The following is a 115,343-nucleotide window of genomic DNA, read 5'->3' as shown; positions in this document are numbered from 1 at the left end:
GCTTCTTGAAGTATTCGAGAAGCACGGGCATGGCGAAGAGGTGGTCGACAGGGCCATCGAAAAAGCCCTGAATCTGCGCGGCGTGCAGATCGACGGACATGATGCGGTCGGCACCGGCGGTCTTGAACAGGTCGGCGATGAGACGAGCTGAGATCGGCTCGCGCCCGCGCCCCTTCTTATCTTGACGTGCATACGGGTAGAAGGGAGCAACGACGGTGATGCGCTTGGCTGATGCCCGCTTCAGCGCATCGACCATAATGAGCTGCTCCATGAGCCACTCATTGATGGGCGTCGAGTGCGACTGGATGACGAAGGCGTCGCAGCCGCGCACGCTCTCGTCGAAGCGCGCATAGATCTCGCCGTTCGCGAACGTGCGGGCGTCTGTCGGAACCAGCTCGGATCCGAGTTCTGAGGCAATGCTTGCTGCGAGTTCCGGATGCGCTCGCCCGGAGACGAGTACGAGCCTTTTCTGCCCCGAAGCTTTGATTCCTGACACAACCCCTGCTTTCTGTCGCTTGTCGACGTGCGGATTACTCTTCGGGTTCCGCGGCGGCCGCAGCATCTGCGGCTGCCGTCCCGGGGCGGTTGGCCGTTGTCCAGCCGTCCATATTCCGCTGGGGCGCCACGTTGATGGCGAGGGCCCCGGCAGGAACGCTCTTGCGCACAACAGTTCCGGCGCCTGTGTAGGCACCGTCACCAATGGTAATCGGCGCGACGAAGACATTGTGCGATCCGGTGCGAACGTGCGATCCGATCACGGAGGAGTGCTTGTTTACCCCGTCGTAGTTGGCGAAGATCGTGCCCGCGCCGATATTTGCACCTTCGCCCACCGTTGCATCGCCGACATACGAGAGATGCGGCACTTTGCTTCCAACGCCGATGTTCGCGTTCTTCGTCTCAACGAAGGCGCCGATTTTGCCATTCTCACCGAGGATGGTTCCCGCGCGAAGGTACGAGAACGGTCCGACGACCGCGCCCGCACCGATCACGGCGAGGGTCGCATCTGTGCGCTTCACGACAGCATCCTCGCCGATTTCGCAATCGACAAGTGTGGTGTCAGGGCCAATCTCTGCGCCCGCGGCGACGATGGTGGCTCCGAGCACCTGTGTTCCTGGCTTGATCGTCACGTCGGGCGCAAATGATGCCTTGATATCGATCCACGTTGATGCTGGATCGTGCACGGTGACGCCTTCGCGCTGCCACCCGCGAACGATCAAGGAGTTCAGACGTGCGGCGGCGGCGCTCAGTTGGACGCGGTCGTTCACACCCTCGATCACCCACGGCTCCGACACAGGCACTGCAGAAACAGCTTCACCGGTCGCGCGCAGGTGCTCGACGACATCGGTGATGTACTTCTCTGCCTGCGCGTTGTCTGTCGTGAGCTTCATGAGCTCGCGACGCAGCGCCGGCGCGGCGAAAACGTAGACGCCCGCGTTGATCTCGGTGACCGCAAGCTCTGCAGCAGAGGCATCCTTCTGCTCGACGATGCGGTCGAGAGAGCCGTCCTTCTCGCGAATGATGCGCCCGTACCCTGTGGCGTCCTCGAGCACAGCCGAGAGCAGAGTCGCCGAGGCGACGGCCGTTCGATGCTTCTGGATCAGCTGCGTCAGCGTTGTGGAATCCAGCAGCGGAACGTCGCCGTTGATGACGAGAACATCACCGTCGAAGTCACTCGGAAGCGCCTCAACCGCCTGCTCAACGGCGCGACCGGTTCCCGGAGTCTCGTCTTGATCGACGACGAGACTCGTGGGCAACTCGCTCACCACAACCTCGGCGACGCGATCGCGCTCGTGTCTCACGACAGTGACGATGTGCTCGGCATCCAGCGCACGCGCTGTTGCAAGCACGTGGCTGAGCATCGGAGCTCCGGCGAGAGGGTGCAGCAACTTGGGCAACCGCGATTTCATTCGCGTCCCCTGACCAGCGGCGAGAATGACGACGGCCAGTTTTTTATCGCTCATGCTCCGCCTCCAGGACTCGAACCTAGACTTCACAGCTCCAAAGGCTGTCGTGCTGCCATTACACCAAGGCGGACCGCGCACCCGAAAGTGCACAGGTTCCAGTTTGCCAGATGTCGCGGGGTGGTCGTGTCAGAGCGGCACACAGGATAATAGGAAAATGGCAGATTCACACGACGAGGTCGACCGCATTGTGACGGCGTGGGAACGCGAGCGCCCCGACCTCACGTTCTCGCCCCTGCAGGTTCTCTCGCGTGTCGGGCGGCTCTCACGCCACCTCGAGCGTGCGCGTCGCGATGCGTTCACGCGATCGAAGCTGGAGTCCTGGGAATTCGATGTGCTTTCTGCATTGAGGCGCGCGGGCGATCCCTTCACGCTGAGTCCGAAGCAGCTTCTGACGCAGACGCTCGTGTCGAGCGGCACAATGACAAACCGCATCGACCGTCTGGTCACCCGCGGCCTCGTCGAACGCAGAACCGACCCCAACGACGGGCGCGGAATTCTCGTCGTCATGTCGCCGACGGGGCTTGCTCAGGTGGATGCCGCGATCACGAGGCTCGTCGATGCGGAATCTGAGCTTCTCAGCACTCTCGACGCCGACGATCAGCAAACCCTGGCGATGCTGCTTCGAAGGCTTCTGCTCGGCTTCGACGACGTGTGATCAGCGGCGCAGCACTTTGCGCGCCAGCGTGTTGCCAAGGTATTGAACGACCTGCACGATAATCACGATCACAATCACTGCCGACCACGTCACGACGGGTTCGAACTGCCTGAAGCCCCATTGGATGGCGAAGGATCCCAGGCCTCCCCCGCCCAGGTAGCCTGCGAGCGCCGACATCTCGACGATCGCGACGAAGATGAATGTGTACCCGAGAATCAGCGGACCCAGCGCCTCGGGCAGCACGACAGACCAGATGGTGCGCAGGCGGCTCGCCCCCGATGCCCGGGATGCCTCGAGCACGCCATGAGGCACCGTCACGAGGTTCTGCTCGACAATGCGGCTGATGCCGAAGATCGCCGCGAGCGAGATCGCCATGATCATCGCATTGTTGCCGATCCCGGTTCCGATCACTGGACGAATCAGTGGCTGCATCGCGGGAATGAAGATGATGAACGGAATCGGTCTGAAGAAGTTCACGATGACGTTCAGCACAGTGAAGACGCCCCGATTCGCGTAGATGCCGCCGCGCCGGGTGACATAGAGGGCGAGCCCGAGAACCAGTCCCCCAATGCCTCCGAAGATCAAGCTGATCGAGACAAGGTAGAGCGTCTCTCCCGTTGCCTCGAGAAGCGTGGGCAGAAGGTCGATGATCTGATCCATCAGGCGGCCTCCACCACGTCGATCGTCGCTCCGATGGTGCGCAGGGCACCGTCGATAGCTGAATCGTCGCCGTGAAGCGCAAGAGTGAGGTGCCCGAATGCCCTCCCTCGAATGTCGTTGATTCCGCCATACACGAGTTCGAATCCGACATTCGAGCGGGAGAGCTCGACGAACACCTCGGACTGCGAACGATCACCATCGCGAAAAGAGAACGTCACAATGCGGCCGCCGTGGCGTGAGCGAAGCGCCGTCACCTCGGTCGGCTCGGGGATGCCCTTGACCACCGTTGAGACAAATCGGCGCGAGGCTGGATGCTGTGGATTGCTGAACACATCGAACACCTCGCCCTTCTCGATGATGCGTCCCTGCTCCATGACGGCGACGCGGCTCGCAATCGATCTGATGACGTCCATCTCGTGGGTGATGACGACAATTGTGATGCCGAGTTCGCGGTTGACGCGGTCGAGAAGTCCCAGCACCTCGTGCGTCGTCTCGGGGTCGAGCGCGCTTGTCGCCTCGTCTGCGAGCAGAATGCGCGGGTTCGTTGCGAGCGCGCGTGCGATGCCGACGCGCTGCTTCTGTCCCCCCGAGAGCTGATCAGGGTAGCTGCGCCCTTTGTCTGAGAGGCCGACGAAGTCGAGAAGCTCAGCGACGCGACGTCGGCGCTCGGCGCGCGGCATCCCGGCGATCACAAGTGGATACGCGATGTTCTTCGCAACGGTCTTGGAGGTGAACAGATTGAACTGCTGAAAGATCATGCCGATCTCGAGCCGCATGGTGCGCAGATCGCGTTCCCCGAGCCCGGTGATGTCGGTGCCGTCCACCTCAACGGTGCCGCTCGTCACCGGCTCGAGCGCATTGATCAGGCGCACGAGCGTCGACTTGCCTGCACCCGAGTAGCCGATGATTCCGAAGACCTCGCCCCGCTCGATATCGAGACTGACGTTGTCGATGGCGTTGACGAACTCACCCTTCGTTGTGGGTGAGGGGTACGATTTCGTCACATCTCTGAGGCTGACGATCGGCACGATGGCGTCCTTACGATTTCACAGCGATCCGGCGGGAGCCGCTGGCGCCCGCCGGATCGCTCTGCTGCTGGGGGTGGGGCTCAGCCCTGGGCCTTGATGTCGGCAACGACCTCGTCGAGGGAGGTCTGCAGATCCTTGGCCGGCGTGTCGACGAACTGGGCGGTTCCACCGGCGGTCTTCTGAACACCGTCGAGAACATCCTGGCTGTTGTGGTAGATCTCGACCAGCTTGTTGTACACCGAGTTGTCGGCGTCTTCAGCCTTCGTCACGAAGATGTTGATGTAGGGAACCGCGTTGGGATCGGCCGGGTCATCTTGAGCGATGGCGTCCGAAGCCTTGAGCCCCGAGTCTTCGATGAAGTCGTTGTTGATGATCGCCGCCGCCACGTCAGGAAGCGACGTCGGGGTGAGGCTCGCTTCAAGCGCCGTCACTGTCACACGGGATGCCGACTCGTCGACGTCGGCGACTGTAGAGAAGACGCTTCCGCCGTCCTTGAGCTCGATGAGGCCGGCCGACTGCAGCACGAGGAGGCCGCGCGCCTGGTTCGACTCGTCGTTCGGCACAGCGACGTCAGAGCCGTCCGGAATGTCTTCGACCGAGTCGTACTGTGTCGAGTACAGCCCAAGCGGGTAGATCGCCGTTGCGCCGATCGGCGTCAGGTCATCACCGGATGCTTCGTTGTACTGCGCGAGATAGATGACGTGCTGAAACTGGTTGATGTCGATGTCGCCCTCGGCCAGCGCAGGGTTCGGCTGCGTGTACTCACCGAAATCGACGATCTCGACGGTGATTCCTTCATCGGCCGCCGCTTGGGTGTAGGTCTCCCAGTACGGGTCGCTCGCCCCGACGACGCCGATCTTCACGGGGTTCTCCGCTGTGCCTTTCTCTGCCGATGCCTCAGCGCTCGCGCCTGAGCACGCGGCAAGAGTTGCAATCAAGGGCAGCGCGGCGAGCGCTGCGAAAATCTTCTTCTTCGACACAAGGGGTCCTTTGCTTGACGGGAATGCATTTACCGTAAGCAAGCTTCGGTATCCCCGGCGAATCACCGCGTAACAGTGTGAAATGAACGGTCCAGAAGCCGAAAAGCAGAGAATCTCATGTCGGTTTGGTCACAGACCTCGTTTTACCAGCTTCTCTGCACTAGGTTGAGAGTCGCAGTAGTTGTGTACGCAGTGATTTTTTGCGCACGTGCCGTCGAAGGGTGACGGTCAGTGCACTTGAGGGAGCGGACAGAAACACGGCAATGGCGCACCCCGACAGTCGGGGTCCGCAAACTCAAGGAGTAACACCAATGGCAACCGGCACCGTCAAGTGGTTCAACGCCGAAAAGGGCTTTGGATTCATCACACCCGCCGACGGCTCGTCTGACGTCTTCGCGCACTACTCGGCAATCGCAACGAGCGGCTACCGTACGCTCAACGAGAACCAGCAGGTCGAGTACGACGTGGCTCAGGGCCCCAAGGGTCTGCAGGCAGAGAACATTCGCCCGCTCGACTGAGCACTGAACACCGCGAAAGCCTCATGGTCATCACGACCATGAGGCTTTCGCCGTTCTCGGCATGCAATTGTCGCCCACAGGTGAGTATTGTCGACGTGTTCTCCACATTGCACTGCCGATGCACTCCTCCCACCGTCAGTTGCTGGCATTCTGGTCGAACGTGACGGACAATTGGAGGTGTGATCGAGATGACCGAACCTCAGGTGTGGACGCTGATTGGCGTCTTCGCAGTTGCGCTGTTCGGCATGCTCACGCTCATGTCGACAATGTTCATCCGTATTCTGCGCGCAGAGATCTCCGGGCTGCGCCGCGAAATGCTCGGCGAGATCTCCGGGCTGCGCTACGAAATGCTGGGAGAGATCTCCGGGCTGCGCGGCGAGATGACCGGGCTGCGCGGCGAGATGGAAACCGGCTTCGCGGCTGTGCGCGCCGATATTCGGCGACTCGATGCCCGCGTCGACTCCCTTGACAGCGACGTTCAAGCGCTGACCAAGCGCAGCTACGGAATCGAGTAGTTTTCAGTTCAACAGCGCGCGGTCATCGAACGTGGCGCCCTTGATCTTCGAGAACTCGTCAAGCAGCAGCGGCACCGTCAGCTTCTTCTTCTCCTCGGCGGATGCTTCGAAGACGATGCGCCCCTCGTGCATCATGACGAGTCGGGTTCCGAGCGAGAGCGCCTGCTCCATGTTGTGCGTCACCATGAGCGTCGTCAGCTTTCCCTGGGCGACGATGCGCTCGGTGAGGCCTGCGACGAGCGCGGCGCGCTGCGGGTCAAGGGCTGCCGTGTGCTCATCGAGCAGCAGGATGCGCGGATTCGTAAACCCGGCCATCAGCAGCGACAGGGCCTGGCGCTGACCGCCTGAAAGCAGGCCCACCTTCGCAGAGAGCCGATCCTCGAGGCCGAGTTCAAGCGTGCGCAATTCTGTGCGAAAGTGTTCCCGCTGCTTCGTGCCGAGAGCAAAACCCAGACCGCGGCTCTTGCCTCGTCGAACGGCGAGTGCAAGGTTCTGTTCAATCGTGAGGTTTGGCGCCGTTCCCGCCATCGGGTCCTGAAAGACCCGGCCGATGTAGCGCGCTCGCTGATGCTCCTTGAGTCGATTCACCTTCTTCTCGTCGATCGCGATCGACCCCCCGTCGACCGTGTAGCGACCAGATACGGCATTCAGAAGCGTTGACTTTCCCGCGCCGTTCGACCCGATCACTGTCACGAAATCACCCTCTTCGAGACGAAGGCTCACATCGGCGAGTGCACGGCGTTCATTGACGCTTCCAGGAAAGAAGGTCTTGGTCAGTGAATCGATGACAAGCATGGCGCCTACTTTCCGTCGCTCTGCGCAGGTGCAGTTTGGGCGGTGGCGGGTTCGCCCTGGTTGTCAATGGAGGGGGCCGGACCATCGGCGGGAGCCGCATCGCGCGGCGGCACTCGGCCGCCTCTGCCGCGCAACGACGGGATGCGTTTGAGGAAACCCCACCGCGGAAGAAGCAGAGCGAGCACAACGAGAGCCGCGGTCACGAGCTTCATGTCGTTCGGGTCGAGCCCCACTCTCATCGCATAGAAGATGATGAGGCGGTACAGCACTGCGCCGAAGACAACGGCGAACGTCGAGATCCAGATGAATCGCTGCCCGAGCACCGCCTGCCCGAGAATGACCGAGGCGAGTCCGACGAGAATCAGTCCGATGCCCATGCTGATGTCGGCAAAGCCCTGATACTGGGCGACGAGGGCACCGCACATGGCCACGAGAGCGTTCGACAGCGCGAGAGTGAGAATCGTCGTGCCATCCGTCGACACGCCGAAGCTGCGGATCATGGGACCGTTGTCGCCCGTTGCCTGAATCGCCAGACCGAGGTTCGTCGAGAGGAACCAGTCGACGATGAGCTTCAGCAGCATGACAGCGACGAAGAGAATGCCGACGCCCACCCAAGTGCGCAGAACCTCGGCATCCTTCAGCGGCGTGAACACCGTCTCGGCGCGGAGAAGAGGCAGGTTTGCTGCGACCGTCGATCCCTCTTTCGCCGTTCCCATGATGCGCAGATTGACAGACCAGAGCGCAATCATGGTGAGGATCCCGGCGAGCAGGCCGTCTATGCGCCCTTTCGTATGCAGCACACCGGTGATAGCACCGGCCACGAGCCCTGCCGCGCCACCCGCGAGGGTGGCGACGACAGGGTTCTGACCGTTGGTGATCATCGCGGCGGCAACCGCGGCTCCGGTCGTGAAACTTCCGTCAACCGTCAGGTCGGGAAAGTTGAGCACACGGAAGGTGAGATACACCCCCAGCGCCATAACGCCGTAGATGATCCCGATCTCGAGAGCGCCGATCATGCTGAGAACCTCTTCTGAAAGCGGGTGCTACTCGACAGTCTCTGCCTTGACAAGAATGTCCTGCGGAATTGTGACGCCCATGCGCTCGGCGGCACCCGGGTTCACGACATAGGTGAAGTCCTTTGACACCTCAACGGGCATCGTCGCCGGGTCGGCATCCTCCGTGAGGATCTTGAGGGCCATCTCCCCCGTCTGCTGCCCGAGCTTCGTGTAGTCGATTCCGAGCGTCGCAATCGCTCCGCCTTCGACGGTTCCAGACTCGGCACCGATCACGGGAATCTGCTTCTTCTCTGCCACCTGAATCAGCGAGGCGATTCCCGACACGACTGTGTTGTCTGTCGGAACATAGATGGCGTCGACATCGCCGAGCGCCTCAACGGCCTGCGCAATGTCGTTTGCCGTCGTCACGGTCTTCGTCGAAATCGTCAGGTCGCGCTCGCCCGCGGCTTCTTCAGCCGCTTTGACCTGCACCTCCGAGTTGACCTCGCCCGAGCTGTAGACGATGCCGACGTCTTTCGCATCGGGAACGATCTGCTTCAGAAGATCGAGCTGGTCGCCGATCGGCGCTGCATCGCTCGTTCCCGTGATGTTGCCGCCCGGCTCCTCGTTCGAATCGACGAGTTCGGCGGACTCGGCATCGGTGACGGCGGTGAACAGCACGGGGATGTCAGCGATCGCCTGCGCGGCAGCCTGCGCGGCTGGCGTTGCCACGGCGAGCACCATGTCGAGATCCTGCGTTGCGAAGTTCTGGGCGATCGTGACGGCCGTTGACTGCTCGCCATTGGCGTTCTGCACGTCGAACTCGATTGTCTCGCCCTCGACGTAGCCGGCGTCGATGAATGCCTGTTTGAAGCCGTCCGTCGCCGCATCGAGAGCGGGATGCTGCACGAGCTGGCTGATGCCGATCGTCAGCTTCTCTGTGCCTCCGTCGCCCTCTCCTCCGCCCGACTGCTCACCGCTGCATCCGGTGAGCGCGAGTGCGCCGACCGCGGCAATAGCCAGGCCCATCATCGCCCTGGTCTTCTTCATTGAGGTTCTCCTTTGATGCCCGAGTGGGAAGCTGTGTCTCTCGAGGGTACCGGGAGAATGGCTATACACAGCATGAGTCTCGAGTCACGCGGCGATTTTCACAATTGTCGTTGCGAATCTGTGATCTGGGTCGAACGATCGTGCAAGCACTCTCGACCGCTCCGGCAGCGTGTCGGAGCCTCAGCTCTGTAGACAGTGAGAAGGCGTCACGCCTTCTCACTCGGTGGTCCCCGATGACTCACCAGCGCGAACGAGATTGGCGCGATAGGCAATGATGACCGCCTGTACACGGTCACGGGCGTTAATCTTCGTGAATATTCTTCCCACGTAGCTTTTCACTGTCGATTCAGCGAGAAAAAGCTGCTCGGCGATCTCAGAATTCGTCAGGCCGTGTCCGATCGCAATGAGAATCTCACGCTCACGGGCAGAGAGGCGACGCACAGACGGAACCTGGTCCGTCTCCCGCAGCGGCTGCGTGCTGTGCGCCGCAAGCCGGTCGATCAGTCGCCGAGTGGCAGAGGGAGCGATCACGGCGTCTCCGACCGCCACCGCGCGGATCGCAGAGAGCAGGTCGGAGGGATCGGCGTCTTTCGTCAAAAACCCGCTCGCTCCCGCTTCGAGTCCAGCAAGCACATATTCATCAAGGTCGAAGGTTGTGAGAAGCAGTACCCAGGGGCTGGCCGTTGCTGCCTTCGCGCCCACGATCTTTCGCGTTGCGGCGATTCCATCCATGCCGGGCATTCGGATATCCATGAGGACGACATCAGGCTGCGATTCTTCGGCGAGGCGAATGGCGTCTTCGCCGTTTGCGGCTTCGCCGACGACGTCGATGCCCGTCTGCCCGTCAAGGAACATCTTCATGCCCATTCGCTGCAGCGGCTGGTCGTCTGTAATCAAGATCCTGATGGCCAATGTCGGAGTCTCCATTTCTGCCTTCACCGATTACCTGCTCGGTCGTCGGGAATCCGAGCCGTCACGCGCCATCCGACCCGAGTGGCATGCGCGTCGACACTGCCACCATAGGCCTCGGCTCGTTCCCTCATACCCAGAATTCCGTGGCCCGGCTCGGCTGCTCTGTCCCTCGGAGCGGACGGTGAACTCGCGCCCGTGTTGTCGACCAGCACCGTGAGCTCTGCGTTGTCGCGGGCGATCGTTATACCAACGCGTGCCTGCGTGCCGGCGTGGCGCAGAACGTTCGTGAGGGACTCTTGGACGATGCGGTAGGCGACGAGCTGACGCCCGGCCGGAACCGTCTCCAGAACACCGGACCGGTCAAGCGCAACACTGACCCCCGCAGCTCTGACCGTATCGACGAGCGCAGCAATATCCCCGAGTCCGGGCTGGGGCGTCAACGGTGCGCCCTCAGGGCTTTGGTCGTACCGAAGCACCGCGAGGATGCGCCGAACCTCCCGGACGGACGATCGGCTGATCTCCCCGATGGCGTCGAACGCATGCTCGGCATCTGGCGGTGAGTTCCTCACGGCGACGGACCCTCCTGTGGCGAGCGAAGTGATCACCGAAAGATTGTGCCCGATGATGTCATGCATCTCGTGTGCAATCCGCGACCGTTCAGCGATCACGGCTTCCCGTGCTGCTTCCTTCCGATGAGTGATGAGCGCCTGCCTGCGACTGTCGATCTGCACTCCGCCGAGGTACGACGCGGCTGCCATCGCCGCAACGCCCAATGACGAGCGAACCCGTTCGAGCAGCTCGGCGGAAAAGCCATTCACCGGGTCGACGTACGCCGCGACGCTGACGAGCAGGATGACGCCGCCAAACGCCCAGATGCGGCGGGTGCCCAGCCTGAGACCGACATTGAACAGCATCACCCACACCGTCAGGTAGAGCCAGGCGCCGCCGAATCCCGTCAGGCCGGCGACGATGACGGCGAGAACCACGGTCGACACCACGGTGATCAGTGCAGGAACGGGCTTCCGGCGTCGCAGCATGACTCCAACGGCGACCACTGCCACGAGGCTGGCTCCAACCAGGTCCCTGGGTGAGTTGGCGATGACGGCGATGACCGTGACGGCGACAGCAACTGTCAGATCCCACCACAGCGGGTGGTGCCCGTCGAAGGCACGCACCCGCTGCAGGAATCTCTTCATGGTCATCATTCTCTCGCGGGGCTGCGCCCGCGTCAGACGTCCCGCTTCTTCAGTAGCCACCAGCTGGATCCGCCGAGTACAACCAACCATGCCAGCAAGACGACAATGGCGACACCGACACCGTAGGGTTCGGTGCTCAGACCGCCAGACCTCATGACGTCGAGCGCCGCCAGAGGCATGTAGTCCACCACGTGAGCCAGCCCCTCGGGCAGGAAGACGGGGAAGAGCTGCGGGCCCAATTGGAAGACGCCGAAATACAGAGCGATGGCAGCAGCCGCGTTGCGAAGGAGCCCGCCGAGAGCGAGACCGAGCAGAACACCGTATGGCAGGATCATCGTGCCGCCGAGAACGCCCCAGAGCATCTGAGGGTCGAACAGCGACATCCCTTGCGCCAACGGAACTGTGCCGGCACTCTGCAGAACCGCGTAGAGCAGCACCGACATGAGGGCACCGAGAGTCGTTGTCACGGCGGTCAGGACTGCCGCTTTGCTCAGCAGCAGCCCTGTGCGCCGGGGAGCGGCAACGAGCGATGAGCGGATCGAACCCGTGCTGTACTCGCTCGTGATCGTCAGCACACCGAGGATCACGAGGATGAGCATTCCAATCGGGTAGACGGCAGTCCAGCCGAAAGGAATATCGCCGGCACCCTCGTCGTCACCGAGGATCTGACCGTTGAAGATCAGGTAAGAGCACAGCGCGGTTGTCAGAGCGAAGGCTACGGTCAGGGTGATCCACAACGAGCGAACGGACCACAGCTTCGTCCACTCGGATTTCACCAGACCAATCGCGCTGATTCGAGCGTTTCCGAGTTCAACGCGCGCCGGTGCGGACACGAGTGTTGCCTGGGATGTCATGCTGCAACCTCCTGCTGATGGATGCCGTAATCGACGGCGTCTCGGGTGATCTGCATAAACGCCTCTTCCAACGAGAGTCGCTCGGTGGCAAGCTCGTACAGGGTGATCCGTTCTGCCGCCGCAATCGCACCGATCTCCCGGGCGCTCCGACCCTGCACAAGGAGGGTCTCGCCGTCGATGGAGGTCACGCTGACGTTGGTGCCCTGAAGCACGACTGCGAGCGCTTCTGCGCCATCGGACACCACACGCGTGGTGTCCGGCGCCACCGAACTGACGATCTCGTCTACCGAACCGGCGGCGAGCAGCCTGCCCTGGCCGATAACGATCAGGTCTTCGGCGATGAGCGAGAGTTCGCTCATCAGGTGCGAGGAGAGGAAGACCGTCCGGCCCTCCCGCGCGAGTGCAGAGAGCGTCTCGCGCAGCCAGAGAACTCCGTCCGGGTCCAGGCCGTTTACCGGTTCGTCAAGAACGAGAACGTCGGGGTCTCCGAGAAGGGCTGTCGCGATTCCGAGGCGCTGGCTCATTCCGAGCGAGTAGCCTCCGGTTCGTTTCCGCGCCACGGAGGCCAGGCCGACCATCTCCAGGACGTCGTTGACCCGCTGCTTCGGGAATCCCTGTGTCTGAGCGATCGAGAGCAGATGGTGAGAGGCGCTGCGCCCCGGATGCACTGCCCGAGCGTCGAGCATGACACCCACATGTCGCATTGGATCGGGAAGTGCGCTGTAGACCTTCCCCCCGAGAGTGATGGTCCCGCTTGTGGGGCGGTCGAGCCCCACAAGCATGCGCATGGTTGTGGACTTCCCGGAACCGTTCGGCCCGAGGAATCCGGTGACGGCTCCGGGACGAACGGTGAACGAGAGATCTTTGACGGCAGTCTTGTCGCCGTACCGTTTGGTGAGGTGTTCTGAGACGATCATGTCCAGAAGCTATCCAGCAGAGAGCCCCCAGCGAATCACGCTGTGGTAGCGACCTGATGACTCGCTCGGCACCGGGGAATGCGTACCGGGGTACTGCGTCGCGCCCGCTCAGCTCGACAGCATCCGCCCGGTTACTCCAATTGCTCCGAGAGCTCGAGCCAGCGGGTCTCCAGATCGCTCACCTCGGCTTCAATGCCCTGCAACGTCGCAGTGAGCGAGCCGAGGCCTTCGTAGTCGGCTTGATCGTGGTCGGCAAGCTCCTGGTGCACGCGCGCGATCTGCTTCTGCAGCTTCGCGATCTTGCGATCGACGGCCGACAGCTCCTTCTGCGCGGCTCTGCGCTCGGCGCCGCCCAGGTCGCCGCCCGACGTCGCAGACGAGGGAGCGGATGCCGCGAGCGGCGCAACCGTCGTGTCAGCGGCATCCGCCCTCTGCGTTTTTCGAAGGCGCAGAAACTCTTCGACGCCACCGGGCAAGTGCCGCAGATGACCGTTCATGACGGCGTACTGCTGGTCGGTGACGCGCTCGACGAGGTAGCGGTCGTGCGACACGACGATGAGCGTTCCCGGCCAGGAGTCGAGAAGATCTTCAATCGCGGTGAGCATGTCGGTGTCGAGGTCGTTCGTCGGCTCATCGAGAATGAGCACGTTTGGCTCGTCGAGCAGAATGAGCAGCAGCTGCAGCCGCCGCTTCTGGCCGCCCGAGAGGTCCTTGATGGGTGTCGACAGCTGCGCGCTCGAGAACCCAAGCCGCTCGAGAAGCTGCCCCGGGGTGAGCTCTTTGCCGCCGGTGACATAGCCCGACTTGAGACGGCCGATCACCGTGCGCACTCGTTCGTGCGCCACATCGTCAAGCTCATCGAGCTGCTGGGTGAGGCTCGCGATGCGCACGGTCTGTCCGCGCTTCACACGCCCGCTTGTCGGCTGCACCTCGCCGGTCACCAGTCCGAGCAGCGTCGACTTGCCTGCACCGTTGATGCCGAGGATGCCGGTGCGCTCCCCCGGTGCAATGCGCCATTCCACCTGCTTCAGCACCGTGCGGTCGCCGTACGAGACGCCGACGTCGATGAGATCGACGACGTCTTTGCCGAGCCGCGACGTTGCCAGCTGCGTCAGCGCCACGGTGTTGCGCGGCGGCGGTTCGTTCGCGATCAGCTCGTTCGCCGCGTCAATGCGGAACTTCGGCTTCGACGTGCGCGCGGGCGGGCCGCGGCGCAGCCAGGCAAGCTCTTTGCGCATGAGGTTCTGCCGCTTCTCTTCCACGACGGAAGCCATGCGATCGCGTTCGACGCGCTGCAGAATGTACGCTGCGTAGCCACCCTCGAACGGCTCGACAATGCGATCGTGCACCTCCCACGTCGCCGTGCACACCTCGTCGAGAAACCAGCGATCGTGCGTCACGACGATGAGTCCGCCGCTCGACGCACCCCAGCGTCGCTTCAGGTGGTCGGCGAGCCACGCGATGCCCTCGACGTCGAGGTGGTTTGTCGGCTCATCGAGAAACAGCACGTCCCAGTCCCCGGCAAGCAGCGCGGCGAGTGCCACACGGCGACGCTGACCACCCGAAAGCGAGCCGATCGATGCCTGCCAGGGAATGTCGCGAGCGAGCCCCGTGATGATGTCGCGAATGCGCGCATCGCCTGCCCACTCGTGCTCGTCCATCGTGCCGACGATGATCTCGGCGACGGTGGCATTGTCGTCAATCACATCGCGCTGGTCGAGCACGCCGATCGTCGTGCCGCGGCGCATTGTCACTCGGCCATCGTCGGGCTCGAGACGCCCGGCCAGCAGCGCGAGAAGCGTCGACTTGCCGTCGCCATTGCGCCCGACGATTCCGACGCGATCTCCCTCGTTGAGCCCCACCGTCACCGCATCGAACACGACGCGGGTTGGAAACTCGAGGTGCAGATTCTCGCCTCCGAGCAGGTGCGCCATCAGGCCTCCATCACTCGAGCGCCCGAAACGGGGCCCGTCACATGCTTTGCGATAATTCCGGATGCTGACAGGCTCACTTGCACGTCGATCGCGGCCTCTGCACTCGCGGCGAGAAGCGCGATTGTCGGCCCTGAGCCCGAGACGATGCCCGCGAGCGCACCACTGGAGTCGCCCACCTCGAGGGTGCGCGTGAGCTCAGGCCGAATGTGCAGCGCCGCCACCTGAAGATCGTTGTGCAGAACATCGGCGAGAAGATGCGCGTCGCCCGCTCGAATTGCCTGCAGCACGCCCGTGTCCACGGCCGGCCTCTCATCGATCGGGGCGATGTCGGCTGCGTGTTTCGTGCGGTGGCTGTCGAGTTCGCCGTACACCTCAGGGGTCGACATGCCCCACTCTGAGATGGCGAGCACCCAGTGAAACGTGCCCTTGGCAAGCGCGGGGCTCAGGCGGTCACCTCTGCCCGTGCCGATAGCCGTGCCCCCGACAAGTGAGAACGGAACGTCAGCGCCGAGCTTCGCTGCGAGTTTCAGCAGTTCGTCGCGGCCGACGTCGGTCTTCCAGAGCGAGTCGCACGCGACCAGTGCGGCTGCGGCATCCGCCGATCCGCCTCCCATGCCCCCGGCGATGGGCACGTGCTTCTCGATCTGCAAGTGCACGCCGCTGTCGTAGCCGGTTTTCTTCGCCAGCATCCGGGCCGCCTTGATCGCCAGATTTGTGCGATCGACGGGCAGTTCACGCGTGTCGATGGGGCCGTTGAAGGCAACGGAGAAGCTGTCGGAGGGGAAGGCGCGAACGTCTTCGAAGAGCGAGACAGCCTGGTAGGCCGTCGCGACGTCGTGATAGCCGTCGTCCGTGCGCCGACCGACGTTCATGTACACGTTGATCTTGCCGGGGGCGCGCACGTGAACGTGGGGGACGTCGTGCAGATCGCTCATGCTTCCAACCTAGTGGAGGCAACGTGACGCGCATATTTCAGACGGCGCGCGTGACGCTCCGGTCAGGCGATGTCACTGGCGCTCGGCAGCCAGCTCGTCAGCAGAGTCTTCGCCTCAGAAAGCTCTTCAGCAGAGCCCAGCTTCGGCATCGTCAGCGCTACTCGAGTCTTCTCCCCCGTCGGGTAAACGCCGGCGACGACCGTGCGGCCATCGTCGAGCTTCCAGCGTGCGCTCGCATTCTTCGCAGACGAGTTGACGGATGCCGGATCGCAGCCTGCCGCAGCGGTCACCGCGCCGACGATCGCGGCCAAAGCGGCGTCACGCGGCGCCGCGAGTGTGCGGCTGACGCTCGCCTCGAAGCTGCCGTCAGCGCGCTGCCCTGGCTGGCGGCGGCCGATGTGCTGTTCGAATCCCACGGTGATGCCCTGTGCCCACCAGCCATCGACACCGTGCTCGTCCACAAGCCACGCGGCCGTCGTCGGGTGATCCCACTTCTGGGCGCCCGCCTCGGCGAGCAGGGCGTTCCACGCGTCGCGCGACCGCCCTGTCGCGCGTTCGAGCGCCTCGGTTCCAACGGAGTCGCTGTGCGTTGCGGTGGGCTTCGACATGCATCCAGTGTGCCCGGAGGCGGCTCGGTCGTCCAGCATCGGTGCGACGTCTGTCTGCTCAGCATCGGTATGGCCCGTGGTCCCCGACCCAGCACCCATGTGCCAGCATCCGTCTCTGTGGGGGTTCCGTTAGCGAATGAACGTGCACGTATTCGGAGATCCGCGTGCGAAGCCGGCGTGTCAGGCTGGACACGCCGGTTTCGGGCCGTGATCTCCGAATGGATGGACCAGACTCACGTGCTACACCACGCGAGCGACGCGCAGAAAGTCGTGCACGGTGAGCGTCTCGCCGCGACTCGTCGGGTCGACTCCCGCACGTTCGAGAACAGCGGATGCTGTCGCCGAATCGCCGAGAACGGAGCCCAGCGACTGCCGCAGCATCTTGCGACGCTGCATGAAAGCAGCATCCACAAGCCTGAATGTCTTCTCGCGTTCCGCCTCTGTTCCGAAGGGCTCCTCGTGCCGCGCGAACGCCACGAGCACGCTGTCGACATTTGGAACGGGCCAGAACACCTGCCTGCTCACGGTTCCTGCTGTGCGCCACGTGCCGTACCACGTTGCCTTGACGCTCGGGCTGCCGTACACCTTCGACCCGGGGTCGGCGGCAAGGCGATAGCCGACTTCGGCTTGCACCATCACCACGCCGGCGGCGAGGCTCGGCACCGTCTGCATGAGGTGCAGAAGAACGGGAACCGAGATGTTGTACGGCAGGTTCGCAACGAGTCGCGACGGCTCGCCCGGAAGATCGGTGACGCGCATGGCGTCTTCGGCGAGCACCGTGAGCTCGGTTCCGGGCGCCATCTGGTCGATCGTGTGGGGCAGCTGCTCGGCAAGGCGCTTATCGATCTCGATTGCCAGAACACGAGCTCCCGCCTCCAGCAAGCCCAGTGTGAGCGAGCCGAGCCCAGGCCCCACCTCGATGACGTGGTCTCCCGACTGCACGCGGGCCGTCGCCACGATCTTGCGCACCGTGTTTGCATCGACGACGAAGTTCTGGCCCAGCTTCTTCGTCGGCTGCACGCCGAGAAGCTGCGCGAGGTCGCGAATCTCGGCCGGGCCGAGCAGCGTCACGCCGGTCATTGCGGACCCGCCGCGAACGGGTCGCCTGGCGCCACAACCGGCTCGCTGTCCCAGCGCCCGTAAACGTACTCGGTGTTCGAGAGAATCTGTGCGGCAAGCATCGTCACGTCGGTGTCGAGATGGTCGGCGATGAACCGAACCGTGTGCGGCAGCAGGTAGGAGGCATTCGGGCGGCCGCGGTACGGCATGGGGGTGAGGAACGGCGCATCCGTCTCGACGAGCACCAGCGCGCGCGGCGCGACATCGAGAGCGCGGCGCAGGTTGCCGGCGTTCTTGAACGTTGCCGTTCCGGCGAACGACATGTACCAGCCGTTCTCCGTGCAGATCTCGGCAAGCGCGGTGTCTCCGGAGAAGCAGTGGAACACCGTGCGCTCCGGGGCGCCGACCCGCTTCAACGTCGCCACGACGTCGTCGTGCGCGTCGCGATCGTGAATCTGCAGAGCCAGGTCGTTCTGCTTGGCGATCTCAATGTGCGCCTCGAATGAGCGCAGCTGCGCGTCGCGCCCGTCTTCTTCTGTGCGGTAGTAGTCGAGCCCCGTCTCGCCGACGCAGCGCACCCGCGGTCGCGTCGCCAGCTCCGCGATCGCGGCGAGACCGTCGTCGAGCGTGCCTGCGGCATCGAGCGCCGGAGCGACGTTCGGGTGAATCGCGACGGCCGCCAGCATCCGGGGTTCGGTGAATGCCGCATCAACGGACCACCGCGACGAAGCGACGTCGACGCCCACCTGAACGATGCCGCGCACTCCCGCAGCCGACGCGCGGTCGAGCTGCTCGGCGGGGCTCAGCGTGTCGCCGTCAACCGGATAGTCGTCGACGATCGATGGATCGAGGTGCGTGTGATTGTCGTAGACGGGAACAATGAGCTCTTCGGGCACGGGCGGATAGCTCCGGTCGCGACGTTTCTTCGCCGAGCGGCCACTCATTCTTGCTCCGTTCGTCTCGTCCTCAGTCCGTTGCGGTCTCGATGCGCGGGAAGAGCGCTTCGAGGGGGCGCACGACGGTGTCGGCAGGCAATTGCCCCCAGCGACCCGCGTCGCGGATCGGCTGGTTCTCGAGCGCACCGAGCGTGTCGTCTGCGCCAAGCGCTGTCCACAGCTTATCCGTCGCCACCGGCGTCACCGGAGCGAGCAGCACGGCCAGCGCACGCAGGCCCTCTGTCACCGTGTAGAGCACCGTCGACAGGCGGCCGCGCTGAGCATCGTCTTTCGCGAGAACCCAGGGCTGCTGCTCCGTGATGTACCCGTTGAGCTCATCGACGATCGTCCAGATGTGCGCGAGGGCGTCGTGGATCGCGAGGGTTTCGATGGCGGCATCGGCTGCGCTTGCAGCATCCGCCACAACCTTCTGCACGTGAAGATCAGACTCCAGGTACTCGGATGCCGCGGGGACGGCGCCGTCGAAATACCGCGTCACCATGGCGAGAACCCGCGAGGCGAGGTTGCCGAAGCCGTTGGCGAGCTCTGCCTGGTACCGAGCCGACAGGTCTTCCCAGCTGAACGAACCGTCTTGCCCGAACGAGATGGCGCTCATGAAGTAGTAGCGGAACGCGTCGGAGCCGAAGGTGTCGGTGATCTCGGTCGGCGCGATTCCGGTGAGCTTCGACTTCGACATCTTCTCGCCACCGACGAGCAGCCACCCGTGCCCGTACACCCGCTGCGGAACCTCGAGCCCCGCTGCCATGAGCATCGCCGGCCAGATAACCGCGTGGAATCGCAGAATGTCTTTGCCCACAATGTGCACGCCGGGCCACAGCTTCTCGAGCTGGTCTGAGGCATCGTCGCCGTAGCCGATGGCGGTGATGTAGTTGAGCAGGGCATCGAACCACACGTAGACGACGTGAGTGTCATCCCACGGCACCTTCACGCCCCAGTCGAAGCTCGAGCGCGAGATCGACAGGTCGGACAGGCCCTGCTTGACGAACTGCGTCACCTCGTTGCGTGCCGACTCCGGCTGCACGAAGGTGGGCCGTTCGCTGTAGAGCGCGAGCAGGCGATCGGCAAACTCGCTCATGCGAAAGAAGTAGTTGCGTTCCTGAAGCAGCTCGACCGGCTTTGAATGGATGGCGCAGACGCGTTGCCCCTCGTATTGCCCTGCGCCGTCGACGAGGTCGGACTCCTGCTTGTACTCCTCGCAGCCAACGCAGTAGTAGCCCTCATATTCGCCCGCGTAGATATAGCCGTCGTCGTAGAGCTTCTGCAGAAACTTCTGCACGGCCTCTTCGTGGCGGGGCTCGGTCGTGCGAATGAAGTCGTCGTTCGCGACGTTGATGGTCTCGAGCAGCGGGCGCCAGCTCTTCTCGACGAGCCTGTCTGCCCATTCCTTCGGACTCACGCCGTTGGCTGTGGCCGTGCGCAGAATCTTCTCGCCGTGCTCATCGGTGCCCGTCAGCATCCAGGTGTCGTCTCCGGCCTGCCGGTGCCAGCGCGCGAGCACGTCGGCGGCGACCTCGGTGTACGCGTGCCCGATGTGCGGGGCGTCGTTCACATAGAAGATGGGGGTCGTGACGTAAAAGGAGTTGCCTGAGCGCATGGCCTCCATCCTAAAGCGAGACGCCTGCGCATATGACCCACATGACGCCCGAGGATCGCTGCCTGTCAGTTGTCGTCGTTCTTCGTGAATGCGTTCTTCACACGTTGGGCTCCCTCGGCCAGCATCGCCTCCGCCGAGTCGCGAATGACGTCCTTTGCGAACGGATCTCCCTTCAGCAACGCCTCTCCCGTGTTCTTCGCGAACTCGAGGGTGATGTGCGGCGGAAGCGGTGGCACGTTGCGGCTGACGTGCGCATCGATGAGCGTCACCCCTTGCGTTGCAAATGCGCGCTCCCACGCCGGCGCAACCTCATCGTCGGTCGTGACACGGATGCCGGTGAAGCCCAGCAGCTCCGCCCAGCCCGCGTAGTCGACTGACTCGACGTCTTGCGATGTGCGCCAGAGCGGGTTGCCGTCTTCAGTGCGCATCTCCCACGACACCTGACCGAGGTCGTTGTTGTGCACGACGAGAATGATCAGCTGCGGGTTCGCCCATCGCTTCAGATATTTCTTTACGGTGATGAGCTCGTTCATGCCGAGCATCTGGAACGCGCCGTCGCCGATCGTGCACACGACCGGGCGGTCTGAGTGTGCGAACTTTGCTGCCACCGCATACGGCATAGCCGCGAGCATCGTCGCGAGCCGCCCAGACAGGTCGCCCATCATGCCGCGCTGCAAGCGAATATGGTGGCCATACCAATCGGCTGTGGTGCCGGCATCCGCTGTCACGATCACCCCAGCGGGTAGGCGCTTGTTGAGCTCGTGGAAGACCCGCCGCGGGTTGACGCCGTCTGAATAGTCGACGTTCGCTTGAGCCTCCATCTCACGTTCCCAATCGCGCATGTCGTCTGCGACGGACTCTTGCCACGAGAGGTCCGTCGTCGCGTCGAGGTGAGGGATGAGTGCCGTGAGCGTCGCTTTCACATCTCCCCAGAGCGCCAGCTCGGTTGGGTAGCGCAAACCGGTGTGCTCGGGCTTGAGATCGACCTGAATGGCACGTGCCTGCCCGCTCTTCGGCAGGAACTGACCGTATGGATAGTTGGTTCCGAGCAGCACGAGGGTGTCGCAGTTCTTCATCTGCGTGTAGCTCGCGAGCGACCCCAGAAGCCCCAGCTGCTGGCTGTGGTGCGGAACATCGGCGGGGACGACCTGCTTGCCGCGCAGGCTCGTGATGATGCCTGCCCCCGCGAGTCGCGCAGCTTCGAGCACCTCGTCTGTCGCACCGTTCGCGCCGTGCCCGACAAGAAATGTCACCTTTTCGCCCGCGTTGATGAGTTCCGCTGCGCGCACAATGTCGTCTTCGGGCGGCGTCACCCGTGTAGACGGGGCGACGGCGCTCGACCGCGATACCCAGCTCTCGGGTGTCAGCTTGGGCATTTCCAGGCCCTGCACGTCGTGCGGGAGAATGACGACGGTGGGTCCGAGTCGAGTGCGCGCGGTTCGGAACGCCGTGTCGATGACGGCTTGGGCCTGCTCAGGCGAGACAACGGTCTGCACGTATTCGGCAACATCGGCGAGCGCTCGTTCGAGGTTGCTCTCCTGCTGGCTTCCCGTGCCCAGGGAATTGAGCCCCTGCTGGCCGACGATGGCCACGACCGGCTGGTTGTCCATTTTGGCGTCGTACAGACCGTTCATCATGTGAAAGGCGCCGGGGCTCGACGTTGCGACGCACACGCCGACTTCTCCGGTGAACTTGGCGTGCGCCGTCGCCATGAGCGCGCAGATCTCCTCGTGCGTTGGCCGAATGTATTCGACTCCCCTTCCCTCATGCTCTGCCTTACCCAGCGCACCGTCGAATTCGCCGATTCCATCCCCGGGGTAGCCGAAGACTCGAGAAACTCCCCACTCTCGAATGCGATCGATAATGAAGTCACTCACTGTCGGCATGGAATCCTCCTTGCGTCTCGGGTGGCGAAATTCGGCCAGGGTCTCAGTACACTCCGCGGGGCACGCCTGGTCAACCGCTGGCCGTCGCGGCGTAGGATCGCCGCATGAGACAACGACGCATCGGCTCCTTCTCTGTCAGTTCGATCGGGCTCGGCGGCATGCCGATGTCGATTCCCGGGCGCAAAGATCGCGATACGTCCATCGCCACGGTTCACGCTGGTCTTGACGCCGGGGTCACGCTCATCGACACGGCCGACGCCTATACGACATCGACAGACGGCCAGGGCCACAATGAGATTCTCATCGCCGAGGCGCTGGCGTCATACGGCGCAGATACCTCACAGGTGCTCGTCGCGACGAAGGGCGGGCTTCTCTACGCGGATCCCGGTCCCTGGGTGCGCAGCGGCCAGCCCGACTACCTCACTGTCGCCGCCAAGCAGTCCGCAACGCGACTGGGCGTCGAGACGATCGGCCTCTACCAATTTCACCGCCCCGATCCCGAGGTGCCATACGCCGAGTCGATCGGGGCGCTGAACGACCTCGTGGCAGCCGGCGTGATCCGGCACGTCGGCATTTCGAATGCAAACGTCGATCAGATTCGCGAAGCACGCGGCATCCTCGGTGACGATCTCGTGTCTGTGCAGAACCAGTTCTCACCCGCACACCTCGACAGCCGCGCCGAGCTTGAGCTGTGCGCCAAGCTCGGGCTCGCATTTCTGCCGTGGAGTCCGCTCGGCGGCATTCGTCGAGCCGGGGACCTCGCCGATGATCATGCGGTGTTCGGGGAGGTTGGTCGCGAGGTGGGTGCCAGCCCGCAACAGGTCGCTCTGGCCTGGGAGCTGTCGCTGGCCGAGATCGTCATTCCGATCCCCGGAGCCAGCCAGCCGGCATCGATCACTGACTCCGCGAAGGCGGCAGATCTCGAACTCAGCGCCGAGCAGCTGGCACGGCTCGGAGCCTGACCTGGTTCAGTGGTTTGTCTTCAGCAGTCGTTCGGAGACCGCCATCCACACCGCGAAGACCAAATATCCGGTCTCGAAACTCGGCAGATCACCGTTCCACCGACGCGCCTCGTTCCGCTGCGAACCGCTCTTCTTCTGCGATCTTGCCAGCAGTATCAGTCCCCCGGCAAGATTCAGCGCGCCCCAGACGGCATTGATGCCGGGGCCAGACTCGCGTCCTCCCAGCGGCGTGAGATGGCGCCGACCCCCGGCAGCGGTGGCGAGGTGCGGTGCACTGTTTGCAACAAGCACGCCAGCGATGAAGGATCGTATTCGAGAAGACGGCATTCCGACACGATACGCCCGTTGCCCCCCACGCGGCTAAGCTCGTCGCCGTGAAAACAACACCAGCTGCACCGATAGACATAGATGCCGTGAGGGCGATGTGGCGCAACTATGCGGCGGCGCATCCTACGGTCACGCGAGTATTCGACACGTATGAGGCGGAGCAGTTCGGTGACTCGGCCGAGATGGCTGACGACTTGCTCGCTCTGATTCTCGAGGGTCGAAAGCGTGCGACATCGTCGCACACACCCGAGTACCGTGACGACGGCGATCCGTTTCCGCAGATCGGATCGCACTGGGTCTCGTGTGACGGCCGTGGTGAACCGCGGGCGATTCGGCGCATCGTCGAGTTGCGCGTTGCTCCGTTCATGGCCGTCGACGCCCAGTTTGCCTACGACGAGGGCGAAGACAATAGAACGCTGGAGTCGTGGCGACGCGAACACCGACGCTTCTTCGACCGCACGTGTGCTGCCCGCGGAACTACGTTCAGCGAGAACGACGAGTTGATTCTCGAGCGCTTTGCCGTTGTGTGGCCGAGACGGTTCGCCGATTCTCCGTAGCGAGGTACCTCCCGCCAATACGTGTGCAGAGATTCGGAGTTTCCGCCCGACACGCCGAGGAAAGCGCTGCCTCAGACGGCGTGTCGGCAGAATCTCCGAATCTGTGAGCGCCATGGCGCGCACGTCGAGAATCAACGCGCGTCGAGGGCCGCCTGGTAGAGATCGCGCTTGCCGAGACCCGTCTCTGCGGCGACAGCTGCAGCGGCATCCTTCAGCCGCTCCCCCGCCGCCACGCGCTCCGTGACGCGGGCTCGCCCGTCATCAATCGAGAAGGCTGCCGCGTCCGCACCGTGAATCACGAGGACGATCTCGCCCTTCACGCCCTCGGCAGCCCACGCAGCGACATCTGTTGCGGTTCCCCGCTTGACCTGTTCGAACAGCTTCGTCAGCTCGCGGCACACGGCGACGCGACGGTCGGCTCCGAGCTCGGTCACGACGTCATCGAGCGCCGAGGCGATGCGTTGCGGCGACTCGAAGAACACCATGGTGCGGCGCTCATCGGCGAGGGAGCGCAGCCCCTTTCGACGCTCAGACGGTTTGCGCGGCAGGAACCCCTCGAACGTGAACCGATCGGTGGGCATTCCCGCGAGGGCGAGCGCCGTGACCACAGCGCTGGGCCCGGGAATCACGGTCACGCCGACGTCGGCGGCGATCGCCGCCTGCACAAGGTGGTAGCCCGGATCAGACACCGTGGGCATTCCGGCATCGCTCATCACGACGATGTCGCTGTCGCGTGCGCGCTCGACGAGCTCGGCGGACTTCTCGCGTTCGTTGTGGTCGTGCAGAGCGACGATCTGCGGCCGGTTCTCAATGCCGAGGCCGGTGAGAAGCCGCACGGTCGACCGCGTGTCTTCGGCAGCCACGAATGTCGCCGCGCTCAGCGTCTCAACGAGCCGAGCCGATGCATCGCCGAGGTTGCCGATGGGCGTGGCCGCAAGAATGATCATGCTGCAAGTCTGCCATCGTGGCGTGCCCCAGAACGGCGACCTCGGTCCGCGAGTGCCCCGGCATCCGGTTCTCACAGCGGGCCGATCGCTAGCATGGCAGAGTGCAGGGCAGAGAGAGTTCAGCGGACGACCCGCCGTTTGACGCGATCGTCGACGACTCCGGCGAGGCCCTCGCGAGCGACGCCACCGGCGACCGCGCGTCGACGGGGCATATGAACGCTCATTCGCGCATCGACATCTGGTGGGGCCGGATGCTGTCGACCCCCGCACGACAGCGAATCTGGAGCTGGGGCGGGCCGGCCTTCGTCACGCTGCTTGCCGCCGTGCTGCGCCTGTGGAACCTGGGCACCCCGCACGCACTCGTGTTCGACGAGACGTTCTATGTGAAAGACGCCTGGTCGCAGTGGAACAACGGCTACTCCACCACCTGGCCAGAGAACGCCGATGAGCAGTTCGCCGCGGGAGACACCGATCTGTTCAGCACCGTCGGCTCATACGTGGTGCATCCGCCGTTCGCCAAGTGGCTCATCGGCGCGGGCATGGCGGTCTTCGGCGCCGATTCCAGCGTCGGCTGGCGCGTCTCGACCGCCGTCGTCGGCGTGCTGGCCGTGCTGCTCGTCACTCTCATCGCCCGCCAGCTCTTCCAGTCGAAGCTTCTCGGCGTCATTGCGGGAGGGCTGCTCGCCATCGACGGGCACGCGATCGTCATGTCGCGCGTCGCCCTGCTCGACAGCTACGTCATGTTCTTCGCGCTGTGCGGGTTCGCGTGCGTGCTTCTCGATCGACGATGGCACGAACGGCGTCTTGCTTCAGCCCTCGCCGGGAACGCGGCATCCGATCGCCCTCTCACCTGGGGCCCGGCGATCTGGGCCCGGCCGTGGGTGATCACCGCCGGCGTGTTTTTCGGCCTGTGCACGGCGACGAAATGGTCGGGGCTCTATTTTCTCGCGGCATTCGGACTGTATCTGGTGGTCGTGGATGCTCTCGCGCGCCGCCGTGCCGGCGTGCCGTTCTGGGCGTCAGCCGCCATTCTCAAGCAGGGCCCTGCGACGTTTCTGCTGCTCGTTCCCGTCGCTCTCATCGTCTACATCGTGAGCTGGACCGGCTGGTTCGTCACCGACGGCGGCTACGACAGGCAGTTCGCCGCGACGGACGGCAACGCATGGACAGGCGCATTTTCGTGGGTTCCGCTCGCCCTGCAGAGCCTTGTCGCCTATCACCAGTCGATGTACGACTTTCACGTCGGGCTCTCCACTCCGCACCCGTATCAGTCGAACCCCTGGTCGTGGCTGCTCATGCTGCGGCCCGTCGCCATGTGGTACGAGGGCGTTCCCGACGGAACCGGCGGCTGCACGGGCGACTGCGTGCAAGACATCACATCCATTGCGAACCCGCTCATCTGGTGGGCCGGCGCCGCTGCGGCCGTCTACCTCGTCGTGCGTCTCATCCTGAAGCGCGAGTGGACGATCGGGCTCATTCTCATGGGGTTCGTCGGCGGGTACCTGCCCTGGCTTCTCTACACCGAGCGCACGGTCTTTCAGTTCTATTCGATCGCGTTCGAGCCCTACCTCATCTTGGCGCTGACGCTCGTGATCGGCCTCGTGCTCGGCAGACCGGGTGACCCGCCGGATCGACGAACGAGCGGCATCCTGACGGTTGGTGTCTTCGGCACATTCTGCCTGCTGCTCTCGGCGTTCTGGTATCCGCTCTGGACGGCGACGTCCGTTCCCACCTGGTTCATCGGGCTGCACTACTGGCTGCAGAGTTGGATCTGATTGGCTCGCCCCGTCAGAGCAGGACTACTCTGACGTCGGGCGAGAATATGGCGACGGGCGTGATGAGAGGAGAGCCGTGAGCACAGTCACTGTGGCCAGCACGGTTCGGATGCTGCCGGGCATCGCCGCGTGCGGGGCTGCCGCTCTCGTGTCGTGGGGCATCGCCGTTGGCGTGCCAGAGGTTCCGCTGCTCACGGCGTGCGTCGCTCTCGGCATTCTCTTCGCGCAGCTGCCGGGAACTCAGAGCCTCATACGCGGCGTCTTCGCTCCGGGACTTGCGTTCTCGTCGAAGAAGCTCATGCGCGCTGGCGTTGTGCTGCTCGGCCTCAAGCTGAGCATCATCGACATTGCGGGGCTCGGCTGGACGACGCTGCTGACGACGATCGCCATCGTGCTCATCACGTTCGCCGGCACCTACGGGTTGGGTCGGCTCTTCAAACTGCCAGGGCATGAACCGCTGCTCATGGCGACGGGGTTCTCCGTCTGCGGCGCGAGCGCGATCGGCGCGATGTCGGGCGTTGTCGGCGCGAAGCGCAGCGAGCAAGCGCATCCGGTGGCACTTGTCACGCTGTGCGGAACGCTCGCCATCTTCGTGCTGCCTGCGCTGTGGGGGCCGCTCGGGCTGTCGAATGAGCAGTTCGGGCACTGGGTCGGCGCCGGGGTTCACGATGTCGGCCAGGTTGTCGCGACGGCGCAGATCGCCGGCAGCTCGGCGCTGGCCATCGCTCTCGTCGTCAAGCTCACGCGTGTGCTGATGCTCGCGCCCATCGTCGCTGTCGCCGGAGCCGTCGAGCGTAAGCGCGCCACTCCGGCAAGCGGCGCGAAGCGCCCGCCGATCGTTCCGCTGTTCGTCGCCGGATTCATCATCGCCATCCTCGTACGCTCGTTCGTGCCGCTGCCCGAGGCTGTGCTGAATGGGGCCGACGTACTGCAGACCGTTCTTCTCGCCATGGCGCTCTTCGGCCTCGGCACCGCCGTCGACCTCAAGCGGCTGCTCACGGCGGGCTGGCGCGCCCTCGCTGTCGGCCTGCTCTCATGGGTGCTCATTGCGGCGCTCGCGCTCGGCGCTGTGCAGCTGGGCTGATCGCGCGGCACAGAAGAGTTTCCGGAGTCTGTATCGTCGAAGCATGAGCGAGATTCGCCTCATGCACGACGACGAGGTGATTCCGGATGCTGCGCAGGTGGCGCAGCTCGTCGCCGACCAGCATCCGCGATTCGCGCACCTGCCCGTGACACCGGTTGCCTCGTCTGGCACAGATAACGCCATGTTCCGCCTCGGCGACGAGCTCGCTGTTCGCCTGCCTCGGCGCCCAGGCATGGAGGAGCTTCCGGCTCACGAGCATCGCTGGCTTCAGCATCTGGCACCACAGCTTCCGGTCGCCGTTCCCGCGCCGGCAGCGCTGGGCGAGCCCGGGCACGGTTACCCGTATCCGTGGCTGGTGCTCACCTGGCTCGGGGGCGACAACCCGCGGGTCGGCGCCCTGCGGCATCCGCATGGTCTCGCCCGCGATCTTGGGGCTTTCACCCGAGCGATGCGCGCAATCGACACTGATGGTGCGCCCTCGACAGGCTTCTCGCTCGCCGAGCGCGACATTCAGGTGCGTCGCGACATCGAGGCGCTGCGCGACGAGATCGACGCGGATGCCGTGACGGCAGTGTGGGAGCGGGCGCTGACGCTCCCCGCGCACACCGAGAACACGTGGGTGCACAGCGATGTGGCGCCCGGAAACCTGCTGTTGCGCGGCGGCAGGCTGCACGGCGTCATCGACTTCTCGTGGTGCGGCATCGGCGACCCGGCGATCGATCTGCAGGTGGCGTGGAACCTGCTGCCCGCCGAGGCCAGGGCGACGCTGCGCGAGGCAAGCGGCGTCGACGAGGCGACGTGGCTGCGAGCGCGTGCGAGAGCGTTGGCGCAGGCGCTCGTGCAGCTGCCCTACTACAAGACGACGAACATTCCTCTGGCGACAAATGCCCGCCACGTCATCGCCGAGGTGCTGGCCAAGACTACCTGAGCACGCGATTGCGGCTCGCGAGCACACCGCAGACGAACTGCAGCGCGACGACGCCGAGCAGAACGACGAGGGGCAGCGTCCACGCTCCGGTGGCGTCGTGGATCGCACCGATCATGAGCGGTCCCACCGCGGCAAGAAGATAGCCGATCGACTGCGCCATGCCCGAGAGCGACGCCGCCGCTCGGTGATTGCTCGTACGCAAGCCGAACAGCGCCAACGCCAACACGATGAGGCCTCCCTGAGCGAACCCGATCATCGCGAGCCACAGCAGCGTGATGTGCGGGTTCACCAGAATGCCGGTGATGCCGAGCAACGACGACAGCGAGTAGATCGACACGACGAGGCGCTGGTCGCGCTGCCACTTGTGCAGCATCCATGCCGCCGTCAACGTTCCGGTGATGCCGAACACTTGGAAGGCGCTCTGGTGCCACCCCGCCGTGAATGCATCGATGCCGACGGACTGCTCGATTGCGGGCATCCACGTGATCACGACGTAGAAGATGGTGGACTGCAGCCCCATAAACACAGTCACCTGCCAGGCCAGGGCCTGCGTCCAGGGTGACTTTCCGCGCGCCGGCTCCTCGGCGATCTGCACGGCGCGCAGCTCGGTCGTCACGGCGCCGGGGCGGCGCATCTGCGGGGCAAACGCGGCGAAGGCGATGATCGCAAGGCCCGCCCAAACGCCGTACGCAATGCGCCATCCGTCGTCTGAGATGCCGGCGATGGGCACCGCGATGCCGGCGGCGACGGCGGCGAACGCAGACTGCACAGCCGAATACACGCCGGTCAGGCGCCCGATCTCACGCGGAAAGTCGCGCTTGAGTACAGACGGCAGCAGCACGTTGATTGCGGCGATGGCGATCCCGAGAACGAGGGTGCCGGCCCAGAGAAATGCATCGCCGGGAATGGATCGCGCCACGATTCCCGCGGCGAGCAGAATGAGTGAGCCACCGATTGTGCGTTCCAGGCCGAATCGCACGGCGATCCCCGGCATGACGGGTGAGAACGCGGCGAAGGCGAGCAGCGGAACGCTGATGAGGGCGGATGCTTCGATCGCCGACAGATCGGCGCCGGCGCGTGCCTGGTCGAGGACGGGCCCCACGGCGGTGATCGACGCGCGCAGGTTCGACGCGACAAGCAGGATGCCGATGATGACGAAGCCCGGGCGGAGCCGCCGTGCCCCGCCACCTGGCGTCGAGGCGCCCCGGTCTGCACCGGAGGAGCCGCGAGAAGTCATTGCTCAAGCCTATAGTTTTTCCGCAAGCAACCTGAATTTCTCCACCATGCGGAAATAGATCGCATCGCGTGCGGCGAGCACCCGTTCATGCGGCCCAGATCGTGCGCGCGCGGGCGTCGCGCCGCCCATCTGGGCCGCATGAACACCGCTACGTGACCCCGCGAGCGATTCCGCTTCGACCTCAGCACGGCTTGCGACGCAACACGTCAGACTCCATCGCCTTCCGCGAGATCGCGCAGTCGCTCGAGCGAGGTCTGCCAGTAGGCATCGAACGTGGCGACCCACGCCCCGAACGCACGGTTCATGCCCGTGGCATCGATGCGGTAGAGCTGCCGCCGCCCCTCCTTCGTCGCCGCAACCAACCCCGCGGCGCGCAACGTCATGAGGTGCTTCGAGATGCCCGACGCCACGAGGCCGGGAAACTCATCGGCGAGCTCCCCCACGCTGCGGACGCCATGCTCGGCGATCAGATCGAGAATGCGTCGACGCGTTGGGTCGGCGAGCGCGCGAAACGCATCCTCGCGCGGGTCAGGCTCTTGTTTGGACAACCTCGGCCAGCCCTTCGAGAACCCGGTGCGTCGACAAGCCCCGACGATACGATTCGGCGGTGCTCTGCCAGCCCGGCGTCCCGATGCCAGCGAAGCCATCGTGCGTCAGCGTCGCGCGCGTACCGCCGGAAGTCGGCTCGAGCTCTACGACGAGGCGAGCAGGATGCTTCCAGCCGGTGCCCTCCTCAAGCCAGGAGAGCACGAGACGCTTCTCGGGCACGAGTTCGAGCACGACACCACTGATCGTCGTGCCGTCTGACCCCAGCATCCTGTAGTCGCCGCCCACGACCAGGTCGATCACGATGTCGGGTCGCAGCCATTGCCGAAGCATCTCCTGCGTTGTGAACCACTTCCACACCGTGGTCGGCGGTGCGGAGATCTCAAGCGATCGGCTGATATCAGGCATCGACAACTCCCCCTGGCTCTTTCGTCAATATGTTACTGCTCGGTAAGTCTTACTGTACGGTAATGCATCACGCCGGTCAATGCGTCACTGTGTTACTCACGAGTTCGAGCGAGCGCATCCGCGCCGCTAACCTCGAGGCATGGCAGATCGCGAGTATGGCTTTCGCACGCGGGCAATCCACGCGGGCAACATCCCCGACCCCGAGACCGGTGCCCGGGCGCTGCCCATCTACCAGTCGACGGCCTTCGTCTTCGATGACTCAGCGGATGCCGCAGCCCGCTTCGCCCTGCAGAAGTACGGCAACATCTACGCGCGGCTCGCCAACCCGACTGTCGCGAGCCTCGAAGAGCGCGTGGCGAGCCTCGAGGGTGGACTCGGCGCCGTCGCGACGGCATCCGGACTCTCGGCTCAATACATCACGTTCGCGAGCCTCGTCGGTGCGGGCGACCACATCGTCGCGTCGTCGAGCCTGTACGGCGGGTCGATCACGCAGCTCGACGTGACGCTGCGCCGCTTCGGCGTCGACACGACGTTCGTGCACTCGACAGACCCGGCCGACTACGCCGCGGCGATCACCGACAAGACCAAGGCGATCTTCGCCGAGACCATCGCGAACCCCTCGGGCGAAATCGCCGACATCGAAGGGCTCGCCGACGTCGCCCACGCGCATGAGATTCCGCTCATCATCGACTCGACGATCGCCACCCCGTATCTCAACCGCCCGATCGAGTGGGGCGCCGACATCGTCACCCACTCGGCGACGAAGTTTCTCGGCGGGCACGGCACAACGATGGGCGGGCTCGTCGTCGAATCGGGTCGGTTCACGTATTCGCGCGAGAAGTTTCCGCTCTTCCATGAGCCCGTGCCTACCTACGGCGACCTGCAGTGGGCCGGCAACTTCGGTGAGTACGCATTTCTCACCAGGCTGCGCGCCGAGCAGCTGCGCGACATCGGGCCTGCACTCTCGGCGACCTCCGCGCAACAGCTCGCGCAGGGCATTGAGACGCTGCCGTTCCGCATGACCGCACATGTCGAGAACGCACGCGCCGTCGCCGAGTGGCTCGACGCAGACAGCCGCATCGAGTCGGTGTACTGGGCGGGGCTCGCAAGCCATCCGCACCACGAGCGCGCGAAGAAGTATTTGCCCCTCGGGCCAAGCTCCGTGTTCAGCTTCGTTGTCAAGGGCGGTCGCGCTGGCGGGCAGACCCTCATCGAGTCGGTGAACCTCGCCAGCCACGTCGCCAACATCGGCGATACAAAGACGCTCATCATTCACCCCGGATCGACGACGCACGCGCAGCTGACCGAGCAGCAGCTCGAGGATGCCGGTGTGCAGCCGGGCCTCGTGAGACTCAGCGTCGGCATCGAGGATGCTGACGACATCATCTACGATCTCGATCAGGCGCTCAGCCAGGCAGTGGAGGCATGATCATGGCTCAAGAAAAAGCGGCAGAGACAGACATCGTCGCACTGCAGAACGGGCTGAGCTGCGAAATGCCCGCAGACTCCCCCCTCGCGACGCTGCTGAAATCGCAGCGCACATGGATCGGACCCGACGCCAAGCAGCGCCTGGCGATTCTGCGGGAGGCGAAGACGATCGCTATCGTCGGCGCGTCGACGAACCCTGCGCGCGCAAGCTACTTCGTCGGGACGTACCTGCAGCAGTCAAGCGACTACACGCTCTATTTCATCAACCCGAACGCCGAAGAGATCCTCGGACAGCCCGTGTACCCCGACCTGGCATCGCTGCCGGAGAAGCCCGACATTGCCGTCGTGTTCCGCAAGGCGAGCGACATTCCTCAGGTCGTCGACGACGTCGTGGCCGCTGGCATTGAGACGATCTGGGTGCAACTGGGAATCTGGAACGAAGAAGCAGCCTATGACGGCGAGAAGAAGGGCCTCACCGTCGTCATGGACCGCTGCATCAAGGTTGAGCACGCACGCTTCCACGGCAAGCTCAATCTGTTCGGCTTCGACACCGGCGTGATCTCGTCGAAGAAGGGCCTGCGCTAAGACAATCTGCCCGGCGGGGTGGCAGCACTCCGGGCACCAGCGTGAGTTCATCACAGATTCGCGTGCAATCGGGCTTGTCGATGGCGAGCGGCCTGCAGATCCCTGAGAGTCGCGCACATGGATACTGCAGCGCGTCTGACGCAGGTTCCGTCTGGCCGGTGTTCTGGGCAATTCTCGGCGTCCTCGCCTTCGTCCTGGCCGTGCAGTTCGGCATGACGAGCACCGAGTGGTTCTCGAGGGATATATACCAGCTGTACGGCGATCAAATCACGGTGAGCTCCTACGCACTCATTCTGCTCGCCGGGCTCCCGTTCTCAACGCTCGTCTCGTCGCTCACCGGATTCGGCCAAGAACTCGGCTGGCGCGGCTTTCTCGCCTCCGCGCTTGCTCCGCTCGGCTTCTGGCAGTCGGCGCTCCTCACGGGTGTGATCGCCGGCATCTGGTATTCACCGCTCATCATGCTTGGGTACAACTTTGACCGCACCGAAGCCTGGAGCTCGAGCCCCGTCCATAGGCTGCAGCGTGTGTGCCTCTCCCCCGCGAGGCGGAGAGCGAAGTTCCGCCTGCGTGCGGATGACTGCAGCATCCGTTCTTCGTAGCGTCGGATGCATGGATACGTCAACGCAGACACAACAGGCACATTCAGCAGAGCACTCCGCACGAGTGCCCTGGGCCGCAGTCGTCGTGTACACGATTCTGGCGTGCGGGCTCGCGTGGCTTGTGATGCTGCCGCTCTGGCTCGGTGACGGCCTCGCCGACCCCCTGACAATGCCTCTGCTCGGCGCGATGATGTTCACACCGAGCGTCGCCGCGCTCATCGTGACGTTCACGATGGTGAAGCCGGTGAAAAAGGCCCGGTACCTCGGTTTCATCCCGTTCCGCCCGGTCTGGCGCAATATCGCGCTGTTCATCGGGTGGCCGATCATCTTTCTCGTTCTCGCTTTCGGCGCGTTCTTCATTGCCGTTGTGTGTGGCTGGACGACGCCTGATTGGTCGGCGTCGAGCCTTCAGCAAGCGCTCGGCGTCAACGTGTCAGTCGCGTCGTACATGGCCGTATCGTTCGCGTGGCTGCCGCTTACCGTGCTGATGAGCTCGGTCTCTGCATTCGGCGAAGAACTCGGTTGGCGCGGGTTTCTCACATCGGCTCTCGCGCCCCTCGGGTTCTGGAGATCAGCCGTGATTATCGGAATCATCTGGGGTCTGTGGCACGCGCCGATTATTCTGCTCGGCTACAACTTCAACCGCACGGATGTGACAGGGCTGCTCTGGATGTGCGGCTTCACACTGTGCGTCGGGGTGCTGCTTCAATGGTCACGGTACTGGACGGGCAACATCTGGCCCGCTGCCGTCGGCCACGGCGCCCTCAACTCTGTGACGTCTCTTACGTTCCTCTGGCTCCCGGCCGGGTTCGACGCGGCGACGTCCACCATTCTCGGCGCTCCCGGCTGGATCGCGATGGGCATCGTGATCGCGGTGCTCGCACTGCTGAAGCAACCGCGACGTAAGCTGGAGCTCGCTTCACCAGCACGTTCCTGACCAATGGCGAGGAGGCGACAGTGGGCATGACCACAGAGGTCCCCGAGGGGCTCAGCAATTTTCGCGACGTCGGCGGTCTGCCGGCGTCAGGCGGCAGCATCCGCGCTGGTCGGCTCTTTCGATCAGATGCGCTCGTCGCTCTGACGCCGATCGGCATCGATCAGTTTCGCCAGACGGGCATCTCCACGATCTTCGACCTGCGCAGTCGCGTCGAGGTGGAGCAGACACAGCCGATGCTCGACGAGTCCACACTTGCCGACTACGTCTCGCTTCCGCTTCTCGAGGGCGCGGTTCACGACACAGTGACGCAGGTTCCCACGCTCACCGAGCTGTACCGCGACCTCATTGACGAGGCCGGCGAGAGCTTCGCCCGCATTGGCGAATGGGTCGCGCTTCGATCCAGCGGCGGCGTGCTCGTACACTGCACGGCGGGCAAAGACCGCACGGGTGTCGCGATTGCACTTTTGCTCGATGCCGTTGGCGTTCCGCGCGAGCGCATCATTGCCGACTACGTGATCTCGGCTGAGAACCTCGCGGGAGCATGGAGCGCAATGATGCTCGGGCAGGTGCGAAGGATGGGCTTCGAGGTGACGCCCGCGGTTGAGAAGGTTGTCTGCGGGACGGATGCCGGGGCGATGCGCGCGGCGCTCGAGACCGTTGATGCCGAGTACGGCGGTTCACACGAGTACTTTGCTGCACACGGCCTCGACGAGCGAGCACTCACGGCTCTGCAGAACAGCCTGGTCGACGATGCGGAACCGCACGGCTGACGGGCGAGAACCGACGATCAACGCACGTGTTTGTGAACGCCCTCGGTCAGCTGCGCGTCACGCGCGCGACGGGAGAGCTTCGACGGCCACCAGATCGCGCGCCCGATGTCATAGCTGAGCGCAGGCACGAGCAGCGAACGCACGATGAAGGTGTCGAGCAGCACACCGAAGGCCACGATGAACGCGATCTGCACGAGGAACAGCACGGGAATCACCGAGAGCGCGGCAAACGTCGCGGCGAGCACGAGGCCGGCCGACGTGATGACGCCGCCCGTGATGGCAAGTCCGCGCACAATGCCGTCTCGCGTTCCGTGCTTGAGTGACTCCTCACGCACGCGCGTCATCAGGAAGATGTTGTAGTCGATTCCCAGGGCCACGAGAAACACAAAGCCGTACAGCGGAACCGCGGGGTCCGCTCCGGGGAACGTAAAGATGCCGTTGAAGGCGAGCGCCGCAACGCCGAGCGCCGTTCCGAACGACAGAACCGTGGTGAGCACAAGCAGCAGCGGGGCGAGAATCGAACGCAGCAGAAGCATCAGGATCACCATGATCACGACGAGGATCACGGGAATGATGAGGTTGCGATCGTGGATTGACGCGTCGTTCGTGTCGATGGCCGTCGCCGTCACACCGCCGACGAGGGCGCCAGGAACGGCATGCGCAAGTTCTGTGCGCAGGTCGCGAACCGTCACTGCAGCCGCGTCGGAATCGGCAGCATCAGACAGCGTCGCCTGCAGCATCACGTCACCATCGACGACCGTCGGGTCGGGCGCGGGCGCTCCCGGAGGGCCAACCGCCTTAATGCCATCGTCGGTGATCGTTGCCGACCCGCTCGGCGAATCGGCGGAGGTCACGGTGACGCTGTCGACGCCATCATGGTCACGCAGCACGTCGGCGGCGTTCAGCAGGGCGTTCTCATCAACGATGACGACAGCAGGGCTTCCTGACCCGCCCGGGAAATGCTCGCCGAGTACGGCCTGACCGTCGCGCGCCTCCGAGTTGCCGAGCACGAGGTCTGACTGCGGAACCCCGACGGCGTTCAGCTGCGTTGCACCGAAGACTCCGGCGAGCAGCACAAGCGCCGTCACGGCCCAGATCGTGCGGGGGCGACGCGTGATCGCTCGTGCAACCTTCGTCCAGATGCCCGTCGAGGGCATGCCGTGCTCGTCGGCAACGACCTCTGGCTCGTAGTGAGGCCGACGCGGCCAGAACGCTGCCCGACCGAAGACAAACAGCAGCGCTGGCAGAAGAGTGAGCGCCGAGAGCATGGCAAAGACGATGCCGATCGATGCGACAGGCCCGAGCGTGCTGTTCGACTTGAGGTCGCTCAGCAGCAGGCAGAGAAGCCCGGCGATGACGGTTCCGCCCGAGGCGATGATCGGCTCAAACGATCCTCGGATGGCGCGCATGCTCGCCGCCCACTTATCGGTATTGACGCGCAGCTCCTCACGATAGCGAGAGACATAGAGCAGCGAATAGTCCGTTGCGGCGCCGATGACCAGAATGAACAGGATGCCCTGGGTCTGCCCGCTCAGAAGAAGAACCTCGGCCTTTGCAAGCCACCACACGGTGAGCAGCGCAACGCACAGCGCGAAGAGACTTGTCGACAGCACGGCGATCGGCAGAAGGAACGAGCGGTACACGAGGATCAGAATGATGAAGACCGCGAGGAGAGCCACTCCGAGCAGAAGGCCGTCGATGCCGGCAAACGCGGCGACAAGGTCGGCCGAGAAGCCCGCTGGGCCTGTGACATGAACGGCGACGCCATCGGGCGCATCTGAGCGCAGCGTATCGCCAATGCTCGACACGACGTCGCCGACGTCAGCATCCGCATCAAGGGGAACAAACGCCTGAAGTGCGTGCCCATCGTCGGAGGGAATCGGCGGCGAGATGTCTGATGCGACGCCGGTCGCGCCATCGAGGCCCTCGAGTGCGTCGGTTACCGTGGCGATCTTCTCGTCGCTCAGTTCGTCGTCGCTGGAGAACACGACGATGGCTGGAATGGCGTCTGAGTCGCTGAAGTCTTCCCTGAGCGCCTGCACTTTGGTGGCATCGGCCGAGCTCGGAAGGTAGCTGGTCTGATCGTTCGAGGACACCTCGTCGACTTTGCCGAAGTAGGGTCCCCCAACGGATGCCGCGGCCAGCCAGACGATGATGAGAAGTGCGGGAATGACGACGCGCAGCCACCGCGGCGCGCGGTGATGCTGGCGCAGAGACGCGCGCGTTGGCAACGCCTGCGTGTTGTCGGATTGCTTTTCGTGCATCTACCTGTTCCCCCACCGAGAGCTTTTCACTAGCTAAGCTAGCAATAAGGGTAGCATGCAGATAGTTCGGCGTGTATCGCTCGTATTCAGCTAAGATCACCAGCATGATGGATCCCGAGAACACCTCGTCGAACATCTATGCGCTCGACGCGAGTGACCCGCAGAGTCGACTGATCGATCGGTCGGGACTCGACGACACCGATGTGCGCCAGATCAGCGAGCTGATGGGGTCACTCGGCAACCTGCGCGACGCCGAGCATCGGCTGTCAGAAGCATCCCTGCGGTATATGAAGCTCAACCAGACGGACATGCGCGCGCTGCATTACCTGATCGTCGCGCACAACCGGCAGCAGATCGCAACGCCCGGAGCGATAGCGACACACCTCGGCATCTCGACGGCATCCACGACAAAGCTTCTCGATCGCCTTGAGAAGGGCACCCACATCACGCGGCAGCCGCACCCCCACGATCGGCGCGCGCTCGCGATATCCATCACGCCCGAGACGCGTGAAGCCGCGATGGCCACCGTCGGTCGCCAGCAGGCGAAGCGGTTCCATGCTGCGGCGCGCCTCAGCCCCGCCGAGCGCGTCGTGGTCATGCGATTTATCGACGACATGGCCAACGAGATAGACCCCACCAATCTCGACTGGGCAGAGCCGAACTCCCCCGCGGAATAGTCGGCTCACCCGTCGAGGCAGCGCGCAATCACATGAAAGACGTGCCAGTGCTTCGGCCCGTCGAACGCGCGCCCGTCGCGCTCGTCTTCGTCGAGAAGCAGCGTCTCGAGCCCCCACAGCATCCGTTCGACATCGTTACGGGTGTGGAAGGTCATGCCCGGCGTTCCCGCCCACTCATCCCGCATGCCAAAGAATTCGACGGCGAGAAGGCCGCCCGGGCGCAGACACGTGCGAATCGCTCCCCACAGCGCGTCGAAGTGCTCATGGGGGCAGAACGGCAGGGCAAAACCCGAGAAGACCAGATCGGATGCCGGCAGCTCGGCGATCTGCGCAAAGTCTGTCCTCCGCGCAGTGACGCCCTCGATTTCGTGCAGCCGATCGGGTAACCCGGCGTCGCCGTCAATCGCCGTGACGCGCCAGCCGCGAGAGGCAAGCTCACGCGTTTCAAGACCGTCGCCCGCCCCGAGGTCGACCGCGTGTCCGGGAGGTCGATCGCCCCAATGCTCGAGTGCAGCGATCAGATTCTTGCGCGGCGGCCGGCCCGACATCGCCTTGTAATAGGCATCCCAATCGAACGTCGGCGTCATGCCACCATGCTCGCACAACGCCGCGACACTACACTTACCACGTGGCAGAGGGAGAGAACGTCTCGGAGGATAAGGGCACAGTGGAGAACGACACTGTGGAGAACGTACGCATACGCGTACTCGGCCCCGTGCTCGTCGACGACGAACCCGTGTCCGGACCGCTCCCCCGGCGGCTCATCGCTGCGCTCGCTCTCGCAGCTCCGCTCGTCGCCAGCACCCAGCGACTCGTTGACGACGTCTGGGGTGACGACGTTCCTGACCGTCCACGCGCCGCACTGCAAACGCTGGTCTCCCGGGCGCGAAGACTGCTCGGCACCGAGGCCATCGCGTCGGGCCCCGCCGGGTACCGGCTCACGGTCGGCACCGACCTTGACATCGCGCGTCGCGCATCAGAACCCGATGAACTCGCCGCGGCTCTGGCTCACTGGCACGGCGATCCCGGCGACGACCTCGGCGATGCACCCGTCGCCGAGAGCCTCCGTCTTCAAGGCGCGACGCTGCATTCAAGCATTCTTCGCTCGAGAGCACGCGCACTGCTGAACGGTGGTCGCCTCGACGAGGCGGTCGCCGCGCTCACCCCGCTTGTCGACGCCTCGCCCATTGATGAGGACTCGGCAGTTCTGCTGATGCGCGCGCACGCCGAAAACGGGCACAAAACAGACGCACTCGCCGTGTTCGCCCGACTGCGCGGCGCACTTGCCGAGATCCTCGGCACCACGCCAGGCAGCGATGCCATCGAGCTCAACACGAAGCTCCTGCGCGATGATTCACCGCAGCGCAAACAGATTGGTGTGCGTGCACGTCGTGGCCCCCTTGTGGGACGCGACGCCGACATCGCCGCGGTCGAGGCCGCCGTTGACTCGCACCGCCTCACGACCATCCTCGGCGTCGGCGGCCTCGGCAAAACCAGCCTGGCACACGAGGTGGCACGCCGATCTCACGCGCCACTCACTGTCGTTGTCGAGCTGGCCGGAGCGACAAGCCCCGATGACGTGCTCATCACGGTGACGTCGACTCTCGGCATCCGCACGGTCAGTTCGGTCGCCCGGTTGTCTGACCCGCTCGTGCTCACCGATCTGCGATCACGCGCCGTGGCGACGCTCGCCGAGCGCGAGACGCTGCTGGTTCTCGACAATTGCGAGCACCTCGTCGATGCGGCCGCATCCCTCGCCGATCACGTGCTCAGCGCCGTCCCGACGCTGCGCATTCTGGCAACAAGCAGGTCACCGCTCGCGATCGAAGGAGAGCAGGTAATCGCCCTCCCCCAGCTTTCCCTGACGGATGCCGGTGGGCCCGGCTCTGCCATCGAGCTGTTTCTGCAGCGCGCCCGCGCGATCAGACCGGGCGCCGAGCTTGATCCCGATGCCGTGCACCGCATCTGCGCGAGCCTCGACGGGCTCCCCCTCGCCATTGAGCTCGCCGCGGCACGTGTGCGCTCCATGTCCCTCGACGACATTGAGCGCCGGCTGCGCGACCGCTTTGCCCTGCTCACCGCCGTCGACCGCTCCGCTCCGGCGCGACACCGCACTTTGTTCGCCGTGATCGACTGGAGCTGGAAGCTTCTTGAACCACGGCAGCGCAAGACGCTGCGCCGTCTGTCTCTGTTCGCCGACGGGTTCACCGCCGAGGCAGCAGGCGAGGTAGCCGGCGACGGTGCCGACGTCATCGACGATCTCGACGCCCTCGTCATGCAATCGCTCGTTCAGGTGCGCGACGAGGGGTCTGCCGTGCGGTACCGCCTGCTGGAGACCGTCGGCGAGTTTGCCCGCGATCGTCTCGATGACGCTGGCGAACGCACGATGATCGACGCGCGGTACGACGAGTGGATTACCCGGTTGGCACTCGACCTCTTCGATCAGATGCTCGGCGCGCAGCAGCTCGATGCGCTCACCGTCGCTGTGACGGAACGCGAGAATCTCGTCGCGGCGCTGCGTCACGCGATCACGCGCTCCACAAGCGACGTGGTGTATGCCCTGTTCGGGTTGCTCTCGCTTGTCTGGTCGATCAGGGGCGAGCATGAGGAGTTCTTGGGCTTCGGCACCGACGTGCTGGCGGCATCCGATGATCATGCCGTTTCACCGCGCATCATCAACGCTGCGGCGCTGGGACTGTCGATGCTCGCCGTGACATTTCTGATGTTCGGCGCGAATCGCGTCGCCTACCCGGCACTCTCTCGTCTTCGACATTTCGTCAGCACGAAGCACGTCACCGATGCCCGCGCGCTCACCCTCACGGAGATGCTCGCGCTGCCCCCGATCAGCACAGACGCCGGCGCCGAGTCGCTGTTCTCCTGGGTGGACGCGCAGCTGCAGCACGATGACGATGCCCGAGCGGCCTATGCCGCTGTGCTTGGGGCAAACGGTGCAGAGAACCTCGGCGAATATCGCCGCGCCCTGGAGTACGCACGCGCCGGCCATGCCCGAGCAACTGCTCTGCACGACACCTGGCTTCAGGCAATGGCCGCGTCCGTCGTCGCCCAGCTTCTCAGCCAGAACGAGCGAGTTGCCGAGGTGAGGCCATGGGCACATGCTGCGACGGACGCGCTCGCGAAGATCGGTGCAGACGAAGACATGGTTCAAGCACGATGGATGCTGTCGCTCGCGGAGCTACACCAGGGCGACGCCTCGGCCGCGCGTGCGATGCTCGCCGACATGGGCGAAGATTCTCCCGGCGAGCTTCGCGGGCTTCTGCTGGCTCTCGACGCGGAGATCGCCGTTCATGATGGTCGCCTGACCGATGCGATCGCCGCGCTCGACGCCGGGTTGGCGCAGCTTGAGATCAGTGGCGGCCGCTCTGCGCCGTGGCTGGTGCTCGCCATGGCGACGAGGGCGCTGACCAGGCGCCGTTCCGGGGTGCCGCGCGAGTCGCTTCTCGCCGACTCCGACCGCCTCTCGGCACGTGTTCGTGCGCTGATTCGTGTGCGCGGCTGGTCAACCGATCAGCCGGTCACAGGGTCGGGCATCGCGGCTGTGGGGGCTATTGCCCTCGACGATGCCGCGACAGCGCAAACGGGCGTTGAACTTCTGGTGCTCGCCGAACAGATGGGCTACCGGCGTGATTTCGCCGTGCTGTCTGCCCCCGTCTTGCTCGCGCAGGCCGAACAGGTGCGAGGAGCCGATGCCGTCGCCGAGGCCCGCGCGGTCGCGGCATCCCTCTCCCCGTTTGGCCGCCTCGACCGCGCCGCCGAGCTTCTCACTCTGCTGGCACGTGCACAGTCGGGCTCGGGAACCCACCGGGCCGCAGCCGACGAGTGAGCCCCTCGGCGCGGCGCTCGCTGCCGTACTACTCGTGTGCGTCTGACGCCTCGCCGCGCATCTCCAGGCGAATCTGGTCTGCGTCAAGCACGGCAAGTGCGTTAGTGAGGGCATCGGCTGAGTAGGTGCCGTCGTTGCGCGCGTCGAGAAGGGCTGCACGCTGCGCCTCAATGACTGCGAGCGCTCGACTGGGCCGTGCGGCGCCCTCTTCTGTGCTCTCGGGCACGGCATCGGCCACCTCGCTCAGGAGCGTCAGCATCCGTCGGCGCTCAGCGATCTGCTCGACGGGGCTCTCGACACTCGGCTTGACGCGGCGCACCACCCAACCGAGCGATCCTCCCTGCAGCAGCAGCGACCCGACGGCGACGATGAACGCGACAAGAATCAGCATCGAGCGATGCGGCGTGTCTGCAGGCAAGGTCTGCGCCGCGGCAAGCGTCACCGCGCCCCGCATGCCCGCCCACACAACGACGGAGCCCTCTCGCCACCCGAACGGCTTGCTCATGAAGTAGTCGATGTCAGCGCCCATGCGCCGCAGCCGCGCGTTGAAGCGCTCGAGGGTGCGGGCGCCCCGCGGCCCGCGTGGCTGCGGCCCCTGTTGACCCCGCTGCACGTCGCTGCCTCGGCCACGTCCCGGCCCTCTGCGTTGGGCGGCGGCTCCGGGGCCACCGAGGAATGCGGCGGGATCGGCCGTGTGCTCATCGAGGCGTTTTTGCGCGGCATCGAGCCGCGGGCGCATATCTCTGTGTCTCTCCGTGCGCCGACGCGACGCCAACAGCAGCACGCCGACGTAGGCCATGCGCACGAGCAGCGTGATCGCAAGGGCGCCGAGGGCATACAGCAGCGGCGAGAATCCGTGGTCTTCGGCGATGCTGTGGGCGACGATCGCTTTGAGCTCAAGCCCCATGAGCAGAAACACGACACCTTCGAGCACCAGCTCTATTGTCTTCCAGTTCTGCTCCTCGGCGATGCGGTGCGAGGGCGACAGCCGCTTGATCGCGCCACGCCCCGTGACAAGTCCTGCAACGACGGCGGCGACGAGCCCCGACGCGCCGAGCATCTCGGCAGGCACCGACGCGATGAAGGGAATCGTGAACGAGATGACGGTGTTCACCGTCGGGTCTTCAACGCGCGAGCGCACCGCGAGGTTTGCCCAACCGACGAACACGCCGATCACCGAGGCGATCGCCACCGAGTAGGCGAAACTTCCGACAACGCTCCAGAGCGAGACGGATGCCGCGGCGCCAGCCACCGCGGAACGCAGCAGCACGAGCGCTGTCGCGTCGTTCAGCAGGCTTTCACCCTCGAGCATCGTGACGACACGTGAGCTCACGCCGATGCGTTTGACGATGGATGTGGCGACAGCATCCGTTGGGCTGATGATGGCTCCGAGTGCAATGCCCCACGCAAGGCTGAGCCCGGGGATCACCCACGAGAAGAACAATCCGAGCACGACGGCGCTGCCGACGACGAGCACCACAGAGAGGCCTCCGATCGCGGTGAACTCGCGGCGAAAGTCCATGGTGGGCATCGATACCGACGCCGAGTACAGCAGCGGGGGCAACACACCGGCGAGTATCCACTCCGGCTCGATGTGCACGTCGGGAACGACGGAAACGAGGCTCACGACGATGCCGAAAATCACAAGCAGCAGCGGGTTCGCCACCCCGATCTTCGGCGCGAGTGCCGATGCGGCGGCAATGACCACGAGGGCGAGCACCGCGATGACGAGAAACGTCTCCATCTGTGCCTTTCGTGTGATGTTGTGCTGTTCACAGCGTAGAACCCCGGGCCCGCGCGTGCAGAGATTCGGAAGTTTCAGACGACACGCCGCAGGGAAAGCGCCCTCCACGGCGTGTCGCCTGAGTTTTCCGAATGAGTGCACAGTGACTGCCGCCCGAAACGATCTCCCGGGTTCGCTGGGAGCCCCGGAGCTCCCGCTACGCCTTGCGCATGTATGCACGCACCGTGAGAGGGGCGAACACGGCGACGATCACGGCCGCACCGATCAGCGAGATCACCAGGTCGCCGCCCACGACACCGTTGTTGGCGAGCTCGCGCACGGCAGTCACGAGGTGCGAGATGGGGTTGATCTGCACGAAGCCCTGCAGAAAACCGGGCAGCGTGTCGACGGGCACGAAGGCGTTCGAGAGGAACGTCAGCGGAAACAGGATGATCATCGAAATTCCCTGCACACTGGATGCCGTGCGGGCGATGACACCGAAGAAGGCGAAGATCCAGCTGATGGCCCACGCGCATACGATCACCGCGAGTCCGGCGAGCACGACGCTGCCGATTCCGCCCGCAGCACGCCACCCCATAATGAAGCCCATCACGAACGTGAGGGTTGTGGCGATCGTATAGCGCACGGTGTCGGCGAGCAGAGCGCCCGCCAACGGCGCGATGCGCGCGATCGGCAGCGAACGGAATCTGTCGAACACGCCCTTGTCCATGTCTTCACGCAGCTGCACACCCGTGACGACAGACGTGGTGATCACCGTCTGCACGAGGATGCCGGGAATGATGACGGGCAGGTAACTCTGCACGTCTCCCGAGATCGCACCGCCGAAGATGTACGTGAACATCAGAGTGAAGATGATCGGCTGCACTGTCACGTCGACGAGCTGCTCTGGTGTGCGCTTGATCTTAATGAGGCCGCGGCGGGCCATCGACAGCGAGTGCGAGAGCGTCTCGGCGAGGCCGACGGAATTCGACAGCGGCTTCCTGGTATCGAGTGTTGCTGTCGTCATGAGTGTGCTCCTTCGAGCTCGTCGGCAGCGGGCTCTGCCGCGTGGCCGGTGATGGCGAGAAATACCTCGTCGAGGGTGGGCTTCTGAACGCTCATCTCGGCAAGATGGATGCCGCGGCTTCGCAGTTCGATGAGCAGGTCGGTCACCCGATCGGCATCGGCCATGGGCACGCTGATCGCATCGCCCTGCACCGCGGGTTCGCCGTGGAAGCCGAGAACGTCGCGCATCGCCCGCACGGCAGGCTCGGCGTCGGCATCGTCGACGAGGCGCACCTGCAGCGCCGATGTTCCGACCGAGGCCTTGAGCTGGTCTGCCGTTCCTTCGGCGACCACGCGCCCCGTGTCGATCACGGCAATGCGGTCGGCGAGCTGGTCTGCCTCGTCGAGGTACTGCGTCGTGAGCAGCACGGTGGAGCCCTCCGTCACGAGGCGGCGGATCGTGTCCCACATCTGGTTGCGCGTGCGGGGGTCGAGGCCGGTCGTCGGCTCATCGAGAAAGATCAGGGGCGGCCGCGAAATGAGGCTCGCCGCGAGGTCGAGTCGACGGCGCATTCCGCCGGAAAACTTCTTGAGGGGCCGCCTGGCGGCGTCCGTGAGTGAAAATTCCTCGAGCAGGTTGTTTGCTGTGCGCTTCGCGTCGCGGCCGCTGAGGCCGAGCAGCCGACCGAAGAGCACGAGGTTCTCGGTTGCGCTGAGGGACTCGTCGACAGAGGCGTACTGCCCCGTCACGCCGATCAGCTGGCGCACGACTCCTGCTTCTTTCTGCACATCGTGGCCGAAGATGCGCGCGCTGCCAGCATCCGGCCGCAGCAGTGTTGCGAGCATGCTGATCGTCGTCGTCTTACCTGCGCCGTTGGGGCCGAGAACTCCATAAACGGTTCCAGCGCGCACGGTGAGGTCGACGCCGTCGACGGCGCGATTGCCGCCGAAGATCTTGACGAGACCTGTCGCGTCAACCGCGAGTTCTGAGGGTGTCATCTGTGTTCCTTTCGTCAGGAACAAGAGTCACCCCGGCCACTTTCAGGATGCTGTCACGCCGCTGTCACGAAGCTGGTATGTGTCATTCACACGCGCGCTTCCATGCCAGCGTCACATGTTCTACAACGTAGAACATGGATGATGTTGGCATTAGAGCACTGAAGCAAAATGCGTCAGCCGTCGTCGCCTCGGTCGCCGAGGGGCGCTCAGTGACGATCACGGATCGAGGGCGCCCGGTCGCACAGCTGTCGCCGCTAGTCTCTGGCGAACTCAATCGCCTCCTGGTGTCTGGTCGGCTACGCGCGCCTCGGCGCTCGCTCCGAGATCTATCTGTTCCCGCACCGGGCGAACTGACGCCCGCACTGCGAGGTCAGCGCGACGACGAGCGCTACTGACGTGGCGTACTATCTCGACACGTCGGCGCTTGTAAAACTCGTTGTTGCCGAAGCAGAATCGGCGGCACTTCACGAATGGCTCACCTCGTGCGAGAGCGAGCTGGTCACGTGCGACCTCGCTCGAACAGAGCTCATGCGTGCAGTGCGGCCCGTCTCGCCTGACCGTGCAGTGCGGGCCCGCGAGGTGCTGGAGTCCGTGTTCTCACTGTCCCTATCGACGGCTACGTACGACGCGGCCGCACGGCTTCAGCCGCCTGAACTGTGCAGTCTCGACGCCGTCCACCTCGCTGCGGCCCTCGAGCTCGGAGCGGACCTCGAAGGGATCATCGTGTATGACGGCCACCTCGCTGATGCTGCCGGCTCCTACGGCATCACAACGATCGCTCCGGCGTGATGTGTGCGGCCGACGAGAACGAGACGCCGGCCGCACACACGACTCAGTACGTCAAACCGAACACCCAGACGGCGAGCGTCATGGTCGTCGCCGTCACCAGCACGATGCCGATCAGGTTCAGCCAGATTCCTCCCCTGATCATCGATGCGATCGTCACGTATCCCGAGCCGAACGCGACAGCATTGGGAGGCGTTGCCACAGGCAGCATGAAGGCGCACGTTGCCGCGAGCGCCGTCGGAATCGCCAGCAGCATCGGGTCGAGGCCGATGCCCATCGCGACGCCGCCGACAACGGGGAGGAAGGTCGCCGACGTCGCCGTGTTGCTCGTCAGTTCGGTGAGAAACAGGATCAGCGTGGCGATGATCGCGACGATCAGGATCACCGGAAGGACGCCGACGACCTCGGCCTGCTGACCGATCCAGGTCGACAGTCCCGATTCGGTGAACTGCGCCGACAGCGCGAGCCCTCCCCCGAAGAGCAGCAGCACTCCCCACGGAAGGTCGACGGCCGACTCCCAGGTGAGCAGTTTGACGCCGCGATTCGCCTTGGCTGGAAAGAGAAAGAGAATCAGCCCCGCGGCGATCGCGATCCCTGCGTCGTCGATCGGCGGCTCTTCAAAGATGACCGGAACGAAGATCCAGCTCACGGCGGCCAGCGCGAAGACAGCGAGAACGAGCTTCTCCCCCGTTGCCATCGGGCCGAGTTTGCGCAGCTCGTCTGAAACGAGCTGACGCCCGCCAGGAATCTCTTTCAGCTCCGGTTTGAACAGAATGTGCGTCAACAGGTACCAGCAGAGAAACATGAACACGATCGCGAGCGGCAGCCCGACGAGCATCCATTGGCCGAACCCGATGTGAATGTCGAAGTTGCTCGCCAGATAACCGACGAGCAGCGTGTTGGGCGGGGTGCCGATGATCGTGCTCAGCGAACCGAGTGATGCCGAATACGCGATTCCCAGCATGAGCGCGGTTCCGAAATTCGTCCGAATCACGTCCGATGCCGTGCCGGCTGATGTGTCGCCCTTCTGATCTTTCATCTGCTGCGAAACGAGTGCGAGAACCGACGTGCCGAGTGGCAGCATCATGACGGCCGTCGCCGTGTTCGAGACCCACATGCTGATGAACCCGGTGGCGATCATGAACCCGCCGATCATCGCCTGCGATTTGCCGCCCATGAGACGCACGATGTGCAGGGCGATGCGACGATGCAGGTTCCAGCGCTGCATGGCGAGGGCGATGAGAAACCCGCCCATGAACAGAAAGATGATGTGGTTGCCGTATGACGCGCCAACGTCATCGAAGCCGACGACATTGTCGTCTGAATCGACCATCTTCGCGATGGGAAAGACGAGCACGGGAATGAGCGCGGTGACGGGGATGGGGATCGCCTCGGTCATCCACCACACACCCATGAGCACCGCGGTCGCCGCTGTGATCTTGGGCGAGTGTTCGAGCTCGGCCGGCATGGCGTAGAAGACGGCGATGGCCAGCAGGATGCCGCCGAAGAACCCAATCCATCGTCGTCGCGTTGTTTTCTTATCGAGGCCGGTGTCGAGCTGACCCGGAGATTTCAGACGTTCGATCGTAGACATGACAGCTCCCTTGCTGAGTAGTCGTGCATTCAACGTAAGCGTGACGTCGATCGGGTTTACAACGACACGAGACCTCTGATCAGGGCTGCAGCACCTCCCATCGCTGCGAGGGTAATCGCCGTGTTGCGTGCGGTGCGGGACGACACACGCATGCTCAGCAGGCCGCCGATCCAGATGCCGCCGAGCACAATCACGACGACCGGGCCGAACATCCACACTGGCGGCAGCTCAGAGATCGATGTCGCACCGAGAGAGAGCTTGGTGACGACCGAGACGATGCCCATCGTCATGAACGTGGGCTGCATTGTGGCGGCGAAGGCCTTCTGGTTCCACCCGGAGAGCTTCGCGTTGATGACCATGATGGGGGCGGCCACTCCGGCCGACGTGTTGAAGAAGCCCCCAATGGCGCCGGTGACCGGGCCCAGCGCCTTCGAGCGCACGAGAGGCAAGCGCGGAAGACCGAACGTCGTTGCAAGGGCGGCGAGCACGATCGCGCCGATCAGAATCTGCAGCCAGCTGGCCGGTGCCGATCTGACCACAAAGGAGGCGGCGACGGCCCCCACCAGAATTCCCGGCAGAAACGCAAAATACCGCCGCCATTCGATATCGCGCCGCATCGAGAGAAGCAGCAGAATTCCGGAGACGACGGTGGTGGCATTTGTGACGAGAATGCCGGCGACGGGCCCAAGCAGAACGGTGAGGATCGGTGCCACCACAAGGCCGACGCCGGTGCCAGACAACCGCTGAAGGATCGTACCTATCAGGATTGCGGCACCGGCGACGACCGCGAGGGTCACATCCACGCGGTCTCCGTTGCCACAGACAGCGCGGGAACAGACAGTCGCATCTGCTCAGATTACATGCATCACACCACGGTGTAGCCGCCGTCGATGAGGTAGTAACCACCGGTGATGAACGATGCCTTGTCAGAGAGCAGGAAGGTGACGAGCTGAGCCACTTCTTCTGCGCGCCCGAGGCGTCCGAGCATGTGCTTGCTCTCGAGTGCCGTACGCACGTCGTCGCTCAAGCTGCTGCGCACGAGCGGCGTGTCGATGTAGCCGGGCCCGACGGAGTTGATGCGCAATCCCTGCGCCCCGTACTCGGCCGCAGCGTTCTTGGTGATGCCCACGACGCCGTGCTTTGCTGCGGTGTACGCGCCGTTTCCGATCGCCGCGACGGTTCCGTGAATGGAGGCCATGTTCACGATGCCGCCACTCTCGCCGCCGGCCTTGAGGATCTCGGGAATCTGGTAACGCATTCCGTAGAGAACGCCGTTGAGGTTGATGTTGATCACACGATCCCAGTCGTCAAGATCCGTTTCGCCTGCGGGAAGCTGCTTTCCGCCGATCCCCGCGTTGTTGACGGCGTAGTTCAGTGCACCGAAGGTGTCAACGGCGAAACGAACGACCTTCTCGGCATCCTCTTTGCTGGCGGTGTCGTGCTTGACCGCTGCCGCTGTTCCGCCTGCGGACTCGACCTCGCCCACGACACGCTCGGCGCCCTCGAGGTTGATGTCGCTGACAACGACCCTGACGCCCTCCGCGGCGAGCTGCTTGCTGATTGCCTCGCCTAGACCAGAAGCTCCACCGGTGACGAGCGCTACCTTGTTGTCGAATGCCATGTCCGTGTCCTTTCCTTCAGGCGGCGCTCTGCCCGAGATCCTCACACATACTGATCAGCGAGACGCGCGGAAGCGCCGATGTAGCTGCCGCCGAAGAGGTGCGCGTGCATGATGACGATGCCCAGCTGATGAAGGCCAACGCGCTCACGCCAGCCGTCAGCCAGCGGCGATGCCTCGTCGTACCCCGCGTAGACGTCGTCAAGATAGGGAAAGCCGAAGACCGAGAGCGTTGCCAGGTCGGTCTCAGCGTGGCCGCCGTGCGCCATCGGATCGATGAGGGCAGCTCCGGTGGACGCCCCGTCGTACAGCACGTTGCCCGACCACATGTCTCCGTGCACGCGGGCGACGGCATGCCCCGCCCCACGAACCAGCTGAGGCTGCGCCACGTCGAAATCGCCGTTGTCGAGCCGCGCTGCCAATCGAGCGTAGAGCCGCGCATCATCGGCACCGATCACGCCGTCCGCTCGAAGTCGTCGCGCGAACTCGTCGATCCGGTGCTGCGCATAGAACTGACCCCAGGTCGCCTTGGCGTGATCTCGGTCGACAACGAGAGGAGTCTGCGAGTTCCCGACCCACGCCGGGCCCGACCAGCCATCCGGCGGACACCCCCACCAGCTGGCTCCGGCAGCATGAGTCCGCGCGAGCGCGGCCCCAAACGCGCGAGCGCCAGCTGCGCTCGGCGGAGCACTGTCAATGTGCTCGATCTCCAGTCGCTGTTCTGACACATCGATGACCTCGGCGATGCGGGCGCCGCCGTCGCTGTGTGCCTCGGCAAGCCAGCGGAGTCCAGCTGCCTCTCCGAGCGGGTTCGGGCCTGATTTCACGAAAGAGTCGGTCACACCCGCAGTGTACGTCGGAGGTTCCCGCGAATCACCCGCCGTTCAGTGAATGAGACGTAACCTAGAGGAGTTCAAGGAGGAGCATGTACGTTTCCGCGTTCGACCTGTTTTCCATCGGCATCGGCCCATCAAGCTCTCACACCGTTGGCCCCATGCGCGCGAGTCTCGACTTCGTGAAACGGCTGCGCGAAACAGGTGATCTCGCCCAGGTTCGCCGTATCGGCTGCACGTTGTATGGGTCTCTCGGCGCCACGGGTCTCGGCCACGGAACACCTGATGCGGTAGTCGCCGGGCTCACGGGACTCGAGCCCACCACGTGCGAGCCGGCACAGGTGAGAGGCGTCTGGGATGCCGCGGCAGGAGCCGGCTCCCTCGCGCTCGATGGGCGGCACAGCGTGCACTTCGAGCACGACGACGTCGCGCTTGAACCGCGCACGCGGCTGCAGCATCCAAATGCCCTGACGCTCGCGGCCTGGGGCGATAGCGCGGTTCCGCTTGTCGAGCACACCTACTTCTCTGTCGGCGGCGGATTCATTCAGCGCGACGGAGACGACGATGACGAAGCGACGACAGAGGTTCCGCTTCCCTATCGAAATGCGGCCGAGCTGCTTGAGCTGTGCGACGAGCGAGGTCTCGACATTGCGCAGGTTGCGCGGCTCAACGAAGAGTCGCTGCGCGCGAGTGACGAGGTCGACGCTCGCCTTGACGAGCTGTGGCAGGTGATGCACGACTGCATCAGCGCAGGCCTGGAGACGGAGGGAACGCTTCCCGGCCCGCTGAAGGTGGCTCGGCGGGCTTCACCGTTGCGCACCCGTCTGCAGAACACGGAGTCCGAGAACGGTCGTTCGCTGCCCGGCGAATGGCTGCTCGCCTACGCGCTCGCTGTCAACGAAGAGAACGCGTCGGGCGGACGCGTCGTCACGGCGCCGACAAACGGGGCCGCGGGCATCATTCCTGCGGTCGGCCGCTACTACCTGACGTTCATCGACGGAGCCAACGCCGAGGGCATGCGCGAGTTTCTGCTCACGGCGACGGCCATCGGCACGCTGTTCAAGGCAAACGCGTCAATCTCCGGTGCCGTCGGCGGCTGCCAGGCAGAGGTCGGGTCGGCCTGCGCCATGGCGGCCGGGGCCCTGTGCGCTGTGCTCGGCGGAACGCCGCAGCAGGTGGAGAACGCCGCCGAGATCGCCATGGAGCATCACCTCGGGCTCACGTGCGACCCGGTCGCCGGGCTCGTGCAGGTGCCGTGCATCGAGCGCAACGCCATCGCCTCATCAACCGCGGTGACGGCAGCGCGGCTCTCGTTGAACGGCGACGGCACGCACGTCGTCTCGCTCGACGCGGTAATCGAGACGATGCGTCAGACGGGCCTCGATATGTCGACGAAGTACAAGGAGACGAGCGAGGGCGGACTCGCGGTGAACGTCATCGAGTGCTGAATCGCTCCTGATCAAGCCGCTCCGGCAGACGACAGGCGAAGTTCTCACACACATAGAGCGTCGGTGCGTCGCCTACAGTCGTTCGTCCATCAAGCAGGTCAATTCCGGATGCCGCGAGCTCACGTGCGCGCGACTCACTCACCTGAAGCAGCACATCGGCGCGCTGGCGCCGCACTGTCTCGGGCACGGTGAACGCGGTGTCGTCTGGCACCACGACGACCGTCTGGCTCGCCGCGCCGCCAAGCCGCGATGCCTCTTCGAGCAGCGCGCCGAAGCCGACGGGGTTCGCGAGCGCTTGCTCGGTGAACGGGGCGATCGCCGACTCTGCCCTGTCGCGGGCGTCGCGCTCCCCCGTGAGAAGCCAGAGCATGCGGCTCGCCCGCACACACGCGCTCACCCCAGAGGGATACGCACCCTCACTCGGATCATCGCGCAGCACAAGCCCATGTGCGGCAAGAACATCGTCGTGCCGCGGTTCGGCGAAGCCGTCAGGCGTCGCCACGCGCTCAAGCAGCTCTCGCGCTCGATCGAGATACGCACCCTCACCCGTTGCGCACGCCAGCTCGATGAGCCCACACGCGAACATGCCGAAATCTTCAAGCGTGGCCACAGCGCTCGACACCGTGTCTGCCGTCGATGCGCGCACCAAGCCGCCGTCACCGCCGTGCCGGCGCAGCACCTCGTCGGCTGCCGAGCGAGCCGTCGCCACCCAGTCCGGCCGAGCACACACGATTCCGGCGCGCGCCAGGTTCTCAATCGCGAGCCCATTCCAGCCCGTCAGCACCGTGTCGTCGAGAGCAGGGGGCTCGAGCCCGCCGCGGTCGGCAGCGGTGTAATAGCCACCCTCGGAACGCACGCCGTCGATGGTGCTTTCGGAGTCCTGCCCGCTCGCGAATCCCCGACCGACGTACAGTGTGTCGATCAGAAAATCGGCGATTCCCTCCACAACGGCCGCGGCGTCATCATCGCCGCTCTGCCACGCCCGCGTGTACGCCCCGAGAAGCAGCGCGTTGTCGTACAGCATCCGCTCGTAATGTGGCTCTGACCAATCGCGCTGCGTCGCATAGCGAAAGAACCCGCCGTCGCGATCGCGCAGCGGCGAGCGCGCCATCGCCGTGAGCGTGCGCGTGGCGAGGTCATCTGCTCCATACGCCTGCAGAAACCCGATCACCGGCGCGACAGGAAATTTCGGCGCCCCGCCGAAGCCGCCGAAGAGCGTGTCTTCGGCATGCTCGAGTCGACCGACGGATGCTGTCAGCTGCTCACGCGTCGGCAGTCTCGCAGCCTCAGCGCTGCGCTCTCCGGCCGCGCGCACAGCGGCGCCGACCGCCTGCGAGGTGCTCAGCGCCACGTCGCGTCTGTTCGCCCACGCGTCGACGACGGCCTCGAGCACCTGCCGAAACGACGGCCGCCCGCCCGCAGGTGAGGGCGGAAAGTACGTGCCGGCATGAAACGCGGCACCCTCGGGCGCGGCGAAGATGCTGAGCGGCCACCCGAGCCCCTGCGTGAACGCGGCGGCCTGAGCCAGGTAGCTTGCGTCGACCTCAGGATGCTCCTCGCGATCGACTTTGATGCACACGAAGTGCTCGTTGAGGTACGCGGCAACCTCGCTGTCGCTGAACGATTCACGTGCCATCACGTGGCACCAGTGGCAGGTGGCGTAGCCGATCGAGATGAAGACCGGCACATCGCGCTCGACCGCCTCGGCAAAGGCGTCGCCACTCCACTGCTGCCATGAGACGGGGTTCTCGGCGTGAGACCTGAGGTACGGGCTCATCGCTTCGGCGAGGCGATTGACCATGCCCCCACACTACGGCCGAATGCGCCGCTCTGCTGTGAGCAGAATCGTCCCCGCAACGCACACGAGCGCCATACAGTCGTGACTATGAGTAGCGAGAAAGCAATGGACCTGATCTTCGTGCACGGCGCCCTGGTGAGCGACGGGGCATGGTGGTGGCAGCCAACAGCCGACCTGCTCTTTGAGCGCACGGGCATTCGCAGTCGAGCGGTCGCTCTGCCGTCGACAGGCGAGACCACGCCCGAAAATCGTGGCGGCGGACTTGCGGCCGACGCCGAGGCGCTGCGTCGCGAGCTCGATTCCGCCACCTCCGCAATCGTCGTCGGCCATTCGTATGGCGGCACCGTCATCGCAGAGGCTGGCCAGCACCCCGCCATCTCGCACCTGCTCTACGTCTCGTCATATCTGCCCGATGTCGGGCAGTCGCAGGCAGAGATCATGAGCGGCGAAAGCGACCCGGTGTCAATCGGCGACAACGGCGATGGCACGCTCAGCCTGTCTGGCTACGACGTGGGCTCCTTTGGCCAGCGCTTCCTTCAGGATGCCGCCGAGGCGACGCAGCGCGAAGGCTGGGAGCGCGTGACCGCGCAAGGCGCTGCCGCATTCGTCACGCCGACGACGAACGCCGGCTGGCGCGGCGTCGACTCGACGTACATCGTGTGCGCGCAGGATCACAGCACATCCGTCGAGTTGCAGCGTTCCCACGCGAGCCGTGCGACGCGCTCCGTCGAGGTGCCCACGGGGCATCACCCGTTCATCACGCGCCCCGACCTGGTCGTCGACCAGGTGCAGGCGTTTGTGTAGCGCTCCCACCCGCGGTCCGGCCCGACACTACGCCCGCATTCCGGCGCGACACTACGCCCGCATACCGGCCCAGAAGTCGACGTTGTGGCGGCGTCGAAAATCAATGGGCTCCACTCCTCGCTCGTCAAAGCCCAGCACGTTCTGCTCGTCGCCGAACGGCTGCCACGCTGGGCCGCGTTCAGCTGTGGGAACGCCGTTATGGGCGAATGACGTCCAGTAGTCGATCATCACGTCAGAAAGCTCCCTCTGCTCGGGCGTGAGCATGTCGTGCCCATAAAGGTCGAAGAAATACGGCAGATCCGAGGCGTGCGTGGCACCCATCGGCAGCCCGGGCACCTCCTCGACGCCATTCACGTTTGGAGCCGTGCGATCGGCGAACTCGTAGGCAAAAACCGCAACGCGATCCGACAGCAGCTCGTGCTCGCGGTGAGCCGCGAACGCAAACGAGGCGTCCGTGGTGATCGTTGACCACGTCATCACGGCAACGTCATTCCCAACGGGCGCATACTGCTCGGCCACCAACGAGGCTCTGTCGTCAAACGAGTTCACCATCAGCTCAGGCAGCTTCTCCCGTGTGATCGGGTTCACCGAGTGCGCACCGGCAATGAACGATCTCATCTCGTCACGCGTGTTGCCCGAGATCATCGGCACGGGGTGCACACGGCCCTCACGAACAGCGTCGGCCGGATGCTGTGGAAGCAGCGAAGTTCCCCACGCCACATGGTTGGCGAAGTCACCCGTGTGCTCTACAAGCGTGTTCGCCTCTATCGCCCGCAGCTTCTCGAGAGCATCCTCTTTCCCGATGTTAAACTTCCGGGCGAGCTGTGCACCCGTCTCAGCGACCCGAGACGCTGACAGATACGGCGTGTGCTCAGGCGACCGTGGAAACATGACGCCGCGCTGCCAGTGAAGCATCGGCGAACCCGATTGCAGAATCGCCCGGTGAAAGAGGCCCTCCGCGTCGGGGCTTGCGAGCAGAGCACCGAGGCTCATTGCTCCGGCGGACTGCCCAAAGACCGTGACGTTGCCCGGGTCGCCCCCGAATGCCGCTGCGTTGCGCTGTACCCAGCTCAGCGCTTCGATCTGGTCGGCGAGGCCGAAATTTCCCGACCCGGGCAGCCCCTCGTATCCGAAGTACCCGAAAACCCCGAGCCGATAGTTGACGGTGACGACGATGACATCGCCCTGCTCTGCCAGCCGCTGCGCGTCATACGGGTGCCCGCCTCCCGTCGTGAATCCGCCGCCATGCAGCCACACCATCACGGGCAATGGTTCGCGCGGTTCCGCCAGCGGCGTCGTGACGTTCACGAACAGGCAGTCCTCGTCTGTCAGCTCGGGCGACTGTCCCGGTTGAGGGCACAGAGCCCCCGGCTTGGTTGCGTCAGCGGTGCCCGACCACGGTGTCGCAGGTCTCGGCAGCGTCCAGCGGTTGTCGCCAATGGGCGGGTCTGCGTAGCGAACACCCTCGAAGACGCGTGCCGAGTGGGTACGCCTTCCCATGATCCGTCCCGTGTCGAGTGCGACGGTGAGCGGTGCGTCTGTCATTCAGAGTCCTTTCGTTCCTGTGTCTCGTACTCCGCGACGCGCTGCCACAGCCCGACGCGAATGAAGTAGTGATGCTGTGCAACCTGGAGCACGACGAAGGTCACGGCCCACAGAATTCCGGTGACCAGTGGGACCGTGTCGACGGGCAGTGCATAGGCAAAGATCACGCGCACGATCGCATCAGCGATCATGCCGACGCCCCACAGTGCCGTGACAACCCGCCAGGTGCGACGAAACTGCGGGTCACTCTCCCACAGGTCATCCCAGAGATGCGGAAACAGCCGCGCCGCCATCGGTGTCGACTCGATCATGGTGCGCGCAAAGGTAAATGCCACGGGCCGCCGAAAGCGCAGGCTCACAAGAAAGCCCACTCCGATCGCACCCGTAAACCAGCCCTCACGTGCGAGCAGAAAGCGCGGGCTCCCCGTGACGAACGAGAGCAGCACGCTACCGGCGAGAATAGCGAGCACGAAGATGCCGAGCGCACCAACCTTTCGCTGTTTTATCGAACGGATGCCAATCGCGACGACGGTCGGCAGCCCGGCAAGAATCAGAGCGAGCACGGCGTCGATTCCGAAGCCCCGAAGAATATAGAACCCGGCAACGGGCACAACCAGATCAGTGATGATCATGCCAATCTGGCCGCCCATGCCCGAGAGAGGCCTGCGTGCAGGATTGCCTTCGCTCATGATGCCGTCATTCTCAACCCGCGTCATGGTGAATCCTGAATCGTTTTGGGCATGCCACGCGCCGTGTACCGAGCGAAAAAGTCCCGCACCGACCGAGGGGCCCAGAGCAGCACGAGCATAATCACGTGGATGCTGTCACCGGGGATCACCGCCCAGAGATAGGCGCTCCCCGCGGCAGCCGAGTACAGGCTTCCAAACGTCGCGATCACAAGGTAAGCCGTGAGTGCGACGCGCGCCCACTGACGACCCTGCATGATCTTGATCACGAACCAGATCGAGAGCACGACGTCGATCGCATGAAGCACCACGGCGTAGATGATCGACGCGTTCAGCGCAAACTCCAGATAACGCGGATCAAGTGTGGGATCGTTCGCGATGACGCTGTCGAGAAGAAAGCCATCCCTGCCGATCAGCATGGCGACCGGCAGCGCGACCAAGAGAAAGATGCCCACTCCGACAGCGGGGATCAGCCACTTCAGCGGGAGCGGAATCTCGCCCCAGCGTGGGCGACGCGCCGTCTGCCCGGCCTCGCCGGTCGCAGACGATTCTGTGGGTGTGTAATTCGTCATTCGGGCAGGTTAGCAAAAATTCAGCAGGGGTGATAGTTTTTTATCCATGGCGCTAAATATTCGAAGGAAACGCTCGCACTCTCGCGTCGGACGATTCCGCTCGATCACGGCCAGGCGCGCATACGCCGAGGCCTACGATGACGCATTCAGCGTGTTGCCCGCACCGTCGTCCACGCACAACATCCCGACAACATTCGGAACCGTTCGCGCATACTCCTGGGCCGCCCTCAACGGATCCGCCCATTCACCGGTCATTCTGCTTCCCGGGCGTGCTGCTGCGACGCCGATGTGGTGTGAGAATGTACCTGAACTGATCAAGAATCGCCGCGTCATTGCGATCGACATGCTCGGTGACGCCGGTATGTCACGGCAGCGGATACCATTTCGCAGTACTCGTGACCACGCGACGTGGCTTCAGGAAGTGCAAGCGCACCTCGCGCCAGGCGGCGCGCACATTGTCGGTCATTCGTTCGGCGGTTCGACTGCGTCGGCCTTTGCACATACTCATTCCGAGATCGTGAAGTCGCTCACACTTCTCGAGCCCGTGCTTACTGTGGCATTCCCGCCACTGCGAATGATGCTCTGGACGACACTCTTTTCGCTGCCCGTTCTGCCTCAGACGTGGCGAGCTACCGCGCTTGCCCGCGTGGGAGGAAGCGATGACGAGGATGCCGGGGCTCTCGGCCGTTTGGTCTCGCTCGGCGTCAAGGAGTTTCGTGCAGCCCTGCCCGTGCCGCGCCCGTTGTCGGCAGACCAGCTCGCGCGGTTGACCATGCCTGTCTCTGTCGGCCTTGCTGAACGGCACTCCTTGGCTGGAGGCCCGAGAACGGCACAGCGTGTGCGCACAGCATTGCCGAACAGCGAGGTCACCGTGTGGAGCGCAACAACGCACTCGCTCCCCATGCAGGTGCCCGTGCAACTGGCGCAGGCACTTGACGACTTCTGGACTCACGCCGAAGAACACGATCGACGCCCCGCTGATAATTCCCGACCGAACAGATGATGATAGTTTCCCTCACGACATGACAGAGAACACCGAACACACGCAAACGCGACTGACGTTCATCCAACGCACCCGTCGTGCGCAGCTCATCGAGTGCGCCATAGCGGTCCTCGCAGAAGACGGCTATGCGCAGGCATCGCTGTCACGCATTGCCAAGCGAGCCGAGGTCACTCGAGGGGCGATTTCCTATCACTTCGCCAATCGCGACGACCTGCTCGATGCCGTTGTCGCCGAGGTGTACCGCATTGCGACAGAGCAGCTTCAACCTCGAATGGAAGCGCAACCCACCACGATGCAGGCAATTCGAATGTTCATCGTCGGAAGTGCGGAGTTCTATCGCGATTTTCCTGCCCAGATGGCCGCGTTGCACGAGATCGTCAGCCATCCTCGCGGTGATGACGGTTCGAGGCGACACACCGAGCAGCAGCGTGCGAATGAGCAGGAGCTCTCTGCCCTCGGCGTGCTTCTCGAAAGAGGTAAATCGGCGGGCGAATTTCGCGACTTCTCCACCCGGATCATGGCTCGCACAATTCGAAGCGCTCTCGATGGTCTGCTGATGCAACTCCGTGCGACGCCAACCTACGATGCGAGAGCGGATGCTGACGAGCTCGCTGACATCTTTGAACGCGCACTCACGCGTGACCGATAGCCGCCCGTGACGCGTCGAGCGCACGACCAGCCATCGAGCGGCTACTCGGGCTTTCGCCGAAACCGCCGCTTCAGAATGGTGGGGTGTCGGGAAGCTCCATTCGCTCGTCGTTGTTCGCCGCGTTTGCCTGAGCGAATTGCACGTTGGAGGTGCGGGGCACCCGGTAGGTCTTCCCGAGGGGTGAGACCCATTCGATGTGATTGTCGTCGGTGACGGTAACGTCCCATTGGGTGTGGTGTCGGATCATGTGGTGTTGTTCGCATGCTGCTTGGAGATTGCTGAGGCTGGTTTCGCCGCCGCGCTGCCATTCTTTCCGGTGGTCGAGGTCACAGGTGGTGGCTGATCTGTCGCAGCCGATGCCGATGCAGGTTTCATCTCGTAACTGCACGGCCCGTTTCAGATCTGCCGGGACAGCGTAGCTGTGCCGGCCGATGGAGAGCACAGCCCCGGTCTCGGGGTGTGTCAGCAGCCGGGTGAAACTCGGTGCCTGCGCCGCCAACTCGCGTGCCATGTCGGGGGCGATGGGCCCGTATCCGTCCAAATGCGCGGGCTCGTCGGAGTGTCCAAGGAGAGTCATGACGGGGACGGTGACATACACGGTGGGTCGGATGCTGCCGAGCCGGTCAGCGCCGACACCGGATGCGCCGACACCGGGCTTGTCACCGGGTTCGGTGGTGAACCCGATCATGAGTGCATCGATGATGGCGTCGGTCTCGATCTGCGCCACCGTGCGGTCATCCCCGGCAGCCTTCAACGCCCGCGCTGTCAGACGGGCAGCATTGCGTAAGCTCTGCACCACCTCGATCGGAGCACTCACACTGAGTACCCCCATGCCGTCCTGGGTGCCGTAACACTCCACACGACGCTTCGTGACCGCCTCGGTGCGCCGTTCACTGATCGAGTCGGGAAACAACCCCTCCCGGATCTTCACTACAGCGCGGGAGAACTGCGTCGGTGACTGCTGGATGGCTTTCGGCAACGCTTTCGCCTCAAACGCCGCGACCTCGTCCGCGCTCAATCCGACAGACTGGCGAATCATCGCATCAGCATGCTGCCGAGTGACCTCGCCGGCATCTAACGCGTCGAGTGTTGCCGAGAGCGTCTCGCAGAGCGTCTCAGCATCGTTGATCAGTCCGGCAGCCTGACTCTTCGTGATACCGAGAGCGGCACCGACCTCCTGAGCGAGGGAGGAACGCACCCACCCCTGCGACTCACCCGTCAGATCGGCACGCGTGAGCCCGTGAGCGTTCGGAATGAACACCCCCGGGTGCTCAAGGGCATCCTGCAGCATCGCATACATGCCACGCAACCGGGACGCCTCCGCCGCCGCAATCAACTGCGAATCATCAACAACACCGTCCAAACGAAAACGCAAAGCATCAACGACAGCATCGTCGCCAACGTCGCCTTCTCGAGACTTCGGGGAGTCCGCTGGCGGCGTCGCTGGCGGTGTCGGTGGCGGCTGATGGGATCTCTCATGGTCCTCCGACGGCACCCACTCGTCGGGTTCATCCGGAGGTTCTCTGTAATCATCCATGCACCAATTTTGCCACCATGCACAGACATCAATTCGAATAACCTGCCATCTGTGGATAACTCATTATCGAACATCTTTTCCCCGCTGCCTGTGGAGAATGTGTCGAGGGTGACATGATCCCCGCGCGGCGCTGGATCCCCGGTCGATGAGCAATGCCCCCCGCGGCGCTACCAGGTGCCGACGTACGTGGACGCGGGAATCTCCGAGGGGATGCCGCGCTGACGCACGAATGGCAGACCACGACGCACAGCCAGCTCTACACGTGTACGCACAGACTCGCTCGCCAGCTCGTACCCGGCGAAGTCGGTGTTCGACGCGTAGACGCCGATCGGCAGGGTGAGTGCCTGAAAGAAGCCGAACAGCGGGCGAAACTGGTGCTCAAGAATCAGAGCGTGCTTCTCTCCCCCGCCCGTGGCAGCGAGCAGCACCGGTATGTCAATCAGCTCGTACTGCCCGACGAAGTCGAAGAGGTGCTTGAACAGACCGGTGAACGATCCACGGTAAACCGGGCTGCCCACGATCAGAAGGTCTGCCGTCTCAATTGACCGCAGCGCCGCTTCTGCCTTCGGCGACACCTGGTCCCTCGTGAGCGCACCGGCAAAGCCCGATCCGATCTCGATGAGCTCAATGACCTCAACCTCAACCGTCTCGCGCATCGCAACCTCATCGACGATTGCGCGGATCAGGGCCGTTGTCTTCGAGGGCTCGTGAAGGCTCCCCGAGACGGCGACCACCTTCAGAGGCGTTACATCTAGTTCAGGCATACACAGACGCTACGCTCGCGAGCGCCGCGGCGAAATCCCGCGTCGACATAAGTCGTAACGGATGCCGGGCGGCATCAGCCTGTCACCCGATCAGTCGCGAACGACAGCCTTCTCACCGGCGCGAATCGCCGTGGTCAGCCGGTTCTCAGCGGGCGGAAGCGGGCACACGTAGTGATCGGCGAACGCGCACGGCGGAAGGTAGGCGCGGTTGAAGTCGATCGTCACGCCGCCTTTCGCATCAGGCGCGGTGATCGGCAGAAAGCGAAAGCGATAGCTCTCGTCACCGCTCGTGCCGTCGCTGATCACGGCACGCAGGCCGCGCGGGTCCGTCGTCACGGTCAGCGTTGCGTGCTCGCCACCGGGCAGCGTCACGTCGACCCGGCCCGCGAGCGCGTCGGTTGACACGTGTCCGTCAATGGCCTCGACGCTCTGCGTTGCCCCGTCGCCGGCGTCGGTGAACTGCCCGGCGAGCACCCACGATTCGTCGGGTTCGAAGGCAGAGAGATCGCGGATGCTTGTGCGCGTCGTCGCGTCGGGGTCAATCAAGCGCAGCGCCAGTGCCGCATCGCGTTCGAAATACCGAATGCGCTTGTCGCCCCACTCGATGTCCTGCCCGGTCTCCAACGCGATCGACGCACCTTCGACGGTTCCGACGGGCCGCCCGTCCTGCAGAATCGTCTTGCCGTGCAGCGCCGGTGCTGTACCGACGATCGTCTCACCCGACGCCTGCCAGGTACCGGGAACGCCCTCGTACTCGAGCGGCTCGGCGGTCAGCCAGTGGGTCGCTACCAGCGATGCGAGCCCGAGTGGAGATGACGTGGCACGAACGCGAGATTCGTGCCAGTCCGCCCAGGCTACGGCGAAATCGTTGGTATCAGTCATGCTTCTCCTCGAATCTTGCCAGGCGCGATTGCGTGGGGTGCGCGCTCATGCACATCGCCCAGCCTATGTCAGCCGGGCGACGCGTGCATGACGTGTCAGTTGAGCTCGTCGGGGTGCGACCCACCGCGCTGGCCGCGCTCAAGGGCCGTGATCCCCGCCATCTCGTCATCCGACAGCGTGAAATCGAGAACATCGAAGTTCTCGGCAATGCGGTCGGCGTTGTTCGATTTCGGAAACACGATTGTGCCGTTCTGAATGTGCCAGCGAATCACGGCTTGCGCTGGCGTCTTGCCATGAGCCTCGGCGGCCGACACCACAGACTGCTCGTCGAACAGCGGGTACTTGCCCTGCCCGAGTGGTCCCCACGCCTCAATGTGGATTCCCTGCGATCGCGCGTATTCGGTGAGCTCGCGCGACTGCAGTGCCGGGTGTAACTCAATCTGATCGACAGCCGGAACCGTGTTGCTCTCGGCAAGAATGCGCTCGAGGTGCGGCTGCAGAAAGTTCGATACTCCGATTGAGCGTGTCTTGCCATCAGCCTTGATGCGCTCCATCGCCCGCCACGTCTCGGCGTACAGGTCACGCTGCGGTGCAGGCCAGTGGATCAGGTAGAGGTCGACGAAGTCGAGGCCAAGCTTCTCGAGGCTCGCGTCGATGGCGTCAAACGCCGACTGCGTTCCCTGCGCGTCGTTCCAGAGCTTTGTCGTGACGTAGAGCTCGTCGCGCGGAATGCCGCTGGCGGCGATCGCCCGGCCGACACCTTCTTCGTTGCCGTAGATGGCCGCCGTGTCGATGTGCCGGTACCCGGCCTCGAGCGCGTCGGTGACGATACGTTCCGTCTGCTCTGGGTCAACGCGAAAGACGCCGAAGCCGAGCTGCGGAATGTAGTGACCATCGTTCAACTGAATGGAAGGGACATACGAGTTAGCCATGGTTTTAGCTAACCACAATCGGATGCCGTCGCGACGGGTTCCGCGCAGGGCGAACGATCACCGCCCGAGGTCGAATCCCTCGAGTCCGCTGAACAAATCCGGCTCGTTCGGCTCGAGTGCTTCGACAGTCTCCGAAACGCTTCCCTGCCCGTCGAAACCAGGCCCTGACGGCACCGCGCTGCCGTTTTGGTAGGCGGTTGCTGCGGCGCGTGCGCGCACATCTGCTGCTTCGTTCATGTCGTGCCCTGCGTGGCCTTTCACCCACTCGAATGAGTAGTCGCGCCCGGCGATCGCCGCGTCGAGTTCGGTGAGCAGATCGATGTTCATCACCGGCTTTCCATCAGCTTTGCGCCAGCCCTTGCGCTTCCATCCCGGCATCCATTTCGAGATGCAGTTGATGGCGTACTGGCTGTCGCACAGAATGTGCAGGTGCTCGTCGGCAACGTGCGCTGTGGAGCGGAACAGATCGAGCACGGCCATGAGCTCGCCCATATTGTTCGTACCGTGCGGCCATCCGCCTGCTGCCCACGATGAATCGTCGATGTACCAAGCCCAGCCGGCCGGGCCGGGGTTGCCGAGCGCTGAGCCGTCAGCGGCAGCCGTGATCGTCATGTTTCCATCCTGTCACGAGCGCGGCATCACGCTTGCCCGTCCACATGCACTGCGCATTGAACCTAATTTCACGGTGTATGGACCCAGCGTAAAGAATCCGTTCCGGTTTCTTGGTTGCTAGTCTGCAAGACCGAGAAACACCGCAAGTAGTCGTTCGAACTCCACGAGTTCGGCAGCAGAGAGCCGCCCGATTCTTCGAGCGACGTTCGTGCGACGAACTGTAGTTATCTTGTCGATCATGACCCAACTCGCCGTATCGAGACCGCTTCTGCTACTCGACTCGATACGCAAGCGAAGCAAAGGGGCATCGACGCTCATGCTCGTCAGGGGACAGACAGTCACCGATTCTGTGTCGGCGAACCTATCGTCTTGCAATATCACTGCCGGACGAGGTTTGGTCGCGTAGACACCGCCAGCGACAGACCAGATCTCGCCTCGGTTCATTCGTCCCATTCCACGGAGATTGCTTCAATGAACTCTTGATCGTCTGAATGGCGTTCGGCTTCAGCCACTGACTGCGATTGCCGTCGCGCCTCCACTGCGAATTCTTCAGATCTCACATCTGGAACCCACATCTGAATCAGACGGAATCCTTGCGCCTTCATCCGTTCCCTATGCGCTCCAACTCGATCTCTCACGCCCATATTCAATTGTTACATGTAACACACGGTACGTCGAGAGTCGGGTCACCACGTAGCGCTACAGTCGCGATGTCGCGACAAAGACCTCGCCGTCACCAGACACAGACAATGCAGTCTCGTCCGGCGTGATGTACAGGGCTTGGCCCGCCCTCAGCGTGGCGGCCCCCTGCGCTCCCGTGAGGTCGACCTCGCCGCGCGTCACCACGGCGATCGCCGCCTTCTGCAGATCCACCGTCGCGTCGTTGTCGTGAACGCTCATGCGGTACAGCTCGAAATCGGGAACATCGGGGGCGAACAGATCAACGCCGTCACTCACACGCTTCGGCTCGAGATACGGCACGGGAACCGGCGTGAAGTTCAGCACGGTCAGCAGCTCGGGCACGTCGACATGCTTGGGCGTCAGTCCCCCGCGCAGCACGTTGTCGCTCGCCGCCATCAGCTCAACGCCGAAGCCATGAAGGTATGCGTGAATGTTCCCCGACGGCAGAGAGAGGGCTTCGCCGCGCTTGAGCGTCACACGGTTGACGAACAGCGAGACGACGATTCCGGGGTCTCCGGCGTAGTGCTCCGCGAGAAGCCGCACCGTGTCGACGGCGGGAGTGAGAGGAGCGGATGCCGCCACGTCGGTGACGGCCGACACCAATGCCGACACGTCCGAGCCGAGAAGGTACTGAATCACCGACTGCAGCACCTCGGCGTCATCACCATCGAGACGCTCACGCAGCCCGCGCAGCTCCGCGGCAGCCAGACCATGGCCGTTGTCGTCAGCAACCGCGATCAACGCATCGATGTCTGCCGCGGCATCCGCAACGGGCCGAAAGCCGCACAGCGCGTCATACGTCTCGCTCAGAGCCACGACGAGCTCCGGCTTGTGGAAGGCATCCTTGTAATTGCGGTGCGGGGCATCGACAGGAATCTCGGCGGCGTTCTCGCGGTCAAACCCCGCTTCGGCCTGCTCGGGCGACGGATGCGCCTGCAGCGACAGCGGTGTCTCAGCGGCAAGCAGCTTCAGCAGAAATGGCAGGCGTCCACCAGACAGGCCGGCGGAGTCCGGCTCGTGTGCGATCCACTCGGCAAGATCGGCATACCCAACGCCTGATCCCGCGAAGATTCGAGAGGGCGACCCGGGGTGCGCGCCGAGCCACAGCTCGGCTTCTGGCTCCCCCGATGGCGTGCGCCCTTGCAGCTCAGCGATCGCGGTCGTGGAACCCCACGCATACGGACGCGGGGTGTTCTCAATGGCAACGAACAATTCTGCACCTCACAGTCGACGCAGGCGCGCGAACGCATTCGGCAGCGCCAGGGATTGTTGTGTCCCCACAATCACGCCGGAATCCGGCACGGAGCACTTGCATCAACCTACCAACCGTTTCTCGCGCTCGCGATGCCACGCAATAAGCTCGCGAACACCGACGCAGCGATGCCTGCTGCACGGAACGACACTTCACGTAGGAGACAGCCAATGACGTTCGAACAACTCTCCGCCGATTTCTACGGCTTCTCGAGCCTGCTGAGCGACGCAGAGCGCGAGGCGCTCCAGCGCATTCGCGACTACATGGAGAGCGATGTTCGCCCCGTGATCAACGAGTACTGGGAGAAGGCAGAGTTTCCGAGCCACCTCCTCCCCGGCTTCATGGCGACCGACGTCGCCCGCTATGCCTTCCCCGAGACCACGCCATTCGAGAACTCCGCCGTGTTCCGCGGCTTCGCCGCCCTCGAGATGTCTCGAGTGGATGCCTCGATGGCGACGTTCATCGGCGTGCAGGAGGGGCTCGCCATGGGATCGATCGGCGCAACGGGTTCCGCTGAGCAGCGCGCCGAGTGGCTGCCGAAGCTGGCGTCGGGCGAGGTCATCGGAGCCTTCGGGCTCACGGAGCCCCTCTCGGGAAGCGACAGCGCCAAGGGCCTGCGCACGACGGCGAGGCGCGAGGGCGACGAGTGGGTCATCAACGGCTCAAAGCGCTGGATCGGAAACGCGACGTTCAGCGACATCACCATCATCTGGGCAAAAGACGAGGCAGACGGGCAGGTGAAGGGCTTCATCGTGCCCACATCAACGCCCGGCTACACGGCTACCAAGATCGAGCGCAAGATCAGCCTCCGCTCTGTCGAGAACGCCGACATCACGCTCGAGAACGTCCGCGTTCCCGACAGCCTTCATCTGAAGAACGCCACCTCGTTCCGAGACACGGCACGCGTGCTGCGGCTCACTCGCGCCCAGGTCGCCTGGTCATCCATTGGGGTGTCCATCGGCGCCTACGACGCTGCGGTCGCATATGCCAAGGAGCGTGAGCAGTTCGGCAAGCCCATTGCGCAGCACCAGCTCATTCAAGACCATCTGGCCCGCTGCCTCGGCAACATCACCGCGTCCATCGCCCTGTGCGTGCGGGTGTCGCAGATGCTCGACGAAGGCACGCAGCGCGATGAGCACTCGGCCCTCGCGAAAGGCTTCTGCACCGCCCGCATGCGCGAGACCGTCGCGTGGGCACGCGAATCCATGGGCGGCAACGGCATTGTGCTCGACTACGAGGCAGCACGCTTCTTCGCCGACGCCGAGGCGCTGTATTCATACGAGGGGACGCACGAGATGAACTCCCTCATCGTCGGGCGCTCGATCACGGGCCACAACGCCTTTGTGTAGCTGTAACTGTTCTCTGGCCAACGTTCAGCGGCCCGACGGGCACGCTGAAGCTCCTGAATGGCGGCATTTTCTCACAATGCGCATTGTAGGAAGATAACCACACCGCAGGTATCGCTCGTGCTCGCCTACGCGATCGCGGCCGTTCGGGCTTGCCCCATGGCAACGATGCGACGACCTTCTTTTTCCATTGATGTCAGCGCGGGAATCTCAAATGTCCACCAGTTGCCATCGCGATGTCGAGGAATGCTGATGATGGCGGCGGAATCAGAGTGTTCGTGTGACGCGCAGGAGTTACCTGACGCTAACGCGATAGATTGTAAGAATGAGCTCGCCCGTCGTCGCCCCGCCCGCGGCACTGTCCACTCGACAGCGAGTGTTCGCGGCTCTCGGCACCTTCGGTCTCGTCGTCGCGTTCGGAGGCGAGGGTATCCGCAATCTGGTCGGATGGCCCGCGTACGTCGCAATCGTCAGCGTCTACACCGTGGCAGCTCTGAGCATTATCGCGATAGCGCGCCCGAAAGTCTCGCGCCGCGAACTCCCGAAGACGCTCATCGGGTACCTTGTCCTCGCCCTCGCGTCCGTTGCGTGGTCGAACTATCAGGGCGCTACCCTCCTCACATTCCTCGGCACGGTCATGTGCACGGTTGCCGGTGTCTATCTGGCTCTCCTCTTCACCTGGCAGCAGGTGCTCACCCGGCTGGCGAACGCGCTCAAATGGATCATCGGGCTCTCGCTCGCCTTTGAACTGTGGGTCTCGCTCATCGTTCGCGACATGGTGCTACCGCTCTCGGGCGGCGTCTATGTCGGAGAAGAGCCTCCCCTGCTCGCCTACTGGTCACGCAACCTGCTCTTCGAGGGCGGCAAGATTCAGGGCATCCTCGGCAACTCAAACCTGCTGGCCATCTGCGCTCTGTTCGCGGTCATCGTCGTCGGAATCCAGCTTTCCATCGGGGCCGTCCGCGGCCGCTGGGGTTGGCTCTGGATGGCCCTGTCCATCGCCACGTTCGCCCTGACACGGTCGAGCACCATCATCGTTGCGGCCCTCATCGCCGCGGTGGCGCTTCTTGCCGTCGTCATCGCACGACGAGTGAGCGCGCGAGGGCGCACGACGCTCTACGCATCCGCCGCTGTCATCGTCGCGGCAATCGTTGCCTGTGTCTTTTTCTTCACCGACCAGCTGCTCGCGATTATGGGCAAGAGCGAAGACCTGACGGGTCGCACTGAGTTCTGGGCACGCGTCATCGACCGTGCGTCCGAGCGGCCATGGTTCGGCTGGGGGTACTCAAGCCCGTGGATCCCGGGGCAGCTTCCCCTTGACGATCCTCTCGTCCGCCACCACGTCGTGCAGCTTCACGCGCACAATGCCTGGCTCGACGTCTGGCTTCAGCTCGGCGTGCTGGGAGTCGTTCTCTTCGCCGCTCTCGTCGTGTCGCTGCTGTGGAGATCGTGGTTCGCCGCCATCGACCGTCCGCGATTCGACCTGCGCACCGATCGCCCGTACTCAGCGCTGTCGCTGCTCCCGCTGCTGTTCACCGTCGTCTTGCTTGTGCAGAGCCTCGCCGAGAGCCGCATTCTCATCGAATCGGGTTGGGTGCTCATCGTGCTGCTTGCGCTCAAGACGAAGCAAGAGCGAACCATCGTCGAAGACGAGCCACGGTGACGAGCCAGGGCGGAAGCAGCGGACGTGCCCCTCACCGGCTCGACGAGGTCGTGAGTTCCGCACCGTTCGCTCAGGCATTCACCGTGTGCGCCGTCGGAACCGTCTTCGCGATCCCCCTCATTCGCAACCTTCTCGGCTGGCCAGGCGTCGTTGGCGCGCTGTGCACCCTCGTTCTGCTCGCGGGCGTCGTTCTCATCGGCCGGCGACACTACATCGAGTGGCGCGGCTGGTGGCCGCTGTCGATCTTCGCGTTCATGGCCTGGTGCGCGCTCAGCTCGTTCTGGAGCGACTACACCGTCAACGGGTTCATCGGCCTCGGCTATCAGGTTGTTGTGGCGATCGTCGCATTGACCATCGCTCTGTCACGCGACATGATCCAGATCGTGCGAGCCGTTGGCGGCGTGCTCCGCGCGCTGCTCGCCACCTCGCTCATTCTCGAGATGCTCAGCGGAATCTTCTTCGACGTGCCGATCCCGTTCTTGAGCATTGAGGGAAACATCGCTCTCGGCGGGCCGATTCAGGGTATCTTCGTCACCCGAAACATGCTCGGTCTCATGACGGTCATCGCGCTCATCACATTCATGATCGAGTGGCGCACGCATTCCGTCGACCGCCCCATCGCCTACGGGTCGATCGCCCTCGCGCTGCTGTGTCTGCTGCTGTCGCAGTCACCCGTCAACCAGCTCCTGATCCTTGTGGTGCTCGTCGCAACGCTTGCCCTGTACTGGCTGCGCAAATCCACTCCTGAGCGCCGCACCGTCATCCAAGCGTTCCTGCTCACCGTGTCGCTTCTCGGCATCGTGGTCGTCTACCTTGCCCGCAACCTCATCATCCGCCTGCTCGACGCCGGCAGCGAATTCGGCGTTCGGTACCACCTCTGGCGCGCGACGTGGGACATCGTCAAAGACAACTTCCTCGAGGGCTGGGGCTGGATCGGCGCGTGGCGCAACGATACGTTCCCGTACGTGCTGATCAACATTCAAGTCGATCGCGTGCACGGCTCGGCCCTCAACGCGTATCTCGACGTCTACCTGCAGGTCGGGCTCGTCGGCATCTTCCTGTTCCTAATGCTGTGCATGTTCGCGTTTTTACGCTCGTGGAACCTGGCGTCGAACCGCCGCAGCCTCATCTATACCTGGCCGGCGCTTGTGCTCGTCACTCTCCTGGCCGGGTCAACGGCAGAGAGCCACATTCTCACCGGAGCTGGGTGGTTCCTATTGGTGGTCTGCGCCGCGAAGGCGTCGCAGTCGCAGAGCTGGAGACAGAAGATCGACAGGCGCCCGGCCGGGCCGGCGATGCCGCTAAACCACCCGGATCGCATGGCCTGATCGGCTACTTGTTCTTTGCCTTGTGAACCTCGAGGGCTTCGTCGACGGGTCCATCGAAGATCATCTTTCCCTTGCGGAGAACGATTCCACGTTTGCAGAGTCTTTTCACCGTTCCGGTGTCATGGCTGACTACGACCATTGTCTTTCCTGCGTCGATTAGCTCTTGGATCTTCTTATTGCATTTCTCACGGAACGGCGCATCGCCCACAGAGAGAATCTCATCAACGAGCAGCACATCGAGCTCCGTGTGAATGGCGACAGAGAACGCAAGTCTCATGAACATTCCGGATGAGTAGTGCTTGACTTCTTGATCGATGAACTCACGGATGCCGGAGAAATCAACGATGTCATCGAAGCGCTCGTCTGTCTCTTTCTCCGTCATTCCGAGAATTGCCGCGTTGAGGTAGACGTTCTCGCGGCCCGAAAGCTCGGGGTGGAATCCGGCCCCCACTTCGATGAGCCCCGCCAGACGCCCGCGGACGAGCACACGCCCCGCGTTGGGCTCGAGCACTCCAGAGATGAGCTTGAGCATCGTTGATTTTCCCGAGCCGTTGTGCCCGAGGATCGCGACAGACTCACCTTCGTCGATGGTGAACGAGACTTCGTCGAGCGCTTGGAACGGGCTTGACCCTACTTTGCGCCCGCGAATCTTGCCGATCACGGCTTCTTTCATCGAATGGCTGTGCCTAATAAGAAACGTCTTACGCACGTTCTCAACGATGATGCTGGGGCGTGTTGTGAGTGTACTCATGCGCTTACAGGTCCTGTGCGAAGTTGCGTTCGAAACGTCGGAAGACGAGCTGGCCGACGACAATGGTGCAGATGGCAATGACGAACGCGACAACCGCGTAAAGCGGTAGGAGCGGCGGCGGAAAGAGTGCATCTTCAGGTGGATTCGCTAGCGCACCTGTTGAAGTGGAGAACCAGAATGCTTGGTGGAAGAATTCAACGGCGACAGTCAGTGGATTGCACATATATATGTGGAGAAGCCACGCAGGAGCCTTGTCGGCAAGCATTGTCCAGGAGTACAGCACCGGGGCGGTCCACGTTGCGAACGTGCGGATGATCTCGACGAAGTTCTGCGCGTCGCGGAATGCGACGTTGAGGGCCCCGAAGAAGAGTCCGAGCCCGGTCGAGAACATCAGGATCAGCAGCATTCCGAGTAATGCCGCACCAATTCCCATGAGCGAAGGTACCCATCCCGTCAGAAGCGCAACGACGAGGAGAATCGCTACCTGTGGCAGAAAGTGTACGAACGCGACGATCACCGTGGCGACGGGGAATAGTTCGCGGGGAAGGTAAATCTTCTTGACGAGCGCCTTGTTGCTGACAATCGATGTTGTCGCATTGCTGAACGATTCGTTGAAGAGGTTGACGACGACAATGCCAGAAAACAAGTACACAGGGAAGTTGTCGATGCCGCGGGAGAGCCCGAGGATGTGCCCCATCACAAGGTAATAGACGAGGAACTGCGCTGCGGGCTTGGCATAGGACCACAGCCAGCCGAAAACAGAGTTTCGATACCGTGTGGTGACATCCTTTTTGACAAGCACCTTCAAGAGGTAGCGTCGCGTGAAGATGTCAAGCACTCCATGACCCCGTCCTGGGGTCCTGAAATCGCTCAAGTCAGCGTTTGTCAATGCATTTGCCAATGTCGTCGTGCTCTCGGGTTAAGCTCTAGGGCCAACTGGAATCATAGCGCTGTCTTCCTGAAATCATGCCTGTTGCAGAGTCCTGCCAGCGAATCCAGTATTTCTATACGGATGCCAGCACCTCTCCCTTCGGGGCATACGGCAAGCCCAGGTACATAGACGTCGCTCGATCCGAGTGCCTACACTGTTGGATATTCGGGAATCTGAAGTTGCGCTGAATCACGAAGTGGGCGAGGTAATTCTGGACGGTTTTCTCGGCGATCAAATGTCAGTGCCATGTGAAAGGTAATACCTATTGCGCCTAAAGGTCTCGCTTATAATCCCGACGTATAACACCGGCACCCGCGTCGCTCACATCGCCGAATGGCTGTCGGTTCAATCAATGCCGATGCATGACTACGAGGTCATTTTCGTCGACGACGGTTCGACTGACGCTACAGTTCAGCATCTTAACGAGACATTCAGCTCCCGGCCGAACACGCGCATCGTAGAGATCACGAATTCTGGCTGGCCGTCGAGACCAAGAAACGTTGGCATCCAAAATGCTCTCGGCGAATATGTCGTCTTTGTCGATCACGATGACGAGCTTTACCCGGATGGCATGAGGCGCGCCTATGAATACGCCAGTGCTGTCCAAGCAGACGTGCTCAACGCCAAAGAATCGAACTCGAAGATTGCGTCATGGGCCATGGATCTTTACGGGGCAAATAAAGAGGACGCGTCGGATCAGAGCTCGCCACATCCTCTCGCTCCAATGAACCCACACAAGCTGTATCGACGCGAGTTCCTGGTTGAAAACGGTATCCGGTTCAAAGAGGGACGTCGCGTCCTCTACGAGGATAATCTCTTCAACATCTCTTGTTTCGGTCACAACCCAAAAATTGCGGTAATGGCCGACACCCCTTTTTATCATTGGGTGAGAAATGGTGAAGAAACTGGAACGTCTTCATTTCGCAAAAGCTCCGATGAGTTTTGGGGCGCGATACGTAGCGTTCTGAAACACGCCGAATATATGCTCAGTGCTCCGGACCAAGCCGAAAAACTCGCGGTAATGCGCCTCTATCAGCACCGACTTCGCATAGCAGGGTATTTCAAACCCGGTTGGAACAAGAAGTCCCGCGAGCGCGTCGAACACGACCTCTCCCATATCAGGGATCTGGTCAGGGACCATCTTCCAGAGGAGCTCGATGCTCGATTACCAATGCCGCTTCGAGCCAAGATGTTCTTGTTTCGAGAAGGCAACCTCGATGCTCTTGAGCGATTGTCAGAATGGGATAGGACGCTGATTGGTCAGAACCGACTCGTCGCGTCCAATCTCAGTACCGCTGGCGAACTCGAAATCGAGGTTGAGACCAGTTGGCGTGATAACGAGGGTAACGGCCCCAGGGTGATTCCACAGGCTGACCGGCTAATTCGCGACCTCCCTGATCACTTGCGTTCGGCGCTCCCGACCGAGCTAATCGATGTGACCGCGGATGTCAACGCGTTAGACGTGAGGGTTGGCATACGCAATGACAAATCGTTTGTGACCTGGTGCCTTCCGACCGAAGCCCAAACAGTCGAAACAGGAATAGGTCAGGCCGGCAATGAGATCGTCGTCCGAACAAGATCCAACTTCAATGTTCATTCGGCGGCAGTCGGGCACAAACTTGATGAGGCGCTGTGGAACATCAACGCTTACACTTCTCTCTTTGAGCAACGGCAACAGCGGCAGGCCAGGACCTCCCTTAAGACGCGAGCTATATCAAGTTCGAATTCGCCCGCAGTATTAGAGGTCAAGAAACAGCGTGCCGCTTTAGATACGAGACCGCGTGCACTACGCGCTTACCTAAAGTCGTTGGCTACTGAAGCGAACGCCCGGAAACAAGCGGGGAAATGGTACCTAACGATTTCCTTTGCGCGGTCAGGTGTTGTCGATCGTGTACTTGTTGGTGCTGCTCGCAGTAACTTCGCGACCGCAAAAATAGCTCGTTTAGCAAGAGATCATATTTTCATGCGACGCGTATTGCGGTTAATTTCAGGTGCCAGATGGCGCACTCTTCCAGCGTCCGAGCAGAGCCCGACAATTCAGTTCAGATCAGTGCTCAGCCCGAGAGGGCGCCATGTAATCATTTTCGTGGATGGTGCGCCCAAGATAACTGACGTGGTCGTCCGTTGATCATTGCACTGAATGTCCTGGACGCGATGGTACGTACCCACGGCGGTCACCACAAGGGTTCATAGCGACGAGCAGAACGTTCAATAATGCAGTTGCCTGCATCCGCAATTGAGAGTTTGGAATAGCTATCTAATATGTTGCCGAGTGCAGAGTCCTGCCAGCCTTTCATGAAACATGGAAGCTAGGCTCGAAGTGGCTTTCCTGCCGATTGCCCAAAAGAACAGGAGTCACACGCCGCGCATGTGGACAGCACTGCAGAACGTTGTATTCCCGCTTGACCGCGACCCCGATGTCCTCCCCCTCTACGCGGACCCGGAGACCTGGACGACGATCGACGGCCAGAACGTCAAGGTGAGCAATCTCGCCCACATTGACAACGTGCTCTCTCGCACAAGCACTCAGGTGACTGCAGGACGACGCGTCTCCTTTGCGAGCTACTTCAATGCATTCCCCGCGTCGTATTGGCAGCACTGGACGAACGTGAAGCGGGTGCGGCTTGAACTGGCAACGAGGGGTTCCGGTACCGTTCTCGTCTACCGTTCGAATTCCCAGGGCGCGCAGCAGCGCGTGGAGTCACGGCGCGTGAGCGGCTCTGCGACGAGCAGGTTCGACCTCGCGCTCAAATCATTCGGCGACGGCGGTTGGTACTGGTTCGAACTTGAGGCCGACAAGGACAATCTCGTGCTTGAGCGCGGAACGTGGCTCACCGATGCCAAGCAGAAGAGCACGGGCAAGGCGTCGCTGGGAACGACAACGTTCAATAAGCCCGACTACTGCGTGAATACCCTCGATGCACTTGCACAGAGCCCTGAGGTGCTCGAGGTCATCGACAAGATCTTCATCATCGACCAGGGAACACAGAAAGTGGCAGATGAAGATGGCTACTCAGCCGTGGCCAGTGCGATTGGCGAACAGCTCGAGATCATCACACAGCCCAACCTCGGCGGCTCAGGTGGGTTCTCTCGATCGATGGCCGAGACGCTGAAACGCGACGACAGCGATTTTCTCATCCTTCTTGACGACGACGTGAAGATCGAGCCGGAAAGCATCCTCCGCGCTGTCGCATTTGCCCGTCACAGCAAACGCCCGAGCATCGTCGGCGGCCATATGTTCGACCTCCTGAATCGACCCGTTCTGCATGCGTTCGCGGAGATCGTCGACGAGAAGCCCTTTATCTGGCGGCCGCAGCATAAGGAGCTCTTCCCCCACGACTTCCGCAACACGAACCTGCGTCAGTCGCGGTGGATGCACTCCCGCATGGACGCCGACTACAACGGCTGGTGGTTCTGCCTGATCCCCAAGATGGTAATCCAAGAAGTTGGGCTGTCTCTCCCCGCATTCATCAAGTGGGACGACTCCGAGTACAGTCTTCGAGCACGCAGCAAGGGGTTCCCTACCGTCTCGCTCCCCGGAGTCGCCCTGTGGCACGTGTCGTGGCTCGACAAAGACGACTCGATCGATTGGCAGGCCTATTTTCACGCTCGCAATCGAATCGTCGCGGGGCTTCTGCACTCGCGATTCACGAAGAGCGGCGACCTTTTGCTTGACAGCTTCAGGCTCGACCTCAAGCACCTGCTGTCAATGCAGTACTACGCAGTAACGCTGAGACATATGGCACTTCGCGACATTCTGAGTGGGCCCTCTCACATGCATCAGCAGTTGCCATCGCAGCTCTCTGTGCTCCGCAATGCAGCGTCATCGTTTTCAGAGATGCAGGTGCTTCGCACCGACGATGAGACCCCGCCGACGAACCAAGGCAAACAGGTATTCCCCGTTCCACCCCCCCACTCTTCCGCGCCGGGACCACGCGGGCTCAGCCTTGCGCTGTTCACAGCCAAGATGACCGCGCGCCACTGGTTCACGAATCCTGCGGCCGCGAATCGCAAGCGACCGCAAGTTGAACTGGCGAAGCGAGATGCCACGTGGTTCAGGACGCCGCACTACGATAGCGCGCTCATATCTACCGCGGACGGCTCAGGAAAGTCGTGGTTTCAGCGTGATCGAAGCACCTTCCGTCAATTACTCACGGAAAGCCTCGCGCTCCACCGCAAGTTGAGAGGCGACTGGGTCCCGCTCAGCAAGGCCTACAGACATTCTCTTCCTCGAATAACGTCAGTGGAAGCCTGGGACAATACGTTTGGCAAATGATTACGCCCGCGTACTCTACAGTTCCCCGGTGACCTCGAATGTACAAAGGCTTTATAAGATATGTCTAACCATTTTGAAGAAGCCGCGCCGGATCGGCGGGTACCGAACTCTGGACAGATAGACTGGCGCTCAATTCTCTGAGCCTTAAATACGAGCTTCACACAGGAAACGGACTGAATTAAGGTATGCGAACAGCCCTCATCGGTTATACGGGTTTCGTGGGTTCCAACGTGGCCGCGCAGTTTGATTTCGACGATCTTTACAACTCGAAGAATATCTCCGACATTCGCGGGAAGAGCTATGACCTCGTCGTATCAGCCGGCAATCGCGCGGACTCCTTCAGAATCAACAACAATCAGGAAGACGACCTGCAAGAAGTCGACCAATTGGCCGACCACCTCGAAAAGGCATCAATCGGTGAGCTCGTACTGATGTCGACTGTTTGTGTATATCCGGGAAACACGGCACCCAACGAGGAGACGCCGCTCTCGCCGGAAGGCCTCACTCCATACGGGCAAAATCGGCTCCATCAGGAGCAACGATTGAGTTCCACATTCAAGACACGTTCGATTCGTCTTCCTCAACTGCTCGGCAACGGGCTCAAAAAGGGAATCATCTACGACTTGTCCAATAATTATCGCGTTGAGTTCATCAATCCGCAGGGACGTTTTCAATATTACGATATTCGGAATCTGTGGAGCGACATATCTCTGGCGCGCTCCAATGACATAGATGCATTGAATATTGCGCCGCCGCCGTTGACTAGTGCAGCGGTCGCCAAGGAATGTTTTGGCGTAGACATCGCACTGCAGACCCCACCAGGCCCGGAATCCGAATTCTCGAAAATGTACACGAAGGATATGAGAACTGTATTCGCTGACCTCTGGGGCGAGGATGGCCCATACATCATGTCGCGATCAGCCGAATTCTCTATGATTTCAGACTTCGTGACATCACAGTCAAAATGAAAGGCGCAGTATGAGGAAGAATTTCAAGGTCTCGGCTATCGTCAACTGCGCAGGAAAAGGAATCCGATTCGGCAGCAATAAGCTGCTCGTCGACGTTGGGAACCTTACAGTGCTTGAGAAAACTGTCCGTTGCTTTCTTCTCGATTTCATCGATGAAGTTATTGTCACGGTAAGTGCAGAGAATCACGACATCTACCGTCGGATTCTGATCGACGATGCAGGCCTTGATGTCCGGCTCGTGATCGGCGCTGAGGAAAGACACCTATCTGCCATGAACGGTCTCAACGCAACGTCTGGAGACTTCATCGTTGTACACGATGGGGTTCGACCATTTACAACTCCTGATCTCGTTACCTCGGTGCTCGACGCAGCAATCGAAAATGATGCCGCGATGCTCGGACTGCCGAGCACAGTCCAGGTCAAGCTAGTCAACGACGAAGAGTTCATCACGGGTTCTCTGGAACGATCACACAGCTGGCTCGGACAAACGCCTCAGGCGTTCAAACGCGAACTCCTTGAGACCGCATACGAGAAGGCGATCGCGGATAAGTATAGCCTTGTAAGTGATGACGCCGACCTTGTGGCAGAGTACTGCGGAACATCAGTGAAAATCATCTTCGGCAACGTCGACAACATCAAAATCACCACTCCGCAGGATCTTGAATTAGCACGTTTGATCGACGTTGAGCGCACCAACACCAGCAGCCGCGCACCATATTAATAGCATTCGATCTCAATGATGAAGATCAGCGTAATAGTTCCGACGTATAAGCCAGGTAAGGGTCTTGATCGATTACTTGGATCAATCGAAGCGCAAACTCTCGATGATCGAGACTTTGAAGTGGTGTTCGTTGACGACGGCTCGCCCGATGACACTATTAGTCGACTGCAACATTTAGAAGTTACACACGCGAACTTCCGAGTATTCCAAATTCCTAATTCAGGGTGGGCATCGGCGCCGCGAAACCGCGGTATCGAAGAAGCGCGCGGTGAGTACATTGCGTTCGTTGACCACGATGACTCCTTGTACCCGAACGCGCTACAGGCAGCGTACGATTTCGCAAGACTGAACCGTGCGGACGTGCTGAGTGGCAAAGAGGCGAGGACCCATGATGCTGCATGGGCAATTTCAACCTACACAGAAGATATTGGGAACGCCCGTCATCGCACGGAGATCAATCCTCTGATCCCAATGAATCCGCACAAACTCTATCGTCGAGAGTTCCTGAATCGACATGCAATACGATTTCCAGAGGGCCGCCGGGTTCTCTGGGAAGATATCTTCTTCAATCTCCAGGTACTGGCAAAAGCAGATGTCATAGGTGTGATGGCAAGCACACCGTACTACCACTGGGTACAAACGACGGGAAGTGGATCGACCAGCTTCCGTCGCAGTAACGAAGAGTGGTGGATCTCTTTGACGAAGGTTTTTGAAGCCATCCACGCTGAACTTGGAACGTCCGAGTTCGACCTCGAACGGAGACAGCTTTTACTGCACCAGTACCGATCGCGCGTTCTTGGAACATACAACCGAGAGTTCCATAAGCGGGCAGATGCTGAGCGTCAGATGGCGAATGATTACTGTCTGCGGCTCACGAATACGTTTGTTCCTTTTGACCTCGACCAGGCGTTGGACACCCGTGCACGTATTCGCGCCGATCTGCTAAGGGCCAGCAATCTAGAAGGACTCGAAGAATTCGCTATGTCAGACGTTGCCGCTGTTGGTGATGTTGCTGCCACCTCCATGTCGTGGGATGGGCCACACCTCGTCGTTGAGGCGACAGCGAAATGGGCTCGCCCAGATGGTAAAACCTGGGCTGAGCGCGGCGAAGACGGAGCATGGCTCCTCGCGGTAAAACCGTCTCTAAATCAATCCGTTGCTAGGTCTTCTCGAACACTCGAGAATGACTTGGACAGTGCTTCAGCGACGTTAGGGGTTCGGTCAAGGCGAGATCGGGTCGTCTGGATGATTCCGACCGAAGAGGAATCCAAGCTCGCGCTGAACTCGACCGGGACGACAGGCACTGTAAACATTCGTTCTCGACTAGACATTCGTGATCTTGCACTGGGCTCTCCACTGAGCGATGGTGCTTGGGATCTCAATGGCAGAGCAGAGCTCGGTGGAGGGATCCAACAGTCGGCACTCGTGAATACTGACCTCGCCAATAAGATCGGATTTATCAATGGACGAGTCGCACTGGCGTATTGCAACCGCGACGGGGCCTTGAGTCTCGATATCGGCGCAACTACGAAGCCGTTATGGCCAAATCTCAAATTTGGAAGAGCGGACACGTCCCGCAGAACGATCAACGTGGATCTGCCGGAGGTACATGTTTATGGAAAACCAATCGACATGCGGTTTCATTTTGTGCTTCGCAAGAGAAACTCGCTCTGGTCACGCGTTGTTCATAGCTACAAGCTCAATTACATGTTAGCCCTGAAGCCATTTTTGTCACGATTCATCCAGATTCGCACCGGGCGGCTGATATCGCAGGACGGGAAGGCTGTCCTTGAAGTTTTCCGGCCTCGTCTGCGCGGAACCTACGACCTTGAGATTCTTCCGTTTTCCGCAGTTGAATCACGCGAACAGCGCGAGAGCATGCCAGTGGATAAGCTGGAGTTACATATGGCCGACGTCGGCCCTACGTTAAGACGGGTTGGATTGCGCGAGTGACCACTTCACCAAAAGTTACAGTCGTCGTTCCAACATATTGTTCCGGTGAGCGCATATATAATGTTGTGAAGTCCTTGGACGCTCAGAATCTAACTCAAGCAGAGTTTGAAGTCCTCTACATCGATGATGGCTCGCCAGACGAAACAGCTACTGAGTTGTACCACATTGCGGCGACACGCCCGAATGTTCGCGTATTTAAGTTGGAGCATTCCGGATGGCCAAGTTCCGCGAGAAACTTTGGAATCGAGACCGCCCGCGGTGAGTATATCCTTTTCATGGATCACGATGACGAGCTTTATCCAGATTCACTAAGTCGCGGGTACGATTTCGCTTCGCGAAACTTCGCGGATGTTCTCAATGGGAAGGAAGCTCGGACCGACCAGCCCAAATGGGCTTTGGAGACCTACACTGCAGACTTTGATAACGCGGTCGACCGGGCGGATATACACCCGTTAGTTCCTACCAATCCCCATAAGTTGTATCGACGGCAGTTTCTTCTCGATTACGACATCCGATTCCCAGAGGGAAGCCGTGTTCTCTGGGAGGACGTGTTTTTCAATTTAGACGTCGCAAAGCACGCCAAAGTGGTCTCGACGATGACGTCGACTCCCTTTTACCACTGGGTTCAACACGGGAGCAACACGTCGCAGACGTTTACACGCAATCTTCGCGACTACTGGGCTGGGCTCAATGAAATTTTCGCCGCGACCGTAGTGTCTCTTGCCGAGCCAGGACTTGCCCAGCAGAAGTCGCTCATGCTTGCCTACCAATATTCCACTCGTCTCATTCCAGCGCTCGGTCCAGCATTATGGGAGAACGATGAGGGTGACGTCGAGTTCGCTCTTCTCACCGCACGCAATCTCATCAATGAGTATCTCCCCGAGAAATTCGATAGCGAGCTCTCCTCTTACGGCAGAGCTCGCGCGCGCCTCGTTCGTGCCGGTGAATTTGATTTGCTCAAGCAGCTTGTGAAAATCGATGCAGGCATGTATGGATTAGCGGTCTGCAATGACGCGGCCTGGCACAATAATGAGCTTGAGATTAGAAGTACCGCAAGATGGCGAACCTCATCCGGAAAGCCGCTCGCGCTAAGACTGGCCGACGACGGTCGAATCCTGCGTGTCCTGCCAAACGAGCTCTCCAACGTGCTCGGGGTTGACCTACTTGATGTGACAGACGATGTCTACAATGCGCGCACAACTATTGGAATCAAATCGAGAACAAGTAAGATCACCTGGCTGATTCCCACGACTCATCGAGTTGAAGTCCTCGGGTCACTTGGCGCACGGGCGGACGTCACTGTTCGCAGTACAGCCACGCTCAATGTTGACAACGCCGCATTCGGCGGCCCTCTGAAGCAAGGAACCTGGGACTTCAACGCGAAGAACGAACTTTTCGGCGTCGTCAATCATCGAAGTCTGAGAAGCGACAAAGTCACGACACCTGCCATAATTCACGGTCGGGCGATCGAGGCATATGTCAACAAGAACGGGATGCTCAGTCTCGATATGGATCAGCGCATCCGAACCATCGCCCGGCCGAATCGCAATAGACCAGTTCAGACAGTTTACTCCGGTTGGAAAGAGCTGAGTGTCAAGATTCCACTCAAGAAGCTGACTTTGAAGAGAACTCGCCTCGCTTGCAGCTTACAACTCGGCGATCACGACGTCATTCCCGCAGTGATCGAGAACCGTGGCCGCGGTAACTTCCTCTATGCCAGGATCAGTTCAACCCCCGGACGATATGCGATCAAAGTTGGGGCAAACCCGAGCAAAATGCACGATACTGGAATGTCGCTGGTAGTTCGCAGATTTGGCAGATCTGAACTTCGGAAGTCGACCGATTAAGTGAGGGGGTTCTCATCCCGAAGTCGTTCGAAGACAAGATCGTATAGCTCTGCCATACGCCTATTGTCACGCCGCATTTCGTTAAGCTCTGCTCGAAGGTCGCGAACCTGAAGCTCATACTTCACCAGCAGTTCTGCGACTGTCTCGCTTCCCTCGTCCAGTTCAGTCAACAGCGTCAAGTTGCGCATAGTCCTCGGTGCTAGCCGACGCACGAACTTCGCTAGGTACTCCTTCATAATGCTCAGTACTCCCTCGTCGATCGGAGATCAATTCTCGTCTTCTTCTTGCGAACAGTCACAGCCGCCCGAGTCCTCGTGCCCCACTCACTTTCCCGCGTTCCACCCTCAGCGACGACTCGAGCCTTCAAGCCAAATCTTTTTGCTTCTCGCTTTGCCGAAGGAATTGGATAGTGCCACGTGGTCGGATCAGCATGGGTATAGGCCTCAGGCAGGTTCGTGTCAAAAGCCATAAAAGCAAACGCCGGGCCCCGCAGCACTTCGCGAATAAATAAGTACACATTTCGTCGATCAGCGCGTGTGATTCCTTGAATTGAATCGCCCATGTAGAAATACCACACCTTGCGAGTCTTAATGAGTTCGACGGCGAACTCGAGGAGCGCTCTTCGATCGTTCATGTTCACATATCGGTATTCGATGTCATGCGATGATTCCGCGCGCGCAAGCCGGAGAGCCTCGTAGCTGTAATCGACGCCGATCACCCTGTGACCGGCGTTCGCAATCTGCTGGGTGACCGAGCCATCTCCGCAACCTAAGTCGACAACATTTGAAGACGGTGGAATTAGCCCTAGGAACTTGACCGCCGAAGGCTCACGCTTGAGCGCTACTCGCCGTCGCGACTGTTTCTCGAAGTTCTTTTCCCAATACACGCGTTTCTTGTTGAACACTCCAAACCAATTGTTGAAGCGACGCCCGGTGCTGCTCGGGGTTTCGAAGACGAATGATGGATCGGGGATCCTCCAATTTTCTCCGTATGCATACGCGAGCCATGCTTCGGGGTTCGCCGGAGCCGGAAGAATGTGCCCATCAATTTCCATATTCTGCACAGGCAGTAAGTCTTCGCGTGTGACCTCAGGGCCTCTTAGTGCAAAGGGCTGCGAATAGAGCGGTGTTCCATCGAGATCTTCCTCGAGAAATCCCGTAAAGATATCGATGTAGTGATCAGTTGACCCGTCCTCTCGAAAGAACGTGACCTGCAGGTGAGTATGACTGTGTCTGACAGGAAAGTACCCTTCCCGTTCAAGCTCACGTTGCATCCTCATGCTCTCTAACCCAATATCAATGGGGCTCTTCTCGTCGCAGAGAAACGCTAGATCAATGTCGTCATCATGGGGCATCAGGCGCCCATCTCGCATAGCTCCGAGGAGCGTCCCACCGACGATATAAACGGGATATCCATACTCATTCAGTGTTTCTACCAGCCTCTCGGCGCTCTCGAGCAGCCGCTCCTGCACACCGGTATCATCACCCTCGAAGCTTGAGCCAAGACGATTCCATTTGTTGATAGCCAGCCAGCGTCCCCTCGAATCACAAACAGAGACACGTTCTCTGCTCTGCGAGAAGCGAACCTCCTGGGTGGCGAGGGACACACCACTCGCTGAATCAACAATGTCCAGAGTCGTTTTACCAGAGAGATACGGCCTGAGAGCTCGAGGCCAGAATACCTTCGTATGTTCGCCTTCGACCGTATCGGGCAGGACAGTCGACCAAACTCTGTGTCCATCAAATCTGAAGTCCACGGCGGAACCGCCGCTCGATGCAGCATCAAACTTAATCCGTGACCTGTTCGCTGACAGACTTGTCGACACAGTTCCCCTAACGTTTACCCACGGTTAGTCTACGTAAGGTTTCTTGAGGAATCTCCGAACGCAACTGGCTATGTACTCGTCAGGTGGCGTATGTAGAAATCGTTCGCGGGTCGAGCGTCAGTATCACGTTGCCACTGCCCTGTTTGGAGCGATTCTTTGCCGCGTTGTCATCTACAGGATTAAACGCACCGTTCTCAACCACGTATAAATGGCCGGTCGCCTTATCTTCGACGATCAGCTCGTCAGAAACCGCCGGGCCTGAAAGATCCAGTGCGTCACAGACGTCTACGTCCAGTTGTGTGTAACTCAGGCCAAAAGAGCTATCGACGGCGGAGAGCCGGCCCCCCGCACCGATATACATCTCGCCAGAGCACATCACGAATGGAGAGAGATCGGTGCTCGCCCGTTCATAACCGCGTGCGCTACCGTTCGGAACTGAGCTATAGGTCGTGCCGAGCCCCAGGTCGGTCGCAACGCCCCACGACCCAACCGGGACCTTCTGATCTCCATTGACAAGGAAGACCTCCGAGCCGGAGCGCTCCTTTACGAGATTTCCTGGGCCCAGCACTGGGAACCCTTGCTCAAAACTTCCAAGTGTTTCGTTCGAAACGGCAACGAGCCTCGGCATTTTTCCGCCGTTTAGCGAGAGAAGCGCTGACTTAGATACGACATGTCGAATCTGGCCGTTCTCAAGCAGGTAGACCTCTGGGGCGCCAGCAACTCTGACAAAAATACTCCCGGATATTGTGCCAGCTTTCTCAAGCACGGAACACGAGGCCGATTGGAGGTCGGTCACATCGAATCCTGCGGAGTTGCCCGAGTGGACCAGCGTCAAGCTGCCGCTACCAGCAATGTACAGTTTCGAGTCGCACCGCACGAATTGCGCCAGGTCACCGGCATTCTTATACGGTGCAAGAGTTAATGCGGTTACGGAGTCGTACCCTGCAGGAAGACCGAATTCCCTCGCCAAGGACCAGCTAGGCAACCTATGTCTCTCCGAATTTCCGTCCACGAAATAAACGTGAGGGCTATCGCTAGCCTTGACAAGAGTAGCCGGCCCAAGGACTGGCTTGCCTGCCCCAAAATATGCCAACGACCCTGGGTCAACAACTCCAATAGTTGGCCAGGTGCCACCGTTGAGAGAAACCAACGCCCTCTTCGAGACAACGTGCCTCAGGTTTCCCGCTTCGACTACATATACTTCCGGGTGACCCTCAGCGCGTACGAAAACTGACTTAGAGAATGCACCAGATTTCGGCAACCTAGAACAGGCCGTCTGATCTAGAGCCACAACTGGCGAGCCGTACGACGATCCGCTCTTCACCTTTGTCAGGTGCCCACTATTCGCGAAGAAAAGCTCCCCGCCGCACTTTACAAACATCGAAAGATCACCGGAGCTTGCATAGCCAGAAAGCGCTATGGCCGAGGTTTGGGTATACCCTCCCGGGATTCCGAAGTCACGCGCCATGGCCCATGATGGCAGGCGCCACTTCGTGAAATTGCCGCCCATAAAGTACACGTTCTTGTCAGATCCGGTCTTTGCGAGTGTGACAGGTGCGAACTGCGTTTTCCCCACAACGCTATATTTTGACGCAATCTCATCGCGCAAGCTCGCGACAAAACCTATAGAGCCACCGTTGTAATATGCTGCATCTTTTGCCGAGGCATATGGGTACATTTTGCCGCCGCTGAGCTTGTGAACGGTTGCGCCTGAAGCCACCGTCGCATAGTTGCTCATGTCTGGGCCTCGTTTGAGCGCCTTGACCTGATCCTGCGTGAGGTCGATATTCATGGCGCATGAATATCCCCACGTTTCAGCGAGCGAACACGAGGGAAAGCGATGAAGAACGGAGTCTTGAAGCAACATGATGTCGCCGGTCGAAGGGTCCTTGACGATCGCCTTTGCGGGAGAGCCTGTTTTGAGAGTATTGAGATAACCTTCGCTGACCGCGCTCAATCCTCCAAACGAACGCCGATACTCTCGATATGCGTATTGTGATTGAATATGATGTTTTGTCTGTCCTGTCACAAAGTAAACTTCCGGCCGGTCTGGTGATTTTACGACCCAGCCGACTTTGTGGGTGCTCCCAAACCAATCAGTGAAATAGTTGTAGAAATTACGGTTCCCGTAGGACGAGCACGAGTCGCCGAGACCGTAACCTGCCTTCAGTGCAGCACCATTCGGGCGATATGGCGTGTAGTTGTAAAGCCCCGCAGTGGCTTGGTTCTTGATGAATACAGTGCTCGAACCGCATGCTGAATTCGGATGCCACTGAATCTTGTTATTCTGACCAGCTCTGTAGTTGAAAGATCCAGGCCATGCCCTGTAAATCTGGAACTGACGAGCACCGAGATAAAGCTGATTTTGAAAGCCGTAGTATTTCTCGTTACAAGGTGCTCCGTCCGGGCATCCGAAACCCATCGCGATTGTGTATCGCCATGAAGACGGCCACTCGTGCGTGAGTAGCCCTTGCTCTTTCTGTAGAGTCACGAGAATAACCTGTGGATTAATATCGCAAGCTCGAGAGACCTTGTAAATAATCCGTGCCGCGCTCTCGTTGGATCCCCCCGAGAGCGCCTTGCAATACGAGTCAGCCGCACGAGCCGTCGTGTTCTCTTTATACGCATCAAGACAGGTATAGCCCGAACGACACGTCGGAACCTTCTTATCGATAAAAGCTGCTATCTGGCGTTCAGTCATGGTCGCCGAGTCGTAGAAAACCTGGTCCGAAATGATGTCCCCAGCATCGAACTTCGACAGGTCTGCGGCGTGAGAAGCAGTTGAGCCCCAAAGCCCAAGATTTACAGGGGCAACAATCAGCCCTGCAACAAGAGCAATCACCGTCACGCTGATGGTTAGTAGTCGCTTCAAAAGCTTCATTACTTTAGGCTCCACCGATCGAGTGATATTTGGCTAGGGTTCCGAACTTTCCCCAAAGTGGTCTCGTCCGAACTCGAGGAGCTGATGGAGATACTCCCCATAGCCACTCTTCTCATACATTAGTGCGAGATCATCAAGTTGGTCGTCATTGATCCAGCCCTGTCTCCAGGCAACCTCTTCGATACACCCAATCTTGTAACCCTGTCTTTCCTCAATGACACGCACATACTCCCCAGCTTGCATCATTGTCGAAATTGTTCCGGTGTCCAGCCATGCAGTCGCCCGGTTGAGCTTTTGAACTTGCAGCCTTCCAACTCGAAGGTATTCTTCATTCACCGAAGATATTTCCAGCTCCCCGCGTCCGCTAGGACGGATGGATTTAGCGATGTTCACGACGCTGTTGTCGTAGAAATAGAGCCCCGGAACCGCGTAGTTGCTCTTTGGATGCTGCGGTTTTTCTTCGATGCTGAGCGCGTGACCAGTCGGGTCAAACTCGACGACACCATAGTCGCCCGGGTTCGCAACCGGATAGGCGAATACAATTGCCCCCTCGAGATTCTGATGTCCACTCAACGCCGTTCCGAGCCCAGTGCCATGGAAGATGTTGTCACCAAGCACGAGTGCAACTGATCCGTCTCCGATAAATTGCTCGCCAATAACAAATGCTTGCGCCAGCCCGTCCGGGCTGGGCTGAACCGCGTATTGAAGTTCAACTCCGAGCTGGGACCCATCGCCAAGCAATCGCTCGAACTGTTCCCGATGCTCCGGTGTCGTAATGATCAGAATCTCACGGATACCAGCCATCATCAGCGTCGACAATGGGTAGTAGATCATCGGTTTGTCAAAAATCGGCATGAGCTGCTTGGAAATGCCTTTGGTGATCGGCCACAGCCGGGTACCCGACCCCCCGGCCAAAACTATTCCTCGCATATTTGATTCCCCAAACTATTGAGAGGCGAACGACGCATATAGCTTTCGTGCTTCATCCCAGGTTGGCAGCAAGTGTGCCTCGTGAGCCTGATCCAATGTCATCGCTTCGGCGTCCTTCTCCGAAAACAGCAGCTCCTCTCGGGCAAACGGCAGGTCAAGCGCGACCTGCTCGTCAAGTGGCGTGATTCCGTGTTCTCTCTCTGGTCGATAGACATCCGTCACAAGGTAGGTAACAGTCGCTTTCTCTGTCAGGGCGACAAAGCAATGTCCTATCCCTTCAGAGAGGAAGAGAGCTCGACGGTCGACGTCGTCGAGCACTGATGAGTCCCACGTTCCATAAGCAGACGAACCAACTCGAATGTCAATCGCATAGTCGACAACTGCCCCTTGGGTGACAAAGACGTACTTTGCCTGCCCTTGAGGGATATCTGCGAAATGCACCCCTCTCACCGTGCCCTTCTTGGACACTGAGGTATTCACCTGACGCAGGTCGATACGGCGCCCTGCGATCTCTTGAAGGCGATCAAAACGATACGATTCGAAGAATATGCCTCGATTATCACCATATTGTTTCGGGGTAATCTCGTAGCAGTCCGGGATAGCCATTTCACGTATGTCCACTCCCGGAGTCTAACAATGGGCCCTCCCAGCCGGGACATGCATCACCAGACAATGAATTAGGGACTCGAATGCGCATACTGATCACTGGCGCCAGAGGAATGCTCGGGCAGCACCTCGGAAAGGCTCTTTCTCACCACGATCTCACGTTGGCAACACGTGAGATGCTCGACATCACCCGACGAGGGGCTGTCTATGACGCAGTTTTTGAGCATGATTTGGTGGTGAATGCGGCAGCGTATACAAACGTCGACCTCGCAGAATCGGATGAGGAACAGGCCAGGGTGATTAACGCAGTTGCTGTCGAGCACCTGGCCCACGCAAGCGCAGCTGCCGAGACTCGACTTATTCAGGTATCCACCGATTATGTGTTTGACGGCACCGCAAGCCGACCGTATGCAGAGTCCACCCCCTGCAACCCCAGAACAGCTTACGGTCGCACTAAAGCTCTGGGAGAGGCCGCCGCACTAACCATTCACCCCGAGGGTTCGATCATTGTCAGAACCGCATGGCTCTATGGAAGGTACGGTAAGAATTTCGCCGCTACGATGTTGCGTCTCGCGAATTCGCAGGACTCAATCGACGTTGTGAGCGACCAAATCGGGCAACCCACCTGGACCTGGGATCTCGCGCGTCAAATCCGATTGATTATCGACTCGCGAGTTCCCCCGGGGATCATGCACGGCACAAACTCTGGACAAGCAAGTTGGTTTGAATTCGCCCGCGCGATATTCGAAGAATCAGGTCTCGATCCTGAAAGAATTCGACCTATTTCAAGTGCCCAAATGCCTCGCCCTGCGCCTCGCCCCGCCTACTCGGTGCTCGACCATTCGCGGTGGGAACAGCTGGGTCTCACTAAACCGCGGCAATGGCGCGAGGCGCTGAACGAAGCATCTAGCGAGGGCTTCTAAACTCAGTCCAGGCGTGCGGCTACTATGCTGTAAAAATGTCTAAGCTCCTCGTTACCGGTGGTGCCGGCTTCATTGGTTCCAACTTCGTTCGATACGTGTTAGACAACACGGAGCACTCGGTAACGGTGCTTGACAAGCTGACGTATGCGGCAAATGTTGCTTCTCTCGACGGTCTAGACGCGCAGCGATTCTCGCTCGTGAAAGGGGATGTCAAAGACGCGCAGATCGTTGACCAATTGGTCTCGGAGCACGATGCAGTGATCCACTACGCGGCGGAAAGCCACAACGATAATTCGCTCGAAGACCCTCGACCATTTATCGAGACAAATGTGGTTGGAACGTACACGCTCTTAGAAGCTGTGAGGCGCTTTGGCGTGCGTTACCACCACATTTCCACCGACGAAGTTTACGGCGATCTTACGCTCGATGGGGTTGAAAGATTCACCGAAGCCACACCGTATAACCCTTCGAGCCCTTACTCGTCGACAAAGGCTGCAAGTGACATGTTGGTCCGGGCCTGGGCCCGTTCTTTTGGGATTTCAGCTACTATCAGCAATTGCTCCAACAATTATGGCCCTTACCAACACGTTGAAAAGTTCATACCGCGGCAGATAACCAACATATTGTCTGGGGTGCGCCCGAAGCTCTACGGAGCGGGCGAGAACGTTCGAGACTGGATTCACGCTAGCGACCATTCTGCTGCGGTTCTTCAGATTCTCGAACACGGCCGCATCGGCGAGACCTATCTCATCGGCGCGGACGGGCAGAAGAGTAATAGGGAGGTCATCGGTTTTATCCTCAAGATCTTGGGGCGTGATAAAGATGATTTCGATCTCGTCGCTGACAGGCCAGGACACGACCTGCGATATGCCATCGATTATTCGAAGCTTCGCACGGAGCTGGGTTGGACTCCGAGGTTTTCTGATTTCGAGTCAGGCCTGACGCGAACAATTCAATGGTACGAATCCAACGCATGGTGGTGGTCGCCACAGAAGGAGGCGACAGAAACACGATATGCGAGCCAGAACACGCAAATCCGTGAGTCCAAAACGTCTAGCTAGTCAAGGTCTCCGTGCGACATGAATCACGAATCGTGTTTTTAATCTCACCCGTTAGACCGGTCTCTGAGCCGCCTCGACGGATACTTCTTTCTTGAAGATGAACCGTCGCAGCCAGTCAAACGTGCCAATCGGATCAACAAGCCACTTCGTAAGGTATTGCACAGGTCTAGAGCCAAGCAACAGTGTATAGAGAACTCCCGCGATCATGAGCAATATTACTGTCGGCCAGGTCCACCCATCCCATTGATCGATGAAATGCCTCGGAAACATGAGTGTGACCCCTTGCAACATATACATCGTGAGAGTCACAGATCCCATGTGGGTGAAAAAGAGCTGGCGCTGAGGAACGAGGGCAAGCACTGCTACGAGCATCGAGGTGGTGAATGCAAGAACGCAAGCTCGCAAGACCAAGTGCTGCGAGTTGCTGAGATCACCGTCGATGTTAGATAGCACTGACATCATAAACCAGCTGCTCTTCACCCATTCACTCGCGATGAACATGACCGCAAAAGCGCCAGCCAAGTATGCCAGGGCTGCGATCCGGATCAGTGGCTTGCGGGCGATTCTTTTGAAAGCTTCTAGACGCTCGGGAGTGAGCGCAAGCCCCAGCGCAAAGAACGGAAGGTACGAGAGAATGCGGGCGCCGCTCAAGCCCTGACTGATGCCGTCATACAACACCGACATGAACACGATGATTACCGAGAACAGGACTGGATATCGAAGGTGCTTCAGCACGGGGACAAGGAGCCTCCAGGCGAAGAGTGCCAGAAGGAACCAGCTTGACCAGCCTGGCGTGAAGAAGTTCAAGTGGAGAGGCTCCCCAAAGAACAGCCACGGCTCCACGCGCACAATGAATTGAAATACGAGGTACGGAACTAGTACGCCAGTAATGAGTGCTTTTACCTGACGGGGGTCCCCTCGATAGCTCCTCGACAAGTATCCCGTGATAGCGACAAACGCTGGCATATGGAATGAGTAGATCCATTTATACGCAGCGTCTGCGAAGCCGGAACTGTTGATGACGGCAATCAGATGCCCCATAACCACGAACATGAGAAGAATGACCTTCGCATTGTCGAGGTACGAGTCCCTCTTCTTTTTCAGAGAGGTTGGAAGAGCAGTGTCGCTTTTATCTTTGTTCGAAAGTGTCACGCTAAATCTCAGAGAAGTTGTTCGCTTGGACTGTTGCCGAAAGGGGCTCAGCCCACTCAGCTCACAAAGCGTAACACCTCGTTCAGGCGTTCAAGCTGAAGGTTCCGACCACACATATCTCGCTCAGTTAGCGACGCTCAAGCTTGTTGTTCCACATCGACAGCGCTGAACCGATCGCCATGTGCATGTCGAGGTACTGATAAGTGCCGAGCCGTCCGCCGAAGTAAACGTCCTTCTCGTCGGCTTGCAGTTCGCGGTATTTGAGGAGCCCTTCGCGATCCGCCGTCGTGTTCACCGGGTAATACGGCTCGTCACCTCGATCTGCGAACCTCGAGAACTCGCGCATGATGATGGTCTTGTCATCGGGGTATGAGTCCCGCTCGGGATGGAAATGCCTAAACTCATGGATTCGCGTGAACGGAACATCCATGTCTGGATAGTTCATGACCGGTGTGCCCTGGAAGTCTCCGATGGGCAGCACCTCTTTCTCAAAGTCGAGCGTTCGCCACGACAGCTCGCCTTCTGAATAGTCGAAGTACCGGTCGACGGGGCCCGTGTAGACAATCGGAACCTGGCCGACCATCGCCTTTTTGTTGAACGGCTGGCTCTCGTCGAAGAAGTCAACGTTCAGCTGCACATCGATGTTCGGGTGGTCAGCCATGCGCTCGATCCACGCGGTGTAACCGTCGGTCGGAAGACCTTCCCATTTGTCGTTGAAATAGCGGTTGTCGTACGTGTAGCGAACCGGCAGACGACTGACGATGGAGGCGGAGAGGTCCTCCGGGTCTGTCTGCCACTGCTTTGCCGTGTAGTCGCGGAAGAACGCTTCGTAGAGCGGTCGGCCCACCAGAGCAATGCCCTTCTCGACGAAGTTCTTCGCGTCTTTGACGGTGAACTCCCCCGCTTGCTCTGCGATGAGCTCCCGGGCTTCACCTGGAGAATACGCGGCCTGGAAGAACTGGTTGATCGTTCCCAGGTTGACGGGCATCGGGTACACGACGCCGTTGTGTGTCGTATAAACCTTGTGCACGTAGTTGGTAAAGGTAGTGAATCGGTTGACGTACTCCCATACAGAGGGGTTCGACGTGTGGAAGAGGTGCGCGCCGTACTGATGCACTTCAATGCCGGTCTCAGGATCGGCCTCGCTATAGGCATTGCCGCCGATGTGCGGGCGGCGATCGATGACCACGACCTTGAGTCCGCTGTCAGCGGCTCGTTCTGCGATTGTCAGGCCGAAAAAACCTGAGCCGACGACGAGAAGATCACAGTTCACGAGTGCTCATGCTCCTAGGAGTAGGGAAAGCGGGCGTTTGTACCGACTTTAGACGATCGGCACTGTCAAACGGGTGGGCTGACCCGAGCGTTCCACGCTGACTCAACCATCTCTTTGATCGAGTACTGCGGAGACCAGCCAAGTTCGGCCTTGATGCGACGGGCGTCGGCGACAACTGAAGCTGGGTCTCCAGCGCGCCGTGATACGACGCGCGGAGCGGCAGCGCTGCCACTGACCTCGGCGAGTTGAGTGAGCACTTCCCGGACGCTCGCGCCCGTTCCGGTACCCACGTTGAACACCGTGTGGCTGTCTGTCGTGCGCCTTGTGAAATCAATCGCGGCGATGTGCGCTGACGCGAGATCATTCACATGCACGTAGTCTCTGACACCCGTGCCGTCTGGAGTGTCGTAGTCATCTCCGTAAATCTGCGGCTCACGACCGGAGACGACGGCTTCTATCGCCAAGGTGACAAGGTTGGCCGGGATGGTATCAGCGAGGGCCGGAGCTCCTGCACCGGCGACGTTGAAGTAACGCAGGCTCACCGCCCGAATCGACGAAGCTTTGGCGACGTCTCGAACCAACCACTCCCCTGCCAGTTTGGAGGTTCCGTAGGGATTAACGGGAGAGGTCGGCTCGTCTTCGCTGACGAAACTGTTCTGCGGGCTTCCGTACACCGCGGCAGATGAAGAGAACACGAGAGAGGGAACGCTCTCTACCGTCATCGCCTCAAGCACGGTTGCCAGCGAGTTCATGTTCTCGCGGTAATAGCGGATCGGCTGCTCGACGGATTCACCGACCTGCTTGAGCGCTGCCATGTGAATGACAGCATCCACATGAAACTCGCGCATGACCTCGCTCAATTCCCGCACAGCGTGCTCGGAGACGAGGTCAATGTGCCGAACGGGCGTGCCGGCGATTCGCCGCGCATCACCTGTGCTGAAATTATCGACGACGACGACATCGCCCGACTGCCGGAGCATGCGCACAATGTGGCTGCCGATGTATCCGGCGCCGCCCGTGACAAGAACGCTCATGCCGAAGCCTACTGGCCGCCGCCGATGACGAGGCGCGGAGTGCCGGCCCACACAGCAGGGTCAGTTGTGTTGCGGCCATCGATGAGGAGCTTCAGCCCTGGGAGATCTGACGCCGAGATGTTCTTGTACTCGGCATGGTCTGCCTGAATGATCGCGAGATCAGCAGCACCGCCGAGGTGGTAGGCGTCCCAGCCGAACGCAGCGAGCTCGTCGTCTGAGTACATAGGATCGTGCACAGTGACGTTCGCACCGCGCTCACGCAGGGCGTTGACCGTCTCGAAGACACCGGAGAACGCAGTCTCTTTGACGCCACCACGGTAGGAAGCACCGAGCACGACGGCGCTGACGCCGTCAAGAGTGCCGAGGACCTCCTGCGCCTTCTCAACAACTCGGCCCGGCATCGACGCGTTGAACACACGAGCGCGACGCACGATGTCGGCATCGGGGTCCGTCGACAGGTACAGCCGCGGGTACACCGGAATGCAGTGACCGCCAACGGCAATGCCCGGACGGTGAATGTGACTGTACGGCTGCGAGTTGCACGCTTCGATCACCTGGTACACGTCAACACCAACGGTGTCGGCATAGACAGCGAACTGGTTCGCCAGCCCGATGTTGACGTCGCGATACGTGGTCTCGGCAAGCTTCGCCATCTCAGCAGCCTCCGCCGTGCCGAGATCCCACACACCGTTCGCACGCGAAAGGTCAGGACGTTCATCGAACGTGAGCACAGCCTCGTAGAAATCCGTCGCCTGACGCGCACCCTCATCGGTGAGTCCACCGATCAGCTTCGGGTACTTGCGCAGATCTTCAAAAACGCGCCCCGTGAGTACGCGCTCCGGCGAGAACACGAGGTGAAAATCGGTGCCCTCGCTCAGCCCAGAGCCCTTTTCGAGCATCGGCTTCCACCGGTTGCGCGTCGTGCCTACCGGAAGCGTCGTCTCGTACGAGACAAGAGTGTTTGCCGTGAGGTGCTCCGAGAGAGACTGCGTCGCAGCATCCATCCACGCAAAATCGGGATCCCACGTCTCATCATTGACGAACAGCGGAACCACAAGCACAACGGCGTCAGCGTTCGGAATCGCCTCAGCGTAATCCGTCGTCGCCGTCAGACGCCCGGCGGGAACCAGCTCAGAGAGCTTCTGCTGAAGGTACGCCTCCCCCGGGAACGGTTCCACTCCCTTATTGACGAGATCAACAACCTTCTGGTTGACGTCAACCCCGATCACATCATGACCCGCGTCAGCGAACTGAACAGCAAGAGGAAGACCGATTTTCCCAAGAGCAACAACCGCAATCTGCATGACGATCAGTCTACGTGTCGCTGAACGCGAGCACGGTCGCCGCGGTAGACGTTACGCGTTCTTCAAAGCGAACTTTGCGGCTGAGACTCCGTAGACGGCCGCGGGGCCGTGCGCCGCACGAGCGAGATTCCAGGTAGCCCACAGAGCATCTCGGTCTGCGGCGACGATGACGTCAGCATCGCGAATTGCGGCAACGATGCCCCGCGTGCGCCTCACCGCGGCGAAGAAGCGTCGCGAGCGGTCGGCCGGAGTGATGCGCACAAGGGTGCGCCCCGCAACGGACTTCCACAGAACATCGACGAGCTTCTGCACCGTCGGACTGAGCGCTGCGGCATCGACCTCGATGAGTCGTTGTGCAGCAGACACGTCCGTCGCACTCGGACCGATCACCGTGATCTCGTTTACCCCATCGATCGCGTCGTCGCGGGGAACCGAGCTCACGCGGGTGGCGACATAGACGACTTTCGACATGGTCAGCTGCCCTTCTCGATGCGTTCGGTCCAGCGTTCGATAATTGGCTCGAGTATGTTCGATCTCTCGAATGCGGATGCCCATTCGCGCGCAGCAACGCGATCGGCATCCGTCTGGCCCCGTGCATACGTGACGGCTTTGCCGAGCGCATCAGCAATGCTGGCGGCATCCATTAGCTCGACAGGAAACCAGCCGGGGTAACCGCTGAGCACACCACTTGAGGCGTTCACGGGATCGTGTACCGACACGATGGGAAGACCCGTCGCCATATATTCAAACACCTTGCCACTGGTCATGAACCGACTCGTGCCCAGCGGGAGAATCAGCACGTCGAGCCCGTTGTAGATCGCGGAAATCTCTGCCTTCGCCACGGGGCCCCGATACGCGACACTGCAGTCGCCGACCTCGGAAATCGCCGTGAGCACGCCGCCCTCATCGTCGCCCTGATGCCCGAGGTAGCCATAGAGGTCGAGCTGCGCATCGGCGAGCGCATCGCCCGACTGGCGCGCCAGAGTCCACCCCTCAATGAGCGGACGGATCGGCGTCTGTCCCGTCATCGTTCCGATGTTTCCCACGTGAACTGTGGTCGGAGCAGAGTGCTTGCTGACGGCGGCAGCGCCGACGAACCCCGGGTCGAACCCGTTAGGCACAACGCGAATGCGCTCGGCGGCATCGGGGTAGAGCTCGGCGTGCCACTGCGCGATCGGATCGTTAACGAACCAGATCTCTGCCGCGTCACCGACCAGCTTTCTCTCCCATGTCGCTGCCGGATGCCGATCGCTGAGGGTGCGCTTGCCCGAGTACATGTCGAGCTGCCACGTATCGCGGTAGTCCATGACGAATGGCACGCCGTGCTGTTGGTGAAGGTAGGCCCCCGCCACGTGCACGACGTTGGGGTTCGCCGACCCGATGACGAGATCGACCGGATGCTTCTGATGCACCTGCTCCGCGGCATTCTCGAGCACGGGACGCCACAGTCCGTAGCGCGGTTCGGGGAAGGTGCGAGCTGTCTGCATTGCCTGCAACATGTTCCAGATCTCGGGCGCCCACGCGCGAAATCGGCTCCACTGCGTGAGGTCGAGAATTGTCTCGCGATTGGGGAAGGGAAGGCGATGAACGTCGATAGACGGGTCGATGCGCTCTTCCATCGACGGGTCGATGCCCGTGCTGCGCAGAAACACCTCACGCTCACACGTGAGAACCGTGACGTCCCACCCTGATCGCGCGAAGGCGTTCGCCGTCGCGAGCAGGCGATACGCCCCACCGCTGCGCGAGGGCGGATAACCCCAAGCAACATAGAGTAGGTGTGGTCGTCTTTCGAGAGACACGTCAGCCTTCTCCGATCAGACAGCACGCTCGGCGATGGACGACAGTCACATTAGCACGCACGACACAGGACGTTATTCCGGCATGAAGAGAAGTGAAGGCGCGTTGCGAATCGCCATTACCAAGGGGTCTCTGCTGATTCCTCCCACGTACTTCGCTGTTCAGCATGCGCAACGGCTGAGCGACGATTTCGACTTTTCCGTGTTTGCCGGAACAACGGAGATCACCGATGCGGGCGCACGGCACTCTCTGCGAATCGTCGATGCACTCGACGATGTGCTTCCCGTCTCGCGCCGGCTCTCAGCCAGGCACCGCGAGATCGTGTCGGCGGCGATGCCTCTTGTGCTGCGCCGAAAGATTGCGCAGTGGCACCCCGATGTTATTCACCAGCACTTCGGCTACGCATCGCTCGCGGCCGTGCATGCGGCGAAGGATTCGGGAGCCCGCCTGCTTGTCACCGTCCACGGCGGTGATGCATTCTCGATGCTCAAGTCACCGTCGTCGCGCTCTCTCGCTGGTCGCCCAGCGCTCGCACGCATGCAGCGTCACGTCAGTGCCGCCTACAAGCATTCCGACACCGTTCTCGCCGTGAGCGAGTACATTGCGGGCATCGCCGTCGAAGGCGGAGCAGATGCCCGACGGGTGCGCGTGCACTATCAAGGTGTCGACACCGAGTGGTTCCACCCTGCTGAACGGGAAAGTCGCCACATTCCGCGACTCCTGTTCGTCGGGCGGCTCGTGGAAACCAAGGGCGTACGCGACCTCATCGAGGCGTCGGCATCCATCGTCAATGAACAGCCACACGAACTGGATGTTGTCGGAGGAGGCCCCCTCCTCGACGAACTGCGGGCGTCCGCACCGTCCCACGTGCATATTCGCGGATCGCAACCCCGTTCAGCTGTGAAGGCGTTTATGCAGCAGGCCGATACTCTCGTGCTACCAACGCGCGTCAACAACGGTGCGCGCGAAGCAGCCGGACTCGTGCTCGTGGAGGCGCAGGCCTGTGGTACGCCGGTCATTGCCTATGACAGCGGAGGAACATCAGAGATGGTTGATGACGGCGTCACCGGAACGCTCACCCGCGAAGGAGACATTGGAGAACTCTCAGACGCGCTGGCGCAGTTTCTCGGTCAACCAGATGAGAAACGGGAGCGAATGCGTGACGCCGCGCGCAACTTCGCCGTGCGTTCACGCAGTCTTGACGAGAGCTGCCGTCAACTCGCCGCGATCTACACGGAGGAATCCCAGTGAGCCGACCTCGCATTCTTTGCATCTCCCTCTCGCCGATAGAACGAGATGCCCGCGTTCTACGCCAGATCTCTGTTCTGGCTGAATACGGCGACGTGGTCACTGTCGGCTATGGCGATACCCCCGAGGGGGCGACCGAGCACGTCGGCGTTCCCGGCGATCTGCCTTCCCTTCCGCAAGACCCCATCGGCGTGCTCAAACTGGCGACGCGCCGATTTCGCAGCGCCGAGCTGAGTGCTCCGGGAATCCGCTTCGCGAAGAAGGCGCTCACCGGTCGTCGTTTTGACCTCGTTGTTGCAAACGATGCCCGTGTGCTCGATCTTGCCTTCTCAGTCGCGGACGGTGCTCCCGTGTGGGCAGACATGCACGAATGGGCTCCGGAAGAGCGCACGCACGTTCTGAGTTGGCGTCTGCTCGTCGCGCCATTCATGACTCACCTTTGTCGCGCGTATCTTCCCCGCGCCGCTGCCGTCACGACAGTGGGCGGCAGAATCGCCGAACTCTACTCCTCGGCCTTCGGCGTGCGGCCGCGCGTCATGCGCAATGCAGCGCCCTACGCCACGCTCGAACCGCAACCGGTCACTCCTGACAGCATCCGGCTCGTGCACAGCGGAGCCGCCGTTTACGGGCGCAACCTCGAGCTGATGATCGACGCGATGCAGCTCCTCGACGATCGCTTCACTCTAGATCTCTACCTCGTGTCGGCGGCAGATGGCGGTACCTACCTGAACCAGCTGAAAGAGCGTGCCGCCGGAGACACCCGCGTGAGGTTCAGAGACCCGGTCAAACCGAACAACCTGCCCCGTACGCTCAATTCCTACGATGTCGGTGTGTTCTGGATTCCGCCGGTGCACACCAACGCCAGATATACCCTCCCCAATAAGCTGTTCGACTTCGTGCAGGCGCGACTTGCCGTTGCCATCGGCCCGTCAGAAGAGATGGTCGACGTGGTGACCCAGTACGAACTCGGCGTTGTGTCACGAGACTTCACGGCGGAGTCGTGTGCCGATTCGCTCCGGTCGCTCACGGCGAATGCCGTGACGGCATTCAAGGCGAAGACGGATGCCGCGGCGCGCGAGCTCAGCTTTGAGACCGAGGCGCAGGTTGCGCGGTCAATTCTTGCCGAGGCCCTTTCTCGCTGAGTCGCTGACACCGAGAAAGGGCGCGAGCACGGTGGCAGAGAAACGCCCGTCGTGCACCGCCTTCACGAATGCCGGACCTTCCGCTGCGACCGCGCGATAGTGCTCCCGCCGCGACACCACGTCGCGCAGCCGTTCTTCAAGTCGCGCGGGAGTCACCGATTGCACGGGAAGGTCCCTGCCCGTGACACTCAATACGTGATCGCGCACCTGATCGTGAATGTGAGCGAAGACGAGTCGTCCGGCTGCCATCGCCTCGACCGAAGTCACCGAATACATTCCCAGGGCAAACTGCTCGAGCACGATGTCGGCCTCGCGGTAGAGCTGCGGCATCTGCGCGGCCGGAACACGCTCAACTCGCACGTAGTCGATGACGTCTTCGGCGTCGAGTTTCTGCAAGATCGGCTCGATGAGCGCCGTTCCCTTGACGAGCGGGTTCGTTGGTGCGTGTAGCACGCGAGGACGAGCGCGCTCGAGAGGCGGCGCATCAGTCTGCCAACGCTCGGGGTCGACGACGACAGGGAGCCACGTGGACCCGGCGCGATCCAGCAGAAGCTCAGGCGTCGACACAAAGACGGGTATGTCGAGGGCATCGAGTATCTCGTGGTTGCGTCGTGCACGAGATTCGAGTCCTGCTACCCATGACGATGGTGCGCCCCTGAACGGAGACCACTCATCGAGCTGCGCGTGTCGTGAGGGCAGGCGCAGGTCTGTGCCATGACTCACGGCTGCGACGTGCACCCCGCTTCGAGTGAGCCATGCGACTTCGCGCTCAAGGTATCCGCTAAAAGCAGAGCCGAATATCGCCCTCTCGGCTTCGACGAGCACATGAGAAAACCCGGTACGGACGGCCCGCTTCTGACGCGCCGCCCAGTCGTGTGAGTGCCAGAACACATGATCCGACACAGAGTAGTCGGCGTCGAATGCGAGGTCGCTCGAGCCGCGATACTGCATGTTACGCGCCTCAATTCCGGGGAGCATCCCCGCCGCTCGAGCCCAGGCTCTCCCTTGTCCCGCAAAGTTCACGGGAGCGATGTACAGCGAACAGGCTCCTCCTGGTGGGGAGGGAGGCTTCGGCAGTTCCAATGCACGGATGCGCTGATTTGAGGGGAGAAAGACATTTGCGAGCCGGTCGGGAACGCGTGCGCGGAGCACGCGCGCGCCAAGTGCGGCGTACCGGCCGAATCGCGACATCGCCGACGCCTTACGTGAGGCCCGCGAGTTTCGCCTGCATGGCGAAGTCTGGGTCGTTCGCCACCACCTCAGCGAACGAGCCTTGAGCCTGAATTCGACCCTCTTTCATGAAGACGAGAAGATCAGATGTACGAATCGTCGATAGCCGGTGCGCGACGGCGATCACTGTGATGTCACCGTGAAGAGCGTGGATAGCATCAGTGACGTCTGCCTCGGTTCGTGTGTCGAGCGCGCTCGTTGCCTCATCGAGCACAAGAACGAGCGGGTCGTTGTACAACGCGCGTGCGATGCCGAGCCGCTGCCTCTGACCGCCAGAGAGCGCGAGGCCGCGCTCACCAACGCGCGTGTTCAGACCGTGCTCGCGATCTACGACGACCTGCCACAATTGAGCCCTCTTAGCGGCTCTCTCCACGCGCTCGACGTCATACTCTTCGCCCCACGTCAGCGCGATATTCTGCGCGATCGTCCCGTCAAAAAGCGCGACTTCCTGAGGAACATATCCGACCCGGCGTCGCCAGGCAGAGAGCACCCCCGAAAGCTCAGCGTCGTCGATGTCGATGGAACCACGGGTGGGCAACAGCAGTCCGAGCAGAAGATCGATGAGCGTGGATTTGCCCGCGCCAGACGAACCGGCGATGCCGACTGTAGCGCCAAGCGGGATGGTGAGGTCGACGTTTCTCAAAACGGGATCGGTGCCGCCTGGGTACGTGTATTCGACGTCTCGGAACGTCAGCGTCTGCGGGTTCTCGGGAAGCGGCTCCTTGCCAAGCTGCTCGTGGTTTGCGAGGTATTCACGCGAGTCGTCGATGTCGTTGACGACCGCATTCACGTATGGTCCCGCGGTGATCGCGCGCGTCACGATGTTCTGAAAGCCGGTGAGAGATGGAATGAGCCGAAACCCCGCGATGCCGAACAGCGCAACCGCCGAGATTGCCTGATCCATGCCTCCGATGGCGAACGACACTCCCCCGGCCAGAACGAAACCTCCGATAATCGCTGCATCGAAGATAAAGCGCGGAACCGTGGAGAGAAAACTGGAGTTCGCGCGGGCGCGCGCCGTCTGGGCACGCACCGTGCCAACGGCATCCTCGAGCTCTCTCGCCTTGTCGCGAAGCGTGATCTCTTTGAGCGCCGCCACCATGCCAGAAACGAGGGACGCTACACGCAGCGCCGAGTCGCGTGCGACCCGGGCCGCCTGCCGTGTCTTGCGACCGAGTACAACGTATTGAAGTGAGGCGATGCCGCCGAGGTACACAACCGTCACGAGAGCGGTGAGCGGCTGTGTCACGACGATGGCTGCGAGCACTCCCACCGACGTCACAATGAGGCCCGGCATCGTCGTGAGCGGAAGCAGAAAGCCTGCGACGACGTTCGCGATGCCGGTGTCGGTCATCTGCAGAATCTGCGAGGTGTTTCGCGACAGGCGATCGGTCCACGGAGCGCGGATGTACGCGGCAAGAAGGTGCTGGCCGATCGACAGCTCATATTTGGCGAATCGTCGCGTGGCCTGCCACTGCAGCCACACGCTGAGCGCCGATTTCGTCACAATTACCACGCTGGCGATGATGATGATCCAGAGCGTCGCGCTCGCCGGAATCGTTCCGATGACGGGCAAGTTGAAACTGGTACCCGAAACGGCGGCGGCGAGCGTCGCAGCCAATGCGAGAAGAGCAACGACGTCGACGACGGCGAGAATCGATGTGAGCACCGCGTACCAGCTGAGAAAGCGGCGCGCGCCAGCAGGCAGGTACGGCAGAATGCGCCCGAACGTATTGGCGATGACTTTCATGCTTCTCCACTGAGGTGATGGTGATACCCGGCGACGGGGCGCTCCCTATGCATCATGACGCGCACTCTGCATAATCGCCGTCGCTGCGCGACCCGCTACTGCCGTCGCAGAAACATTATCTTGCGTCCATGCGCGCATGCTCGACGCGCTGAGTTCGCCGCTTCCCTCGAGCAGCGCTCGCAGCTGTTGGGTGAGCAGCTCGGCATCGTAGTCAGTGGCAACGCCGAGCCGATTGTCGACGACCATTGACCGCACAGGATCGGGGCCCGCATAGGCGACTGGGGTACCCGATGCAAGCGACGAATAGATCTTCGTCGGCACGGCGAAGTCGTAGCCGAGCCCTGGCTTTAGCGTCGCGATGCTCACTCGCGCTGATCTCAGCCACATCGCCGCCTCTTCAGGCACAACCGTCGGCAAGACGCGAATTCGCGCGGAAACGCTGGATTTCTCGGCTCTCTGCTTCAGCGAAAGCCATTCGCTTCCCTGACCGATGAATGCGGCGGTCAGCTCGATGTTCTCGGTGAGGAGCGCGATGACCACGTCCAATGCGACGCTGGCGCCGTGCCATTCGCTTGCCGTGCCCACATAGACGATGTCTGCTGGCTCGGCGGGGGCCGCCCCCTCCGGGGTGAACAGGCTGGTGTCCACACCGTGGCCCGCCACAGTCACGTGAGCGGTCGGCGCGAGCGTCTTCACACGGTCGGCAACCGCGTCTGACACGGCGATCACGTGGGTAGCACCCGACAGGGCGAGCTTCTCGATGAATCGCACGCCCGACACAATCCACGATGCCGCGCCCGTCGAGCCAGCGGCGTCTGACCAGATGTCTGCCGCGAAATAGACGTACGGAATTCTACGCAGCGCAGAGCCGAGGCGAACGAACAGCCCGGTGGTTGGAGGAGGCTCGACAACGATCACGTCGATCCGCTTGTGAAACAGCACGCGGAAGAAAGCAGGAATGTCGAAACTCATGTACTGCAGATAGCCGCGAACGTAACCGCTGCTGTCTCTCAGCACCGGCCATCGAGAAACCCGAGCCGGCATGTCGGTCTGCCCCGATTTCGAGGCCGGGGGTGCCGTTGTCATGACGTCAACCTGCGCACCCGCATGCGCGAGAGCCTCAACGAGACTTTTCAGCCTCAGCGACGCAGCTCCGGGCTCGGGGGCGAAGATGCGCGAGACAATTGTGATCCGCATATGTCAGGGGGTGACGGCCTCGCCTGTGCGTGCTGATTCAAGTGTGGCTTCGACGACTTGGAGTGCGCGAAGGCCCTGCTGCATTGTGACGACGTCGCTTGCCTGGCCGAGCACCGCGTCTCGAAAAGCTTCGTGCTCGACGCGGAGCGGCTCCCGCTTCGCGAATGCGTACCGTGTGACGTCTCCCTCGGAAACGCCGCGGAACGCACTGACAGACTCCCACTCCAGCGGAATCGTGCCGTTCGCGTAGAACGTGAGGTCGCCCGTCGCCGTGTCGGCGATGAACGCACCCTTCTCCCCCGTCACGACAGTGATGCGTTCCTTCATCGGACTCAACCAATTCACCAGGTGACTCACCACAGCACCCGAGGCGAGCCGACCAGTCACAGCAATCATGTCTTCATGCTCCCGGCCGCTCTTGAACCCCGTCTGAGCAAAAACACGCGTGTAATCGCTTTGCGTCACCCACGCCGTCAGATCAATATCATGCGTTGCAAGGTCCTTGCCGACCCCGACATCGGCAATGCGAGCAGGAAATGGCCCCTGACGACGCGTCGCCACCTGGTAGACATTGCCCAGCTCGCCCGCGGCCAGACGACGCCTCAGCTCCTGCAATGCCGGATTGAAACGCTCAATGTGCCCGACAGCACCGACCAGACCAGCCTGCGCAAACGCATCAGTCATACGCCGACCCGCCTCAACCGTCTCAGCGATCGGCTTCTCCACAAACGTATGCACACCCGCAGCCGCCAACGTCAACGCAGCACCCTCATGAAACCGCGTCGGCACCGCAACAACAGCCATATCAATGCCCGCAGAAATCAACCCATCAACATCAGGCAAAACCGACAGATCACCCGCAACACCATGCGGGTCACCCGCGGGATCAGCAACAGCGACAAGATCAACACCATCGACCTCACGCAGAACCCGCGCATGATGACGACCCATCATGCCGATGCCCAACAACCCCGCACGAAGATTCTCAGCCATCATGCTCCAGCCCGCGCAACAATGTTCACCGCGGTGACAATGCGCTCACGATCGTTCTCGGTCAACGACGGATGAACCGGCAAAGACACAACCTCCGACGCCGCACGCTCCGTCTGCGGAAGCTGGAGCCCCTCAGCAAACCCCTGCAACGACGGCAACCGGTGATTTGGCACCGGGTAATACACCCCAGCGCCCACGTTGTGTTCGTTCTTCAACGCTGCAACGAACCCGTCACGATCATCCGTAACTCGCACTGTGTACTGGTGATACACATGCGTAGCGCCCTCCGCCACCGGCGGAGTCACAACATTCTCAAGATGCGCATCAAGATACGCCGCATTCGCCTGACGCGACGCCGTCCACGCATCAACCTTGCCCAACTGCACACGCCCGATCGCCGCGTGAATATCCGTCATGCGGTAGTTGAAGCCGACGAGTTCATTCTCGTACTGCTTCTCCATCCCCTGATTACGCAGCAGCTTCGCACGCCTGACAAGCTCTGCATCGTCAAACGAAACCATGCCACCTTCACCGCTGGTCATGTTCTTCGTCGGATACAAGCTGAACATCCCGAACGCACCAAACGTGCCAACCGCGCGCCCATCGAGCCCGGCACCATGCGCCTGAGCAGCATCCTCGAAAAGGTGCAGACCATGCTTCGTTGCAATCGCACCCAACTCGCGCATGTGCGCCGGGTGCCCGTACAGGTGCACCGGCATGATGCCCTTCGTACGCGGAGTAATCGCCGCCTCAACGGCAACCGGATCCACCGTGAACTGCTCCGGCTCAATATCAACAAACACCGGAGTCGCACCCGTCAACGCAACAGCGTTACCCGTCGCCGCGAACGTAAACGACGGCACAATAACCTCATCGCCCGGCCCGACACCCGCCGCGAGCAAACCAACATGCAAACCCGACGTGCCTGAATTCACAGCAACAACCGTGCGCCCCGCAACAAAATGAGCAGCGAACTCCGTCTCGAATGCCGCCACCTCCGGCCCCTGAGCAACCATCCCACTCAGCAGAACCCGGTCAACAGCCGCACGCTCATCGTCTCCGATAATTGGCTTCGCCGGTGGAATAAACGCATCCGCCACTATTCCGCTACCTCTTTCAACTCACCATCAACCTCGGCATACCGCTCGCCCGACACCGGACACACCCAGTATCCGGCATTTTCGCTGAGGGGATGCCCGGACTTGCCGACCCAGCCGATGCGCCGAGCCGGCACACCGACGACAAGCGCGAAGTCGGGAACGTTCTTCGTGACTACGGCGCCGGCCGCAACCGTTGCCCATTGACCGATTGTCACGGGCGCGACACACACAGCTCTGGCGCCAACGGAGGCTCCACGCTTCAGCGTGACTCCGACGGCATCCCAATCGTCAGCGGATTTCTGCGTGCCGTCTGCGTTGATCGCGCGTGGATAGGTATCGTTCGTGAGCACAGCGGCCGGGCCGATGAAGACACCCTCTGCGAGCGCAGCAGGCTCGTACACGAGAGCGTAGTTCTGCACTTTGCAGTTGTCTCCCATCTGCACACCCGTGCCGACGTAGGCGCCACGACCGACAACGCAGTTCTCACCGAGAACCGCGTCTTCGCGTATCTGAGCGAGATGCCACACTGAGGTGCCCGACCCAAGCTCCGCACTATCTGCAACATCTGCCGTGTCAACGACGCGTGTGTTCGCGCGACTTCTCACCAAAAGCTCTCTTCTGTCGGGTGCAGGACGCATCTCAGACTAACGGGTCTGCCAGAATGTAGGCATGACGCGATCCGGACCCCCAGATGACGCTCGTGCTGGCGCAAGCGACGTGTGGGTGGTTATTCCCCTCTTCAACGAAGTCAGCGTCATCGATTCTGTGATTCACGATCTTCACCGAGAATTCACCAACGTTGTGTGCATCGACGACGGAAGCTCAGACGGTTCCGCCGAGGTTGCTCGCCGCGCCGGAGCGAAAGTGCTGAAGCACCCAGTGAATCTGGGTCAGGGTGCGTCGCTGCAGACCGGGTTCGAATACGTTCTGACGCAGTCGAATGCGCGATATGTCGTCACGTTCGATGCAGACGGACAGCACCGCCTCGAAGACGCTGTGAACATGGTCGCTCTCGCGCGGGCAAACGACCTTGCCATCGTGTTTGGCTCACGATTTCTCGACAAGCGCACGAACCCAGGAATAGCAAAACGAATCATTCTCAAGACCGCCGTTTGGGTGACGAACATGACGACGGGTCTCAAACTCACCGACGCTCATAATGGGCTTCGCGTCATTCGCACCGATGCTTTGGCACGAATTGGGCTTGTACAAGACCGCATGGCGCACGCAACAGAAATCGTGCTGAAACTCGGTCGCACAAAGCTACCCTGGCGCGAGTACCCGGTCGAACTGCTGTACACCGATTATTCGAAGGCGAAGGGGCAATCTGTGCTGAACTCGATAAACATCCTCGTCGACCTGATCGTTCGTTAGGCGAATCGTGGTTATTCAGATCGTTCTTGTCGTCGGTGTTATTGCCATCGGCATCTTCTTCACCCGCCCAACCGGCAGTGACAGCCATTTGGCACTCAGACGTTTGTTTCTCGGGGCATTTGTCGTGGTCGCGATTCTGTCGATCATCTTCCCCACGTGGCTCACCTGGTTCGCCAACCTCGTCGGTGTGGGGCGCGGAGCAGACTTGCTGCTCTACGCTCTCGTTCTTGCGTTTCTCGTCTACGTTTCGACCGCCTATCGCCGCAACGTGCAGATCAACCGGCGCATCACACAGCTTGCCCGGCAGATCACTTTGGCCAAGGCCGCAATCGATGACGTCGACGCGTCGTCACAGGATTCAGACGAGCGCTAGAGCCCACAGGCGACGATGCGATACAGCACCTTGTCGCCTTCGCGGTCCACTTCCTCTACGGCATCAGATTCGGCGAGGTCGAGAAGGCCTTCGAACCCGATCCACGTCTTCACGTCGAGGCGACTGCCAGCGAATCGGTCAGCACCGAAATCGAGAACGTAGCGTGCGCCAGTCTCACGGATGGCCGCGCAGACGCTCGGGTCAGAGACTGCGTCGTTGAGCTCCGCATTGACCAGCTCGTGAGCCGGGGCGTGTGACGTGTTGAAATGAGGGTTCAGCACCTCACGGTCAGCGAGAGCCATCGCCCATGACGTTCCCGTCCACGGGTTCCCCACGATCACCGCTTCGTCACCGACCTCGTCCCGTAGTCGCTCAATCAACGCGTACTCGTTATCGTCGAGAATGCGCGATCGATCGTCGAGCCGGTACGCGTTTGCCGCGTGCGCGACAGCGTAGGTCATTGCCGTCAGTTGCGTTGAGGCAATCATGATGACGATGCCTGATGCCGCGACAGCGACAGCGACGCGAGACACAGGCTTGATACGTCGTGCAACCACACGCCAGACAGCATCCGCCCCCCACACGGCGAGCACGAATGCGGGCAACACCAGAAATGCCTCAAGCCGTGGGACGTCTTTGTAGAACATTCCGAGGGCAATATTGCGCAGATCGCCGCTCGGGAGTGCTCCACCCAGAACGAAGAGTCCGGCAGCCGCGGCCCACATCAGCACGAACCACCAGCGCTTCGTGCGGATCGCGACGACAATGCCAACCAGGATTAACACGGCGATGACCACGGCGAGCGGCCGGTCACCTCGTGAGAGCGCAAACGTGTCAAGCAGCACTTCTGGCACCGATCCGTATCGATTCCACGGGGCTGTATAGCCAAAGCTGCCAATGCGCCGCCAGACCAGCGCGAATCCGACGCCGACAACGACCATCCCGACAATGAGCGAGACCCGAATCCACGTGCGCGACGTTGCTCCCACCGCGCGCACGCACAGCGGAATCAGCGCGATGACGCCAAAGAGCCCGAGCCCAAAGACGACGGACGGCTGCGAAAGCCCCATTGCCACGACAACGCAAGCGAGGCTCAGAATCTGCAGTGTCGCGGGACCGAGTCGTCGGCCATCCACGAGCCGGAAGAAGCTCACGCCGAGTGCAAGACCCGCGGGCAGAAATGCCAACGAGAGAAAGTATGAAAACAGAACGCCGTAATCAAGCATGCCCAGGGGGAACGCGGGGAATGCTGCCGCCGCGACACCGGCGATCACCAGGGCAGACGGGCGCGTCGGTGCAAGCAGCCGAACGAGGCTGAGGGCACCCAGCGGCCAGACAACGGCGGCGATCACAAGGTTCGTGACGTTGGCGACGCTGATGAGACCTGCCCATGGTGCCGCCATCGCGACAATGGAGACGAGGTCGTGCCACGCCGCCGGGTAGAACGTCGATCGACTGGGCGGCAGAATAAGGCCGGTCAGGTTCAGCGACGATCCGTTGGCCGTGTCAATGATGAAGCGCACGCCATTGAGGTGGAACGGCGCATCGTAGGTTTGGGAGACATTTCCCGGTTCACCGATCGCAAAGCCAATCTGCACGGTGATGATCACGACGGCGATGACGAGTCCAGTGACGAACGCCGGGGAGAAGCCCGCAAGGCGAGTGGCGGAACGCGGCACCCATGTTCTGGTGAGCAGGCGCCGCGCGAGCCACATCACGAGAGTAAGACCAAGGAAGACTGACGCGACAAATGGGATTCTCCACGGCACACCGACCAAACCAAACACGATAGCCGTGACGGCAAGCACGGCGACCGTCACTGCCGGAGCGGCAATCGCCAGAAGCAGCCGACGCGCTCCCGCTGCCGCCGCAATGAGCCCACCTGGCACGAAGATGATCAGAAGCGCCAGAAGGGCCACCGGTATGGCTTCTAACCATGTCATTGCCAGCTACACACTCCCGATTGCCCGCGTCCCACCGTTATGACGTCGCCCTTCCATGCGAGGTTGACGGTGGCGAGACGTCAGAGAACCCGCGTTGGATCATTCGTCGATACAAGACTCGACGAATACCGACGGGCACGAAGCGGTACACGCCGCGCATGGCAATATTGCGGAGGAACTGCACGCGTGTGGTGAACCCGATTCTTCGAAGCGCCTTCTGGAGGTTCCACTCGGCTTCAAACTGCCGCTTACCTCCTCGGCGCGCATAGGCTCCGGCGCCAACACGATACATCACGAGTGGGTCAGGCAAGTTCTCGACGCGGGCGCCAGCATTGATCATGCGGGCAAAGAGCCAATAGTCCTCCATGAGCCCAATGTCCTCATAGTTCCCCGCGCGTGCGACGACCGCCTTGCGATACATGACCGTCGGGTGATTGAACGGATCGTGAAAACGCGCGTACTTGGCGATCGCTTCCGCGCCGACTGGTGGGGTCCGCCGCCCCAGCACCTCACTTGTATCATCAGCGAACTCATACATACCCGTGCCGACGAGGTCATATCCTTCGCCCATCTTCGCCATCTGTCGAGCAAATCGTTCAGACAGAGCGACGTCATCGGCATCCATGCGGGCAACGATGTCGTACGAGCAGCGCTCAAGCCCGAGCGTCAGTGCCTGTGCGAGCCCTCCGCGCTCGTCGATAACGACGTGAACGAGAGGGGCTGGGCAACTCTCTTTCGCACGAACAAGCGCACTCTCAAGCTCATGGGGAACGGGACCGTCCTGTACGAGAACGACCTCTGTAGGGCTGAGAGTCTGGCCTGTCGTCGCGCTGGCGAAAGCCCGCTCGAATTGCGACGGCTCGTCGTTGCCGTATACCGGAAGCAGCAGAGAAAATCGCTGATCGGCTGATACGTCGCTCACTCAGCACGTCCTAGTTCAGCCAAAACGTCTCTGGGCACGCCGACGTCGCGCAAGACCTCAGTATTTGGTCGCGGCGGGCGCTCTCCCGCCTCACGTTTCCCTCGAGTAAATCCTTCGCGAAGAACACGCCGGTCGGTCGACTTCAGCGCCGTCCGCCCCCAGCGCAACAGGCTCGATGCACCGTACACGAGCTTCTCTGCCGGCCGGAGCCCACGTGAGTGACGAAAGAGCCAGATCTTGTTACGAACTTCGAAGCGGAACCGCTCGCCCGGGTCATCATCTGTCGATCCCCGTCGCGCAGTCTTGTGAACGACGATGCTTGCCGGGGTAGAAAGTCCTCGATGCCCCCGAAGAACTCGCGTGCTGAACTCGAAATCGTCGTTCCAGAGAAAATAATCGACGAGAGGGTAGCCGACAGCGCGGACTCTCTCGGCGCGATACATCGACGACACGAACGACAGCGATCGCACTGGCATCGCGCCGACGGCATCCGCATCGCTCTTCTCTTGTGACGACGCAAAGGGATTCTCACGTGGGGTGTTCATCGGGTGCTCGTCACCATCGGTCCAGACGACGCGAGAGCCGACGGCCGCAAGCGAGCTTCCCGGGTACGCGGTCACCGTGTTCATCAGTCCGAGCAGCGCATGCTTGTCGGGAACCGTGTCGTCGTCCATAACCCAGATCCAGTCCGGATTATCTCTCACCATCGCCGCGGCCATGCCCACGGCGAACCCGCCCGCTCCGCCGGTATTGCTCGTGAGCTCAATGAGCGTGATGTCCAGGCCACTCTCTCGAACGACCTGCGATGTGTCGTCCGTTGACGCGTTGTTGACGACGACGATCGCGTCGACAGCTCGCGTCTGATGCGCCAGCGCGTCAAGCACTTCCGTCAGCAGATCCCGGCGGTTGTAGGCGACGATGACCGCTGTCACGCGTGAGGGACCGCTCACCATCACCCTTTCCTGGAACGTATTTTGACGCTCCGGGAGTCTAACCCGATGTTCTCGGTATTCGCCGAACGACGTCCGCGGGTCAGCAACCGCCGAAACGCGCGGAGTGCGACGAGACGACAAGCGGTCCACCGATCACGTGCACGGTCTCCGGTGCTTGTTTGACCGCTGCGTTTCTGATCGATGCTGGCATGCACTTTTGCGTTGTGATGTACATGGCCGAGCCCGACCTGGCGGCAGCGACTCCTCCTGTGAGCGCATCGGCGTAGTTCGCGCCCGTGGCGACGTAGGCGGCCGACGACGACGAGAAGTAGGCCGAATTGACCGCGGCTGCCGTTGCGTAGCGATCCTTGCCTGCAAGTCGCTTCACGCCGAACCCGGCGTTCTTCAGCTGGCTTTCAATCGTTGTCGACACGACTCCGGTTCCACCGGCGATCACGACGTTCTTCACGCCTAGCTTCGTCAATGTGCTCTTTGTGGCGGATGTGAGCGGCTCGCGCATGCCGTCGACCAGAATGACCGGAGCATCCACAGACCCGGCTGCGGCGCCCGCTGAGAGCGCATCCGGGAAGTTTCGTCCTGTGGCGATGAATGCCGTACTCGCCTTTCCGAAGGTGAGTGCCGCGTTGCGCGAGGTCTCATAACGGTCGATTCCGGATATGCGCGACACGGAGCCGTATGAGCCGAGTTGCTTCGCAACACCCGAGGTCACCACGCCGGTGCCGCCGACAACGACGATGCTCTTCGGCTTCAGCCGCTTAAGCTCAGCGGCAACCGTCGAGGGAATGCTGCTTCCCTTGACCAGAAGCAGAGGCGCGTCTTTCGCACCCGCAGCAGCGGCAGCGCTCAACGCATCGGGATAGTTCTGCCCCGTTGCGATATAGACGGTGCCCCCCGTGGCCGATCCACTCGTGCGCGAGATCTTTACCGATGTGGAATAGCGGTCACTGCCGTAGATCCGGTCGGTGATCGTGGCGTTTCCGCTCTTCGAGACTGAGAGCCAGCCGCCCTGGAACTCCTGGTATACGGACCCATCGGAGTTCTTCTTGGTGCTGTCGACCGGGAATCCGAGTGAGCTCTTCACCCCGCCGCCCTTGTTGTATGCCGTACCGATCGCACTCTGCATGAGGTGAGTGCCCAGAGATTTCGATGAATAGAGAGCGCCCTTCTCGAACGGCTGCATGACCTTGTCGCCGCCGAGTGACTTCTGCGCGTCGAGGGGGAAGCCGAGTATGCCCGACGGACCCTTCAGCGCAACATACGAGTTGCGGATCTCTCCGCCGAGGAGATGGATGCTGAATTTCGGCGAGTAGTAGAGAGCGCCCTTCTGGAACTGCTGACTTGACCCGCCATCGCGCTCCCCCTTCGGGTTCGACGTGGGGTAGCCGAGCTTGCCCACGGGCCCACGTAAGGCGATGTAGGAGCGACCGATGTCGGTCTTCGTGTAGTAGGCCCCGGTCGATTTGCTTCCGTACGCCCAGCCCTTCTCGAACTCCTGGCCGACTCCGCCGTTCGAATAGTGCTCAAGGCCGCTCGTCGTGTAGCCGAGTTGACTGAAGTACTTCTTCTGCAGGGCTTCGAGCTGCGGGTTTGCGGAGTAGCCCTTATAGGTGCTGCCGAACCACGTGTTGAAGTACAGGAAGAAGTTGCGGTTTCCGTATGACGAGCATTTGTCACCCGTTCCCCACCCAGCATTCAACGCCGCGGAGTTAGGACGGTAGGGCGTGTAGTTGTAAAGCCCAGCCGTTGCCTGGTTCTGGATGTATACCCTGCTGGTACCGCACGACGAGTTGGGGTGCCACTTGATCGTGTTCGTGCGGCCGGCACGGTAGCCGAAGTCATTCGGGTAGAGACGGTAGATCTGAAACTGTCGCGCCCCGAGATACAGCTGGTTCTGGAAGCCGAAGTATTTTGAGTTGCAGTCTGCGCCGTCTGGGCAGCCGAATCCCATCGCAATCGTGTAGCGCCATTCCGACGGCCATTCGTGCGTGAGAAGACCCTGCTCCTTCTGCAGCGTGACCAGAATCACCTGCGGGTTGATGTCACATGCACGCGATACCTTGTAGATGATACGAGCTGCGTCGTCGTTCTTTCCCCCAGACATAGCCTTGCAATATTTGCTCGCCGACCTGGCCGTGGTGTTCTCTTTGTACGCGTCGAGACAGGTGTAGCCTGACCGGCACTTCGGAACCTTGCTGTTGATGAACGACCGGATCTGGCTCTCGGTCATCGTTGTCGAGTCGTAGAACACCTCGTCATCGATGATGTGCCCGGCGTCGAATGACGCAGCTTCGGCCTTTTGCACGTCAATTGGCATCGCTGTGAGCACCGCTGCTGTCATAACTCCAACGGTGAGAAGCACGAGCGAGCGCACAATTGCGCTGCGAAGACGGCTGGTCATGGTGTACATACTATTCACAACTTTCACAAAAACCACACCCTTAACTTCTGGTAACTCCTTTTAGACCAGGTTTATCCCGTAGGTTTAAGGACGACCGTTTTGCGGTCTTTCCCCCGCCAGCACTAGGCAGAAACGGAGTATCCATGGTCACGATGCGTGTGATTGTCGATGAGATGGTGCCACCAGTTCGGGGGGACCTCGGTTCGTATACGCGAGACCTCACACGGGCACTTATTCGCCACGCGCCGTCTGGTTGCGACGTAGAAGGCATTATCGCTGCGCGCGACAACGAGGTACTTGAGAAGGTCAAGAATCGCCTCGGTGGGTTAAGCAGACTCACTCAGACGACGCTGCGGCGGCGTGAGTTGAGCGCCGCCTGGCAGATGGGCGTGGGCGGCTCGTCTTTGGCAACGGGGCTGCTTCACTCCCCAACCTTGCTCGCCCCCTTGGTGAAGCACGATCTCGAGACAGGTTCGCAGTCGACAGTCACGATTCACGATGTTCTTCCGTGGACGCATCCAAAATCGTTTACACCAGCCACGGTTAGCCTGCAGAAGGCTCTGCTCAAGCGTGCGCGAAAGTATGCAGACGCCGTTGTCGTGCCGACCCACGCGGTGGCGGACCAGCTTGCAGACATCGCGGATTTCGGCGATCGGATACGTGTCATCGCCGGAGCAGCGCCGAGCACGCTCCGGCTGCCCGTTGTTCCGGAGCAGCGCGCTCTCGAACTCGGTCTGCCACCCCAGTACATCGTCGCGAAGGGATCGCTCGATCCTCGGCACGGCATCGTCGACCTGATTTCCGCGATGGCCCTCCCCTCAGCACCTGACATTCCGCTTCTGATTATCGGCCCCGAGAGCTGGGGCGAGCTCACGATCGAAACAGTTGCCGACGAGGCGGGCGTTGTCGAGGGACGCGTCGCGGGCCTCGGTCAGTTGTCAGACGCCGATCTCGCGCTTGTGCTCTCGCGTGCCACAGCGTTTGTGTTTCCCAGCGTCGGCGAAGGCTTCGGACTTCCTGTCGTTGAGGCGTTCACGTTCGGAACGCCGGTCATCCACGCCGACGATGCTGCTCTGCTCGAAACTGCCGGTGGTTATGGGCAGGTCGTCGAAGCGGACGGCCCTGGCTACCCCGAGCGTCTTGCCGAAGCCATTAGCGAAGTCGTCGAGGACGACGACCTGCGAAACCGACTTTCGATCCTGTCGCAGGATCGCGGCCACTCGTTCAGCTGGTCGTCCGCCGCCGAGGCGGTCTGGGCACTGCATGCCGATCTCTGAGAGCAGGTGAGCGCATGACTGCCGGAATCATCATCGACGTTGTCTTCGTCGTCGTCCTGCTCGTTGCACTCATCGGTGGGTGGAATCGCGGATTGCTCCACACGATCGGAGCAATTGCCGGAATGATCGCTGGCGGCCTCGTTGCCCTTTTGATCATGCCTCTCGTCTCTGGCGCTATTCCTGCGGCGGGCTGGAACGTCGCGGCCGCACTTGCCTCCGGCCTCATCGTCGTCGGGATCGGCATCAGTGTCGGGTCGTGGCTCGGAAGGCTCATCGCCGGACCTGTTCGCAAACTCAAGCTGGGCATTGTCGATCGACTTCTCGGTGCGATCGTCAGCGGTTTGGTCGCGCTCCTCGTCGTGATGACGCTCGGTATGAGCACGAGCGCTCTCGGCATCCCCACCCTGACGCAGGCCGTGGCGTCGTCCACCTTGATGAAAACCTTGAACGACGTGACGCCGACGCCGGTTCTCGGTGCCATTTCTCAGTTTCGCGGTCTTGTCATCTCCGATGGGCTTCCGTCGATTCTCGACGCCGCTGGGGTTCCAAGCGACGTCACGATCCCCGACGCCGATACCCAGACGCCAGCTCTTCGCACCGCGGCCGAATCTGTTGCGCGTATCACCGCAAACGCCCCGACGTGCGGCACTCGGAGCGCCGGAAGCGGTTTCGTCATCGGCGACGATCTGATCATGACGAACGCGCACGTTGTCGCCGGCGCCTCGGCTGTCGTTGTCGAACCGCCGGGCGAGCTGCCCCGTGCGGCATCCGTTGTCTATTTCGATGCCGACGCCGACATCGCGGTGCTCGATGTGAATGGCCTCAGCGCAGAACCATTACCGTTCACCGCAAACCCAGACAACGGCGCAACAGTCTTCTTTCAGGGCTACCCGTTTGGAGGACCGTTCGTCTCACGCAGCGCCGCCGTCGTGGGCACGAGCGACATGAGCGTCAGCAGCATCTACGGGGAGACCGGGGTCACGCGTTCTGTCACGACTCTTGCTGCACACGTTCAACATGGAAATTCCGGTGGCCCCCTGCTCGATGCTGACGGTGCGGTGGTCGGCATGATCTTCGCCAAGGCTGACAATCAGCAGAACGTGGGGTTTGCCCTGTCAATGGAGGAGCTCTCCCCTGTGCTGGCGCAGGCCGAGTCGTTCACGTCGCCCGTATCGACCGAATCATGTGCGGCCGGCTAAAACCGAACCTGACCGTTGCCCCTACGTGTCGCTACGTGTCGTCACTCGACGTGGTCTCCGGCGGTGCG

At 61.6% G+C, this 115,343-nt stretch carries 106 protein-coding genes, 1 tRNA gene and 1 pseudogene (2 of these 108 cut by a window edge); 38 read left to right on the top strand and 70 right to left on the bottom strand.

The window, feature by feature from the left end:
• The 3 genes from HCR84_RS05770 to HCR84_RS05760 all read right to left on the bottom strand — a co-directional run.
• Positions 1–496 carry the 5' portion of a ribose-phosphate diphosphokinase gene (locus tag HCR84_RS05770; protein WP_166984295.1) on the bottom strand. The gene continues 482 nt to the left of window position 1, outside the view, so only the first 496 of its 978 coding nucleotides appear in the window; it begins with the start codon at positions 494–496; its stop codon lies beyond the left edge, outside the window.
• 34 nt (positions 497–530) lie between these two features.
• Complete coding sequence (gene glmU / locus HCR84_RS05765; RefSeq protein WP_166984296.1) at positions 531–1,961, bottom strand: bifunctional UDP-N-acetylglucosamine diphosphorylase/glucosamine-1-phosphate N-acetyltransferase GlmU; 1,431 nt, start codon at positions 1,959–1,961, stop codon at positions 531–533.
• Position 1,962: 1 nt separating this feature from the next.
• A tRNA-Gln gene (locus HCR84_RS05760) sits at positions 1,963–2,034 on the bottom strand.
• 84 nt (positions 2,035–2,118) lie between these two features.
• Between HCR84_RS05760 and HCR84_RS05755 the strand changes: the two genes are divergently transcribed.
• Entirely contained in the window at positions 2,119–2,619 is a 501-nt protein-coding gene (locus HCR84_RS05755) for a MarR family winged helix-turn-helix transcriptional regulator (protein WP_166984297.1), read from the top strand.
• On the opposite strand, the gene HCR84_RS05750 is transcribed toward HCR84_RS05755, so the two are convergent.
• The 3 genes from HCR84_RS05750 to HCR84_RS05740 form a co-directional block, all read right to left on the bottom strand.
• The gene (locus HCR84_RS05750) at positions 2,620–3,279 is read right to left on the bottom strand and encodes a methionine ABC transporter permease (RefSeq protein WP_166984298.1); all 660 of its coding nucleotides are present in this window, start codon (positions 3,277–3,279) and stop codon (positions 2,620–2,622) included. It lies immediately after the preceding gene.
• Positions 3,279–4,307, bottom strand: a complete 1,029-nt coding sequence (locus HCR84_RS05745; RefSeq protein ID WP_166984299.1) for a methionine ABC transporter ATP-binding protein — start codon at positions 4,305–4,307, stop codon at positions 3,279–3,281. Before HCR84_RS05745 ends, HCR84_RS05750 begins: the two co-directional genes overlap by 1 nt.
• 80 nt (positions 4,308–4,387) lie before the next feature.
• Positions 4,388–5,287: a MetQ/NlpA family ABC transporter substrate-binding protein gene (locus tag HCR84_RS05740; protein WP_166984300.1), complete on the bottom strand. Its 900-nt coding sequence runs from the start codon at positions 5,285–5,287 to the stop codon at positions 4,388–4,390.
• A 311-nt stretch (positions 5,288–5,598) separates the two neighbouring features.
• Between HCR84_RS05740 and HCR84_RS05735 the strand changes: the two genes are divergently transcribed.
• A complete protein-coding gene (locus HCR84_RS05735) occupies positions 5,599–5,805 on the top strand; it encodes a cold-shock protein (RefSeq protein WP_166984301.1) in 207 nt (68 codons plus the stop codon).
• Positions 5,806–5,993: 188 nt separating this feature from the next.
• The gene (locus HCR84_RS05730; RefSeq protein WP_244972600.1) at positions 5,994–6,320 is read left to right on the top strand and encodes a hypothetical protein; all 327 of its coding nucleotides are present in this window, start codon (positions 5,994–5,996) and stop codon (positions 6,318–6,320) included.
• Positions 6,321–6,323: 3 nt separating this feature from the next.
• On the opposite strand, the gene HCR84_RS05725 is transcribed toward HCR84_RS05730, so the two are convergent.
• From HCR84_RS05725 to HCR84_RS05660, 14 genes are all read right to left on the bottom strand, one after another.
• Positions 6,324–7,115, bottom strand: coding sequence for an ABC transporter ATP-binding protein (locus HCR84_RS05725; protein WP_166984303.1), 792 nt, complete (start codon positions 7,113–7,115; stop codon positions 6,324–6,326).
• A gap of 5 nt (positions 7,116–7,120) precedes the next feature.
• Positions 7,121–8,131: an ABC transporter permease gene (locus HCR84_RS05720; RefSeq protein ID WP_166984304.1), complete on the bottom strand. Its 1,011-nt coding sequence runs from the start codon at positions 8,129–8,131 to the stop codon at positions 7,121–7,123.
• Positions 8,132–8,158: 27 nt separating this feature from the next.
• The gene (locus HCR84_RS05715) at positions 8,159–9,160 is read right to left on the bottom strand and encodes an ABC transporter substrate-binding protein (RefSeq protein ID WP_166984305.1); all 1,002 of its coding nucleotides are present in this window, start codon (positions 9,158–9,160) and stop codon (positions 8,159–8,161) included.
• A gap of 216 nt (positions 9,161–9,376) precedes the next feature.
• The gene (locus HCR84_RS05710; RefSeq protein ID WP_244972575.1) at positions 9,377–10,072 is read right to left on the bottom strand and encodes a response regulator; all 696 of its coding nucleotides are present in this window, start codon (positions 10,070–10,072) and stop codon (positions 9,377–9,379) included.
• A 23-nt stretch (positions 10,073–10,095) separates the two neighbouring features.
• Entirely contained in the window at positions 10,096–11,268 is a 1,173-nt protein-coding gene (locus HCR84_RS05705) for a sensor histidine kinase (protein ID WP_166984307.1), read from the bottom strand.
• 32 nt (positions 11,269–11,300) lie between these two features.
• Positions 11,301–12,122 (bottom strand): ABC transporter permease, encoded by an 822-nt coding sequence (locus tag HCR84_RS05700; RefSeq protein ID WP_166984308.1) that lies wholly within the window; start codon positions 12,120–12,122, stop codon positions 11,301–11,303.
• Positions 12,119–13,039 carry an ABC transporter ATP-binding protein gene (locus HCR84_RS05695; protein WP_166984309.1) on the bottom strand — a complete coding sequence of 307 codons (921 nt, stop codon included), beginning with the start codon at positions 13,037–13,039 and terminating at the stop codon, positions 12,119–12,121. The genes HCR84_RS05700 and HCR84_RS05695 overlap by 4 nt, the downstream gene beginning before the upstream one ends.
• Positions 13,040–13,170: 131 nt before the next feature.
• A complete protein-coding gene (locus HCR84_RS05690; protein WP_166984310.1) occupies positions 13,171–14,973 on the bottom strand; it encodes an ABC-F family ATP-binding cassette domain-containing protein in 1,803 nt (600 codons plus the stop codon).
• Positions 14,973–15,908 carry a 4-(cytidine 5'-diphospho)-2-C-methyl-D-erythritol kinase gene (locus HCR84_RS05685; protein WP_166984311.1) on the bottom strand — a complete coding sequence of 312 codons (936 nt, stop codon included), beginning with the start codon at positions 15,906–15,908 and terminating at the stop codon, positions 14,973–14,975. The genes HCR84_RS05690 and HCR84_RS05685 overlap by 1 nt, the downstream gene beginning before the upstream one ends.
• A gap of 62 nt (positions 15,909–15,970) precedes the next feature.
• Positions 15,971–16,516, bottom strand: coding sequence for a hypothetical protein (locus HCR84_RS05680; protein ID WP_166984312.1), 546 nt, complete (start codon positions 16,514–16,516; stop codon positions 15,971–15,973).
• Positions 16,517–16,756: 240 nt separating this feature from the next.
• Positions 16,757–17,596 carry a 16S rRNA (adenine(1518)-N(6)/adenine(1519)-N(6))-dimethyltransferase RsmA gene (gene rsmA, locus HCR84_RS05675; RefSeq protein ID WP_166984313.1) on the bottom strand — a complete coding sequence of 280 codons (840 nt, stop codon included), beginning with the start codon at positions 17,594–17,596 and terminating at the stop codon, positions 16,757–16,759.
• Positions 17,593–18,519 (bottom strand): TatD family hydrolase, encoded by a 927-nt coding sequence (locus HCR84_RS05670; RefSeq protein ID WP_166984314.1) that lies wholly within the window; start codon positions 18,517–18,519, stop codon positions 17,593–17,595. Before HCR84_RS05670 ends, rsmA begins: the two co-directional genes overlap by 4 nt.
• A gap of 22 nt (positions 18,520–18,541) precedes the next feature.
• A complete protein-coding gene (gene metG / locus HCR84_RS05665; RefSeq protein WP_166984315.1) occupies positions 18,542–20,125 on the bottom strand; it encodes a methionine--tRNA ligase in 1,584 nt (527 codons plus the stop codon).
• Positions 20,126–20,190: 65 nt separating this feature from the next.
• The gene (locus HCR84_RS05660; RefSeq protein WP_166984316.1) at positions 20,191–22,011 is read right to left on the bottom strand and encodes a thiamine pyrophosphate-requiring protein; all 1,821 of its coding nucleotides are present in this window, start codon (positions 22,009–22,011) and stop codon (positions 20,191–20,193) included.
• Between the two features lie 104 nt (positions 22,012–22,115).
• Between HCR84_RS05660 and HCR84_RS05655 the strand changes: the two genes are divergently transcribed.
• A complete protein-coding gene (locus tag HCR84_RS05655; RefSeq protein ID WP_166984317.1) occupies positions 22,116–22,973 on the top strand; it encodes an aldo/keto reductase in 858 nt (285 codons plus the stop codon).
• A 6-nt stretch (positions 22,974–22,979) separates the two neighbouring features.
• Here HCR84_RS05655 and HCR84_RS05650 read toward each other — a convergent pair whose 3' ends face one another.
• Positions 22,980–23,300: a hypothetical protein gene (locus tag HCR84_RS05650; RefSeq protein WP_166984318.1), complete on the bottom strand. Its 321-nt coding sequence runs from the start codon at positions 23,298–23,300 to the stop codon at positions 22,980–22,982.
• Positions 23,301–23,347: 47 nt separating this feature from the next.
• Between HCR84_RS05650 and HCR84_RS05645 the strand changes: the two genes are divergently transcribed.
• On the top strand, positions 23,348–23,857 hold the full coding sequence (locus tag HCR84_RS05645) for an ASCH domain-containing protein (RefSeq protein ID WP_244972574.1): 510 nt from the start codon (positions 23,348–23,350) through the stop codon (positions 23,855–23,857).
• 131 nt (positions 23,858–23,988) lie between these two features.
• Here the strand turns inward: HCR84_RS05645 and rsmI are convergent, their stop codons facing one another.
• The gene (rsmI, locus tag HCR84_RS05640) at positions 23,989–24,804 is read right to left on the bottom strand and encodes a 16S rRNA (cytidine(1402)-2'-O)-methyltransferase (protein WP_166984319.1); all 816 of its coding nucleotides are present in this window, start codon (positions 24,802–24,804) and stop codon (positions 23,989–23,991) included.
• A gap of 101 nt (positions 24,805–24,905) precedes the next feature.
• Here rsmI and HCR84_RS05635 point away from each other — a divergent pair, with 101 nt between their 5' ends.
• The 3 genes from HCR84_RS05635 to HCR84_RS05625 all read left to right on the top strand — a co-directional run bounded on the left by HCR84_RS05635 (position 24,906) and on the right by HCR84_RS05625 (position 28,591).
• Positions 24,906–26,579 (top strand): dolichyl-phosphate-mannose--protein mannosyltransferase, encoded by a 1,674-nt coding sequence (locus tag HCR84_RS05635; RefSeq protein WP_244972573.1) that lies wholly within the window; start codon positions 24,906–24,908, stop codon positions 26,577–26,579.
• A 109-nt stretch (positions 26,580–26,688) separates the two neighbouring features.
• Positions 26,689–27,663, top strand: a complete 975-nt coding sequence (locus tag HCR84_RS05630; protein ID WP_166984356.1) for a YeiH family protein — start codon at positions 26,689–26,691, stop codon at positions 27,661–27,663.
• A 43-nt stretch (positions 27,664–27,706) separates the two neighbouring features.
• Entirely contained in the window at positions 27,707–28,591 is an 885-nt protein-coding gene (locus tag HCR84_RS05625) for an aminoglycoside phosphotransferase family protein (protein ID WP_166984320.1), read from the top strand.
• Here HCR84_RS05625 and HCR84_RS05620 read toward each other — a convergent pair.
• From HCR84_RS05620 to HCR84_RS05610, 3 genes are all read right to left on the bottom strand, one after another.
• The gene (locus HCR84_RS05620; RefSeq protein ID WP_166984321.1) at positions 28,584–29,828 is read right to left on the bottom strand and encodes a CynX/NimT family MFS transporter; all 1,245 of its coding nucleotides are present in this window, start codon (positions 29,826–29,828) and stop codon (positions 28,584–28,586) included. The genes HCR84_RS05625 and HCR84_RS05620 overlap by 8 nt on opposite strands.
• A 206-nt stretch (positions 29,829–30,034) precedes the next feature.
• Complete coding sequence (locus HCR84_RS05615) at positions 30,035–30,376, bottom strand: ArsR/SmtB family transcription factor (RefSeq protein WP_166984322.1); 342 nt, start codon at positions 30,374–30,376, stop codon at positions 30,035–30,037.
• Positions 30,357–30,782 (bottom strand): SRPBCC family protein, encoded by a 426-nt coding sequence (locus HCR84_RS05610; protein ID WP_166984323.1) that lies wholly within the window; start codon positions 30,780–30,782, stop codon positions 30,357–30,359. The genes HCR84_RS05615 and HCR84_RS05610 overlap by 20 nt, the downstream gene beginning before the upstream one ends.
• 139 nt (positions 30,783–30,921) lie before the next feature.
• On the opposite strand from HCR84_RS05610, the gene HCR84_RS05605 reads away from it, so the two are divergent.
• The 5 genes from HCR84_RS05605 to HCR84_RS05585 all read left to right on the top strand — a co-directional run bounded on the left by HCR84_RS05605 (position 30,922) and on the right by HCR84_RS05585 (position 35,101).
• Positions 30,922–32,211 carry an O-acetylhomoserine aminocarboxypropyltransferase/cysteine synthase family protein gene (locus HCR84_RS05605; protein ID WP_166984324.1) on the top strand — a complete coding sequence of 430 codons (1,290 nt, stop codon included), beginning with the start codon at positions 30,922–30,924 and terminating at the stop codon, positions 32,209–32,211.
• Positions 32,212–32,276: 65 nt separating this feature from the next.
• Entirely contained in the window at positions 32,277–32,795 is a 519-nt protein-coding gene (locus tag HCR84_RS05600) for a CoA-binding protein (protein ID WP_244972599.1), read from the top strand.
• Between the two features lie 41 nt (positions 32,796–32,836).
• Positions 32,837–33,394 (top strand): CPBP family glutamic-type intramembrane protease, encoded by a 558-nt coding sequence (locus tag HCR84_RS05595; RefSeq protein WP_166984326.1) that lies wholly within the window; start codon positions 32,837–32,839, stop codon positions 33,392–33,394.
• A gap of 10 nt (positions 33,395–33,404) precedes the next feature.
• Positions 33,405–34,331, top strand: coding sequence for a CPBP family intramembrane glutamic endopeptidase (locus HCR84_RS05590; RefSeq protein ID WP_166984327.1), 927 nt, complete (start codon positions 33,405–33,407; stop codon positions 34,329–34,331).
• 26 nt (positions 34,332–34,357) lie between these two features.
• On the top strand, positions 34,358–35,101 hold the full coding sequence (locus HCR84_RS05585; RefSeq protein ID WP_166984328.1) for a tyrosine-protein phosphatase: 744 nt from the start codon (positions 34,358–34,360) through the stop codon (positions 35,099–35,101).
• Between the two features lie 17 nt (positions 35,102–35,118).
• Here the strand turns inward: HCR84_RS05585 and HCR84_RS05580 are convergent, their stop codons facing one another.
• Positions 35,119–37,365 (bottom strand): MMPL family transporter, encoded by a 2,247-nt coding sequence (locus tag HCR84_RS05580; RefSeq protein ID WP_166984329.1) that lies wholly within the window; start codon positions 37,363–37,365, stop codon positions 35,119–35,121.
• Between the two features lie 104 nt (positions 37,366–37,469).
• Between HCR84_RS05580 and HCR84_RS05575 the strand changes: the two genes are divergently transcribed.
• Positions 37,470–38,042 (top strand): MarR family winged helix-turn-helix transcriptional regulator, encoded by a 573-nt coding sequence (locus HCR84_RS05575; RefSeq protein ID WP_166984330.1) that lies wholly within the window; start codon positions 37,470–37,472, stop codon positions 38,040–38,042.
• Positions 38,043–38,047: 5 nt separating this feature from the next.
• Here the strand turns inward: HCR84_RS05575 and HCR84_RS05570 are convergent, their stop codons facing one another.
• A complete protein-coding gene (locus tag HCR84_RS05570; protein WP_166984331.1) occupies positions 38,048–38,629 on the bottom strand; it encodes a class I SAM-dependent methyltransferase in 582 nt (193 codons plus the stop codon).
• 41 nt (positions 38,630–38,670) lie between these two features.
• On the opposite strand from HCR84_RS05570, the gene HCR84_RS05565 reads away from it, so the two are divergent.
• Positions 38,671–41,883: an ATP-binding protein gene (locus tag HCR84_RS05565; protein WP_166984332.1), complete on the top strand. Its 3,213-nt coding sequence runs from the start codon at positions 38,671–38,673 to the stop codon at positions 41,881–41,883.
• A gap of 28 nt (positions 41,884–41,911) precedes the next feature.
• On the opposite strand, the gene HCR84_RS05560 is transcribed toward HCR84_RS05565, so the two are convergent.
• The 3 genes from HCR84_RS05560 to HCR84_RS05550 form a co-directional block, all read right to left on the bottom strand.
• Positions 41,912–43,627 carry a cation:proton antiporter gene (locus HCR84_RS05560; RefSeq protein ID WP_166984333.1) on the bottom strand — a complete coding sequence of 572 codons (1,716 nt, stop codon included), beginning with the start codon at positions 43,625–43,627 and terminating at the stop codon, positions 41,912–41,914.
• Between the two features lie 196 nt (positions 43,628–43,823).
• On the bottom strand, positions 43,824–44,633 hold the full coding sequence (locus HCR84_RS05555; RefSeq protein WP_166984334.1) for an ABC transporter permease: 810 nt from the start codon (positions 44,631–44,633) through the stop codon (positions 43,824–43,826).
• Entirely contained in the window at positions 44,630–45,610 is a 981-nt protein-coding gene (locus HCR84_RS05550) for an ATP-binding cassette domain-containing protein (protein WP_166984335.1), read from the bottom strand. The genes HCR84_RS05555 and HCR84_RS05550 overlap by 4 nt, the downstream gene beginning before the upstream one ends.
• A 134-nt stretch (positions 45,611–45,744) precedes the next feature.
• Here HCR84_RS05550 and HCR84_RS05545 point away from each other — a divergent pair, with 134 nt between their 5' ends.
• Positions 45,745–46,005 (top strand): type II toxin-antitoxin system Phd/YefM family antitoxin, encoded by a 261-nt coding sequence (locus HCR84_RS05545; RefSeq protein WP_166984336.1) that lies wholly within the window; start codon positions 45,745–45,747, stop codon positions 46,003–46,005.
• Between the two features lies 1 nt (position 46,006).
• Positions 46,007–46,399, top strand: a complete 393-nt coding sequence (locus HCR84_RS05540) for a type II toxin-antitoxin system VapC family toxin (protein WP_166984337.1) — start codon at positions 46,007–46,009, stop codon at positions 46,397–46,399.
• 43 nt (positions 46,400–46,442) lie between these two features.
• On the opposite strand, the gene HCR84_RS05535 is transcribed toward HCR84_RS05540, so the two are convergent.
• The 4 genes from HCR84_RS05535 to HCR84_RS05520 form a co-directional block, all read right to left on the bottom strand.
• Complete coding sequence (locus HCR84_RS05535; protein ID WP_166984338.1) at positions 46,443–47,990, bottom strand: SLC13 family permease; 1,548 nt, start codon at positions 47,988–47,990, stop codon at positions 46,443–46,445.
• Between the two features lie 56 nt (positions 47,991–48,046).
• Positions 48,047–48,793 carry a sulfite exporter TauE/SafE family protein gene (locus tag HCR84_RS05530; RefSeq protein WP_244972572.1) on the bottom strand — a complete coding sequence of 249 codons (747 nt, stop codon included), beginning with the start codon at positions 48,791–48,793 and terminating at the stop codon, positions 48,047–48,049.
• 62 nt (positions 48,794–48,855) lie between these two features.
• Positions 48,856–49,611 (bottom strand): SDR family NAD(P)-dependent oxidoreductase, encoded by a 756-nt coding sequence (locus HCR84_RS05525; RefSeq protein ID WP_166984339.1) that lies wholly within the window; start codon positions 49,609–49,611, stop codon positions 48,856–48,858.
• A gap of 41 nt (positions 49,612–49,652) precedes the next feature.
• Positions 49,653–50,450, bottom strand: a complete 798-nt coding sequence (locus HCR84_RS05520; RefSeq protein WP_166984340.1) for a fructosamine kinase family protein — start codon at positions 50,448–50,450, stop codon at positions 49,653–49,655.
• Positions 50,451–50,533: 83 nt separating this feature from the next.
• Here HCR84_RS05520 and HCR84_RS05515 point away from each other — a divergent pair, with 83 nt between their 5' ends.
• Complete coding sequence (locus HCR84_RS05515; protein WP_166984341.1) at positions 50,534–51,889, top strand: L-serine ammonia-lyase; 1,356 nt, start codon at positions 50,534–50,536, stop codon at positions 51,887–51,889.
• Here HCR84_RS05515 and HCR84_RS05510 read toward each other — a convergent pair.
• Complete coding sequence (locus tag HCR84_RS05510) at positions 51,876–53,690, bottom strand: thioredoxin domain-containing protein (protein WP_166984342.1); 1,815 nt, start codon at positions 53,688–53,690, stop codon at positions 51,876–51,878. The genes HCR84_RS05515 and HCR84_RS05510 overlap by 14 nt on opposite strands.
• An 84-nt stretch (positions 53,691–53,774) precedes the next feature.
• Here HCR84_RS05510 and HCR84_RS05505 point away from each other — a divergent pair, with 84 nt between their 5' ends.
• Positions 53,775–54,491 (top strand): alpha/beta hydrolase, encoded by a 717-nt coding sequence (locus tag HCR84_RS05505; protein ID WP_235940796.1) that lies wholly within the window; start codon positions 53,775–53,777, stop codon positions 54,489–54,491.
• A 51-nt stretch (positions 54,492–54,542) separates the two neighbouring features.
• On the opposite strand, the gene HCR84_RS05500 is transcribed toward HCR84_RS05505, so the two are convergent.
• From HCR84_RS05500 to HCR84_RS05490, 3 genes are read right to left on the bottom strand one after another with little or no spacing between them, the layout of a single operon-like run.
• Complete coding sequence (locus HCR84_RS05500) at positions 54,543–56,036, bottom strand: carboxylesterase/lipase family protein (RefSeq protein WP_166984343.1); 1,494 nt, start codon at positions 56,034–56,036, stop codon at positions 54,543–54,545.
• A complete protein-coding gene (locus tag HCR84_RS05495) occupies positions 56,033–56,752 on the bottom strand; it encodes a VC0807 family protein (protein ID WP_218043618.1) in 720 nt (239 codons plus the stop codon). The genes HCR84_RS05500 and HCR84_RS05495 overlap by 4 nt, the downstream gene beginning before the upstream one ends.
• Entirely contained in the window at positions 56,749–57,294 is a 546-nt protein-coding gene (locus HCR84_RS05490) for a hypothetical protein (protein ID WP_166984344.1), read from the bottom strand. Before HCR84_RS05490 ends, HCR84_RS05495 begins: the two co-directional genes overlap by 4 nt.
• Before the next feature lie 46 nt (positions 57,295–57,340).
• Here HCR84_RS05490 and HCR84_RS05485 point away from each other — a divergent pair, with 46 nt between their 5' ends.
• Positions 57,341–58,297: an alpha/beta fold hydrolase gene (locus HCR84_RS05485; RefSeq protein ID WP_166984345.1), complete on the top strand. Its 957-nt coding sequence runs from the start codon at positions 57,341–57,343 to the stop codon at positions 58,295–58,297.
• A gap of 19 nt (positions 58,298–58,316) precedes the next feature.
• A complete protein-coding gene (locus HCR84_RS05480; protein ID WP_166984346.1) occupies positions 58,317–58,946 on the top strand; it encodes a TetR/AcrR family transcriptional regulator in 630 nt (209 codons plus the stop codon).
• Between the two features lie 70 nt (positions 58,947–59,016).
• Here HCR84_RS05480 and HCR84_RS05475 read toward each other — a convergent pair whose 3' ends face one another.
• The 8 genes and pseudogenes from HCR84_RS05475 to manA all read right to left on the bottom strand — a co-directional run bounded on the left by HCR84_RS05475 (position 59,017) and on the right by manA (position 65,566).
• Positions 59,017–60,483 (bottom strand): HNH endonuclease signature motif containing protein, encoded by a 1,467-nt coding sequence (locus HCR84_RS05475; RefSeq protein ID WP_195706694.1) that lies wholly within the window; start codon positions 60,481–60,483, stop codon positions 59,017–59,019.
• Positions 60,484–60,650: 167 nt separating this feature from the next.
• Positions 60,651–61,247 carry an FMN reductase gene (msuE, locus tag HCR84_RS05470; RefSeq protein ID WP_166983896.1) on the bottom strand — a complete coding sequence of 199 codons (597 nt, stop codon included), beginning with the start codon at positions 61,245–61,247 and terminating at the stop codon, positions 60,651–60,653.
• A gap of 90 nt (positions 61,248–61,337) precedes the next feature.
• The gene (locus tag HCR84_RS05465) at positions 61,338–62,129 is read right to left on the bottom strand and encodes a DUF1684 domain-containing protein (protein ID WP_166983897.1); all 792 of its coding nucleotides are present in this window, start codon (positions 62,127–62,129) and stop codon (positions 61,338–61,340) included.
• Between the two features lie 95 nt (positions 62,130–62,224).
• On the bottom strand, positions 62,225–63,061 hold the full coding sequence (locus HCR84_RS05460) for an aldo/keto reductase (protein WP_166983898.1): 837 nt from the start codon (positions 63,059–63,061) through the stop codon (positions 62,225–62,227).
• 117 nt (positions 63,062–63,178) lie between these two features.
• Positions 63,179–63,673 (bottom strand): annotated as a pseudogene (locus HCR84_RS05455) (ribonuclease H family protein); the annotation flags it as partial.
• A 117-nt stretch (positions 63,674–63,790) separates the two neighbouring features.
• A complete protein-coding gene (locus tag HCR84_RS05450) occupies positions 63,791–64,117 on the bottom strand; it encodes a type II toxin-antitoxin system PemK/MazF family toxin (RefSeq protein WP_166984147.1) in 327 nt (108 codons plus the stop codon).
• On the bottom strand, positions 64,114–64,317 hold the full coding sequence (locus HCR84_RS05445; protein WP_166983899.1) for an antitoxin MazE family protein: 204 nt from the start codon (positions 64,315–64,317) through the stop codon (positions 64,114–64,116). Before HCR84_RS05445 ends, HCR84_RS05450 begins: the two co-directional genes overlap by 4 nt.
• Before the next feature lie 55 nt (positions 64,318–64,372).
• Positions 64,373–65,566: a mannose-6-phosphate isomerase, class I gene (manA, locus tag HCR84_RS05440; RefSeq protein WP_166983900.1), complete on the bottom strand. Its 1,194-nt coding sequence runs from the start codon at positions 65,564–65,566 to the stop codon at positions 64,373–64,375.
• Between the two features lie 210 nt (positions 65,567–65,776).
• Here manA and HCR84_RS05435 point away from each other — a divergent pair, with 210 nt between their 5' ends.
• The 3 genes from HCR84_RS05435 to HCR84_RS05425 all read left to right on the top strand — a co-directional run bounded on the left by HCR84_RS05435 (position 65,777) and on the right by HCR84_RS05425 (position 69,943).
• Positions 65,777–66,955, top strand: coding sequence for an acyl-CoA dehydrogenase family protein (locus HCR84_RS05435; protein WP_166983901.1), 1,179 nt, complete (start codon positions 65,777–65,779; stop codon positions 66,953–66,955).
• Between the two features lie 322 nt (positions 66,956–67,277).
• Positions 67,278–68,615: an O-antigen ligase family protein gene (locus tag HCR84_RS05430; protein ID WP_166983902.1), complete on the top strand. Its 1,338-nt coding sequence runs from the start codon at positions 67,278–67,280 to the stop codon at positions 68,613–68,615.
• On the top strand, positions 68,612–69,943 hold the full coding sequence (locus HCR84_RS05425) for an O-antigen ligase family protein (RefSeq protein WP_244972571.1): 1,332 nt from the start codon (positions 68,612–68,614) through the stop codon (positions 69,941–69,943). Before HCR84_RS05430 ends, HCR84_RS05425 begins: the two co-directional genes overlap by 4 nt.
• Before the next feature lie 4 nt (positions 69,944–69,947).
• On the opposite strand, the gene HCR84_RS05420 is transcribed toward HCR84_RS05425, so the two are convergent.
• Both HCR84_RS05420 and HCR84_RS05415 read right to left on the bottom strand, forming a co-directional pair.
• Positions 69,948–70,694, bottom strand: a complete 747-nt coding sequence (locus tag HCR84_RS05420; RefSeq protein WP_166983903.1) for an ABC transporter ATP-binding protein — start codon at positions 70,692–70,694, stop codon at positions 69,948–69,950.
• A gap of 4 nt (positions 70,695–70,698) precedes the next feature.
• Positions 70,699–71,532 (bottom strand): ABC transporter permease, encoded by an 834-nt coding sequence (locus HCR84_RS05415; protein WP_244972570.1) that lies wholly within the window; start codon positions 71,530–71,532, stop codon positions 70,699–70,701.
• Between the two features lie 358 nt (positions 71,533–71,890).
• On the opposite strand from HCR84_RS05415, the gene HCR84_RS05410 reads away from it, so the two are divergent.
• The 6 genes from HCR84_RS05410 (at position 71,891) to HCR84_RS05385 (ending at position 81,390) form a co-directional block, all read left to right on the top strand.
• Positions 71,891–73,753, top strand: a complete 1,863-nt coding sequence (locus HCR84_RS05410; RefSeq protein ID WP_166983905.1) for a glycosyltransferase family 2 protein — start codon at positions 71,891–71,893, stop codon at positions 73,751–73,753.
• 240 nt (positions 73,754–73,993) lie between these two features.
• Positions 73,994–75,901 (top strand): glycosyltransferase, encoded by a 1,908-nt coding sequence (locus tag HCR84_RS05405; RefSeq protein ID WP_166983906.1) that lies wholly within the window; start codon positions 73,994–73,996, stop codon positions 75,899–75,901.
• 218 nt (positions 75,902–76,119) lie between these two features.
• Positions 76,120–76,869 carry an NAD-dependent epimerase/dehydratase family protein gene (locus tag HCR84_RS05400; protein ID WP_166983907.1) on the top strand — a complete coding sequence of 250 codons (750 nt, stop codon included), beginning with the start codon at positions 76,120–76,122 and terminating at the stop codon, positions 76,867–76,869.
• 10 nt (positions 76,870–76,879) lie between these two features.
• Complete coding sequence (locus tag HCR84_RS05395; protein WP_166983908.1) at positions 76,880–77,590, top strand: IspD/TarI family cytidylyltransferase; 711 nt, start codon at positions 76,880–76,882, stop codon at positions 77,588–77,590.
• Between the two features lie 15 nt (positions 77,591–77,605).
• On the top strand, positions 77,606–79,543 hold the full coding sequence (locus HCR84_RS05390; protein WP_166983909.1) for a glycosyltransferase family 2 protein: 1,938 nt from the start codon (positions 77,606–77,608) through the stop codon (positions 79,541–79,543).
• A complete protein-coding gene (locus HCR84_RS05385; protein WP_166983910.1) occupies positions 79,540–81,390 on the top strand; it encodes a glycosyltransferase family 2 protein in 1,851 nt (616 codons plus the stop codon). The genes HCR84_RS05390 and HCR84_RS05385 overlap by 4 nt, the downstream gene beginning before the upstream one ends.
• Here the strand turns inward: HCR84_RS05385 and HCR84_RS17795 are convergent.
• The 5 genes from HCR84_RS17795 to rfbC form a co-directional block, all read right to left on the bottom strand.
• On the bottom strand, positions 81,387–81,578 hold the full coding sequence (locus tag HCR84_RS17795; RefSeq protein WP_350339447.1) for a DUF6752 domain-containing protein: 192 nt from the start codon (positions 81,576–81,578) through the stop codon (positions 81,387–81,389). The genes HCR84_RS05385 and HCR84_RS17795 overlap by 4 nt on opposite strands.
• A gap of 53 nt (positions 81,579–81,631) precedes the next feature.
• Positions 81,632–82,996 carry a LicD family protein gene (locus HCR84_RS05380; protein WP_166983911.1) on the bottom strand — a complete coding sequence of 455 codons (1,365 nt, stop codon included), beginning with the start codon at positions 82,994–82,996 and terminating at the stop codon, positions 81,632–81,634.
• A 298-nt stretch (positions 82,997–83,294) separates the two neighbouring features.
• A complete protein-coding gene (locus HCR84_RS05375) occupies positions 83,295–86,096 on the bottom strand; it encodes a hypothetical protein (RefSeq protein ID WP_166983912.1) in 2,802 nt (933 codons plus the stop codon).
• 33 nt (positions 86,097–86,129) lie between these two features.
• Positions 86,130–87,026 (bottom strand): glucose-1-phosphate thymidylyltransferase RfbA, encoded by an 897-nt coding sequence (rfbA, locus tag HCR84_RS05370; RefSeq protein WP_166983913.1) that lies wholly within the window; start codon positions 87,024–87,026, stop codon positions 86,130–86,132.
• 15 nt (positions 87,027–87,041) lie between these two features.
• Complete coding sequence (gene rfbC, locus HCR84_RS05365) at positions 87,042–87,647, bottom strand: dTDP-4-dehydrorhamnose 3,5-epimerase (RefSeq protein ID WP_166983914.1); 606 nt, start codon at positions 87,645–87,647, stop codon at positions 87,042–87,044.
• Positions 87,648–87,715: 68 nt separating this feature from the next.
• On the opposite strand from rfbC, the gene rfbD reads away from it, so the two are divergent.
• Both rfbD and rfbB read left to right on the top strand, forming a co-directional pair.
• Positions 87,716–88,555 (top strand): dTDP-4-dehydrorhamnose reductase, encoded by an 840-nt coding sequence (rfbD, locus tag HCR84_RS05360; protein ID WP_166983915.1) that lies wholly within the window; start codon positions 87,716–87,718, stop codon positions 88,553–88,555.
• A 35-nt stretch (positions 88,556–88,590) separates the two neighbouring features.
• Positions 88,591–89,616: a dTDP-glucose 4,6-dehydratase gene (rfbB, locus tag HCR84_RS05355; RefSeq protein ID WP_166983916.1), complete on the top strand. Its 1,026-nt coding sequence runs from the start codon at positions 88,591–88,593 to the stop codon at positions 89,614–89,616.
• A gap of 51 nt (positions 89,617–89,667) precedes the next feature.
• On the opposite strand, the gene HCR84_RS05350 is transcribed toward rfbB, so the two are convergent.
• From HCR84_RS05350 to HCR84_RS05325, 6 genes are all read right to left on the bottom strand, one after another.
• Positions 89,668–90,768 (bottom strand): acyltransferase family protein, encoded by a 1,101-nt coding sequence (locus tag HCR84_RS05350; RefSeq protein ID WP_166983917.1) that lies wholly within the window; start codon positions 90,766–90,768, stop codon positions 89,668–89,670.
• A gap of 127 nt (positions 90,769–90,895) precedes the next feature.
• Entirely contained in the window at positions 90,896–92,041 is a 1,146-nt protein-coding gene (glf, locus tag HCR84_RS05345; RefSeq protein WP_166983918.1) for a UDP-galactopyranose mutase, read from the bottom strand.
• Between the two features lie 65 nt (positions 92,042–92,106).
• Positions 92,107–93,075 (bottom strand): UDP-glucose 4-epimerase GalE, encoded by a 969-nt coding sequence (gene galE / locus HCR84_RS05340; RefSeq protein ID WP_166983919.1) that lies wholly within the window; start codon positions 93,073–93,075, stop codon positions 92,107–92,109.
• 8 nt (positions 93,076–93,083) lie between these two features.
• The gene (locus HCR84_RS05335; protein WP_166983920.1) at positions 93,084–94,379 is read right to left on the bottom strand and encodes a nucleotide sugar dehydrogenase; all 1,296 of its coding nucleotides are present in this window, start codon (positions 94,377–94,379) and stop codon (positions 93,084–93,086) included.
• A gap of 51 nt (positions 94,380–94,430) precedes the next feature.
• A complete protein-coding gene (locus HCR84_RS05330; protein ID WP_166983921.1) occupies positions 94,431–94,850 on the bottom strand; it encodes a hypothetical protein in 420 nt (139 codons plus the stop codon).
• A 2-nt stretch (positions 94,851–94,852) separates the two neighbouring features.
• Positions 94,853–96,178: a glycosyltransferase gene (locus tag HCR84_RS05325; protein WP_166983922.1), complete on the bottom strand. Its 1,326-nt coding sequence runs from the start codon at positions 96,176–96,178 to the stop codon at positions 94,853–94,855.
• A gap of 82 nt (positions 96,179–96,260) precedes the next feature.
• On the opposite strand from HCR84_RS05325, the gene HCR84_RS05320 reads away from it, so the two are divergent.
• Positions 96,261–97,427 (top strand): glycosyltransferase, encoded by a 1,167-nt coding sequence (locus tag HCR84_RS05320; RefSeq protein ID WP_166983923.1) that lies wholly within the window; start codon positions 96,261–96,263, stop codon positions 97,425–97,427.
• Positions 97,424–98,566: a glycosyltransferase family 4 protein gene (locus HCR84_RS05315; RefSeq protein WP_166983924.1), complete on the top strand. Its 1,143-nt coding sequence runs from the start codon at positions 97,424–97,426 to the stop codon at positions 98,564–98,566. The genes HCR84_RS05320 and HCR84_RS05315 overlap by 4 nt, the downstream gene beginning before the upstream one ends.
• Here the strand turns inward: HCR84_RS05315 and HCR84_RS05310 are convergent.
• Genes HCR84_RS05310 through HCR84_RS05285 form a run of 6 tightly spaced genes read right to left on the bottom strand, consistent with a single transcriptional unit; the run spans position 98,537 to position 105,441 of the window.
• Entirely contained in the window at positions 98,537–99,757 is a 1,221-nt protein-coding gene (locus HCR84_RS05310; protein ID WP_166983925.1) for a glycosyltransferase family 1 protein, read from the bottom strand. The genes HCR84_RS05315 and HCR84_RS05310 overlap by 30 nt on opposite strands.
• A gap of 10 nt (positions 99,758–99,767) precedes the next feature.
• Positions 99,768–101,546 (bottom strand): ABC transporter ATP-binding protein, encoded by a 1,779-nt coding sequence (locus HCR84_RS05305; protein WP_166983926.1) that lies wholly within the window; start codon positions 101,544–101,546, stop codon positions 99,768–99,770.
• A gap of 45 nt (positions 101,547–101,591) precedes the next feature.
• On the bottom strand, positions 101,592–102,743 hold the full coding sequence (locus tag HCR84_RS05300; RefSeq protein ID WP_166983927.1) for a glycosyltransferase family 4 protein: 1,152 nt from the start codon (positions 102,741–102,743) through the stop codon (positions 101,592–101,594).
• A 3-nt stretch (positions 102,744–102,746) separates the two neighbouring features.
• Positions 102,747–103,739 carry a Gfo/Idh/MocA family oxidoreductase gene (locus HCR84_RS05295; protein WP_434063553.1) on the bottom strand — a complete coding sequence of 331 codons (993 nt, stop codon included), beginning with the start codon at positions 103,737–103,739 and terminating at the stop codon, positions 102,747–102,749.
• Positions 103,736–104,836: a DegT/DnrJ/EryC1/StrS family aminotransferase gene (locus tag HCR84_RS05290; RefSeq protein ID WP_166983928.1), complete on the bottom strand. Its 1,101-nt coding sequence runs from the start codon at positions 104,834–104,836 to the stop codon at positions 103,736–103,738. Before HCR84_RS05290 ends, HCR84_RS05295 begins: the two co-directional genes overlap by 4 nt.
• Positions 104,836–105,441 (bottom strand): acyltransferase, encoded by a 606-nt coding sequence (locus tag HCR84_RS05285; protein WP_235940794.1) that lies wholly within the window; start codon positions 105,439–105,441, stop codon positions 104,836–104,838. The genes HCR84_RS05290 and HCR84_RS05285 overlap by 1 nt, the downstream gene beginning before the upstream one ends.
• Positions 105,442–105,505: 64 nt before the next feature.
• Here HCR84_RS05285 and HCR84_RS05280 point away from each other — a divergent pair, with 64 nt between their 5' ends.
• Together HCR84_RS05280 and HCR84_RS05275 are read left to right on the top strand one after the other, a co-directional pair.
• Entirely contained in the window at positions 105,506–106,210 is a 705-nt protein-coding gene (locus tag HCR84_RS05280; protein WP_166983930.1) for a glycosyltransferase family 2 protein, read from the top strand.
• A 7-nt stretch (positions 106,211–106,217) separates the two neighbouring features.
• Complete coding sequence (locus HCR84_RS05275; RefSeq protein ID WP_166983931.1) at positions 106,218–106,583, top strand: DUF2304 domain-containing protein; 366 nt, start codon at positions 106,218–106,220, stop codon at positions 106,581–106,583.
• Here HCR84_RS05275 and HCR84_RS05270 read toward each other — a convergent pair.
• The 4 genes from HCR84_RS05270 to HCR84_RS05255 form a co-directional block, all read right to left on the bottom strand.
• Positions 106,580–108,526 carry a DUF6541 family protein gene (locus tag HCR84_RS05270; RefSeq protein WP_166983932.1) on the bottom strand — a complete coding sequence of 649 codons (1,947 nt, stop codon included), beginning with the start codon at positions 108,524–108,526 and terminating at the stop codon, positions 106,580–106,582. The genes HCR84_RS05275 and HCR84_RS05270 overlap by 4 nt on opposite strands.
• A 37-nt stretch (positions 108,527–108,563) precedes the next feature.
• Entirely contained in the window at positions 108,564–109,448 is an 885-nt protein-coding gene (locus HCR84_RS05265) for a glycosyltransferase (protein WP_166983933.1), read from the bottom strand.
• A complete protein-coding gene (locus HCR84_RS05260; protein WP_166983934.1) occupies positions 109,445–110,401 on the bottom strand; it encodes a glycosyltransferase in 957 nt (318 codons plus the stop codon). Before HCR84_RS05260 ends, HCR84_RS05265 begins: the two co-directional genes overlap by 4 nt.
• 79 nt (positions 110,402–110,480) lie before the next feature.
• Complete coding sequence (locus HCR84_RS05255) at positions 110,481–112,799, bottom strand: cell wall-binding repeat-containing protein (RefSeq protein WP_166983935.1); 2,319 nt, start codon at positions 112,797–112,799, stop codon at positions 110,481–110,483.
• A gap of 143 nt (positions 112,800–112,942) precedes the next feature.
• On the opposite strand from HCR84_RS05255, the gene HCR84_RS05250 reads away from it, so the two are divergent.
• Both HCR84_RS05250 and HCR84_RS05245 read left to right on the top strand, forming a co-directional pair.
• Entirely contained in the window at positions 112,943–114,076 is a 1,134-nt protein-coding gene (locus HCR84_RS05250; RefSeq protein WP_166983936.1) for a glycosyltransferase family 4 protein, read from the top strand.
• A 14-nt stretch (positions 114,077–114,090) separates the two neighbouring features.
• Positions 114,091–115,275, top strand: coding sequence for a MarP family serine protease (locus HCR84_RS05245; RefSeq protein WP_166983937.1), 1,185 nt, complete (start codon positions 114,091–114,093; stop codon positions 115,273–115,275).
• 31 nt (positions 115,276–115,306) lie between these two features.
• Here HCR84_RS05245 and HCR84_RS05240 read toward each other — a convergent pair whose 3' ends face one another.
• A protein-coding gene (locus HCR84_RS05240) for an LCP family protein (protein WP_235940793.1) crosses the window boundary here: on the bottom strand, positions 115,307–115,343 show its end. It continues 1,322 nt past the right edge of the window; the window shows 37 of its 1,359 coding nt (coding positions 1,323–1,359); the start codon falls outside the window, past its right edge — the gene reads right to left on this strand; its stop codon occupies positions 115,307–115,309.

The organism is Paramicrobacterium fandaimingii (assembly GCF_011751745.2).
GTDB lineage: Bacteria > Actinomycetota > Actinomycetes > Actinomycetales > Microbacteriaceae > Paramicrobacterium > Paramicrobacterium fandaimingii.
This window is presented reverse-complemented; position numbering and strand designations above follow the sequence as displayed.

Excerpts from the sequence above, each read along its gene's own strand:
- HCR84_RS05430 (WP_166983902.1), top strand. The coding sequence starts at position 67,278 with ATGAGCTCGCCCGTCGTCGCCCCGCCCGCGGCACTGTCCACTCGACAG.
- HCR84_RS05690 (WP_166984310.1), bottom strand. The coding sequence starts at position 14,973 with ATGGCGCACCTGCTCGGAGGCGAGAATCTGCACCTCGAGTTTCCAACC.
- HCR84_RS05705 (WP_166984307.1), bottom strand. The coding sequence starts at position 11,268 with ATGAAGAGATTCCTGCAGCGGGTGCGTGCCTTCGACGGGCACCACCCG.
- HCR84_RS05725 (WP_166984303.1), bottom strand. The coding sequence starts at position 7,115 with ATGCTTGTCATCGATTCACTGACCAAGACCTTCTTTCCTGGAAGCGTC.
- HCR84_RS05295 (WP_434063553.1), bottom strand. The coding sequence starts at position 103,739 with ATGATGGCTGAGAATCTTCGTGCGGGGTTGTTGGGCATCGGCATGATG.
- HCR84_RS05485 (WP_166984345.1), top strand. The coding sequence starts at position 57,341 with ATGGCGCTAAATATTCGAAGGAAACGCTCGCACTCTCGCGTCGGACGA.
- metG (WP_166984315.1), bottom strand. The coding sequence starts at position 20,125 with ATGCGCTCAGGCAACTCCTTTTACGTCACGACCCCCATCTTCTATGTG.
- HCR84_RS05590 (WP_166984327.1), top strand. The coding sequence starts at position 33,405 with ATGGATACGTCAACGCAGACACAACAGGCACATTCAGCAGAGCACTCC.
- HCR84_RS05320 (WP_166983923.1), top strand. The coding sequence starts at position 96,261 with ATGAAGAGAAGTGAAGGCGCGTTGCGAATCGCCATTACCAAGGGGTCT.
- HCR84_RS05250 (WP_166983936.1), top strand. The coding sequence starts at position 112,943 with ATGGTCACGATGCGTGTGATTGTCGATGAGATGGTGCCACCAGTTCGG.
- HCR84_RS17795 (WP_350339447.1), bottom strand. The coding sequence starts at position 81,578 with ATGCGCAACTTGACGCTGTTGACTGAACTGGACGAGGGAAGCGAGACA.
- rfbB (WP_166983916.1), top strand. The coding sequence starts at position 88,591 with ATGTCTAAGCTCCTCGTTACCGGTGGTGCCGGCTTCATTGGTTCCAAC.
- HCR84_RS05460 (WP_166983898.1), bottom strand. The coding sequence starts at position 63,061 with ATGGCTAACTCGTATGTCCCTTCCATTCAGTTGAACGATGGTCACTAC.
- HCR84_RS05515 (WP_166984341.1), top strand. The coding sequence starts at position 50,534 with ATGTACGTTTCCGCGTTCGACCTGTTTTCCATCGGCATCGGCCCATCA.
- HCR84_RS05610 (WP_166984323.1), bottom strand. The coding sequence starts at position 30,782 with ATGCCTGATATCAGCCGATCGCTTGAGATCTCCGCACCGCCGACCACG.
- HCR84_RS05700 (WP_166984308.1), bottom strand. The coding sequence starts at position 12,122 with ATGACATCCCAGGCAACACTCGTGTCCGCACCGGCGCGCGTTGAACTC.
- HCR84_RS05555 (WP_166984334.1), bottom strand. The coding sequence starts at position 44,633 with ATGACGACAGCAACACTCGATACCAGGAAGCCGCTGTCGAATTCCGTC.
- glmU (WP_166984296.1), bottom strand. The coding sequence starts at position 1,961 with ATGAGCGATAAAAAACTGGCCGTCGTCATTCTCGCCGCTGGTCAGGGG.
- rfbA (WP_166983913.1), bottom strand. The coding sequence starts at position 87,026 with ATGCGAGGAATAGTTTTGGCCGGGGGGTCGGGTACCCGGCTGTGGCCG.
- HCR84_RS05445 (WP_166983899.1), bottom strand. The coding sequence starts at position 64,317 with ATGGGCGTGAGAGATCGAGTTGGAGCGCATAGGGAACGGATGAAGGCG.
- HCR84_RS05535 (WP_166984338.1), bottom strand. The coding sequence starts at position 47,990 with ATGTCTACGATCGAACGTCTGAAATCTCCGGGTCAGCTCGACACCGGC.
- HCR84_RS05545 (WP_166984336.1), top strand. The coding sequence starts at position 45,745 with ATGGATGATGTTGGCATTAGAGCACTGAAGCAAAATGCGTCAGCCGTC.
- HCR84_RS05390 (WP_166983909.1), top strand. The coding sequence starts at position 77,606 with ATGATGAAGATCAGCGTAATAGTTCCGACGTATAAGCCAGGTAAGGGT.
- HCR84_RS05465 (WP_166983897.1), bottom strand. The coding sequence starts at position 62,129 with ATGACTGATACCAACGATTTCGCCGTAGCCTGGGCGGACTGGCACGAA.
- HCR84_RS05580 (WP_166984329.1), bottom strand. The coding sequence starts at position 37,365 with ATGCACGAAAAGCAATCCGACAACACGCAGGCGTTGCCAACGCGCGCG.
- HCR84_RS05420 (WP_166983903.1), bottom strand. The coding sequence starts at position 70,694 with ATGAGTACACTCACAACACGCCCCAGCATCATCGTTGAGAACGTGCGT.
- HCR84_RS05720 (WP_166984304.1), bottom strand. The coding sequence starts at position 8,131 with ATGATCGGCGCTCTCGAGATCGGGATCATCTACGGCGTTATGGCGCTG.
- HCR84_RS05715 (WP_166984305.1), bottom strand. The coding sequence starts at position 9,160 with ATGAAGAAGACCAGGGCGATGATGGGCCTGGCTATTGCCGCGGTCGGC.
- HCR84_RS05480 (WP_166984346.1), top strand. The coding sequence starts at position 58,317 with ATGACAGAGAACACCGAACACACGCAAACGCGACTGACGTTCATCCAA.
- HCR84_RS05730 (WP_244972600.1), top strand. The coding sequence starts at position 5,994 with ATGACCGAACCTCAGGTGTGGACGCTGATTGGCGTCTTCGCAGTTGCG.
- HCR84_RS05435 (WP_166983901.1), top strand. The coding sequence starts at position 65,777 with ATGACGTTCGAACAACTCTCCGCCGATTTCTACGGCTTCTCGAGCCTG.
- HCR84_RS05620 (WP_166984321.1), bottom strand. The coding sequence starts at position 29,828 with ATGACTTCTCGCGGCTCCTCCGGTGCAGACCGGGGCGCCTCGACGCCA.
- HCR84_RS05475 (WP_195706694.1), bottom strand. The coding sequence starts at position 60,483 with ATGGATGATTACAGAGAACCTCCGGATGAACCCGACGAGTGGGTGCCG.
- HCR84_RS05670 (WP_166984314.1), bottom strand. The coding sequence starts at position 18,519 with ATGAGTGGCCGCTCGGCGAAGAAACGTCGCGACCGGAGCTATCCGCCC.
- HCR84_RS05625 (WP_166984320.1), top strand. The coding sequence starts at position 27,707 with ATGAGCGAGATTCGCCTCATGCACGACGACGAGGTGATTCCGGATGCT.
- HCR84_RS05260 (WP_166983934.1), bottom strand. The coding sequence starts at position 110,401 with ATGGTGAGCGGTCCCTCACGCGTGACAGCGGTCATCGTCGCCTACAAC.
- galE (WP_166983919.1), bottom strand. The coding sequence starts at position 93,075 with ATGAGCGTTCTTGTCACGGGCGGCGCCGGATACATCGGCAGCCACATT.
- HCR84_RS05755 (WP_166984297.1), top strand. The coding sequence starts at position 2,119 with ATGGCAGATTCACACGACGAGGTCGACCGCATTGTGACGGCGTGGGAA.
- HCR84_RS05245 (WP_166983937.1), top strand. The coding sequence starts at position 114,091 with ATGACTGCCGGAATCATCATCGACGTTGTCTTCGTCGTCGTCCTGCTC.
- HCR84_RS05330 (WP_166983921.1), bottom strand. The coding sequence starts at position 94,850 with ATGTCGAAAGTCGTCTATGTCGCCACCCGCGTGAGCTCGGTTCCCCGC.
- HCR84_RS05550 (WP_166984335.1), bottom strand. The coding sequence starts at position 45,610 with ATGACACCCTCAGAACTCGCGGTTGACGCGACAGGTCTCGTCAAGATC.
- HCR84_RS05280 (WP_166983930.1), top strand. The coding sequence starts at position 105,506 with ATGACGCGATCCGGACCCCCAGATGACGCTCGTGCTGGCGCAAGCGAC.
- HCR84_RS05630 (WP_166984356.1), top strand. The coding sequence starts at position 26,689 with ATGCTGCCGGGCATCGCCGCGTGCGGGGCTGCCGCTCTCGTGTCGTGG.
- HCR84_RS05585 (WP_166984328.1), top strand. The coding sequence starts at position 34,358 with ATGACCACAGAGGTCCCCGAGGGGCTCAGCAATTTTCGCGACGTCGGC.
- HCR84_RS05570 (WP_166984331.1), bottom strand. The coding sequence starts at position 38,629 with ATGACGCCGACGTTCGATTGGGATGCCTATTACAAGGCGATGTCGGGC.
- HCR84_RS05560 (WP_166984333.1), bottom strand. The coding sequence starts at position 43,627 with ATGGAGACGTTTCTCGTCATCGCGGTGCTCGCCCTCGTGGTCATTGCC.
- HCR84_RS05600 (WP_244972599.1), top strand. The coding sequence starts at position 32,277 with ATGCCCGCAGACTCCCCCCTCGCGACGCTGCTGAAATCGCAGCGCACA.
- HCR84_RS05650 (WP_166984318.1), bottom strand. The coding sequence starts at position 23,300 with ATGCCGTCTTCTCGAATACGATCCTTCATCGCTGGCGTGCTTGTTGCA.
- msuE (WP_166983896.1), bottom strand. The coding sequence starts at position 61,247 with ATGCCTGAACTAGATGTAACGCCTCTGAAGGTGGTCGCCGTCTCGGGG.
- HCR84_RS05405 (WP_166983906.1), top strand. The coding sequence starts at position 73,994 with ATGTGGACAGCACTGCAGAACGTTGTATTCCCGCTTGACCGCGACCCC.
- HCR84_RS05680 (WP_166984312.1), bottom strand. The coding sequence starts at position 16,516 with ATGTCGAAGCCCACCGCAACGCACAGCGACTCCGTTGGAACCGAGGCG.
- HCR84_RS05395 (WP_166983908.1), top strand. The coding sequence starts at position 76,880 with ATGAGGAAGAATTTCAAGGTCTCGGCTATCGTCAACTGCGCAGGAAAA.
- HCR84_RS05510 (WP_166984342.1), bottom strand. The coding sequence starts at position 53,690 with ATGGTCAATCGCCTCGCCGAAGCGATGAGCCCGTACCTCAGGTCTCAC.
- HCR84_RS05490 (WP_166984344.1), bottom strand. The coding sequence starts at position 57,294 with ATGACGAATTACACACCCACAGAATCGTCTGCGACCGGCGAGGCCGGG.
- HCR84_RS05750 (WP_166984298.1), bottom strand. The coding sequence starts at position 3,279 with ATGGATCAGATCATCGACCTTCTGCCCACGCTTCTCGAGGCAACGGGA.
- HCR84_RS05525 (WP_166984339.1), bottom strand. The coding sequence starts at position 49,611 with ATGGCATTCGACAACAAGGTAGCGCTCGTCACCGGTGGAGCTTCTGGT.
- HCR84_RS05695 (WP_166984309.1), bottom strand. The coding sequence starts at position 13,039 with ATGATCGTCTCAGAACACCTCACCAAACGGTACGGCGACAAGACTGCC.
- rfbD (WP_166983915.1), top strand. The coding sequence starts at position 87,716 with ATGCGCATACTGATCACTGGCGCCAGAGGAATGCTCGGGCAGCACCTC.
- HCR84_RS05660 (WP_166984316.1), bottom strand. The coding sequence starts at position 22,011 with ATGCCGACAGTGAGTGACTTCATTATCGATCGCATTCGAGAGTGGGGA.
- HCR84_RS05450 (WP_166984147.1), bottom strand. The coding sequence starts at position 64,117 with ATGAACCGAGGCGAGATCTGGTCTGTCGCTGGCGGTGTCTACGCGACC.
- HCR84_RS05605 (WP_166984324.1), top strand. The coding sequence starts at position 30,922 with ATGGCAGATCGCGAGTATGGCTTTCGCACGCGGGCAATCCACGCGGGC.
- HCR84_RS05500 (WP_166984343.1), bottom strand. The coding sequence starts at position 56,036 with ATGACAGACGCACCGCTCACCGTCGCACTCGACACGGGACGGATCATG.
- HCR84_RS05255 (WP_166983935.1), bottom strand. The coding sequence starts at position 112,799 with ATGACCAGCCGTCTTCGCAGCGCAATTGTGCGCTCGCTCGTGCTTCTC.
- HCR84_RS05335 (WP_166983920.1), bottom strand. The coding sequence starts at position 94,379 with ATGCAGATTGCGGTTGTTGCTCTTGGGAAAATCGGTCTTCCTCTTGCT.
- HCR84_RS05300 (WP_166983927.1), bottom strand. The coding sequence starts at position 102,743 with ATGCGGATCACAATTGTCTCGCGCATCTTCGCCCCCGAGCCCGGAGCT.
- HCR84_RS05735 (WP_166984301.1), top strand. The coding sequence starts at position 5,599 with ATGGCAACCGGCACCGTCAAGTGGTTCAACGCCGAAAAGGGCTTTGGA.
- HCR84_RS05310 (WP_166983925.1), bottom strand. The coding sequence starts at position 99,757 with ATGTCGCGATTCGGCCGGTACGCCGCACTTGGCGCGCGCGTGCTCCGC.
- rsmI (WP_166984319.1), bottom strand. The coding sequence starts at position 24,804 with ATGATCATTCTTGCGGCCACGCCCATCGGCAACCTCGGCGATGCATCG.
- HCR84_RS05495 (WP_218043618.1), bottom strand. The coding sequence starts at position 56,752 with ATGACGCGGGTTGAGAATGACGGCATCATGAGCGAAGGCAATCCTGCA.
- HCR84_RS05685 (WP_166984311.1), bottom strand. The coding sequence starts at position 15,908 with ATGAGCGATCTGCACGACGTCCCCCACGTTCACGTGCGCGCCCCCGGC.
- rsmA (WP_166984313.1), bottom strand. The coding sequence starts at position 17,596 with ATGACCGGCGTGACGCTGCTCGGCCCGGCCGAGATTCGCGACCTCGCG.
- HCR84_RS05655 (WP_166984317.1), top strand. The coding sequence starts at position 22,116 with ATGAGACAACGACGCATCGGCTCCTTCTCTGTCAGTTCGATCGGGCTC.
- HCR84_RS05575 (WP_166984330.1), top strand. The coding sequence starts at position 37,470 with ATGATGGATCCCGAGAACACCTCGTCGAACATCTATGCGCTCGACGCG.
- HCR84_RS05505 (WP_235940796.1), top strand. The coding sequence starts at position 53,775 with ATGAGTAGCGAGAAAGCAATGGACCTGATCTTCGTGCACGGCGCCCTG.
- HCR84_RS05375 (WP_166983912.1), bottom strand. The coding sequence starts at position 86,096 with ATGAAGCTTTTGAAGCGACTACTAACCATCAGCGTGACGGTGATTGCT.
- HCR84_RS05270 (WP_166983932.1), bottom strand. The coding sequence starts at position 108,526 with ATGACATGGTTAGAAGCCATACCGGTGGCCCTTCTGGCGCTTCTGATC.
- HCR84_RS05305 (WP_166983926.1), bottom strand. The coding sequence starts at position 101,546 with ATGAAAGTCATCGCCAATACGTTCGGGCGCATTCTGCCGTACCTGCCT.